The organism is Empedobacter sp. 225-1, assembly GCF_030328185.1.
GTDB lineage: Bacteria > Bacteroidota > Bacteroidia > Flavobacteriales > Weeksellaceae > Empedobacter > Empedobacter stercoris.
Genome location: NZ_JACALO010000002.1, coordinates 1 through 115,343, shown reverse-complemented (window position 1 = coordinate 115,343; position 115,343 = coordinate 1). Strand labels below are relative to the sequence as shown.

The 115,343-nt window shown below is 32.1% G+C and carries 122 protein-coding genes and 1 other RNA gene (1 of these 123 running past the window's edge); 29 read left to right on the top strand and 94 right to left on the bottom strand.

Annotation, left to right across the window (positions count from 1 at the left end):
* Positions 1-1,283, bottom strand: the 5' portion of a protein-coding gene (locus tag HX088_RS01300; protein ID WP_286483016.1) for a TonB-dependent receptor plug domain-containing protein. The gene continues 793 nt to the left of window position 1, outside the view; the window shows 1,283 of its 2,076 coding nt (coding positions 1-1,283); its start codon is at positions 1,281-1,283; its stop codon lies beyond the left edge, outside the window.
* A 116-nt stretch (positions 1,284-1,399) separates the two neighbouring features.
* Here HX088_RS01300 and HX088_RS01295 point away from each other — a divergent pair, with 116 nt between their 5' ends.
* A complete protein-coding gene (locus HX088_RS01295; protein WP_286483015.1) occupies positions 1,400-1,834 on the top strand; it encodes a hypothetical protein in 435 nt (144 codons plus the stop codon).
* Here the strand turns inward: HX088_RS01295 and HX088_RS01290 are convergent.
* From HX088_RS01290 to HX088_RS01250, 9 genes are all read right to left on the bottom strand, one after another.
* On the bottom strand, positions 1,831-4,482 hold the full coding sequence (locus HX088_RS01290) for a carboxypeptidase-like regulatory domain-containing protein (RefSeq protein ID WP_284584139.1): 2,652 nt from the start codon (positions 4,480-4,482) through the stop codon (positions 1,831-1,833). The genes HX088_RS01295 and HX088_RS01290 overlap by 4 nt on opposite strands.
* Positions 4,475-5,224 carry a GLPGLI family protein gene (locus tag HX088_RS01285; protein WP_260544421.1) on the bottom strand — a complete coding sequence of 250 codons (750 nt, stop codon included), beginning with the start codon at positions 5,222-5,224 and terminating at the stop codon, positions 4,475-4,477. The genes HX088_RS01290 and HX088_RS01285 overlap by 8 nt, the downstream gene beginning before the upstream one ends.
* Before the next feature lie 58 nt (positions 5,225-5,282).
* A complete protein-coding gene (locus tag HX088_RS01280) occupies positions 5,283-5,555 on the bottom strand; it encodes a hypothetical protein (RefSeq protein WP_260544423.1) in 273 nt (90 codons plus the stop codon).
* 221 nt (positions 5,556-5,776) lie between these two features.
* Entirely contained in the window at positions 5,777-6,739 is a 963-nt protein-coding gene (gene ftsY, locus HX088_RS01275; protein WP_171623533.1) for a signal recognition particle-docking protein FtsY, read from the bottom strand.
* Positions 6,740-6,853: 114 nt separating this feature from the next.
* Positions 6,854-7,003, bottom strand: coding sequence for a DUF4295 family protein (locus HX088_RS01270; RefSeq protein WP_171623532.1), 150 nt, complete (start codon positions 7,001-7,003; stop codon positions 6,854-6,856).
* 14 nt (positions 7,004-7,017) lie between these two features.
* A complete protein-coding gene (rpmG, locus tag HX088_RS01265) occupies positions 7,018-7,200 on the bottom strand; it encodes a 50S ribosomal protein L33 (protein ID WP_171623531.1) in 183 nt (60 codons plus the stop codon).
* Between the two features lie 11 nt (positions 7,201-7,211).
* A complete protein-coding gene (gene rpmB / locus HX088_RS01260; RefSeq protein ID WP_171623530.1) occupies positions 7,212-7,448 on the bottom strand; it encodes a 50S ribosomal protein L28 in 237 nt (78 codons plus the stop codon).
* 82 nt (positions 7,449-7,530) lie between these two features.
* On the bottom strand, positions 7,531-9,186 hold the full coding sequence (lnt, locus tag HX088_RS01255) for an apolipoprotein N-acyltransferase (protein WP_171623529.1): 1,656 nt from the start codon (positions 9,184-9,186) through the stop codon (positions 7,531-7,533).
* Positions 9,187-9,268: 82 nt separating this feature from the next.
* Positions 9,269-10,909 carry a M1 family metallopeptidase gene (locus HX088_RS01250; protein ID WP_286483014.1) on the bottom strand — a complete coding sequence of 547 codons (1,641 nt, stop codon included), beginning with the start codon at positions 10,907-10,909 and terminating at the stop codon, positions 9,269-9,271.
* Positions 10,910-11,524: 615 nt separating this feature from the next.
* Between HX088_RS01250 and HX088_RS01245 the strand changes: the two genes are divergently transcribed.
* Positions 11,525-11,851 (top strand): tRNA-binding protein, encoded by a 327-nt coding sequence (locus HX088_RS01245; RefSeq protein ID WP_286483038.1) that lies wholly within the window; start codon positions 11,525-11,527, stop codon positions 11,849-11,851.
* Between the two features lie 275 nt (positions 11,852-12,126).
* Positions 12,127-14,028 carry a molecular chaperone DnaK gene (gene dnaK, locus HX088_RS01240; protein ID WP_286483013.1) on the top strand — a complete coding sequence of 634 codons (1,902 nt, stop codon included), beginning with the start codon at positions 12,127-12,129 and terminating at the stop codon, positions 14,026-14,028.
* A 67-nt stretch (positions 14,029-14,095) separates the two neighbouring features.
* Here the strand turns inward: dnaK and HX088_RS01235 are convergent, their stop codons facing one another.
* Positions 14,096-15,268 carry a trans-sulfuration enzyme family protein gene (locus HX088_RS01235; RefSeq protein ID WP_286483012.1) on the bottom strand — a complete coding sequence of 391 codons (1,173 nt, stop codon included), beginning with the start codon at positions 15,266-15,268 and terminating at the stop codon, positions 14,096-14,098.
* Positions 15,269-15,512: 244 nt separating this feature from the next.
* On the opposite strand from HX088_RS01235, the gene HX088_RS01230 reads away from it, so the two are divergent.
* Positions 15,513-16,655, top strand: a complete 1,143-nt coding sequence (locus HX088_RS01230) for a DEAD/DEAH box helicase (protein WP_286483011.1) — start codon at positions 15,513-15,515, stop codon at positions 16,653-16,655.
* A gap of 68 nt (positions 16,656-16,723) precedes the next feature.
* Here the strand turns inward: HX088_RS01230 and aspA are convergent, their stop codons facing one another.
* Complete coding sequence (aspA, locus tag HX088_RS01225) at positions 16,724-18,112, bottom strand: aspartate ammonia-lyase (protein ID WP_284584144.1); 1,389 nt, start codon at positions 18,110-18,112, stop codon at positions 16,724-16,726.
* 129 nt (positions 18,113-18,241) lie between these two features.
* Between aspA and HX088_RS01220 the strand changes: the two genes are divergently transcribed.
* The 5 genes from HX088_RS01220 to HX088_RS01200 all read left to right on the top strand — a co-directional run bounded on the left by HX088_RS01220 (position 18,242) and on the right by HX088_RS01200 (position 24,595).
* Positions 18,242-19,450, top strand: a complete 1,209-nt coding sequence (locus HX088_RS01220) for an acyltransferase family protein (protein WP_286483010.1) — start codon at positions 18,242-18,244, stop codon at positions 19,448-19,450.
* A gap of 191 nt (positions 19,451-19,641) precedes the next feature.
* Entirely contained in the window at positions 19,642-21,438 is a 1,797-nt protein-coding gene (gene lepA, locus HX088_RS01215; RefSeq protein WP_171623521.1) for a translation elongation factor 4, read from the top strand.
* A 110-nt stretch (positions 21,439-21,548) separates the two neighbouring features.
* Positions 21,549-21,848: a monooxygenase gene (locus HX088_RS01210; protein WP_225541321.1), complete on the top strand. Its 300-nt coding sequence runs from the start codon at positions 21,549-21,551 to the stop codon at positions 21,846-21,848.
* 179 nt (positions 21,849-22,027) lie between these two features.
* Positions 22,028-23,569 carry a serine hydrolase gene (locus tag HX088_RS01205; protein ID WP_286483008.1) on the top strand — a complete coding sequence of 514 codons (1,542 nt, stop codon included), beginning with the start codon at positions 22,028-22,030 and terminating at the stop codon, positions 23,567-23,569.
* A 132-nt stretch (positions 23,570-23,701) separates the two neighbouring features.
* Positions 23,702-24,595: a DMT family transporter gene (locus HX088_RS01200; RefSeq protein WP_260544451.1), complete on the top strand. Its 894-nt coding sequence runs from the start codon at positions 23,702-23,704 to the stop codon at positions 24,593-24,595.
* A 71-nt stretch (positions 24,596-24,666) separates the two neighbouring features.
* Here HX088_RS01200 and HX088_RS01195 read toward each other — a convergent pair whose 3' ends face one another.
* The 8 genes from HX088_RS01195 to HX088_RS01160 all read right to left on the bottom strand — a co-directional run bounded on the left by HX088_RS01195 (position 24,667) and on the right by HX088_RS01160 (position 33,303).
* Positions 24,667-25,590: a T9SS type A sorting domain-containing protein gene (locus HX088_RS01195; protein ID WP_286483007.1), complete on the bottom strand. Its 924-nt coding sequence runs from the start codon at positions 25,588-25,590 to the stop codon at positions 24,667-24,669.
* Positions 25,591-25,720: 130 nt separating this feature from the next.
* Positions 25,721-27,982 (bottom strand): NADP-dependent malic enzyme, encoded by a 2,262-nt coding sequence (locus HX088_RS01190; protein ID WP_286483006.1) that lies wholly within the window; start codon positions 27,980-27,982, stop codon positions 25,721-25,723.
* A gap of 153 nt (positions 27,983-28,135) precedes the next feature.
* Positions 28,136-30,763 (bottom strand): carboxypeptidase regulatory-like domain-containing protein, encoded by a 2,628-nt coding sequence (locus tag HX088_RS01185; RefSeq protein ID WP_286483005.1) that lies wholly within the window; start codon positions 30,761-30,763, stop codon positions 28,136-28,138.
* Positions 30,764-30,767: 4 nt separating this feature from the next.
* Positions 30,768-31,589, bottom strand: a complete 822-nt coding sequence (locus HX088_RS01180) for a GLPGLI family protein (RefSeq protein ID WP_260544459.1) — start codon at positions 31,587-31,589, stop codon at positions 30,768-30,770.
* A gap of 61 nt (positions 31,590-31,650) precedes the next feature.
* Positions 31,651-31,902 carry a hypothetical protein gene (locus HX088_RS01175; protein ID WP_260544461.1) on the bottom strand — a complete coding sequence of 84 codons (252 nt, stop codon included), beginning with the start codon at positions 31,900-31,902 and terminating at the stop codon, positions 31,651-31,653.
* A gap of 122 nt (positions 31,903-32,024) precedes the next feature.
* On the bottom strand, positions 32,025-32,153 hold the full coding sequence (locus HX088_RS01170) for a hypothetical protein (RefSeq protein ID WP_260544463.1): 129 nt from the start codon (positions 32,151-32,153) through the stop codon (positions 32,025-32,027).
* Positions 32,154-32,156: 3 nt separating this feature from the next.
* Positions 32,157-32,990: a GLPGLI family protein gene (locus HX088_RS01165; RefSeq protein ID WP_225539820.1), complete on the bottom strand. Its 834-nt coding sequence runs from the start codon at positions 32,988-32,990 to the stop codon at positions 32,157-32,159.
* A gap of 70 nt (positions 32,991-33,060) precedes the next feature.
* Positions 33,061-33,303: a hypothetical protein gene (locus HX088_RS01160; RefSeq protein ID WP_260544467.1), complete on the bottom strand. Its 243-nt coding sequence runs from the start codon at positions 33,301-33,303 to the stop codon at positions 33,061-33,063.
* A gap of 225 nt (positions 33,304-33,528) precedes the next feature.
* Between HX088_RS01160 and HX088_RS01155 the strand changes: the two genes are divergently transcribed.
* On the top strand, positions 33,529-33,945 hold the full coding sequence (locus tag HX088_RS01155; RefSeq protein ID WP_225541315.1) for a hypothetical protein: 417 nt from the start codon (positions 33,529-33,531) through the stop codon (positions 33,943-33,945).
* Positions 33,946-34,014: 69 nt separating this feature from the next.
* Here HX088_RS01155 and HX088_RS01150 read toward each other — a convergent pair whose 3' ends face one another.
* The 37 genes from HX088_RS01150 to rpsL form a co-directional block, all read right to left on the bottom strand.
* A complete protein-coding gene (locus HX088_RS01150; protein WP_286483003.1) occupies positions 34,015-35,307 on the bottom strand; it encodes a glycosyltransferase in 1,293 nt (430 codons plus the stop codon).
* A gap of 7 nt (positions 35,308-35,314) precedes the next feature.
* Positions 35,315-37,960, bottom strand: a complete 2,646-nt coding sequence (locus HX088_RS01145; protein ID WP_286483002.1) for a YfhO family protein — start codon at positions 37,958-37,960, stop codon at positions 35,315-35,317.
* On the bottom strand, positions 37,950-38,207 hold the full coding sequence (locus HX088_RS01140) for a hypothetical protein (RefSeq protein WP_171623158.1): 258 nt from the start codon (positions 38,205-38,207) through the stop codon (positions 37,950-37,952). The genes HX088_RS01145 and HX088_RS01140 overlap by 11 nt, the downstream gene beginning before the upstream one ends.
* A 1-nt stretch (position 38,208) precedes the next feature.
* Positions 38,209-39,276, bottom strand: a complete 1,068-nt coding sequence (locus tag HX088_RS01135; protein ID WP_284584154.1) for a DUF6263 family protein — start codon at positions 39,274-39,276, stop codon at positions 38,209-38,211.
* Positions 39,277-39,440: 164 nt separating this feature from the next.
* Positions 39,441-40,088, bottom strand: coding sequence for a porin family protein (locus tag HX088_RS01130; protein ID WP_286483001.1), 648 nt, complete (start codon positions 40,086-40,088; stop codon positions 39,441-39,443).
* A 99-nt stretch (positions 40,089-40,187) separates the two neighbouring features.
* The gene (gene rplQ, locus HX088_RS01125) at positions 40,188-40,661 is read right to left on the bottom strand and encodes a 50S ribosomal protein L17 (protein ID WP_286483000.1); all 474 of its coding nucleotides are present in this window, start codon (positions 40,659-40,661) and stop codon (positions 40,188-40,190) included.
* A gap of 12 nt (positions 40,662-40,673) precedes the next feature.
* Positions 40,674-41,666, bottom strand: a complete 993-nt coding sequence (locus tag HX088_RS01120; RefSeq protein ID WP_171623155.1) for a DNA-directed RNA polymerase subunit alpha — start codon at positions 41,664-41,666, stop codon at positions 40,674-40,676.
* 22 nt (positions 41,667-41,688) lie between these two features.
* Positions 41,689-42,291 carry a 30S ribosomal protein S4 gene (gene rpsD, locus HX088_RS01115; RefSeq protein ID WP_171623154.1) on the bottom strand — a complete coding sequence of 201 codons (603 nt, stop codon included), beginning with the start codon at positions 42,289-42,291 and terminating at the stop codon, positions 41,689-41,691.
* 47 nt (positions 42,292-42,338) lie between these two features.
* Positions 42,339-42,728, bottom strand: a complete 390-nt coding sequence (rpsK, locus tag HX088_RS01110) for a 30S ribosomal protein S11 (protein ID WP_019974178.1) — start codon at positions 42,726-42,728, stop codon at positions 42,339-42,341.
* A gap of 11 nt (positions 42,729-42,739) precedes the next feature.
* Positions 42,740-43,117, bottom strand: coding sequence for a 30S ribosomal protein S13 (gene rpsM, locus HX088_RS01105; RefSeq protein WP_038335547.1), 378 nt, complete (start codon positions 43,115-43,117; stop codon positions 42,740-42,742).
* Positions 43,118-43,129: 12 nt separating this feature from the next.
* Positions 43,130-43,246, bottom strand: a complete 117-nt coding sequence (gene ykgO, locus HX088_RS01100; protein ID WP_013598490.1) for a type B 50S ribosomal protein L36 — start codon at positions 43,244-43,246, stop codon at positions 43,130-43,132.
* 75 nt (positions 43,247-43,321) lie between these two features.
* Positions 43,322-43,537, bottom strand: coding sequence for a translation initiation factor IF-1 (gene infA, locus HX088_RS01095; protein ID WP_171623153.1), 216 nt, complete (start codon positions 43,535-43,537; stop codon positions 43,322-43,324).
* A gap of 22 nt (positions 43,538-43,559) precedes the next feature.
* The gene (gene secY / locus HX088_RS01090) at positions 43,560-44,930 is read right to left on the bottom strand and encodes a preprotein translocase subunit SecY (protein WP_171623152.1); all 1,371 of its coding nucleotides are present in this window, start codon (positions 44,928-44,930) and stop codon (positions 43,560-43,562) included.
* A 15-nt stretch (positions 44,931-44,945) separates the two neighbouring features.
* Positions 44,946-45,401 carry a 50S ribosomal protein L15 gene (gene rplO / locus HX088_RS01085; RefSeq protein ID WP_171623151.1) on the bottom strand — a complete coding sequence of 152 codons (456 nt, stop codon included), beginning with the start codon at positions 45,399-45,401 and terminating at the stop codon, positions 44,946-44,948.
* Between the two features lie 29 nt (positions 45,402-45,430).
* On the bottom strand, positions 45,431-45,610 hold the full coding sequence (rpmD, locus tag HX088_RS01080) for a 50S ribosomal protein L30 (protein ID WP_135835261.1): 180 nt from the start codon (positions 45,608-45,610) through the stop codon (positions 45,431-45,433).
* Between the two features lie 11 nt (positions 45,611-45,621).
* A complete protein-coding gene (gene rpsE / locus HX088_RS01075; RefSeq protein WP_171623150.1) occupies positions 45,622-46,143 on the bottom strand; it encodes a 30S ribosomal protein S5 in 522 nt (173 codons plus the stop codon).
* Between the two features lie 16 nt (positions 46,144-46,159).
* Complete coding sequence (gene rplR, locus HX088_RS01070; RefSeq protein WP_114999013.1) at positions 46,160-46,513, bottom strand: 50S ribosomal protein L18; 354 nt, start codon at positions 46,511-46,513, stop codon at positions 46,160-46,162.
* A 13-nt stretch (positions 46,514-46,526) separates the two neighbouring features.
* A complete protein-coding gene (rplF, locus tag HX088_RS01065) occupies positions 46,527-47,072 on the bottom strand; it encodes a 50S ribosomal protein L6 (RefSeq protein ID WP_171623149.1) in 546 nt (181 codons plus the stop codon).
* Between the two features lie 22 nt (positions 47,073-47,094).
* Positions 47,095-47,496, bottom strand: coding sequence for a 30S ribosomal protein S8 (rpsH, locus tag HX088_RS01060; protein ID WP_135835489.1), 402 nt, complete (start codon positions 47,494-47,496; stop codon positions 47,095-47,097).
* Between the two features lie 264 nt (positions 47,497-47,760).
* A complete protein-coding gene (rpsN, locus tag HX088_RS01055) occupies positions 47,761-48,030 on the bottom strand; it encodes a 30S ribosomal protein S14 (RefSeq protein ID WP_135835265.1) in 270 nt (89 codons plus the stop codon).
* Between the two features lie 6 nt (positions 48,031-48,036).
* Positions 48,037-48,600: a 50S ribosomal protein L5 gene (gene rplE, locus HX088_RS01050; RefSeq protein ID WP_188319624.1), complete on the bottom strand. Its 564-nt coding sequence runs from the start codon at positions 48,598-48,600 to the stop codon at positions 48,037-48,039.
* Between the two features lie 2 nt (positions 48,601-48,602).
* Positions 48,603-48,917 (bottom strand): 50S ribosomal protein L24, encoded by a 315-nt coding sequence (gene rplX / locus HX088_RS01045; RefSeq protein ID WP_171623147.1) that lies wholly within the window; start codon positions 48,915-48,917, stop codon positions 48,603-48,605.
* A gap of 9 nt (positions 48,918-48,926) precedes the next feature.
* Positions 48,927-49,295 carry a 50S ribosomal protein L14 gene (rplN, locus tag HX088_RS01040; protein WP_171623146.1) on the bottom strand — a complete coding sequence of 123 codons (369 nt, stop codon included), beginning with the start codon at positions 49,293-49,295 and terminating at the stop codon, positions 48,927-48,929.
* Between the two features lie 8 nt (positions 49,296-49,303).
* Positions 49,304-49,558: a 30S ribosomal protein S17 gene (gene rpsQ / locus HX088_RS01035; RefSeq protein ID WP_171623145.1), complete on the bottom strand. Its 255-nt coding sequence runs from the start codon at positions 49,556-49,558 to the stop codon at positions 49,304-49,306.
* A gap of 16 nt (positions 49,559-49,574) precedes the next feature.
* Complete coding sequence (gene rpmC, locus HX088_RS01030) at positions 49,575-49,763, bottom strand: 50S ribosomal protein L29 (RefSeq protein WP_038335494.1); 189 nt, start codon at positions 49,761-49,763, stop codon at positions 49,575-49,577.
* A gap of 22 nt (positions 49,764-49,785) precedes the next feature.
* On the bottom strand, positions 49,786-50,205 hold the full coding sequence (gene rplP / locus HX088_RS01025) for a 50S ribosomal protein L16 (RefSeq protein WP_171623144.1): 420 nt from the start codon (positions 50,203-50,205) through the stop codon (positions 49,786-49,788).
* A gap of 36 nt (positions 50,206-50,241) precedes the next feature.
* Positions 50,242-50,964 carry a 30S ribosomal protein S3 gene (rpsC, locus tag HX088_RS01020; protein WP_019974200.1) on the bottom strand — a complete coding sequence of 241 codons (723 nt, stop codon included), beginning with the start codon at positions 50,962-50,964 and terminating at the stop codon, positions 50,242-50,244.
* A gap of 5 nt (positions 50,965-50,969) precedes the next feature.
* The gene (gene rplV, locus HX088_RS01015) at positions 50,970-51,386 is read right to left on the bottom strand and encodes a 50S ribosomal protein L22 (RefSeq protein WP_171623143.1); all 417 of its coding nucleotides are present in this window, start codon (positions 51,384-51,386) and stop codon (positions 50,970-50,972) included.
* A gap of 9 nt (positions 51,387-51,395) precedes the next feature.
* On the bottom strand, positions 51,396-51,674 hold the full coding sequence (gene rpsS, locus HX088_RS01010) for a 30S ribosomal protein S19 (RefSeq protein ID WP_171623142.1): 279 nt from the start codon (positions 51,672-51,674) through the stop codon (positions 51,396-51,398).
* 3 nt (positions 51,675-51,677) lie between these two features.
* On the bottom strand, positions 51,678-52,502 hold the full coding sequence (rplB, locus tag HX088_RS01005) for a 50S ribosomal protein L2 (protein WP_225541310.1): 825 nt from the start codon (positions 52,500-52,502) through the stop codon (positions 51,678-51,680).
* A 15-nt stretch (positions 52,503-52,517) separates the two neighbouring features.
* The gene (rplW, locus tag HX088_RS01000) at positions 52,518-52,802 is read right to left on the bottom strand and encodes a 50S ribosomal protein L23 (RefSeq protein ID WP_171623140.1); all 285 of its coding nucleotides are present in this window, start codon (positions 52,800-52,802) and stop codon (positions 52,518-52,520) included.
* Between the two features lie 10 nt (positions 52,803-52,812).
* Positions 52,813-53,442, bottom strand: a complete 630-nt coding sequence (gene rplD / locus HX088_RS00995) for a 50S ribosomal protein L4 (protein WP_284584156.1) — start codon at positions 53,440-53,442, stop codon at positions 52,813-52,815.
* The gene (rplC, locus tag HX088_RS00990) at positions 53,433-54,062 is read right to left on the bottom strand and encodes a 50S ribosomal protein L3 (RefSeq protein ID WP_026357390.1); all 630 of its coding nucleotides are present in this window, start codon (positions 54,060-54,062) and stop codon (positions 53,433-53,435) included. The genes rplD and rplC overlap by 10 nt, the downstream gene beginning before the upstream one ends.
* Positions 54,063-54,312: 250 nt before the next feature.
* Positions 54,313-54,618, bottom strand: a complete 306-nt coding sequence (gene rpsJ / locus HX088_RS00985; protein ID WP_019974208.1) for a 30S ribosomal protein S10 — start codon at positions 54,616-54,618, stop codon at positions 54,313-54,315.
* A 10-nt stretch (positions 54,619-54,628) separates the two neighbouring features.
* Complete coding sequence (gene fusA, locus HX088_RS00980) at positions 54,629-56,752, bottom strand: elongation factor G (protein ID WP_260544489.1); 2,124 nt, start codon at positions 56,750-56,752, stop codon at positions 54,629-54,631.
* Between the two features lie 6 nt (positions 56,753-56,758).
* On the bottom strand, positions 56,759-57,235 hold the full coding sequence (gene rpsG, locus HX088_RS00975) for a 30S ribosomal protein S7 (protein ID WP_019974210.1): 477 nt from the start codon (positions 57,233-57,235) through the stop codon (positions 56,759-56,761).
* A 12-nt stretch (positions 57,236-57,247) separates the two neighbouring features.
* Positions 57,248-57,631, bottom strand: a complete 384-nt coding sequence (gene rpsL, locus HX088_RS00970) for a 30S ribosomal protein S12 (RefSeq protein ID WP_019974211.1) — start codon at positions 57,629-57,631, stop codon at positions 57,248-57,250.
* Between the two features lie 219 nt (positions 57,632-57,850).
* Here rpsL and HX088_RS00965 point away from each other — a divergent pair, with 219 nt between their 5' ends.
* The 4 genes from HX088_RS00965 to HX088_RS00950 all read left to right on the top strand — a co-directional run bounded on the left by HX088_RS00965 (position 57,851) and on the right by HX088_RS00950 (position 63,167).
* A complete protein-coding gene (locus HX088_RS00965) occupies positions 57,851-60,109 on the top strand; it encodes an inorganic phosphate transporter (protein ID WP_286482998.1) in 2,259 nt (752 codons plus the stop codon).
* Between the two features lie 83 nt (positions 60,110-60,192).
* Positions 60,193-60,837, top strand: coding sequence for a DUF47 domain-containing protein (locus HX088_RS00960; protein WP_286482997.1), 645 nt, complete (start codon positions 60,193-60,195; stop codon positions 60,835-60,837).
* 23 nt (positions 60,838-60,860) lie between these two features.
* Positions 60,861-61,967 (top strand): inorganic phosphate transporter, encoded by a 1,107-nt coding sequence (locus HX088_RS00955; RefSeq protein ID WP_225539827.1) that lies wholly within the window; start codon positions 60,861-60,863, stop codon positions 61,965-61,967.
* A gap of 102 nt (positions 61,968-62,069) precedes the next feature.
* Entirely contained in the window at positions 62,070-63,167 is a 1,098-nt protein-coding gene (locus HX088_RS00950; RefSeq protein ID WP_286482996.1) for an inorganic phosphate transporter, read from the top strand.
* Between the two features lie 61 nt (positions 63,168-63,228).
* Here HX088_RS00950 and HX088_RS00945 read toward each other — a convergent pair whose 3' ends face one another.
* Both HX088_RS00945 and glmM read right to left on the bottom strand, forming a co-directional pair.
* Complete coding sequence (locus tag HX088_RS00945) at positions 63,229-64,608, bottom strand: tetratricopeptide repeat protein (protein WP_286482995.1); 1,380 nt, start codon at positions 64,606-64,608, stop codon at positions 63,229-63,231.
* Positions 64,609-64,700: 92 nt separating this feature from the next.
* Complete coding sequence (glmM, locus tag HX088_RS00940; RefSeq protein ID WP_188319619.1) at positions 64,701-66,083, bottom strand: phosphoglucosamine mutase; 1,383 nt, start codon at positions 66,081-66,083, stop codon at positions 64,701-64,703.
* A gap of 115 nt (positions 66,084-66,198) precedes the next feature.
* Here glmM and HX088_RS00935 point away from each other — a divergent pair, with 115 nt between their 5' ends.
* On the top strand, positions 66,199-66,513 hold the full coding sequence (locus tag HX088_RS00935; RefSeq protein WP_260544502.1) for a GlsB/YeaQ/YmgE family stress response membrane protein: 315 nt from the start codon (positions 66,199-66,201) through the stop codon (positions 66,511-66,513).
* A 64-nt stretch (positions 66,514-66,577) separates the two neighbouring features.
* On the opposite strand, the gene HX088_RS00930 is transcribed toward HX088_RS00935, so the two are convergent.
* The 7 genes from HX088_RS00930 to HX088_RS00900 form a co-directional block, all read right to left on the bottom strand.
* Positions 66,578-67,144, bottom strand: coding sequence for an acetate uptake transporter (locus HX088_RS00930; RefSeq protein ID WP_171623131.1), 567 nt, complete (start codon positions 67,142-67,144; stop codon positions 66,578-66,580).
* 215 nt (positions 67,145-67,359) lie between these two features.
* Complete coding sequence (gene yidC / locus HX088_RS00925; RefSeq protein ID WP_225539830.1) at positions 67,360-69,204, bottom strand: membrane protein insertase YidC; 1,845 nt, start codon at positions 69,202-69,204, stop codon at positions 67,360-67,362.
* Positions 69,182-70,834 (bottom strand): CTP synthase, encoded by a 1,653-nt coding sequence (pyrG, locus tag HX088_RS00920; protein WP_286482993.1) that lies wholly within the window; start codon positions 70,832-70,834, stop codon positions 69,182-69,184. The genes yidC and pyrG overlap by 23 nt, the downstream gene beginning before the upstream one ends.
* Positions 70,835-70,916: 82 nt before the next feature.
* Positions 70,917-71,015: signal recognition particle sRNA small type (gene ffs, locus HX088_RS00915), an RNA gene on the bottom strand.
* A 124-nt stretch (positions 71,016-71,139) separates the two neighbouring features.
* On the bottom strand, positions 71,140-72,264 hold the full coding sequence (locus HX088_RS00910) for a tetratricopeptide repeat protein (protein ID WP_286482992.1): 1,125 nt from the start codon (positions 72,262-72,264) through the stop codon (positions 71,140-71,142).
* Entirely contained in the window at positions 72,261-73,220 is a 960-nt protein-coding gene (locus HX088_RS00905; RefSeq protein ID WP_286482991.1) for a helix-turn-helix domain-containing protein, read from the bottom strand. Before HX088_RS00905 ends, HX088_RS00910 begins: the two co-directional genes overlap by 4 nt.
* A gap of 145 nt (positions 73,221-73,365) precedes the next feature.
* Positions 73,366-73,641: a hypothetical protein gene (locus HX088_RS00900; protein WP_225541301.1), complete on the bottom strand. Its 276-nt coding sequence runs from the start codon at positions 73,639-73,641 to the stop codon at positions 73,366-73,368.
* Between the two features lie 178 nt (positions 73,642-73,819).
* On the opposite strand from HX088_RS00900, the gene HX088_RS00895 reads away from it, so the two are divergent.
* From HX088_RS00895 to HX088_RS00870, 6 genes are all read left to right on the top strand, one after another.
* Positions 73,820-74,389, top strand: coding sequence for a DUF4199 domain-containing protein (locus HX088_RS00895; protein WP_286482990.1), 570 nt, complete (start codon positions 73,820-73,822; stop codon positions 74,387-74,389).
* A gap of 3 nt (positions 74,390-74,392) precedes the next feature.
* A complete protein-coding gene (locus HX088_RS00890; RefSeq protein WP_171623124.1) occupies positions 74,393-75,355 on the top strand; it encodes a glycosyltransferase family 2 protein in 963 nt (320 codons plus the stop codon).
* A gap of 15 nt (positions 75,356-75,370) precedes the next feature.
* Positions 75,371-76,075 (top strand): GIN domain-containing protein, encoded by a 705-nt coding sequence (locus tag HX088_RS00885; protein ID WP_171623123.1) that lies wholly within the window; start codon positions 75,371-75,373, stop codon positions 76,073-76,075.
* An 8-nt stretch (positions 76,076-76,083) separates the two neighbouring features.
* Complete coding sequence (locus HX088_RS00880; protein ID WP_286482988.1) at positions 76,084-77,799, top strand: phospho-sugar mutase; 1,716 nt, start codon at positions 76,084-76,086, stop codon at positions 77,797-77,799.
* Positions 77,800-77,911: 112 nt separating this feature from the next.
* On the top strand, positions 77,912-78,499 hold the full coding sequence (locus HX088_RS00875) for an acyl carrier protein phosphodiesterase (protein ID WP_286482987.1): 588 nt from the start codon (positions 77,912-77,914) through the stop codon (positions 78,497-78,499).
* A 69-nt stretch (positions 78,500-78,568) separates the two neighbouring features.
* On the top strand, positions 78,569-80,197 hold the full coding sequence (locus HX088_RS00870; protein WP_225540365.1) for an acyl-CoA carboxylase subunit beta: 1,629 nt from the start codon (positions 78,569-78,571) through the stop codon (positions 80,195-80,197).
* Between the two features lie 49 nt (positions 80,198-80,246).
* On the opposite strand, the gene HX088_RS00865 is transcribed toward HX088_RS00870, so the two are convergent.
* The 21 genes from HX088_RS00865 to HX088_RS00765 form a co-directional block, all read right to left on the bottom strand.
* Positions 80,247-80,765 (bottom strand): sugar transferase, encoded by a 519-nt coding sequence (locus tag HX088_RS00865; protein WP_498761059.1) that lies wholly within the window; start codon positions 80,763-80,765, stop codon positions 80,247-80,249.
* Between the two features lie 62 nt (positions 80,766-80,827).
* The gene (locus tag HX088_RS00860) at positions 80,828-83,299 is read right to left on the bottom strand and encodes a polysaccharide biosynthesis tyrosine autokinase (protein ID WP_225541297.1); all 2,472 of its coding nucleotides are present in this window, start codon (positions 83,297-83,299) and stop codon (positions 80,828-80,830) included.
* Positions 83,300-83,301: 2 nt separating this feature from the next.
* A complete protein-coding gene (locus tag HX088_RS00855) occupies positions 83,302-84,045 on the bottom strand; it encodes a polysaccharide biosynthesis/export family protein (RefSeq protein WP_260541047.1) in 744 nt (247 codons plus the stop codon).
* Between the two features lie 54 nt (positions 84,046-84,099).
* Positions 84,100-85,203, bottom strand: coding sequence for a glycosyltransferase family 4 protein (locus HX088_RS00850; RefSeq protein WP_286482986.1), 1,104 nt, complete (start codon positions 85,201-85,203; stop codon positions 84,100-84,102).
* Positions 85,190-85,936: a glycosyltransferase family 2 protein gene (locus tag HX088_RS00845; RefSeq protein WP_286482985.1), complete on the bottom strand. Its 747-nt coding sequence runs from the start codon at positions 85,934-85,936 to the stop codon at positions 85,190-85,192. Before HX088_RS00845 ends, HX088_RS00850 begins: the two co-directional genes overlap by 14 nt.
* On the bottom strand, positions 85,927-87,045 hold the full coding sequence (locus HX088_RS00840; RefSeq protein WP_286482984.1) for an EpsG family protein: 1,119 nt from the start codon (positions 87,043-87,045) through the stop codon (positions 85,927-85,929). Before HX088_RS00840 ends, HX088_RS00845 begins: the two co-directional genes overlap by 10 nt.
* A gap of 6 nt (positions 87,046-87,051) precedes the next feature.
* Complete coding sequence (locus HX088_RS00835) at positions 87,052-88,041, bottom strand: glycosyltransferase family 2 protein (protein WP_286482983.1); 990 nt, start codon at positions 88,039-88,041, stop codon at positions 87,052-87,054.
* Positions 88,041-89,105, bottom strand: a complete 1,065-nt coding sequence (locus HX088_RS00830; RefSeq protein WP_225540351.1) for a glycosyltransferase — start codon at positions 89,103-89,105, stop codon at positions 88,041-88,043. Before HX088_RS00830 ends, HX088_RS00835 begins: the two co-directional genes overlap by 1 nt.
* 3 nt (positions 89,106-89,108) lie before the next feature.
* Positions 89,109-89,660 carry a serine O-acetyltransferase gene (locus tag HX088_RS00825; RefSeq protein WP_225540350.1) on the bottom strand — a complete coding sequence of 184 codons (552 nt, stop codon included), beginning with the start codon at positions 89,658-89,660 and terminating at the stop codon, positions 89,109-89,111.
* Positions 89,661-90,803, bottom strand: coding sequence for a glycosyltransferase (locus HX088_RS00820; protein WP_286482982.1), 1,143 nt, complete (start codon positions 90,801-90,803; stop codon positions 89,661-89,663).
* Positions 90,803-92,311 carry a DUF8728 domain-containing protein gene (locus HX088_RS00815; RefSeq protein WP_225541290.1) on the bottom strand — a complete coding sequence of 503 codons (1,509 nt, stop codon included), beginning with the start codon at positions 92,309-92,311 and terminating at the stop codon, positions 90,803-90,805. Before HX088_RS00815 ends, HX088_RS00820 begins: the two co-directional genes overlap by 1 nt.
* 26 nt (positions 92,312-92,337) lie before the next feature.
* Complete coding sequence (locus HX088_RS00810; protein WP_286482981.1) at positions 92,338-92,928, bottom strand: HAD-IB family hydrolase; 591 nt, start codon at positions 92,926-92,928, stop codon at positions 92,338-92,340.
* The gene (locus HX088_RS00805) at positions 92,928-93,653 is read right to left on the bottom strand and encodes an SDR family NAD(P)-dependent oxidoreductase (RefSeq protein WP_225540346.1); all 726 of its coding nucleotides are present in this window, start codon (positions 93,651-93,653) and stop codon (positions 92,928-92,930) included. Before HX088_RS00805 ends, HX088_RS00810 begins: the two co-directional genes overlap by 1 nt.
* Complete coding sequence (locus tag HX088_RS00800) at positions 93,650-94,972, bottom strand: FAD-binding oxidoreductase (RefSeq protein WP_225540344.1); 1,323 nt, start codon at positions 94,970-94,972, stop codon at positions 93,650-93,652. The genes HX088_RS00805 and HX088_RS00800 overlap by 4 nt, the downstream gene beginning before the upstream one ends.
* Positions 94,962-95,837 carry a UbiA prenyltransferase family protein gene (locus HX088_RS00795; RefSeq protein WP_260541071.1) on the bottom strand — a complete coding sequence of 292 codons (876 nt, stop codon included), beginning with the start codon at positions 95,835-95,837 and terminating at the stop codon, positions 94,962-94,964. The genes HX088_RS00800 and HX088_RS00795 overlap by 11 nt, the downstream gene beginning before the upstream one ends.
* Before the next feature lie 14 nt (positions 95,838-95,851).
* Positions 95,852-96,322, bottom strand: a complete 471-nt coding sequence (locus tag HX088_RS00790) for a glycosyltransferase (RefSeq protein WP_286482979.1) — start codon at positions 96,320-96,322, stop codon at positions 95,852-95,854.
* On the bottom strand, positions 96,323-97,000 hold the full coding sequence (locus HX088_RS00785; RefSeq protein WP_286482978.1) for a glycosyltransferase: 678 nt from the start codon (positions 96,998-97,000) through the stop codon (positions 96,323-96,325).
* Position 97,001: 1 nt separating this feature from the next.
* A complete protein-coding gene (locus tag HX088_RS00780; protein ID WP_260541077.1) occupies positions 97,002-97,943 on the bottom strand; it encodes a hypothetical protein in 942 nt (313 codons plus the stop codon).
* Between the two features lie 3 nt (positions 97,944-97,946).
* Positions 97,947-99,389 carry an MBOAT family O-acyltransferase gene (locus HX088_RS00775; protein ID WP_286482977.1) on the bottom strand — a complete coding sequence of 481 codons (1,443 nt, stop codon included), beginning with the start codon at positions 99,387-99,389 and terminating at the stop codon, positions 97,947-97,949.
* Positions 99,390-99,392: 3 nt separating this feature from the next.
* Positions 99,393-100,304 carry a glycosyltransferase family 2 protein gene (locus HX088_RS00770; RefSeq protein WP_286482975.1) on the bottom strand — a complete coding sequence of 304 codons (912 nt, stop codon included), beginning with the start codon at positions 100,302-100,304 and terminating at the stop codon, positions 99,393-99,395.
* A complete protein-coding gene (locus tag HX088_RS00765; protein ID WP_286482974.1) occupies positions 100,291-101,475 on the bottom strand; it encodes a glycosyltransferase in 1,185 nt (394 codons plus the stop codon). The genes HX088_RS00770 and HX088_RS00765 overlap by 14 nt, the downstream gene beginning before the upstream one ends.
* Before the next feature lie 95 nt (positions 101,476-101,570).
* Between HX088_RS00765 and HX088_RS00760 the strand changes: the two genes are divergently transcribed.
* Entirely contained in the window at positions 101,571-102,095 is a 525-nt protein-coding gene (locus tag HX088_RS00760; RefSeq protein WP_286482973.1) for a DUF8465 domain-containing protein, read from the top strand.
* Here the strand turns inward: HX088_RS00760 and HX088_RS00755 are convergent.
* The 4 genes from HX088_RS00755 to HX088_RS00740 form a co-directional block, all read right to left on the bottom strand.
* Positions 102,092-102,742: an alpha/beta hydrolase gene (locus tag HX088_RS00755; RefSeq protein ID WP_286482972.1), complete on the bottom strand. Its 651-nt coding sequence runs from the start codon at positions 102,740-102,742 to the stop codon at positions 102,092-102,094. The genes HX088_RS00760 and HX088_RS00755 overlap by 4 nt on opposite strands.
* Positions 102,743-102,845: 103 nt before the next feature.
* Positions 102,846-103,433: a helix-turn-helix domain-containing protein gene (locus HX088_RS00750; protein ID WP_286482971.1), complete on the bottom strand. Its 588-nt coding sequence runs from the start codon at positions 103,431-103,433 to the stop codon at positions 102,846-102,848.
* A 221-nt stretch (positions 103,434-103,654) separates the two neighbouring features.
* On the bottom strand, positions 103,655-104,419 hold the full coding sequence (locus HX088_RS00745) for a TIGR02757 family protein (protein ID WP_171623117.1): 765 nt from the start codon (positions 104,417-104,419) through the stop codon (positions 103,655-103,657).
* Positions 104,419-105,093: an ABC transporter ATP-binding protein gene (locus tag HX088_RS00740; RefSeq protein ID WP_171623116.1), complete on the bottom strand. Its 675-nt coding sequence runs from the start codon at positions 105,091-105,093 to the stop codon at positions 104,419-104,421. The genes HX088_RS00745 and HX088_RS00740 overlap by 1 nt, the downstream gene beginning before the upstream one ends.
* 285 nt (positions 105,094-105,378) lie before the next feature.
* Between HX088_RS00740 and sucC the strand changes: the two genes are divergently transcribed.
* A complete protein-coding gene (gene sucC / locus HX088_RS00735) occupies positions 105,379-106,572 on the top strand; it encodes an ADP-forming succinate--CoA ligase subunit beta (protein ID WP_284584190.1) in 1,194 nt (397 codons plus the stop codon).
* 1,024 nt (positions 106,573-107,596) lie between these two features.
* Here the strand turns inward: sucC and HX088_RS00730 are convergent.
* A complete protein-coding gene (locus HX088_RS00730; protein ID WP_225541281.1) occupies positions 107,597-107,977 on the bottom strand; it encodes a PUR family DNA/RNA-binding protein in 381 nt (126 codons plus the stop codon).
* Positions 107,978-108,091: 114 nt separating this feature from the next.
* Positions 108,092-109,849: an ABC transporter ATP-binding protein gene (locus tag HX088_RS00725; protein ID WP_171623972.1), complete on the bottom strand. Its 1,758-nt coding sequence runs from the start codon at positions 109,847-109,849 to the stop codon at positions 108,092-108,094.
* Between HX088_RS00725 and nusB the strand changes: the two genes are divergently transcribed.
* The 6 genes from nusB (at position 109,840) to HX088_RS00695 (ending at position 114,780) form a co-directional block, all read left to right on the top strand.
* A complete protein-coding gene (gene nusB / locus HX088_RS00720) occupies positions 109,840-110,862 on the top strand; it encodes a transcription antitermination factor NusB (protein WP_286482970.1) in 1,023 nt (340 codons plus the stop codon). The genes HX088_RS00725 and nusB overlap by 10 nt on opposite strands.
* 44 nt (positions 110,863-110,906) lie before the next feature.
* A complete protein-coding gene (locus tag HX088_RS00715; protein ID WP_171623971.1) occupies positions 110,907-111,398 on the top strand; it encodes a DUF1573 domain-containing protein in 492 nt (163 codons plus the stop codon).
* A 24-nt stretch (positions 111,399-111,422) separates the two neighbouring features.
* A complete protein-coding gene (yajC, locus tag HX088_RS00710; RefSeq protein WP_171623970.1) occupies positions 111,423-111,779 on the top strand; it encodes a preprotein translocase subunit YajC in 357 nt (118 codons plus the stop codon).
* Between the two features lie 70 nt (positions 111,780-111,849).
* Positions 111,850-112,461, top strand: a complete 612-nt coding sequence (gene coaE / locus HX088_RS00705) for a dephospho-CoA kinase (protein ID WP_286482969.1) — start codon at positions 111,850-111,852, stop codon at positions 112,459-112,461.
* A gap of 68 nt (positions 112,462-112,529) precedes the next feature.
* Positions 112,530-114,080 carry a sensor histidine kinase gene (locus tag HX088_RS00700; RefSeq protein ID WP_286482968.1) on the top strand — a complete coding sequence of 517 codons (1,551 nt, stop codon included), beginning with the start codon at positions 112,530-112,532 and terminating at the stop codon, positions 114,078-114,080.
* Between the two features lie 4 nt (positions 114,081-114,084).
* Complete coding sequence (locus HX088_RS00695; RefSeq protein ID WP_171623967.1) at positions 114,085-114,780, top strand: response regulator transcription factor; 696 nt, start codon at positions 114,085-114,087, stop codon at positions 114,778-114,780.
* A gap of 59 nt (positions 114,781-114,839) precedes the next feature.
* Here the strand turns inward: HX088_RS00695 and HX088_RS00690 are convergent.
* Positions 114,840-115,343 (bottom strand): DDE-type integrase/transposase/recombinase (locus tag HX088_RS00690; protein ID WP_286482967.1); only part of this gene is annotated, 504 nt, incomplete at its 5' end.

Here is a 115,343-nt window from a genome sequence, read left to right as displayed (position 1 = left end):
CCCAAAACGATTTTTGGTGTAATAGTCCATGTATTTTGCGAATCTTCTGCACTTTGATTATTGATATTTGTCAATCCCATTCCCAAACGATACATCAACTTTTTTGTTTTTTCAGAAAACTCCGTGTACATATACTGTTGCAAATAATTTACTTTGTAACGAGAAGATCCATCTAAATTTACCAAATCATTGTTGATATCGTTTGTCGTAATTCGATAGCCTGAACTCAATTTTCCTGATTTAAAATCATGCGTATGCGCAACTTCTCCAACAATAGAAGTTTGTTCAGCTTTCAATTTCATTTCGTTATTAAAAACACTATTTTCGGTATTTGTTACCCATTCTTTCGATAATTCGTATGTATCGGTATTGAAAATAGAACCAACGAAATTTAAACTCAATTCATCTTTCTTTCCTAATTTTCGAGAATAATACAAATCTACTGTAGGTTTTGTATAACCACTATTGCCATGTTTATAGGTCGTATGATTCTCCGAAACATTATTCATCAAAAAGATACTTTTTCCATTAACATCTGTAAAACTTGTCAAAATTTCTAAATCTAACTTTGCTTGAAAAGTATATTTGTCAGAATCTGTATTGGTATAGCGTAAAATTGCATTTTGAAAGGTATAACCAAAATGATCAAAACGATGTTCGGTTGTTTTGTATTGATTATTATTTAATTGGTATGCATACGAATTGGTATTTTCTCGGTTATCATAATCTCTTAAACTAAGCGAATATTCCACACCAAAATTATTTTTACCTTTTGTGAAATTTGCATAAGCCGACCCGTCTACAAAACCGGTCAAAGGAGAAGTGACACCCTCTACACCAAAAACATATCCGTTTTCTGGATTACGCGTAATCAAATTAACCACCTGATCTGCACGATTTGCATAACGCGTTGGTGGAATATCAAAATATTCTACACGTACTACATCTTGCGGTTTGACAGCACGAATTTGATTGTCTGTTGCTTCAATTCCGTTTATCAACAACAATATTGTTCCACCTTTTATACTCTGAATTGAATTAGAAATTGGATCTACATTTAGCTCTGGTAATGTATTCAATAAATCTTTTGCATAACGTGCTTTCTCCAATGCTTCTTTATCAAATGTATAAACCGCTTTGTCCGCAAACATTTTTTTGCGTTGTGACTGTATTAAGACTTCTTTTATTTCAATTGGATTATAATCAATAGAATCTTGTGTTTCTTCTTGTCCAAAAGCAAAGATTCCTGATAATGTAACAGCAAGTACAAAAATTTTCTTCATGGTTAATTCTACTATTTAGTGTTAGTGTCTTTTTTATATGACGCATGAATGACAAATAAGTTACATTACTTTTGATTTTATTTTTGATAACTTTACATCAAACAAGATTTTTAAAATTGAAAAAATTAATTCTTTTTATTACACTATTTCTAAATTTCACTATTCTGAATGCGCAAGAACAAGCACAGCGTTCATTAACAGAATATCGTGTAGAAAGTTTTCAGACATCGTTGGTTGCTAAAAAAATGCTTTTCGATTGGTTTGGGAAATGGGATAATATATTGTACACCGAAAACAACGAAGCATTGTTGGTTTGGTCGAATCGAAACATTATTAATGAAGCAAATGAGTCGTTTACATTAATTGCATCAAGCATAGAAAACGAGGAAGAAATGTATGGAACAGTACAAGTTTTGACAAGTAAAAAACAAGATGCTTTGGCCAAAGATTCACCGTTTAGAGAATATTTGAATGAATTTTTAAAAACTGTTTCTAAACAAGAAAACAAAAGCAAAAAGTTTTATAAAGAGTATTTGAAAGTGGAGTATTAAAAATTAATATTCATACCCAAAAGAATATGTAGTGGAAGTAAACGCTGCGTAAAATAACGCTCTGTCACAGGTGTTACTAATGTTCTTTTTATTTCTTTTGTATTGAATAAATTATTTCCTTTTACAAAAAACTTCATCTTAGAATTTTTTAATTGATAAACCAACTTCATATCCAAAAAGTTAGTATCCATTTGATTTTGTCCTCCAAAATTGTAATACTCATAATTTATATCTAATGTTATTTGCTTTGATAAATTAAAATAGACATTTGTATAGACATCAATATTATTATAATTATAAGAATTTAACTGATTTTTACTTTTATTAATAGATAATTTAGCTCCCAATTCATAATTCAAAAAACTTGTAAAACCCGATTTTACTTCCATTCCAAACACTAAACTCGAAAACTGATTACGAATTAAATTCTCATTAGCTATAGAAGTACTTTTAATTATTGAATAATTACTATTAAACTGTATTTTCGTTTTTATTGGATATATAAAATATTTATACATGAACGATGGATTGATTATTTCTATTCCATCAACTATAATCTGTTCGTTAACTGAATAATTAGAATTAAATGTAGAATTATACCCAATTGTTTTATTTTGAATTTGATACATTAAACTAAACTCAAATCCATTATTCATTCCTTTTGATTTACTATAATTGACATTAAATAGAGAACCTCCAAAAATATTATATTCAAGTATATTATTTTTACTAAATTGACGATTTCCTTTGTATATTAATTCTTGATAATAAGCATCAAAACTTGTAGGCGTTATTTGATAATTATAAGAAAAAGAGATTTTCCCAAATTTTCTTTTTTCGTAAGAAAATTCAATTTTTGGAGATACAAAAAAGTTATTTTCCTTTGATGATAAATCTTCTTTAATTAAAGTAGAAAAATAAAGAATTGGCAAACTTGATTTAAATTCAAAACTCTTCCATTTCCTTTCAATTCCAAGAATTAAATACATTTTATTTTGATCGTACTCTAAATGATTTGCACTATTATCTAATAAAAATATTTTCGAAAAACTTTCATTAAACCCTCTATAATTAGAAGTTAAATTAACACTTTGATAATCCATTCCTAAAGTGACAAAGTAATTTCCTTTTTTTGATACTTTATTGAAAAAAGATGATTTTAATCCAATGTAATTTTGTCGATTATTAATCTTTTGCTTTAAATTTAATAAATCTTGATTGTTAAAAACATCTCTAAAAATAGGATTAGTTTCTATAAAGTCGTACGGTCTATTTTGATACAAATGTTTTGCAACAATTGTAATTAATTTTACACTATCTATTTTATTTGTATAAATCAATTGTGTATCTGTAGAATTTGTTTCGTTAGATCCTTTTAAAAAAATTGAAGAATTATTAAACAAAAAATTATTCGCATTTCTTTCATTCAACAGAAAAGAACGGTTTGTAATATTTAGATTCGATTTTTTTGTCAAATCTTTATTCCACTCAATTTTAACAAAGTAATTATCAATTTTTTTATTCCATTGGCTATTTTGATTATTTATAAACTGAATTTCATTGTCATTGTAATTTTCGATTTCATCTATATAATTATTCTTCTCAATTCTATTATAAATACCTAAAATTTGAATTTTACTTTTCTTAAAATTATTTATAAAGTTGACAACACCGATTTTGTCATTATTAAAATTTGTTCGGTTATCTTCAAATTGGTAATTATCTTGATACAAATTTGCCAAATTAGGTAAATGCTTTACATCACTTAATTGGTCGAAATTATAAGCAGTCGAAAATTGATTTTTGATTAGATAATCAACTCCTTTCATCTCATCAAAACCAATTGTATTATAATTAAACAAGGTGATTATTTTCCTTTTTTTAGAGAAATTCATCAGATTTAATCTAAGCTGTTGACGATTTTCCACATAACTTGTTGATGAAACTAAGGCATTTCCATTCCACTGATTTTTTGCTTTTTCGTCTAAAATTAAATTAATAGCCAAAGCGTCAGAATTGTAAATATCTTTTGTTAATTGATTTTTGGTGTGATTGTTAATTATTTGAATTTTTACAACAGATTGATCATTCATGGCTTGAGTTAAAAGTGCATAGCCTCTATCAAATAAATCATCACCTTCTACTAAAACAGATTGTACATTTTTTTTACCTATCTTTATTTTCCCATCTTTGTCTACTGTAACTCCTGGAATACTTTTGATTAAATCCTCAACATTTAATTCTTTTCCTGTTCTATATTTTGCTGCTTCAAATTCCGTAGTATCTTTCTTATAAAAATTATCGGTAGATTTTACAATAACCTCTTTCAGAATTATTGAATTATCTTTTACTAAAGTAAAAATCCCAAGGTCAAAATCTTGTTTACCAATTACTATTTCCTCTTCGTACTGAGAAAAAGTTGGTTTCTTTATTTGAATTGTTTTATTTCCTAACTTAAAATCCGTTATTTCAAATCCTCCTAATTTATTAGTAATGGCAAAAGCTTCTATTTCTTGTAAAGAGTCTAATATTATTATATTCGCATTTGCCATAACAATACCCTTCTCATCTTTTACTAATCCTTTTATTTGACTAAATAAATTTGATGAGATGAATATAAAAATTAAACATATTAGGATTTTATTCATCAATAGAAAATTCTCTTACGTCTTTTCTTAATGGCTCTTCTTTTATTATTACTCCAGAAGGTAATGATGCGTATATATTAGCACGATTATATATCAACCAATTATTTTCAAACCCTATTGCTTGCTTCAATTGATATTTATACTTGGCATTCACAAATGATTTCAAAATAGGAAGTGTTGGTATTTTATTAGAATTAAGTACAATTCGAGTTGCATCATAATCAAACAACTCATTTTCCACTTTCAATATCAAACCTGGTAAACCACCTAACTTCCATGGACCATAATTATATGGGAGTTCAGGAGTAAACCAAGCGGTATAATCTCGTCCTCTAAATTTCGTTGTTGCTTTATAACATGTATAACCTAACATTTTTTGTGATTCTTTTGTAATCTTCCAATTAACTGTAGGTCTCTTCTCAACCATAATTATACGTTTCATCTCCGAACTATTCTTCTTTAAAATTGCTATTTTATTCTGATAAAGACTATCGGTTTTTAGATTTACATATATTGGTTCATAATTGTATCGTTCTTTTGCTAATTTATCATCTTCATAATTCAGATTATCATCATTTTTTATATTTACATAAAATATTTCATTTTCATTGAATACTAAATATTCTTTCATAACTTCTTTTACTCCATTTTTTGTAATAAAATTATACTCAACCAAATTATTAGATTGACCATTTAACAAAACAAAAAACATTAAAAATGTTAACAAAAATAATTTTTTCATAAATTAATTTAAAAAAGTAAACAAGCAAAACTTGTTTACTTTTGTTATTACTATTTTTTTACCTTTCAGGTTCTGGAAATGATTCAATACAAGGAGAATTTGTATAATTATTCTTAACAGTCATCACTAACCCTTCACAACTTTTACTATCTGACCAATATGAAGTTGTATGACTATCTACTTTATTCCCACATCCATCATAAGTTATAGTTGTAATACTAACTGTACAACCAAAAACTTTCACGATAGATTCAGCTTTTACATATTCAGTATTACTAGGTGCATTTTCATTTGCCATAGCAAAAGATCCAAAAAGTGCAAAAGCACTCAATAATAAGTTTTTTTTCATTTTAATGTGATTTTTTTTAATATTAATTATAGTTTGCAACCTATAACTTTATCTATTAACGTTAATTACATCAATAATAATAATAATAATAATCGTTAAACGCAAATTATTTTAAAAAATAACGTATTCACAATAAAAGTATATAACTAAAAAATCCTTCAAGTTTTACTTGAAGGATTTATATTTTATAGAAATTGAATTTCTTAATTATTTCGTTTGAAAAAAGAATCTACAAACTCCATTTTATTGAATGCTTGTAAATCATTGATTCCTTCACCAACACCGATGTATTTTACTGGAATCTGGAATTGATCAGAAATACCAATCACCACTCCACCTTTTGCTGTTCCATCTAATTTTGTGACAGCTAAAGACGAAACTTCTGTTGCTTGTGTAAATTGTTTTGCTTGCTCAAACGCATTTTGACCTGTCGAACCATCTAACACCAACAAAACCTCGTGAGGAGCATCTGGAATAACCTTTTGCATCACGCGTTTTATTTTTGTTAACTCGTTCATCAAGTTGACTTTATTATGCAAACGCCCTGCTGTATCAATCAACACAACATCTGCATTTTGTGCAACTGCTGACTGAATGGTATCAAATGCAACCGAAGCAGGATCTGAACCCATCGCTTGTTTTACAATTGGTACACCTGCACGCTCTGACCAAATCACTAACTGATCGACAGCTGCCGCACGAAACGTATCCGCCGCACCAAGTACTACTTTTAAGCCTTGTGATTTGAATTGAGAAGCCAATTTACCAATCGTCGTTGTTTTACCTACTCCGTTAACGCCGACTACCATAATTACATAGGGAACGTCTTTTTTAGGGATAGCAAAACCATTTGTATCTTCGATATTATTTTCAGAAAGTAAACCCGCAATTTCTTCGCGTAGAATCTTATCTAATTCGGAAGTCGAAACATATTTATCACGTTCTACTCGTTCTTCTATTCGACGAATAATTTTGATTGTTGTTTCTACTCCAACGTCAGAAGAAATTAAGACTTCTTCTAAGTCGTCTAAAACCTCATCGTCTACTTTTGATTTCCCAACAACAGCACGACTAATTTTATCAAACAAAGAAGTTTTAGATTTCTCTAAACCTTCATCTAATTTTTCTTTGCTTTCTTTACCTAATATCTTTTTGAACCAACTCATTAAAAGCTAAATTTCTTTAAAATTTTGTACGAAGATACATAAAATATAAGGAAATAAAAAAGCCGCCCAAAAGAGCAGCTCTATTAACCTTAATATTTTCTATTAAGCTAACAATTATTTTGCGAAGAACGCATCAGTATCGTCAGCGTTAACTACTTTTTCAACAAATACGTAAGCTCCAGATTTAGGAGATTTTACCATTTTGATTACTTTGGTCATTTTTTTAGACCCTGTTTGTAGGGTTGCTACTGTCTTTTTTGCCATCGTCTAAAATTTTATTATTTGATCTCCTTATGAACTGTATACTTTTTCAATACTGGGTTGTATTTTTTCAACTCAATACGATCTGGAGTATTCTTTTTGTTTTTAGTTGTGATATAACGAGACATTCCTGGCATACCACTTTCTTTATGCTCTGTACATTCTAAAATAACCTGTACTCTGTTTCCTTTTTTTGCCATGGTGTCTTAAATTATTTGATTAAACCTTCTTTACGTGCACGTCTAACAGCCTCATCAACTCCTAACTTGTTGATTGTTTTTAAACCGTGTGCAGAAACTTTTAAAGTAATCCACTCACCAGCTTCTGGCATAAAAAATTTCTTTTTGAACAAATTCACTTCAAAAGTGCGTTTTGTTTTATTATTAGCGTGAGAAACATTGTTTCCTACTAATCTTCTCTTACCTGTAATTTGACAAATGTTTGACATCTTATTTTGTATTGTCCTATTTTAAACGGAGTGCAAAGTAACAAATTAAATATTACTTATACAACTCTTTAGGTTATTAATTTTATATTTTCTTCTTATTTTGTTTGTATAACAACTTCTGCGCAAGTGTATAAGCTAAGATAATTCCCATTACCAATAGTGCTATTCTTGCGATGACGTCACCATACTTTGTATAAAACGTTAATTCACTATTCATTAAAATTGTACCATTTAAGGCACCCTGCTCTCCATATGGTAATGACTTCATTATATCTCCTCGCTGATTAACGAAAGCCGAAATACCTGAGTTTGCAGATCTAACAATAGCGCGTCTATTTTCAATAGCTCTCAAATTACCATATAATAGTAATTGACGATGACCATCGGTAGAGCCCCACCAAGAATCGTTGGTCATTGTGAATATAACATTAGCACCTTCTCTCACATATTCTGTTGTATAGTCTCCGTAAATAGATTCGTAACATATAACCGGAGCAACAGTAGCGGTGTTTGTATTATTCTTGAAAACAGAACGATGAGGTTGAACCCCCAACGTTTTTGTTGTGCCGCCAAAGTTAAGCATAAATTCTCCAATAATTGGCATTAAATAGTTACGATATGGAAAAATTTCTACTCCAGGCACTAATTTACTCTTATGATATACTTCGATCGAGTCGTTTCCTCCTATCTGTAAAGCCGAATTATAGGCATCATACCACGTTATTCCATCTTTCATAACTGATGCCGTTTCTGATGCTAAAGACGACATAGGATAAATTCGCATGATTGATGCACCTGTTACGAAATGTAAATCGTTCTTCGTACTTGTCCATTGTTGAATATCTTGTACAATTAAATCATCATACATATTGTCAAAAATAAGTGCAGAAGAACCTGGAACAGCTGTTTCTGGCGCAACAACAAATTGAGTTTTTGGTTGAATATTCTTCAGTGCCAATTGCTTCAATTCGTCATAAATCTGTAATCCATCTTTCATGTATTTTTCATTGTAAGGATCAAGATCTGGTTGAAGAATCAACACATCAAGCGCTTTTCCTTTTTCCTCGTAATTTGCATACATTATATAAGATAAACCAATTGGAACAGCAATTAATAATCCTGCATAAATACCTAATTTGTTTAAATATTTAATTTCTTTTTTATTGATGTAAGCTGTTAAATAATAGAACACAATAATATTTACGATCCATATCCAAAGCGCTCCACCAAAAGTTCCTGTGTATTCGTACCATTGTACCCATTCGTGATATTTGGCAAAACCATTTCCAAGGTTAAACCATGGCCAAGTCAATTCCCAATTCAATGTTAGTTTATCAAAACTCATCCAAATGGCTGGAAGAAAAACTAAGCCGTACAAATTTCCTGCTTTTGTTTTAACAACATGATACAGTTGAAAAACAATTGACATAAATAACGAATTCGCGAAAACTGGAATTAAATAAGCACTCCACGAATTTTGTAAATCTCCATTCGCATTGGTTTCTTGCGCATAATGCAACCACCAAATTACAATTGCATTCCAAATAAAAAAGGCTAAATATGAAAGTCCAAAAATCTTACGTCCTTTTTTCTTGAATTCTGCGCGCTGCGTTATTTGATGTTCTGCCAACATCAAGGGCACAAATCCTATAAATAACAACAATGGAAAACCATGTGACGGCCAGCCTGCTGTTAACAATAATCCTGATAAGATTGCGTATGCAATGTATTTTTTCATGTGACAAATTTATAATATCATCGTTCAATAACCGATGATATTTATTGGAATATTTTATGAATTAAGTTTTTCGAAGTACGATTTACGATTTACTAACTTCAATATAATAATTTGGATTAATCGTTACATCACTCGTTTTTGTAATTGTTGAATAATTAATCGTTTGCCAATTTGATGTTGGATTGATTGTAATGTCAGAATCTTTCAAACGTAAAGGCATTGCAAATCCATCCACAACATTCGTATATCTATATTCTACTTTGTTACCATTTTCTCTTAATTCTAACGTAGGAACTTTGACAGTTCTTAAATATTGATTGAAAAAAGCAGTCAAATTTAATCCAGAATATTTGGCAATATAATTTTCGATTTGTTCTGTTGTCACCGTTTGATGATAAAACTCTTTGTTCAAACCTCGTAATAGTTGTCTAAATTTTTCGTCATCATTCATCCAAGTTCTCAACGTATGAATCATATTTGCGCCTTTGTAGTACATGTCACCACTTCCTTCTTGATTGACACCATATACTCCGATTATTGGACTATCATTTTGAATTGCATTTCTTGTTCCACGTACATATTCGCTTCCTGCTTCTTTCCCATGAAATGTTTCTGTAAATAAGGTTTCAGAATAAGCTGTAAACGATTCATGAATCCACATATCTGCAACATCTTTCTCTGTTATATTATTTCCGAACCATTCGTGACCAGCTTCGTGAACGATAATAAAATCCCATTTCAGTCCCCAACCAGAACCTGATAAATCGCGCCCTAAATACCCATTCTCGAATTTATTTCCGTACGCAATTCCAGATTGATGTTCCATTCCCAAATGTGGAGTTTCTACAATCTTGAAAGAATCTTCGTAAAAAGCATAAGGTCCAAACCAATGTTCAAAACTTTTCAACATCAATTTTGCTTGTTCAAACTGCGATTTTGCTTTATCTATATTATAATCTAACACATAATAATCTAAATCCAATTTACCTTTTTCGCCTTCGAAAGTATCTTTGAAATTGACATAATGTCCGATATAAGGAATGATATTATAATTATTAATTGGATTAACAACTTTCCATGTAGAAGTTGTTTTACCATTTTTCTCTTTTTTAGAAACTAATCGTCCATTACCAACTCCTACCAAATCTTTTGGTGTGATAATTTCCAATTCCATTCCATTATCTGGTTCATCGCCTAAATAATCTTTGTTCGGAAACCAAGCACTTGCACCCAAACCTTGCACGGCTACAGACATCCAATCTCGACCTTTTTCATCTTTCGCAAAAATCCAACCACCATCCCAAGGCGCTCTCACCGCAACACGAGGATTTCCGTTGTATTCTAATTCTAATTGATTCGACGTATTCTTGATATTTTTTCCGACATTAATAAAATAGACATTTCCATCACGTTTGAAATCAGAAATTTTCTTTCCATTCAATTTTACAGCCGAAACCATCATTGGATCTTGTAAATCTATCTGCAATAAATCTGATTGTTGAGGAGCAATTTTATCAAACGTAATTGTCGTTTTTCCTTTTATCGATTTTGACTGATAATCTGGTTCTACACTTACTTTATATTTTTTAACATCCCACCAATTTCGGAATTCATTATTCGTTCCGCGAAGCGAATCTTGTCGCGTAAACTCTTGTTTGTTATTAAGTACTTGTGCATTTGTTGTTATCGAGATCAAGCCAAGTAATAGTACTAATTTCTTCATAGTCATTTTTAAAACATATCAAAAATAAGATTATATATTTGATAAATAAGCCAAAAAGCTATGATTACAGAAAAATTTAAGGAAAGAATAAATTATTTAAAAAATAATCACTTAATCGTTGAAGCATTGTACGAAATTTTAGATGAATTGAAATTAAAACATAATGCTTTTACAGGTTTTACGTTTCGAGAAGAAATCGATCCAAAAGGTTTTTTATTGACTGCAGAAGGTGAAGAAAAAACAGGAATTACAATTCGTGTTCCGCGTAATATTCTTGATTTTGATTTAGTATTACTTTCCAATGTTTTGATGCACGAAATGGTACATGTTTTTCAGCGTTCGGGCGAAAATCAAATTGAATTGCGAGAAGAACGCGAATGGCAAGCGTATACAGAAATGATTTTTCATAAACAATTTCCAAACGTTCCTCCATTGACTAATTTTTACATCAAACAATTTGGCGAAAAAGCGTTGACGTATTATAACCGAATGCCAGATAACATGAAAACGAAATATGCGAATGAAAAAACTGATTTAGAAAAAATTCTGCAAACGATTTACGATAAAGAGAATAAACTAAAAGAAGAACCAAAACCTGAAAATAATACTGAAACAATTTCTTGGCAAGATTTCGAGAAAGTTGATATGAGAATTGGGACAATTATCAGTGCAAATAATTTTCCGAAAGCAAGAAATCCTGCTTATCAGTTAGAAATTGATTTTGGTCCGTTAGGAATCAAGAAAAGTTCGGCACAAATTACATCGCTTTATAACAAAGAAGAATTGATTGGAAAACAAATAATGGCTGTGGTTAACTTTCCGAAAAAACAAATTGCCACTTTTATGAGCGAATGTCTCGTGATGGGCGTTTATGGAAATAATAATGATGTTATTCTCTTGAATCCCGAACGAAAAGTTGAAAACGGAAGTAAGATTGGGTAATATTGAGGTTGAGACTAAGACTAAGACTAAGACTAAGACTGAGATAAAATTTAAGTATAACTTAACGCTGACATTTTATCAACCAATAAACTGACTTTTTTATCGATAAATAATCAAATCATTAATCATAATCTGACAACCTGACATCTAAAATCTATTGGATGTCATTTTTTTTATGTTGGCACAAAGATTGACTATTCTGGTGTAGCATCATTTTTGATGATGTGTAAAAGTTTAAAATAAATCATTAATAATATAAAAAATAACTAAACAATATGAGCAAAATAATCGGAATCGACTTAGGTACAACGAACTCTTGTGTTTCTGTAATGGAAGGTAGTGAGCCAGTTGTAATTCCAAATGCAGAAGGTAAAAGAACTACTCCATCTATCGTAGCATTCGTAGAAGGAGGGGAAATTAAAGTTGGTGATTCAGCAAAACGTCAAGCTGTAACAAACCCAAAGAAAACGATTTATTCTATTAAACGTTTCATGGGAACTAAATTTAATAATGATGCAGATGAAATCGGTCGTGTTCCTTATTCAGTTGTAAAAGGAAACAATGATACGCCAGCAGTTGATATTGATGGACGTAACTATACTCCACAAGAAATCTCAGCAATGATTTTACAAAAAATGAAAAAAACTGCTGAAGATTATTTAGGACAAGAAGTATCAAGAGCGGTAATTACTGTACCAGCTTATTTTAACGATGCTCAACGTCAAGCAACTAAAGAAGCTGGTGAAATTGCAGGTCTTAAAGTAGAACGTATTATCAACGAGCCTACTGCTGCTGCATTAGCTTACGGATTAGACAAAGCAAACTCAGATAAAAAAATCGTTGTTTACGATTTAGGTGGTGGTACTTTCGACGTATCAATCCTAGAATTAGGTGACGGTGTATTCGAAGTATTATCTACAAACGGTGATACACACTTAGGAGGTGATGATTTTGATGACGCAATCATCAACTGGTTAGCTTCTGAATTCCAAGCGAAAGAAGGTGTAGATTTGAAAAAAGACGCAATGGCTTTACAACGTTTACGTGAAGCTGCTGAAAAAGCTAAAATCGAATTATCTTCTTCTGCTCAAACAGAAATTAATTTACCATACGTTACAGCTAACGAAACAGGACCAAAACACTTAGTAGAAACTTTAACTCGTTCTAAATTTGATCAATTAACAGAAGATTTAGTACGTCGTTCTATGGAACCTTGTAAAAAAGCGTTATCTGATGCAGGTTTATCAATCAACGATATCGACGAAGTTATCTTAGTTGGTGGATCTACACGTATGCCAAAAATCCAAGAAGAAGTAGAAAAATTCTTCGGTAAAAAACCATCTAAAGGAGTTAATCCAGACGAGGTTGTTGCAATTGGTGCAGCTATCCAAGGAGGTGTTTTAACAGGTGATGTAAAAGACGTATTATTATTAGACGTTACACCATTATCTTTAGGTATCGAAACTTTAGGAGGAGTATTCACAAAATTAATTGAAGCGAATACAACAATTCCAACTAAAAAATCTGAAGTTTTCTCAACTGCAGTTGACAATCAACCAGCAGTAACTTTAAGAATTGGTCAAGGAGAGCGTCCATTATTCAACGATAACAAAGAAATCGGACGTTTTGACTTAGTAGATATCCCACCAGCACAACGTGGTGTTCCTCAAATTGAAGTAACATTTGATATTGATGCGAATGGTATCTTAAGTGTTTCTGCAAAAGATAAAGGAACTGGAAAAGAGCAATCAATCAAAATTGAAGCTTCATCTGGATTATCTGATGCTGATATCGAAAGAATGAAAAAAGAAGCACAAGAGAATGCTGCTAAAGACGAAGAAGCAAAGCAAAAAATTGAAAAAGTAAATGCTGCTGATGCGTTAATTTTCCAAACAGAAAAACAATTGACTGAGTACGGAGATAAAATTCCTGCTGACAAAAAACAACCAATTGAAGAAGCTTTAACAGAAGTTAAATCTGCTCATGCTGCTCAAGACGTTGCTGCAATTGATGCTTCTATGGAAAAATTAAACACAGCTTGGAATGCTGCTTCACAAGAAATTTATGCTGCAATGAACGAAGGTCAACAAGGTGGTGCACAAGCTCAGCCTGGTGCTGATCAAGGTCAAGCAAAAAATGACGGTGTTGAAGACGTAGACTTCGAAGAAGTGAAATAATAGAATTTTCATCTATCATAATAGAAAAGCCTCGCAATGCGAGGCTTTTTTTGTCTATCAACAAATCTTATTTCGTTTTTTCTAATGCTTGTAGTATATCTTCGATAATATCTATTTTATCTTCTAATCCAACAGATAATCGTATCGAGCCTGGCATAATCCCTAACTCTGCACGTTCGGCATCTGATAATTTCGCATGAGTTGTTGTAGCCGGGTGTGTCGCTATCGATCTCGAATCTCCTAAATTTGAAGTATACAAAATCATTTTCAATGCATCTATAAATTTGAACGCACGTTCTTTTCCTCCTTTTACTTCAAAGGTTACAATTCCACCACCTCCTTTCATTTGTTTTTTCGCTAATTCATATTGCGGATGAGAGGGTAAAAAAGGGTATTTTACAGCTTCAATTTCAGGGTTACTTTCTAACGCCTCTGCCAAAGCCAAAGCATTTTCACAATGACGATCCATACGAAGAGGTAACGTTTCTAAACTTTTAGAAATTGTCCACGCATTAAAAGCAGACATTGCAGGACCAGTATGACGAATAAAAAACATCATTTCATTAATCAAATCTTGCTTTCCTATCACAACACCACCTAAAACTCGACCTTGTCCATCCATATATTTTGTTGCTGAATGAATAGATAAATCGAATCCAAACTCTAAAGGTTGTTGTAAATATGGTGTTGCAAAACAGTTGTCAATGGCAAAAATAATATGTGGATGTTTCTCTTTTAATTTTGCTAAAGCTTCTAAATCGAATAATTCCAAACCAGGATTAGAAGGCGATTCTAAAAAGACAATTTTGGTATTCGCTTGAATTGCTTTTTCCCAATCTTCGATATTTGGCCTTTCAACATAGGTATAGGTTACGCCCCAACGAGGAAATAGTTGTGTAATTAATTGATGTGTCGAACCAAAAATAGCACGACTTGACACAATATGATCACCACTTTTAATATAAGAAGCAAACGAAGCAAAAACAGCTGCCATCCCTGATGCGAACGCTAAACCTGCATCTGCTTTTTCTAACACACAAACGCGATTAATAAACTCTGTTGTATTTGGGTTTGCATAACGCGAATAAACCATACCTTCCTCCTCTTCTGCAAAAATAGCACGACCTTGTTCTGCACTATCAAAAATAAAACTTGAGGTTAAATATAATGGAACTGAATGCTCGCGAGTAGCAGATCTTGGCGCTTGCTCACGAATTATCTTAGACTGATCCTTTTTCATAAGATTCAAATTTAAAGATAGTTTTATTAAGCTAAAAGAATTTTATCAAGTTTTAAACCGAAATTATTTCTGTTTTTAATTTAATTTTCAATAAATAGATTCGATTCTAAAATCATTTATAGAAATATTTCAGAATTGATTTTAAATCCTTCAATTTCATCTTGATCAAAAATGATGAAACAGCAATATATTCTTAAAATATCATTCAGATTTAATCTTTACCTTTGTAACCTTATATCAATTTATGTCATTCGAAAATTTAGGATTATCACCATATCTCTCAAAAGCCATTACAATACTTGGATTTTTAAAACCTTTTGAAATTCAAACTGAGACTATTCCGTCTATTTTAAAAGGAAAAGATGTAATGGGAATTGCAAAAACAGGATCTGGAAAAACATTGTGTTTTGTTGCACCTTTGTTACAAAAAATTCAACATCAATCGTACGAAAAATCACGTTTTGTAAAAGCTCTAATTTTAGTTCCTACACGCGAATTAGCTGTTCAAATTGAACAAACATTTGCTGGTCTACAAACTGCTTTACGCCGCGAAGTACAAACACAGGCTGTATATGGTGGAACTTCGATTAATCCACAGATGAAGAATTTGTATGGAACAGAAATTTTGATAGCAACCCCTGGTCGTTTATTGGATTTAATGGATCATAATGCGTTATCGTTAGACCAATTGCAATATTTGGTAATTGATGAAGCGGACAAAATGTTTCAGATGGGATTTGGAGATGAAATGAATAGAATCTTAAAAAGTGTTCCGAAAAAGAAACAATCGGTTCTTTTTTCAGCAACTTTAAATGATAAAATTGATGAAATCAAATCAACTTTAAATATCAATCCAATTGTTGTTGAAATTAAAAAGCAAGAAGTTGATTTAGAGCAAATAGAACAAGTAGCTTATAAAGTTGATGCCGAAACAAAAGGTCCTTTTTTACGCTATTTAATCAAATCTGAAAACTTAGAACAAGTGTTGATTTTTGTTTCTTCGACTCGTACAGCTGACAATTTGGTTGAAAAACTAAAAAAGAATAAAATTCCTGCAATGGCTGTTCACAGCAAGAAATCGCAAGGTGCGAGAATGGATAATTTAGAAGATTTTAAATTAGGAGATGTTCGCGTTTTGGTTGCCACAGATTTGATTGGACGCGGAATTCATATCGAAGGTTTACCAACTGTAATTAATTACGAATTACCTCGTTCACCTTTAGATTATGTACACCGAATTGGACGTACTGGTCGTGCAAATGCAAACGGAAAAGCAATTAGTTTAATCACCGAAGAAGATTTGCATCATTTCAAAATTATTCAGAAAAAAATGGGTAAAAAAGTAAACATACTTTCGACTGATGATGTGAGCTTACATGGATTTTAAGAAATACGAAACTCGAATTACGAAGTTAAAATTATATAATTCTAACTTCGTATTTCTAATTTCATATATTATATATGTGGTCCAAGCATATTTTTAGGATCAAGGATCTCATCTAATTGTTCTTTAGACAACAAACCATGATCTAAAACCAATTGATAGACACTTCCACCAGTTTCTAAAGCTTCTTTCGCTATTTTTGTACTTGCTTTATATCCAATATACGGATTTAGTGCTGTAACAATTCCAATACTATTTTGCACTTCATTTTTCAGATGTTCCGCATTTGCAGTAATTCCATCCACACATTCCACACGCAATGTATCCATTGCATTTGTAAGATATTGAATTGACTCCATAATCGAAAAACCTATAATTGGCTCCATTACATTTAATTGCAATTGACCAGCTTCTGCTGCCATTGTAATTGTCAAATCATTTCCAATCACTTTAAAACAAACCTGATTCACCACTTCTGGAATAACCGGATTTACTTTTCCTGGCATAATCGAAGATCCTGGCTGTTTTGGAGGTAGATTAATTTCGAATAAACCTGCTCTTGGCCCTGAAGTTAGTAATCGTAAATCATTACAAATTTTAGATAATTTTACACAAAGACGTTTTAAAGCAGAAGAATAATCTACAAAGGCACTCGTATCAGAAGTTGCTTCTACTAAATTATCTGCCAATATCACCTCTTCCTTCATGATTTCTGCAATCTTTGTTGTACACAATTGTGCATAACCTGGAACGGCGTTCAAACCAGTTCCGATTGCTGTTGCTCCCATATTAATGACCAATAAATCAGTAGTGATACGATCTAAATTCTGAACTTCCTTGTTTAATGTAGTTGCAAAACCTTCAAATTCTTGACCTAATGTCATCGGAACTGCATCTTGCAATTGTGTGCGTCCCATCTTAATGACTTGTTCAAATTCTTTGGCTTTTTTATTAAATGACTCTGCCAGTTTTGTTAATGCTTCAACCAATGGTTTATTCATGTTAAACAAAGCTAATTTCAACGCAGTAGGATAAGCGTCGTTTGTTGATTGTGATAAATTTACATGATCATTTGGTGAACAAAATTGATATTCTCCTTTTTGTTTTCCTAAATGTTCTAACGCAATATTTGCAATCACTTCGTTTGCATTCATATTCGTAGAAGTTCCAGCACCACCTTGAATCATGTCAATCGGAAATTGATCCGTATATTTTCCTGCAATCAGCTCGTTCGATGCAAAAGAAATCGCATCATATATATCTTTTGATAAAACTCCCAACTCATGATTAGCTTGCGCTGCACCTAATTTCACTACACCTAACGCTTTAATAAATTCAGGGTAATGTGCTAAATAGTTGTTCGAAATTTTAAAATTATTAATTGCACGTTGTGTTTGTACTCCATAATAAGCCGTTTCAGGAAGTTGTAACTCTCCTAATAAATCTGACTCAGTTCTCATACTTATTCTTATTAGATTGTTTTTTTTAAATTTAAATTAAAGGTAAGGATTATTGTAGGATAAATTCTAAACTCGAATTACTAAATACTTCAAAAAATATATATCTTTAAAAATATTAATACAAAAGAAATGAAAACAACTCGATATTATTCATTGGACGTTTTTCGTGGCGCTACGGTCGCTTTAATGATTTTAGTGAATAATCCTGGCACGTGGTCCTTTATGTTTGATCCCTTAGAACATGCACAATGGCACGGATGTACACCAACCGATTTGGTCTTTCCTTTCTTTTTATTTGCAGTAGGCAATGCAATGGCTTTTGTAATTCCACGATTCAAACAACAACCGCAAAGCGAATTCTGGAAAAAAGTCATTAAACGAAGTATCCTTATCTTTCTAATTGGACTTTTTATCAATTGGTTTCCGTTTTTTAAATGGGAGAATAACGAACTTATTTTTAAGGCCTGGAAAGATTCTGAAGAAAGTGGCGTTCGAATAATGGGTGTTTTACAACGAATCGCTATTGCCTATTTTTTTGCTTCTGTTATTGCTTTTTACTTTAAAGAAAAAATGGTTCTTTGGATTTCAGGTATCATCTTAGTTGGCTATTGGTTATTGACAAATTTTTTAGGCGGTATTGACCCTTATTCTATCGAAGGGTTTATCGGAACAAAAATCGATACCCATATTTTAGGTTTAGCACATATTTACAAAGGTGAATCGATTCCATTTGATCCAGAAGGTATTTACAGTACCATCAATGCAATTCCTCAAGTTTTATTAGGCTATTTAACTGGCATTTTCATCAATAAACAAGGTAATATGAAATGGTTAAATAAATCTTTACCCGAAACCAATCAACCCAATTTTAGATTAGTAGCAGGTTTATTTGTTTTAGGGGTAATTGCTTTGCTATTAGGTTATTTTTGGCAATTAGATTTTCCTTACAACAAAAAGATTTGGAGTAGCTCATACGTTATTCATACAACAGGATTGTCATTATTAACAATTGCAACAATGATTTGGTTCATAGAAATTTTGAACGTCAAAAATGGTGTGATGAAATTCTTTGATGTATTCGGAAAAAATCCATTATTCATTTTTGCATTTAGTGGTTTATTTCCACGTTTATTAGGATTAATCCGAATCGAAAATGGATTTACCAATCAAGACGAAATCAAATACATTTCTCCTTTGACTTGGTTTTATGAAAACATTTGTGCGAAACTTCCTGGAATTCCAGAAATCGGATCGTTTGTTTATTCGCTTATCTTCTTAGCATTCTTTTGGGCTTTGGCTTATTGGTTAGATCAAAAGAAAATTTATGTTAAGGTGTAGTTACTATTTACGCACTATTTCAGTTAAAAATTATTCATTAAATACTATTTTTAGTAAATATTTCAATTAATCAACTCTCTTTTTTATCAAATAATTGCTTAAGTCTTAATAAAATACTTTTTATAAATATTTTTCAAAAAACTTGTAGTCTGAGTGGAAAAGATTATTTTTGCCTATTCGACAAGAAGAGTATGAAAAATATCCGTAATTTCTGTATTATCGCCCATATTGACCATGGTAAAAGTACCTTGGCCGATCGCCTATTACAAGTAACAGGAACGATTTCTGATCGTGAGTTACAAAACCAAACATTAGACGATATGGATTTGGAACGCGAACGTGGTATCACAATCAAATCACACGCTATCCAAATGGAATATGAAAAAGATGGTGAAAAATATATTTTAAATTTAATTGACACGCCTGGACACGTGGATTTCTCGTATGAGGTTTCTCGTTCGATTGCCGCTTGTGAAGGTGCTTTGTTAATTGTAGATGCTGCTCAAAGCATCCAAGCTCAAACCATTTCTAACTTATATTTAGCATTAGAAAATGATTTAGAGATTATTCCAGTTTTAAACAAAATCGATTTACCTTCTGCTAATCCAGAAGAGGTAACAGATGATATTGTAGACTTATTAGGTTGTGAACCTGAAGATGTATTGCGTTGTTCTGGAAAAACAGGTGAAGGAGTTTTAGAATTGTTGCATACAATTATAGAAAAAGTTCCTGCTCCTGTAGGAGATCCTGAAGCTCCGTTGCAAGCTTTAATCTTTGACTCTGTTTACAATCCTTTCCGTGGAATTGAAGCTTTTTATAAAGTTGTAAATGGAGAGATTAAAAAAGGGGATCAAGTCAAATTCATGGCAACCAATAAAAAATATGGTGCAGATGAAATTGGAACTTTAAAGTTAAATCAAGTAGAGAAAAAAGTAATTAAAACCGGAGATGTTGGTTACATTATTTCTGGGATTAAAGAAGCTGCCGAAGTAAAAGTTGGTGATACAATTACTTTAGTTGATAGACCTGCCGCTGAAGCTATTGATGGTTTCGAGGAAGTAAAACCGATGGTTTTCGCTGGAATTTATCCAGTAGACACAGAAGATTATGAAGATTTACGTGCTTCTATCGAGAAGTTGCGTTTAAATGATGCTTCCTTAACCTTTGAAGCAGAATCTTCTGCCGCTTTAGGGTTTGGTTTCCGTTGTGGTTTCTTAGGAATGCTACACTTAGAAATCATTCAAGAACGTTTAGAACGTGAATTTAACATGACAGTTATTACAACTGTTCCTAACGTTTCGTACGAAGCTTATTTAGAAAAAGATCCCGATAAAATGATTGCCGTTCATAATCCTTCTGAATTACCTGATCCTTCTGGATTAAATCGTGTGGAGGAACCTTACATTCGTGCAGCGATTATTACAAAATCTGAATTTGTTGGTCCTGTCATGAGTTTATGTATTGAGAAACGAGGCGAATTACAATCTCAAAATTATTTGACTCAACATCGAGTTGAAATGATTTTCAATATGCCTTTGGCTGAAGTTGTATTTGATTTCTATGATCGATTAAAATCAATTTCTAAAGGATATGCTTCTTTCGATTATGCTCCTTCTGGAATGAGAGCTTCAAAATTAGTTAAAGTGGATATCATGATTAACGGTGAAGTTGTAGATGCTTTATCTGCCTTAATTCACGTTGATAATGCTTACAACATTGGTAAAAAAATGTGTGAGAAATTACGCGAATTAATTCCTCGTCAACAGTTTGATATTCCAATTCAAGCAGCAATTGGTGCTAAAATTATTGCACGTGAAACCATTAAAGCTTTACGTAAAGACGTTACAGCAAAATGTTACGGAGGAGATATTTCTCGTAAACGTAAGTTATTAGAAAAACAAAAAGCTGGTAAGAAGAAAATGCGTCAAATTGGACGTGTAGAGGTTCCTCAATCTGCCTTCTTAGCTGTTTTAAAATTGAACGATTAAGATTAATTTTATATATATTTTTATAAGCCACTCAATGAGTGGCTTTTTTTGTAACAATTATTACAATCCAACTCATTAATATTTTAGAAATTTGTAATAAACTTTATAACATGATTTTACTTCAAATAAATTTTGATTTTCCTGTTGAATATATGGGAGAAAATTTAACTAACAATGCACAACCATTGGCTGAAAGCATTAATTTAGAAAAAGGGTTTATTTCTAAGATTTGGATCGAGAATAAAGAGACTGCTCGAAGTGGTGGAATTTATATTTTTGACACCTTAGAAAATGCAAAAAATTATGCTGAAATGCATTCTAAGCGAGTTGAACAAATGGGTGCCACAAACATTGTTTCAGAATATTTTGAAATTAACGAACCTCTCTCAACTTTAAATAAAGGAATATAATTACCAAAGCTACTTAATAAAGTGGCTTTTTTTGTTTTAATTATTTCTCTTCTAATTTCTCCATTCCAAAATCGAAAATTTTAACATAAAGTATTTCGAAATGTAAGATTCTTTGACAAGCTCGGAATAACAGTAAAACAAATAAATTTCCTAACTTCGTTACCATTCAAATCATACACATGAAAAATATATTTTTATCAACAACTATTACCTTAGCTTCAATTTCTGCTTTGGGTCAAAATATTTCAAATCAAACTATAGATCAAGTCACAGAAAATGCCATGAAGACATTCAATGTTCCAGGAATTTCTGTTGCCGTAATTAAAGATGGAACAATTATTCATAGTAAAGGTTATGGTGTAAAATCAATCAAAACAGGAGAAAAATTACAATCGAATACAAATTTTGGAATCGCCTCTAATTCGAAAGCTTTTACAGCAGCGGCTTTAGCGATTTTAGTTGATGAAGGAAAAATGAATTGGGATGATAAAGTCATCAAACATATTCCCGAATTTAAAATGTATAATGAATATGTAACAAAAGAATTTACTATTCGTGATTTGTTAACACACCGAAGTGGTTTAGGCTTAGGTGCTGGCGATTTGATGGTATGGCCTGATGGACATAATTTCACACCAACCGATATTATCAACAATATTCAATATTTAAAACCTGTTTCAGATTTTCGTTCGAAATATGATTACGATAATCTTTTGTACATCATTGCTGGAGTTGTAGTAGAAAGAATTTCTGGACAATCTTGGACGGATTTTGTCACTCAACGATTAATCCAACCGATTGGCATGACAAATACAGCGGCAAATTTTCATCTGTTAAAAGATCAAAAAAATGTAATTGATCCACATGTGCCAATTGATGGTAAATTGCAAGTAATCGATCGTTATACCAATACGATTTTTGACGCAGCAGCAGGATTATATTCTAACGTTGATGATGTTGCAAAATGGTTACAATTTAATTTGAATAAAGGGAAAGTAAACGGAAAACAAATTATTTCTGAAAAACAAATGAAAGAAATGATTTCGCCTGTTACCTTGCAAAAAGTTGGAACTACTCCTCCATATAATTCATTGTTTAAAGCATATGGATTAGGTTGGCAATTGCAAGATTATAACGGAAAATTAGAAGTTTCGCACACTGGTGGTTTAGAAGGAATTGTAACGCAAACAATTTGGTATCCTCAAATCAATTTAGGAATTGTCGTTCTTACTAATCAACAAGCAGGTGTCGCATTTAACTCGGTTTCTAATACAATTAAAGATTTTTATTTAGGCAATCCCGAAAAAGATTGGGTTGCTTTCTACGATAATTTGATGAAATCTCGTGTGGCCGAAGCGGACGGAATAACAGATGAAGTTTGGAAAACAGTTGAAGCAAATCAGAAAAACAAAGCCCTTAAGGTTAATAAAAATGCATTCATCGGAACCTATAAAGATAATTGGTTTGGTGATGTTGAAATCTATGAGAAAAAAGGTAAATTAATTTTCGAATCGAAGCGTTCACCTCAATTAACCGGAGAAATATCATTTTATAAAGACAATACATATGCGGTAAAATGGTACAACAGATATTTCCATGCAGATGCTTTTGTTTTTGCTGAAATGAAAGATGGAAAAATGACAGGATTTACGATGAAAGCTATTTCACCAATGACAGATTTTAGTTACGATTTCCATGATTTAGATTTTACACGAAAATAAAAATTACCAATTCGAGTAATTCTTCAAAAAATTGTATCGAGAGCTTAGATGATTTTTCGTCTTAGTTCTCGATACAATTTTATATTTCTATCGAAATAAAAAATCACTCTAAATGATGTTAACTAAACATTTATGAAATTAAAAGGTTACGCATATGGATTAATTTCTTCCATATCTTACGGATTAATTCCGCTATTTATCCTACCTATAAAACAAGCAAATTTCCCAATAGACACCACTCTATTCTATCGATTCTTTTTCTCAGCGTTGATTGTTGGAGTTTATTTATTAATCAAAAAAAAATCATTCAAAATCGAATTGAAACAAATTCCTGTATTGATCACTCTTGGGTTATTATACGGAATTTCTGCTGATGCTTTATTTTTAGGTTACGATTATTTATCTGCTGGTATTGCCTCTACTTTACTATTTGTATATCCACTAATCGTCGCCATTATTATGGCTGTATTCTTCAAAGAGAAACTCACTATTTCTGCTATCGTAGCCATTGCATTTGTTTTGGCTGGCGTCATTTTATTGAGTTTTAAAGATGGTAAATTCGAACTAAATCCAATTGGTTTAGGCATTGTTTTTATCAGTGCTTTAGGTTATGGACTTTACATTGTCACGGTCAACAAATCGAAAGCAAAAGAGATAAAAGGTTTTACACTTAGCTTTTATTCATTCCTATTTACAACGATATATTACGCTATAAAAATGATTATACAAAAAGAATCATTTGTTCTTCCTTCGTTAGAATTAACGTTTAACTTTTTTACGTTTGCCTTTGTTACAACTGTTATTTCGAGTATTGCTTTAATTTTTGCAATCAAAGAGATTGGTTCTACAGCAACATCTATTCTGGGCGCATCGGAGCCTGTAGTTGCAGTTGGAGTGAGTGTCTTGTTATTTGGCGAAAACTTTTCGTGGAGTTTAGGTTTAGGAATTTTTATGATTATTTTAGGCGTAACACTTAATGTTCTCGGAGATGCATATCAACAAAAAAGGCTAAAAACTTCTTTATAGAAATAAACCTGAAAAATTATACAACAAAAAAACTGTCTTCAACAAGACAGTTTTTTTGTTATGAAATAAATTTATTTTTTAATTATTTTTCTTGTTATCGTTTTTCCATCTTTCAGATTAATTTTCACAAAATAAACACCTGATTTCAAAGACGATGTTTTCAACCCTTTTAATGATTGATTTGATTTTAAAACAACTTGACCAATTGTATTTGATACCTCAACACTTGAAATCTGCTCATGAAAATTCGCATCAAATGTTAAATAATCTTTGACTGGATTAGGATAAATTTTAAATTCTTTCCCTTCAATTTGATGAACGGCTAAGTCATCTGTACTAAACTTGAAATTATCGTAATAAGCATCACCTCCGTAATTATTATGCAACATTGTAAATCCATGAACATCTAATTTCGTAAAATTATCTCCTGTATAAACTAATTGATCGTTCAAGTAATACTTGATTTCATTTTCCGTGACTTCAATTTTAAAATTATTCCATTTATTAATCGACCAACCTTCTGCCGCATCAGCGTAATCAAAACCATAATTGATATCCTTTGTAATGTACAAATATCCTCTGTTTTCCATACCTAAACCTGCAACAGGGTAAAATTCATCTGTGTCTTGATTAATTGTATACAAATTAAATTCAAAATCGGCACCGTTTCGTTTTGTTACAAATACATCAAAAGAAATTGTAAAATTCTTATAATCGACAGGTTTTTCAAACGTTTTTGTCACACCCATTACAGGAAACCATTTAGGTCCAAAATCTGGTTGATCTCCATTTTTAAAAGAATAAATTCCGTCACTCGCTTGTTCATCAGAAACAAGTTGATTATTTAAAAGCTCTCCATTTCCTTCGGCAACTTCCCAACCATTTTGTGCATGAATACTTCCTAATTCATATCCTTCTTTCGCTTCAAATGAAGTATTGGTTTGTGCAAATGAAATTGTACTGGCTGTAAGTAATAAAATGTAAATTTTTTTCATATTATATTAATTAAAAGTTAACAAGATAATCATTTTATGAATTAAAATTTAATAAAACTGCGAATTAATTATCTTATAAAAAAACTCCTCTCAAAATGGAGAGGAGTTTCGATTTGAAATACTATTTTTATTAATGTTGTTGCGCATCAATTACAGCAATGGTAACCATATTCACAATTTCGCGAACTGTACTATCTAATTGTAATAAATGAATTGGTTTTTTCATTCCGATTAAAATAGGACCAACTGCTTCTATTTTTCCAAGTTCTTGTAATAATTTATACGAAATATTCGCAGATTCAAGATTTGGAAAAACCAATGTATTGGCATACGTTCCTGCTAATTTAGAAAACGGAAAATTACTTTGTAACTTCTCTTTGTTCACGGCAAAATTTGCCTGAATATCGCCATCGACTAAAATATCTGGATGATTTTGATGTAAATAATTCACTGCATTTTGAACTTTAGAAGATGTTTCTCCTTTGTTCGATCCAAAGTTAGAATACGACAATAATGCAATTTTCGGTTCAATTTTAAATTTCTTAATTGTTTCATTAAACTGCAACGTAATATTGACTAAATCTTCAGAAGTTGGATCTAAATTAACCGTTGTATCACCCAAGAAAATTGGACCTTTTTCGGTTAACATCATATACATACTCGCTACTTTCTGTCCTTGTTCGGCACCAATCAATTCTAAAGCTGGGCGAATGGCTTGCGAATAGTTTTTGGTCATTCCAGAAATCATCGCATCTGCATACCCAAACTCAACCATACATGATCCAAAATAATTACGATCTCTCAATAACTTCTTCGCATCCGATTTAGAGACACCTTTTCGTTGGCGTTTATTGTAAATAAAATCTACAAATTGATTGTAACGATCCGAATCTTCTTCTGCATTTGTATCAACAATTTCCACATCTTCTAAATCCAACATATAATCTTTGATCATTTGTTGAATTTTATTTTTCTTTCCTAAAATAATTGGAATTGCAATTTTTTCTTCCTTTACAATTTGTGCCGCACGTAGAATCTCGAAACGATCCCCTTCTGCAAAGACAACTCGTTTTGGATTTGATTTTGCTGTTTGTGTCAAATTGCGCATAATCGTACTTTCTTTTCCGATTCGCTTCATCAACGACAATTTATAGGCTTCGAAATCAGTTATCTCATTCTTCGCAACACCAGTTTCTATGGCAGCTTTTGCAACTGCAGCCGAAACTTCTGGCAACAAACGCGGATCGTTTGGTTTTGGGATAATGTAATCTTTTCCAAATTTGATTGAATGATTATTATACGCTTGCGTCACAACTTCAGGAACTGGTTCTTTTGCCAATTCTGCAATCGCACGAACAGCCGCAATTTTCATTTCCTCGTTAATCGTTGTCGAACGAACATCTAACGCTCCTCTAAAAATGTATGGAAAACCTAAAACGTTATTCACCTGATTAGGATAATCTGAACGACCTGTTCCCATAATGATATCTTGTCGAGTAGAAATTGCCAAATCGTACGCAATTTCTGGATTTGGATTTGCCATTGCCAACACAATTGGATTTTCGGCCATTGTATTCAATATTTCAGCAGATAAAACATCTGCAGCGGATAAACCGATGAAAACATCAGCATCTTTTACTGCATCTGCCAACGTAGAAATATCACGATCTGTTGCCCATTCAGCTTTCGAAGCGTCAAGATTATCACGGTCTGAACGGATTACTCCTTTACTGTCTAACATCACAATATTCTCCTTTTTTGCACCAACAGAAATGTACATTGCTGTACAAGAAATTGCGGCTGCTCCTGCTCCGTTTACAACAATTTTAACTTTAGAAATATCTTTTCCTTGTAATTCACAAGCATTGATTAATGCTGCACCAGAAATAATGGCTGTTCCATGTTGATCATCGTGCATTACAGGAATATTCATTTCAGCTTTTAATCGCTTTTCGATTTCGAAACATTCTGGCGCTTTAATATCTTCAAGATTAATTCCTCCAAAAGTTGGCTCTAAAGCTTTTACAGTATTGATAAATTCATCGACATTCTTCGTATCTAATTCGATATCAAAAACATCAATATCCGCAAAAATCTTAAACAAAAGACCTTTTCCTTCCATCACAGGTTTCGAAGCGACTGCACCTATATCTCCTAAACCTAAAACGGCTGTTCCGTTACTAATGACAGCAACCAAATTTCCTTTTGCCGTATATTTATAGGCATTTTCTGGATCTTTTTCAATCTCTAAACATGGTTCTGCAACACCTGGCGAATAGGCAAGCGATAAATCGCGCTGTGTGTTCGTAGGTTTTGTTGGCACTACCGCAATCTTTCCGGGTTGCCCCATCGAATGGTAGTTCAATGCATCTTTCTTACGATTGTCATTCATTTCTTTGTGGTATATATTTTTTCAAAATAAATTTAGGTAAAAATAAACTAATAAAAGTATGACAAATCATATAGTTTGATGATTTTTCTATTTAAATATTATCAACTTAAACAAGTTAATGATGATAAATTATTGAGTTGATAAATTTTAGTGTTAAAAATTAAATCGTGTTGTAAACATTACTTGAGTTGGTCTCAATTTATATAGAAATCGTTGTTCGAAATTAGATGAAAAGCTATTTTGTGAAAAATATTTCTCATTAAAAAGGTTATAAGCAGACAATTCAAAATCTATTTTTTTCTTTTTTAATGAATAACGGTACATCAAATCTCCGAAAGTTGAATTAGGATTTAATCTTGTATCATCATTGACATACAAATCAAAATTAAACTTTACATAATGTTGATCTGCTGGAAAAAAATGTAATCCTATTTGGTGAATTTGATTAGTTATTGATCGAGATTTTGATTCTTCTGAAAACTTATTTTTATAATTGGTTACACCATATTTATACTCAAACGTCATCCAACTTAATAATCTGAAAGAAGCATCAAAATTTGAAGTTAAAATAGTGTTGTCAATTTCTACTAAATCATTATTCAACAATTGATCATAAGTCGTAAAATTATAACCTCCAGCTAAATTAAAAGTCGTTTTGATTTTAGAGAAATATTGACTTATTTTAGCATTAACAGAATGTGTTTGTTGATGATTTTTTTGATTGATAACATCTAAAATGGTACTTGCGTCTGAATTGTATTTGTAATTATACAACAAGTTGTTTTCGTTCCAACTATATGAATATCCAAAGTTAAAAAACCTTGATTTAATTGGATTTTTATATTCAAAACGTAAAGACGAATTCCATTTTTTTACTTCATTGAAATTTCCATCATTTTGTTGAATAGAATTGTAACGATACAATATAAAACCTTCGTGTAATCGTGTTAAACTACCCAAATCATTACTAAAATTATGCGAAGTTGAAACTTTCCAGAATTTTGAAAATTCTAAACCTATGTTAAATTTTGGTTCGAAGTAAAAACGATTGTACGAATTTTTAGTTCCAAAAGAATTATTCTCTAAATTATACCACTGAAACGGAATTCCAAAAGACAAACTAAGTCGATTTTTTTTGTACGAAAATCTATTTTCCACATAAGGATTAAAGGTTGACCAATGTGTATTGTTAGTAAAAGTGGAATTTGTAAGTTGTTCATCAGCTAACAAATCACTTTTCATTGAATGATTGATGTATTTAATTCCAATTTTTGATTGTAGCGTTAAAGCCTTTATTCCTTTTGAAAATTCAGCGAAATTATTTGTCGAAAATTTCTCAAAATTAATTTGTTGAAATGCATTTTGATAATCAGTCCCGTTGTTAATAAAATCAGTAAAAACTCCCGGAGAAACGCTTAAATTTTCATTGTAATTTTTATAAGCTAACGTAGACTTTAAAGTAATCAATTGTTTACCAATCTTACGAATGGTTCTAAATTGATTTGAAAATTCTCGATTAGGTTGAGTTAATTTTTGTTGTATAAAATTATTATTTTGATTGAGATTTCCTCTCGAGCTATTCCAATCACCTTTAAACTCTAAGACATTTTCAAGATAATTTTTCGAACTATTTTGAGATAATGTAGCTTTAAGATTAAGACTTTCTATTTGCAAATAATTTTGTTTGATTTCGTTGAGAAATATATCTCCTGTTGGTAAAAAATATTGTGTGTTTGTTTCTCCGAATCGCTTTTGAAAATCGTTGTGATAAGACAAATTAATACGTAAATCTAACTCTTTTTTTAACTTGAAAAGATGGTTCCAAGAGCCAATATTTATAGCATTATCCAACCAACGTTCGCTATCAAAATTGGGTGTTTGTACTCCAGCAATAGATAACCAACTTTCATTAGAAAACTTTTCAGATTCATTTAAAAAATCTTCTAAACTTAATGTTCTTAATTGTCGAGAAACATCATTTCCACGATTATTTCCTTGATAAGAACCAATCATTTGTTGCTTTTTTGTGAACAACATAGGCGTAATATTCGCTTGATACAACATAGGCGAAGCGCCAAGACCAACTTCTGCTTTACCAGAATAGGTAATTTTGCTTTTTAGTTTGATATTTAATGCAGCTTTAGAGCTATAAACCAAACTATCTAAAATTTTGATAGGTTGATGATTCTCTAAAATTTGCACTTTATCCACTGCATCGGCAGAAAGATTTTCGTTTGCTAAAGCATATTTTCCGCCCAATAAATCCATTCCTTCAATATAATATTTATTGATTGGTTCGCCTTGATACAAGATTCGACCAGAATTTTCGATTTCTATTCCAGGCATTTTTTTTATCACATCTGCAATAGATCGATCTTGGATATCTTTAAAGTTACTGACATCATACGCAATTGTATCGCCTTTTTTTCGAATTGGTGATTGTTTTAGTTTAACTTCTTTTAGCTCGATTGCTTTTTCTTGTAAAGTGAAATCAAAATTTGTAGAAGATTCGTTAACCAAATCTGAAGTAAACGCATAATTCATCGCACGAACTTTTATTTCATACATTTCGTGCGATGGATGATCTATTTTGATAGAATATTTACCATCAGATTTTGTGATAAAATATGCTAATGTTTCATCTGAAATGCTTGGCGAAATAGTAACATTAGCACCAGAAACAGGTTTCCCCTCTTCATTTTTTACAACGCCAGAAATGGTAAGTTGTGCAAAAATAAAGTGAGAAAGTAAAGCAAATAGTAGTGTTAATTGGGTTTTCAAAAAATTACTTTAAGTTAAATTGTATTCCTCTTTCTATAGAATTATTATTTAATTCTAAAAGTGCTTTTTTCCTTTTAAAGAATGTTTCATCATCTCTTACAACACTATTACTTTCTCCTAAAACAATTAATGGATTTTCTTTATACTTTTTTATATAATCCATAAATTCTATTCTTGTCATTTTTACTCTTCCAGAATCAAAAGCCTTTGGAATAGATGATTTACTTTTTGCAAAAGATATAAATTCAAAATGAAAAAAATCTTCAGAATCTTTTATATCTAAAATTAATCCTGGTAAACCATTAAACTTATAGGGACCATAAGAAACTGGAATATCTTCTGTGTACCATGCTTCCCAATTTCTACCAAATAAATTTGTAGTTGCTTTCTTTACTTTATAACCATTTAATTCTTTTTCTTCCTTTAATAATTTCCAAGAAATATTTGGTACAACATCTTCAAAATCTATCATGGTTAATGCTACATTTGTTTGAATCAAGTAGATCTTTTTATCTTTTAAAAAGAACATCCTTATATTATTATCTGTCTTTCCGTATTTTGCGAAAATATCTTTCATTATAATTTTTCCATCCACCATTAAATCATTTATATTTCCTTTAAGTGTATCATTTTTAAAATCATTTTTTGGAAGAAAAACAAATCCTTTTTCATTAATACGCATGACCATTTCTTCTTCTTTTTTATTTGATTTATTTAATGAATCATTTGTATAATTATATTTATATTCTACTAAAAAATTATCATTTTGTGCAAAAATTAAAGTACAGCAAAAGTTAATTAATAATATTAAAATATTTTTTCTCATAATTTTTTTTTTAAAAAAAGGGAACTTATTTAGTCCCCTTACTTACTTGTTTTATCCATTTTTATCCACCACCACAAACATATGCTTCTTGAGCAGCTAATTCCATTAATATCTGAATTGGAGTGTAATTGATTCCTGTATCCACATTAAAACAATCTTCTGTACAAGAAAGTTCAATAGGTATACATATAATCTCTAAAGCCTCTGCTTTTTCAGACTTATATTCTTCTTTTACTTCTGAATTTTTAGTTTCATTTGCCATTGCAAACGTTCCGATAAGTGCAAAAGCACTTGCAAATAAAATTTTCTTCATTTTAATGTAATTTTTAGTTTTTAATTTTCAATTATAGTTTGCAACCTATAATTGTTGTCTTAACGTTAATTACATCAATAATAATAATAATAATAATAATAATAGAAAACAAATAATTTATATTAAATATATTCTACATTAATAGCAAAGACAGGTTTCCCCTCTTCATTTTTTACAACGCCAGAAATGGTAAGTTGTGCAAAAATAAAGTGAGAAAGTAAAGCAAATAATAGTGTTAATTGGGTTTTCAAAAATTATAAAACAAATGGTATGGATGGGTTTAAATAAATATACTTTCTTTTTTTATTTCTTTCTTGTCTTTCTTTTATCTCTTGTTCTGTCAGTTGCAAACCTGCCTGCATAAGAATATTAGTCTTATTTTCTTGAAAAGATTTACCAAAGTTATAAACTTCATCTTTATTCATTTTAACAAAATCATTTCTTCTTCTTTGTGATATTGTTGTTTCTTTTAAATTAATGAAATCTTTTTTTGATTTATAACTCGTTAATTCGAATTTATAATTACTATTCTCATCTTCTAATTTTATGATAACTCCAGGTAAACCATAAAATAAGTATGGTGCAACCTGAATAGGTAATTCTTCTGAATAATAAGCTATCCAATTTCTACCTAAAAAAAATGTTGTTGCTTTTGTCACTTTTTTTCCATCAATTTCAGATGTTTCATTAGAAATGTTCCATATTGGTAGTTCTATTTTTTCTTCATTATAAAAAGGTAACTCTAAATTAAAGATATAGTGCTTTTGTATTTCTTTTTCTAAATCAATTTCTAAAGTATAATTTTCCACATTATTTTTTAAACCCATAGTCTGTTCCATGACAGAACTAATATTACTTGCATCAACTTTTCGCTTTGTATAAGCTATAGAATCATAAATAATATGATTTTCCCCTCTGTAAATCCGTTGTTCACCTTCAATGATAACATTCATAATATCAGTATACTTTTTTTTACTGACACTATCTTTTTTAAATTCATATAAGTATGTAAACTCATATTGAGAATAACCATTTATACTAATAAGTATAAAACTTATAACTAATACTATTTTATTTAAATACTTCATTTACGAATAAATTATATAGATATGATTTAAGAAAATTCCTAAGTCATATACTATAATTATTAATATTTAATTAATCTTCAATTTCTGGTGCATCTTGCTCATTTTCTATATCTTCACAAGCTTTATCTCTAAAATTACTTAATTTATCAGGATCAAGTTCTCCTTGCCAACAATAAATAAGCGCAATTCCACAATCATTTTTAACTCCTGTACATTGCCTATTATTATATTCTTCATCTACAAACTCTACTTCATTTGCCATTGCAAACGTTCCGGTAAGTGCAAAAGCACTTGCTAATAACATTTTCTTCATTTTAATGTAATTTTTAGTTTTTAATTTTCAATTATAGTTTGCAACCTATAATTGTTGTCTTAACGTTAATTACATCAATAATAATAATAGAAAACAAATCATTGAGTAATTTAAGTGATTAAAAACGAATAATTTATATTAAATTCATTCCAATTATAGCGGATTATAAGGGATAGCACCTAATATTTTGATTATCTTTATATTAATTAAAACAATGAGGATTTTATGAAGAAGTTATTAATTCTATACACAATCATAATCTCTTCTATTTGTTCTGCACAAATAAAAGAGATTTCTGATTCTTATTCCAACTATATATTGGCAACTATATACCGAACAGATTACCTAAATTACCAAATTTATAACAGAAGTCTTTTTTTGAATATTTTTTCGATAAACGATTCTAAAGGAACTTCTACTGATTCTTTTAACGAAACTGACGAAGTTTTGCAAGCGCTAATAATATCTGTATCTCCAGACGGCGATTATTATACAACAAGTAAATTATATAAAATAGATGAACTAATTTTTCCGAAAATAGTAGAAATTAATGAAACTAAATATCCAGAATTTATTATTAAAATTGAAACAGGAATGAATAATAATAGAATTGTAAAAGAATATAAAATTAATTCGAATTGATAATAAATTATAAAACCATCTTTCATGATATACAAAAGATGGTTTTCTATTTTTTTAAATTTAACAACTTTACAAACTATTGACCACTTCAACTAATTTAGAAGTCAAGTTTTTACGATTGAATTGTTGAACTTCATTTTCGTTCGTTTCAAATTTTTGGTTTGGATTTTTTAACCATTGATTATAAATCGAGAGAATATAATTTTTCATTTCCGCCACTTGTTCGTGACTAAAATAATTTCCGGCTTTAGTTTTATGAAGTATTTTTTCGACATCTGCATCAGCAGGTCCAATCGCTAAAATTGGATTTCCAGTAGCCATATATTCGAATAATTTACCAGGAATTATTCCTTTCGAAGCAACATTATCAAAGTTTGTCAAAATTAAAATATTTGCTGAATTGATCGCGTTCAACGATTCTTGATGCGAAACATATCCGTGAACAATTAAATTAGTTTGTAAACCTTGTTTAACAATTGATTGTTTGACATCATCAGCTAAAGAACCATAAAAATTAAGTTTAAAATCTTCTCTGAAAGATTGATTTTCGTTACTAATTTCAGCTAAAGCTTTCCACAAAGCAACAGGATTTCGAAGCATTTCCAAACCTCCAGAATACGTCAAATGAAAATAATTATGCTCTTTCTCTATTTGCTGTTTTACTTCTTCGAAACCATTTGTAATCACTTCTACTCGCTTTGCTCCAATTTTTTTAAAGTTTTCACCATCAGCATAACTTGTTGCTAAAACAACGTCGGCTTTTTGCATCACTTCTCGCTCTAAATCTTCGTGTTTTTTAGCAGCCCAATACGTTAATTTCAATTCTTTGTGATAACTAATTTGTGTCCAAGGATCTCTAAAATCTGCCAACCAGTTAAGGTTTGGTAATTGTTTTTTCAATTTCAAACCGATCAAATGTAAACTATGAGGCGGACCAGAAGTTACAATGGTGTCAATATTTTCTTTTTGTAAAAAATCTTTTAAATATTCTACAGAAGGATTCACCCAAAACTTACGCGCATCAGGAATAAAGAAATTTCCTCGCACAAAAACTGACAATTTCGACAAAAAAGATTGGTTTTCATTTTTCTCGAAATGTCCACCTTTATAAGCTTTATTTTTTGGATTCAGTTTTTCAGCCAACTGATAAGGTTCCCAAATTTTGTTTTTAACGATTTTAACTTTCGGATTAATGTCTTTCGCTAAAGTTTCGTCGAGAATTGGATAAGAAGGATTTTCTGGAATATATACATAGGTTTCATATCCAAATTCAGGAAGATATTTTGTGAATTTCAACCATCTTTGAACACCAGGACCTCCCGCAGGAGGCCAGTAATAGGTGATGATTAATATTTTTTTCATTCTAAAATTAAGCCTTTTGAGTGGCTAAGTTTACATTCTCTTTTGGTGAACACTTTTTATATCCCAAATAAATACCTCCCAACACAATGATTAGAAGTAAGATATTTGAAATTATCACAATCATATTTCCTGTAGAAATAACTTGTGGCTTAAATTCCATGACAATCGTATGATTTCCTTTCTGAACTGGTACTGCACGCAATACGTAATTCGCTTTTTCGATCGGAACTTCCTTTCCATCAACTGTTGCAGTCCATCCATGTGGATAATAAACTTCTGAAAAAACTGCAATTTGATCTGTATTAGAAGACGATTTGTAGGTAATTTTCATTGGTGAATAATCAACCAATTCAATTTTCGCGTTTGCATCAGCTGAAACATTTAGGTTTTTATTCTCAACCAAATCTTTACGTAAAATAACTGTATTATTAATTGGTGTAGAATTTATGGCTAAGATTTCGTCATTTGCATTATCTGTCCATTTGATGTTCGAAGCTAACCAAGCACTACCTAAAGCAGTTGGATTTTGTTGAACCTGCGGTTCTGTAGGACTTCCATGAATAATGTATTTCGTATTCATCATATTCAATACATTAATCAAACCTGTTTCATCTTTGATTCCGTATTTTTTTAATTGCGGATCTTGCGAAAAATAGATATCTACAACGTCTTGGTATTTCCCTAATTTAGCGGCATGATAACCACCAATTGAAGGAACAAAATATGAAGTTCCAGCTTCGTTAAACGTACTCAAAACCGTATTGTACACACGGAAATGTGATTGATCTTGTTTTGCTATATTCGACAATAAGTTATTCAACGGAACCTTGTAAGCTATTTGTGCAACATTATTGTTATTTTCTGCTTCGGTTTGTAAACGTGGTGACATTTCCGTTGGGAAAGGGTTGTCAACAATATATTTTGACACAAAATTATCTTCGTTCAAATATCTTTTGTTCACTGTAAATCCATCAATAAATGCCAAAGCACCTATCGTTAATATCACAACAATTGGTTTTTTGATCAACTTGAATAAATAAGCTAACAATAATCCCATTGTACACAACACAAAAATTAGTGTTCGTAACGTATCTGCTTTAAACATTGAAATTCTATCCTGAATTAATGCTTCATCTAAACGTTTCATTAAGCCATCCCATAGTCCAACTGCATTTGGATTAGCTTGTTGAATTTGTCCGATTAATTGCTCAGTCATGAACTTTTCATTCTCTGATGTAAATGGAAAAATCATTCCACCAAATAAGAAGAAAATAATCAAAATTCCGATTGTAGAACCACCAGCTATATAAAGTACTTTCTTTTTGAAGTCGTCAGATTCATCTGAATTAAAGAAATAATATAGCGTCAAAATTGCTAAGAAAGGCATTGTAAATTCGGCAATCACCAAGATGGAAGAAACTGCTCTGAATTTATCATACATTGGGAAATAATCGATGAATAAGTTGGTAACGAATGGTAAGTTTTTACCCCAAGCCAAAATGAAACTTAAAATCGTTGCACCTACTAACCATTTTTTATAGGTCGAGTATTTTCCACGAACCATAAAAACTCCGATAATAAATAAAAATACAACAACAGCTCCTTGATACGCTGGACCAGAAGTTCCTGGTTGATCTCCCCAATAAGCACTTCTTGGTTGACTTGCTACCGCTTGAAAAACTTGTTGATTAAATTCGTCTTCTCCTAAACTATATTGTGTATTTTGCAATTCGGATGTATAATGTTGTAAATCCTCTGGATCAGTTTGTGAACCACCACCCATTAAATTTGGAATAAATAGATTTAATGTTTCTAATTTACCATAACTCCATTGTGTGATATAATCATGATCTAATCCGTTAGAATTCTTTTTCAACAACGTCATTTCAGATTTTCCACGCGTCGTCTCTTTACTGTATTCGTATGTCGATAATAATCGATTTGCATTTAATCCCGCAGCAATAATAACCGCTACAACAACCAATGCAGATGATTTGAAGAAATCGGGTAATTCTTTTCTCTTGAAACTGTCTACAAACCGAACAATTGCAAAAACTAACATCGCCAAAAACAAATAGTAGGTCATTTGAATATGGTTCGCTTGTAATTGCAAGCCCATAAATAGCGTCGTTAAAACAAAACCTGCGATATATTTTTTACGATACAACAAAAGAATACCAGCAACTAAAGGTGCAAAATAGCCTATTGTATGTAATTTCCCGTTATGTCCGGCTGCAATCAATTCGAAATAATACGAACCAAATGCAAAGAAAATTGCACCAACTAAAGCGTATTTCCACTTCTTAAAAACAGTTAAACCCAGAATAAAAAAACCAGTAAATACTAAGAAAATATAGTCTGCTGGACGTGGTAAAAATCTAAATAATCCATCAATCGTTTTGATTACATCAAAATTATATTTAGCACCTGTTTGATAGGTTGGCATACCACCAAACATAGCGTCAGACCAATAGACATTCTCACCCGTTTTTTCTTGGTAAGTCAACATTTCTTGCGCACTACCTTTGTAATTGATAATATCGGGTTGAATAACAGATTTTCCCGATAAAACTGGCGCACAATACACCAATGCAATCACCACAAAAAGTAGCAATGAGATAAGAATGTAGAGTAAATTCTTTTTATTTTTCATGCTTTTTTTCCTCGATTATTTCGTAATCTACCGTTTCGGCGTCTATATTGTATTTCGGCTTATCGAAAGACGTATTTTGTTTCGATTCGTTGTACGAATCATTCGAATTTTGACTTTGATTATAAGCATTTCTTTGCTGATTAATGGCTTCTTGAAAAACTTTTTTAACAGCAAATACTTTTCTTAAAAATCTAAAAATGAATAAGAAAATAATACTTAAAATTAAAATCCAAAGAATTGTTTTCATTTTAGTTGACTGTTGTGACAGTAGTAACCGATTCCGTCATTGTTTGTTTTTGACCTTGTGCTTCTACTGTACGTTTTAATGTTTCCTTTTTCGTTAAATTAACTTTGTTGATCCAACCAGATTTAGTGTCCAACAAAATTTTCCCATCGACATTCGCACTACTATTCGCTGACATTGTAACACCTTCTTGTGACTCATTACCTTTCAAACTCTGTGTTCCATTCACCGTAATTGTCGTATTTGTAGGTTCTACACTTGCTAAAGTTCTTTTCATCGAAATATTTCCTTTCATTGGACCTTGATCAATTTTTTGGCTATCACTCCAAGATTCTTTTAAAGCCAATGTTTTATTCGGAAAAATATTCATCGTTTCCTCAAATTGAGATGAAATCGCTTCTTTGTTTAATGAATTATTGATGACTTGCGTAAAGAATTTAAATTCTTCTGCATTTACTTGCGATTTTACAGAATTAAGAATTGACGTTTTGATAGATTCTAATCCATCAACACTTACAACTTTTCCTTTCTCATCAACTTTCATTGTATACGTTTTTCCCGTCATCGCTTTATAGATTGACCAAGAAACGGCAATATCTTTATTTGCAGGTTTTGCAGCATTTGTATCATACGAAATTGATTTTCCAGATGGATCAGTCATTTTTTCGCTATACTGTTTTGATTTTACTTCTAATGTATATACACCATTTTTAAAATCTTTTACGGTATAATCAATCTGTTTTTTACTTTCGCTTGACATTTTCTGAGATTGCTTCCCGTCAGTAGCTGAATGTGTTGTTTTAATACCTAATGTCATCGGATACGTTTTTCCGATCTCTAAATTATATTTGTATGCATATTTGTCATCAGCACCTTTTGCTATAGCTACAACTTCTGCAACTACAGGTGATTCGACTACTAAAGAATCTGTTGTTTCTGCTTTGGTAACAGTATCACCTTTTTCATTTACAATTAATTCTTTACCATCTTTATCTTTACCTACGACTTTATCCTCTTTTTTGCATGAAACTACTGTCATTGCGACAGCCATCATGAATAGTAATTTTTTCATATCAAATTTATATGTGATAATTGGTTTATTGCCAAAATCAATCCAAAAATAAGGATTTTAGTTGATTTTTTAACACTAAGATTCTAAAACTATCATACATAAATATTTACAGTATTTTCTATTTAAAAACAAAAAAGCCATTCAACTGAATGACTTTTCTTTATTTAATTAAATGGTACTGCAACTGACAAACTAAAATAGTTGTTTCGTGATTTTAAATCATCAGCTTTGTTGAAATTTGTAATTCCGTACGTATAACGTACATTAATAGAAGCACCAAACTTAAAATCATAACCAATTCCACCTACAATAGAGAAATCTAAATCTTTAAAATCATCTGTATCATTTTTCAAATCTATATTATCAGAAATTGTTTCTATAATTCCTTGGTTATTTCTGATATCAATTTGACGTGTATATTTTCCTAAATAAAAATAAGAAAGTTTAGGACCAACTTCGAACGTCATTCCGTTTTCTATTTTATACTTTGCAAGAACTGGTAAAGTTATATAATCTGTTTTAAATTTACCTTCCGATTCATAAGTTAAACCATCAAGATGAATAGTCTTTTTGGTTTTGAAACCTTGAGAAGAATACAAAAGTTCTGGTTGAATAGCAACTGATTTATTAACTGGTATATTAACATATACTCCAACTGTAGGACCAAATTTGAATTTGGAATCTATTAAATCATTATCGTCCGAAAAATTAACATTCGACAAATTAGCTCCTAATCGCATTCCTAATGTAGTCTGAGCTTGAGAAATAGTAATAAAACATAAAAAAGTTAATAAAGTATAGATTTGTTTCATACAATAATATTTTAAAGTAAAAATATACTTATTTTTTAAATTTTCCATATAAAAAAAGCCTCCCAAATTTGGAGGCTTTTCATATGATAATCGAATAGATTATGCTTCTTCTGTACTTTCAGTTTCAGCAGCTGGAGCAGCTTCTTTTGTTTTAGTACTTTTTCTACTACGACGTGTAGTTGCTTTTTTCTCTACTTTCGTGTTAGTGTAGATGTCATTGAAATCTACTAACTCGATCATTGCTGTATCAGCACCGTCACCTAAACGGAAACCAGTTTTGATGATACGAGTGTATCCTCCTGGGCGATTAGCAATTTTAGGAGCTACAGTTCTGAATAATTCAGTTACAGCTTCTTTATCTTGTAAGTATGAAAATACAACGCGACGGTTGTTCGTATCGTCTGTTTTAGACTTTGTCAATAAAGGCTCAACATATGTTTGTAATGCTTTCGCCTTTGCTACTGTTGTGTTGATTCTCTTGTGAGTAATCAACGCTATAGCTAGATTAGATAATAAAGCTCTTCTATGAGAGGCAGTTCTACCTAAATGGTTAAATTTTTTTCCGTGTCTCATTTTTTAATAAAATTATTCTACGTCTAACTTATATTTTACGATGTCCATTCCAAAGTTAAGACCTTTGCTGTCCACCAATTCTTCTAACTCTGTAAGAGATTTCTTACCAAAGTTTCTGAATTTCATTAAGTCAGACTTAGCGAAAGAAACTAATTCGCCTAATGTTTCAACTTCAGCTGCTTTTAAACAATTTAATGCTCTTACTGATAAATCCATATCTACCAATTTTGTTTTCAATAATTGGCGCATATGTAACGCTTCTTCATCGTAAGTTTCACCAGATGCAACTTCTTCCGCTTCTAATGTAATTCTCTCATCTGAGAACAACATAAAGTGGTGAATTAAGATTTTAGCTGCTTCAGTTAAAGCATCTTGAGGTGTTATAGATCCATCTGTAGTAATTTCGAAAACTAATTTTTCGTAATCTGTTTTTTGTTCTACACGATAGTTTTCAATTGCGTATTTTACATTCTTAATAGGAGTGTAAATAGAATCAATTGCTATAGTCCCGATTGGCGCAGAAGCCTTTTTATTCTCATCAGCTGGTACGTACCCTCTACCTTTTTCGATTGTAAATGTAATAGTTACATTAACTTTAGCGTCTAAGTTAGCGATTACTAATTCAGGGTTTAAAACTTGGAATCCAGAAATAAATTTCCCTAAATCACCTGCTGTTAATTGATCTTGCCCTGAGATAGTAGCAGTTACAGTTTCAGCATCTGATTCATCAATTTGTTTCTTAAAACGAACCTTTTTCAGATTTAAAATGATCTCTGTAACATCTTCCACTACTCCTGGAATAGTTGAAAATTCGTGCTCAACACCTTCAATTTTGATTGAAGTGATGGCATATCCTTCCAAAGAAGAAAGTAAAACTCTACGTAGAGCATTTCCAACTGTAATCCCGTATCCTGGCTCTAATGGACGGAACTCAAATTGTCCGAATTGCGAGTCAGACTCTACTAAGATTACTTTGTCAGGTTTGATGAAATTTAAAATAGTCATTTTATTAGTCTGATTTTAAGGTTTATTTAGAATATAACTCGACGATTAATTGCTCTTTGATATCTTCTGGGATTTGAACTCTTTCTGGAGCTTTTGTAAAAGTACCAGCTTTTTGCTCATCATTCCAAACTAACCAATCGTACTCGCTACGTGCGTGTAAAGAGTTTGTGATTGCAGTTAAAGATTTAGATTTTTCTCTAACAGCGATAACGTCACCAGCTTTCAATTGATAAGATGGGATGTTCACAATTTCTCCGTTTACAGTTACGTGTTTGTGCGATACTAATTGACGTGCAGCACTACGTGAGTTTGCAATACCTAAACGGTATACTACGTTGTCTAAACGAGATTCACATAATTGTAATAATACTTCACCTGTAATTCCTTTAGAAGCATTTGCTTTTTTGTATAAGTTAGCAAATTGTTTCTCTAAGATACCGTAAGTATATTTCGCTTTTTGTTTTTCAGTTAACTGAATAGCGTATTCTGATTTTTTAGCTCTTCTTTTGTTAGGTCCGTGTTGCCCTGGAGGATATTTCTTTTTCTCAAAAGATTTATCGTCTCCGAAAATTGGTGCTCCAAATTTTCTTGCAATTTTAGTTTTTGGTCCTGTATATCTTGCCATGATTTGTTACTATTAAATATATTAAATAATTAAATTGAGAAAAATGATTAAACTCTTCTCTTTTTAGGTGGACGACATCCATTATGTGGTAATGGAGTAACATCAACGATTTCAGAAACCTCGATACCACCGTTATGAATTGTTCTAATAGCAGATTCACGACCTTGACCTGGTCCTTTCACGAATACTTTAACTCTTCTTAATCCTGCTTCGTATGCAACTGTTGTTGCATCTTGAGCAGCTACTTGAGCAGCGTAAGGCGTGTTCTTTTTAGATCCACGGAATCCCATTTTACCTGCTGAAGACCAAGAGATAACTTCACCGTTTTTGTTCGTTAATGTAACGATAACGTTGTTAAACGATGCTTGAATATGAGCTTGTCCAGTAGCTTCAATAACTACTTTTCTTTTCTTTACTACTTTCTGATTTTTTGCCATGATCCTATTTATTATTTAGTGGCTTTTTTCTTGTTAGCAACTGTTTTCTTTTTACCTTTTCTTGTACGTGAGTTATTTTTTGTTCTTTGACCACGTAATGGTAAACCTAATCTGTGACGAATACCTCTCTGACATCCGATATCCATTAAACGTTTGATGTTTAATTGGATTTCTGATCTTAATTCACCTTCAACTTTGAAAGTTTCATTGATCGATGCACGGATTGCGTTGATTTCTTCATCAGTCCATTCGCTAACTTTAGTATCTTCTGAGATATTGTTCTCAGCTAAGATTTTAGAAGCACTGCTTCTTCCGATCCCGTAAATGTATGTAAGTCCGATTACCCCTCTTTTATTTTTAGGTAAATCTACACCTGAAATTCTTGCCATAATTCTAAATAATTAACCTTGTCTTTGTTTAAACTTAGGATTCTTTTTGTTGATCACATACAAACGTCCTTTACGACGCACAATTTTACAGTCAGCACTTCTCTTTTTAATGGATGCTCTAATTTTCATCTTTGTAAATTTATTTATAATCCGATAGAGTTAACGTATTTACATTAACTCTATCACCAGTCGTTATTATTTCTTTTAGTATCTATAAGATATTCTACCTTTTGATAAATCGTAAGGAGACATCTCTATTTTAACTCTATCACCTGGTAATAATTTGATATAGTGCATTCGCATTTTACCAGATATGTTACATGTTACAACATGCCCATTTTCTAATTCGACACGAAACATTGCATTAGATAATGCTTCTGTAATCGTACCGTCTTGTTCAATATGTTTTTGTTTAGCCATAAATCTTTTTAATAAAATCTTATTAGATATCTCTTGAAGTTCTACCTGAAGACATTAAACCATCGTAACGGTGATTTAATAAATATGTATTAATTTGTTGTACAGTATCTAAGATAACTCCCACCATAATTAACATTGATGTACCTCCAAAGAACATTGCAAAGCTTTGTTCTACACCTAATAATTTTACAATCGCTGGCAAAACAGCAAGCAAAGTTAGTAAAATTGCTCCAGGTAACGTAATTTTTGATAAAATTTCGTCTAAATAATTTGCAGTTTCTTTTCCAGGACGTATTCCAGGGATAATTCCTCCGTTACGTTTTAGATCTTCAGCCATTTGGTTTACTGGGATTGTAATCGCAGTATAGAAATATGTGAAGATAATAATTAATAATCCGAAGATCAGATTGTATTCCCATGTAAATGGATCAGCCATTTTTGCAAAAAATGCTTTCACGGCACTTCCTTCGTCTAAGAAATAACTTGCTAATGTTCCTGGTAAAAACATAATTGCTTGCGCAAAAATAATAGGCATTACACCTGCCGCATTTACTTTTAGAGGAATATAAGAACGTACAGAATCTGTAACAGATCTCATATAAGAACTACTAGAAGTTTGCGCTCTTCTTACATATTGCACAGGTACTTTACGCACAGCTGCAACAATCATAATACACATTGCAATAACTAGGATTAACCCTACCATTTCTATCAAGAAGAAAATACCATTTGAATCGTCAACTTCAAATGCATTGAAAACTGCTTTAGGTAAATCGGCTAAGATACCAATCATAATTAAGATTGAAATACCGTTACCTATACCTTTGTCTGTAATTTTTTCTCCCATCCACATGGCAAAGACTGTCCCCGTAATCAAAATGATTGTTGAAGGAAACCAGAACCAAAAATTTGTTGGAGGAATAACATAAATAGCGTATGACGAAGCTGGATCGTAAGGTAAAATCTGAGAAGTAATTAACGTTAAATATGCTGGTGCTTGTACTAAACATATACCTATCGTTAACCACCTTGTAATTTGATTTACTTTATTTCTTCCACTTTCTCCTTCTTTTTGTAGTTTTTGGATGTAAGGTACTGCTAATCCCATCAATTGTACAACAATTGAAGCAGAGATATAAGGCATAATCCCTAACGCAAATACGGAAGCTCTACTAAAAGAACCTCCGGTAAAAGAGTTTAATAATCCTAAAATTCCTGAATTTGCATTTGTTTGGTCTGCAACAAAACGATTAACCTCGTTAATATCGACACCTGGAAGTGGAATATGAGAACCGAATCTATAAACCAACAATAGAAGGATAGTTACAAGTAACTTATCCTTCAATTCTTTTATGCTCCAGATATTTTTTATGGTCTGTATAAACCCTTTCATCTATAAAATATATTCTTAAGCGTTAACTAATTCTACTTTACCTCCTGCTTTCTCAATAGCTTCTTGAGCTGATTGAGAGAATTTATCAGCAGTTACATTAACAGCAGCTTTTAACTCTCCACGACCTAAAATTTTCACTAAGTCATTTTTGTGAGCTAAACCTAATTCTACTAATGTTTCTTTGTTTAAAGTATCTGTAATTTTATTGTTGTCAACTAATTGTTGAATTGTGTCTAAATTGATTCCAGTGTACTCAACACGGTTGATGTTTGTGAAACCAAATTTAGGTAAACGTCTTTGTAAAGGCATTTGCCCACCCTCGAAACCGATTTTTCTTGAATAACCAGAACGAGATTTAGCACCTTTGTGTCCACGACCTGCAGTCAAACCGTTTCCACTACCTTCACCTCTACCTTTACGGAATTTATTTTGTACTGAACCAGCAGCTGGTTTTAAATTACTTAAATTCATTTTTAATAATTTTTAAAAGGTTAAAGCGATTAAGCTCTTTCTACTACTACTAAGTGTGAGATTTTACGAATCATTCCTTCGATTTGAGGAGTTGATTCGTGCTCTACTACTTGATTCAACTTTCTTAAACCTAAAGCAACTAATGTAGCTTTTTGAGATTTATCACGGTTGATTGCACTACGTGTTTGTTTTACTCTTACTTTGCTCATTTTACTTTTTTTTATCCGTTGAACACTTTAGTTACAGAAATACCTCTTTGACGTGCAATAGTTTCTACAGAACGTAAGCTTAATAAAGCGCTGAATGTAGCTTTTACTGCATTGTGAGGGTTAGAAGAACCTTTTGATTTTGATAATACATCATGTACACCAACTGATTCTAATACCGCACGTACTGTACCACCTGCAATTACTCCTGTACCTTTTGCTGCTGGACGGATGAACACTTGTGCACCACCGAAACGAGCTTCTTGAGCGTGAGGAATTGTATTGTTAAATAATGGGATACGTACTAAGTTTTTCTTAGCATCTTCGATAGCTTTAGCGATTGCAGATGCTACGTCTTTAGATTTCCCTAATCCGTAACCTACTACTCCGTTTCCGTCACCTACTACCACGATTGCAGAGAAACCAAATGCTCTACCTCCTTTTGTTACTTTAGTAACACGTTGTACTCCAACTAAACGATCTTTTAAATCTAAACCTGTTGGTTTTACTCTTTCTACGTTTTTAAATCCTAACATAATTTCTTTCTCTTTTTTAGAATTTTAATCCACCTTCTCTAGCACCGTCTGCTAAAGCTTTGATTCTACCATGATACACGAAACCGTTACGATCAAAAACGACAGTTTCAATTCCTTTTGCGATAGCTTTTGCAGCTAAAGCTTTACCAACTGATACAGAAACTTCAGATTTTGTACCTTCTACAGCAACACCTTTTTCACGAGATGATGCAGAAGCTAAAGTTACTCCATTGTTATCGTCAATAATTTGAGCGTAAATTTCTTTGTTAGAACGGTAAACTGACAAACGAGGTTTAGTTTCTGTTCCAAAAATATTTCGACGCACGCGTCTTTTTATTTTTTGTCTTTTTTCTACTTTAGATAATGCCATTTTTCAATGATTTTTATGCAGATTTACCTGCTTTTCTTCTAATAATTTCTCCTACGAACTTAATTCCTTTTCCTTTGTAAGGCTCTGGCTTACGGTAAGAACGGATTTTAGCTACAACCATTCCTAATAATTGATTATCATGTGATGATAATGTAATAATAGGGCTTTTACCTTTCTCTGTTAAAGTTTCAACTTTAACTTCTGTTGGTAATTCGATAATGATGTTGTGAGAGAAACCTAATGACAAATCTAATTTTTGTCCTTGGTTAGAAGCTCTATACCCAACCCCAACTAATTCTAATTGTTTTTTGAAACCTTCAGTAACACCGATAATCATGTTATTGATTAATGCACGGTACAAACCATGTAAAGCTTTGTTATCTTTAGAATCATTTGGACGAACTACAGTTAAAACTCCGTCTTCGATAGTTACATCAAATCCTTCGTTTAACTCTCTTGTCATTGTAATGTTGTTACCTTTAACCGTAACTACGTTATCTTTAAATTCAACAGTCGCTGCTGCAGGGATGTTGATATGTGCGTGACCTATTCTTGACATAATTTCTTAATTTTTTAAAAGATTAATAAACAAAACATAAAACTTCACCACCTACATTCTCTTGACGAGCTTGTTTATCTGTCATAACTCCTTTAGAAGTTGAAATAATAGCAACACCTAATCCGTTTAAAACACGAGGTAATTCTTTAGATCCTGCGTATTGACGTAAACCTGGAGTAGATGCTCTTTTTATTTTACGGATAGCTGGCTCTTTAGTTACTTTGTCGTACTTTAAAGCGATTTTGATTGTTCCTTGAGGTTTGTCTTGTCCTTCGAATTTGTAGTTCAAGATGTAACCTTGTTCAAATAAGATCTTAGTGATCTCTTTTTTAATTTTAGATGCAGGGATTTCCACTACTTTGTGTCCTGCCATCATTGCATTTCTAACGCGTGTTAGAAAATCTGAAATTGGGTCTGTATACATAATATAATTCTATAGTATAGCGCTGATGCACTACTTTTAAAATTAAAGTTTCACCAAAATGCACTATGCATTTGGGTTGCAAATATATTGCATATTTTTTAATTACAAACTATTTATCTCAATAATTTATTTTTAATCCATTAAGGCATAAGCGAAACCTTGTTATAGTGTTATTAAAAATATTTCTTATAAAGAAATTGATTAAAAAAAAATCCTTACTCAATAAAAGAGTAAGGATTTAATATTTCTAAAGCGTTTGGTAGATTACCAAGATGCTTTTTTAACACCTGGGATTAACCCTTCGTTTGCCATTTCACGGAATGTAACACGAGAGATCCCGAAAGTTCTCATGTATCCTTTTGGACGACCTGTTAATTTACAACGGTTGTGTAAACGTACAGGAGAAGCGTTTTTAGGTAATTTTTGTAATGCTTCATAGTCACCAGCTTCTAATAAAGCTTGACGTTTCGCAGCATACTTAGCAACTAATGCTTGTCTTTTGCGCTCACGCGCTTTCATTGATTCTTTAGCCATGACTTCTTATTTTTCTTTTGTAAATGGTAATCCGAATTTAGCTAATAAAGCTTTCGCTTCTTTATCTGTATTCGCTGAAGTTACAAAGGTAATATCTAAACCTTGAATTTTCTTGATTTTATCAATATTAATTTCTGGGAAGATAATTTGCTCTTTGATACCTAAGTTATAGTTACCTCTACCGTCGAAACCTGTAGAAGAAATACCGTTAAAATCACGTACACGAGGTAAAGCTGCAGATACTAAACGATCTAAGAATTCGTACATTTTCTCACCACGTAAAGTTACACGAGCACCAATTGGCATTCCTTTACGTAATTTGAAAGCTGCTTCGTCTTTCTTAGAAATTGTTCCTACTGCTTTTTGACCTGTGATTAATTCTAACTCTTCGATAGCGTAATCAACGATTTTTTTGTCAGCTGTAGCAGCACCTAAACCTTGAGATAATACAATTTTCTCTAATTTAGGAACTTGCATAATAGATTTGTACCCGAACTCTTCTTTAAGAGCAGCTACAATCTCTTCTTTATATTTAACCTGCGGACGAGGTGTGTATGTTGTTGTACTCATTCTTAAATAGCTTTACCAGATTTTTTAGCAATTCTTACTTTTTTACCTCCTTCTTCTTTGATTGCTACTTTCGTCGCTTTTCCAGTTTCAGGATCTACTAAAGCCAATTTACATAAATAGATTTGAGCTTCTTTTTCAACAACTCCACCTTGTGGATTTTGTGCGCTTGGCTTTACACGTTTTTTTGCAATATTAACCCCTTCAACGATAGCTTTAGCTTTGTCAGGGAATACGCGTAACACAGTACCAGTTTGTCCTTTTGAAGAACCTGATAATACGACTACTTTGTCTCCTTTTTTAATTTTTAACTTTGCCATGTTGTTCTATTATAATACCTCTGGGGCTAATGATACAATTTTCATATATTCTTTATCACGTAACTCACGAGCAACTGGACCGAATACACGAGTTCCACGCATTTCTCCTTGAGTGTTCAATAATACACATGCATTATCGTCGAAACGGATATATGAACCGTCTTTTCTACGAACTTCTTTTTTAGTTCTAACTACAACAGCTTTTGATACAGCACCTTTTTTAACGTTTCCTGCAGGTGTAGCTTCCTTGATTGCAACTACGATTTTGTCACCTACTGATGCGTATCTTTTTTTAGTACCACCTAAAACGCGGATTACTAATGCTTCACGAGCTCCTGTGTTATCTGCAACTTTTAATCTAGATTCTTGTTGTAACATAACTTATATTATTTAGCTCTTTCAATGATTTCTACTAATCTCCATCTCTTGTTTTTAGACAAAGGACGAGTTTCCATGATACGCACTGTGTCACCTTCGTTACATTCGTTAGATTCGTCGTGCGCTGTATATTTCTTCGTTTTTAAAACGAATTTCCCATAAAATGGGTGCTTTTGTTTCTTCGTTTCAGCTACAACAATGGTTTTTTCCATTTTGTTAGATGTAACTAAACCTACTCTTTCTTTTCTTAATTTTCTTTCCATCAGTTACAGATTACTGTTATGATTGTTTTTCGTTTAACACGGTATTCAAACGAGCAATTGTTCTGCGTAAGTCTCTAATACCGATTGGATTTGCTACAGGAGAAACAGCGTTCGTCAATTTTAATTGATCGTAGTTCGCTTGTTCTTCAGCTATTTTAGCTTGTAACTCCTCTACACTTAGATTTCTAATATCTGCTGCTTTCATTTTTTCTTAATTTTTGAAATTATTAATTTTGGAAATCACGTGCAACGATAAACTTAGTCTTAACAGGTAACTTCTGAGCTGCTAAACGCAATGCTTCAGATGCAACCTCTACTGGCACACCTCCTACTTCGAATAAGATACGACCTGGTTGTACAGGAGCTACCCAATATTCTGGTGCACCTTTACCTTTCCCCATACGTACCTCTGCTGGTTTCTTAGTAATTGGTTTATCTGGAAATATTTTAATCCATAATTGACCCTCTCTCTTCATGAAACGAGTTGCAGCAATACGAGCTGCCTCGATTTGACGTGCTGTAATAAACGCTTCGTCTAAAGATTTGATCCCGAAAGTCCCGTAAGCTAATTGAGTTCCTCTGTGAGAAACACCTTTCATCTTACCTTTTTGGGTTTTTCTAAACTTTACTCTTCTCGGTGATAACATATCTACTTAATTCTTTATGTTAGTTGTTAAACTAAATTATCGCTTTCTATTATTAGATCTCTCACCTCCTTTTCTGTTGTTATCAGATTTTTTTTGTTTTTTCTGTAAACCAACTAATGGAGATAATTCTCTCTTACCATATACCTCACCTTTCATGATCCATACTTTGATCCCTAATCGACCGTAAGTTGTATGAGCTTCTGAAATGTGGTAATCAATGTCTGCACGGAATGTAGACAAAGGAATACGTCCGTCTTTATAAGTTTCAGAACGTGCCATCTCTGCACCGTTTAAACGACCAGAGATTTGAACTTTAATTCCTTCAGCGTTCATTCTCATTGCAGATTGAATAGCCATTTTGATTGCACGACGGTAAGAAATACGATTCTCAATTTGACGAGCGATACTATCACCTACTAAGATTGCATCTAATTCTGGTCTCTTAATTTCGAAGATGTTAATTTGAACCTCTTTACCAGTGATTTTCTTTAACTCTTCTTTTAATTTGTCAACTTCTTGTCCACCTTTACCAATGATGATACCTGGACGAGCAGTAGTTACTGTAACTGTAACTAATTTTAAAGTACGATCGATATAAATACGAGAAACACCGGCTTTAGATAAACGCGCTCTTAAATAAGTACGAATTTTTGCATCTTCTGCAATTTTATCACCGTAATCATTTCCACCGTACCAGTTAGAATCCCATCCTCTGATGATTCCTAAACGATTTCCGATTGGATTAGTTTTTTGTCCCATATCTATTAATCTTGTACTTTTTGTTTATCTTCTTTAGTTCCTAAAACCAAAGTCACATGGTTTGAACGTTTTCTGATTCTATGTGCTCTACCTTGAGGAGCAGTACGAATTCTTTTTAATTGACGTGCACTGTCAACAGAGATTTCTTTTACATATAATCCAGCTTCTTCTACATCAGCTCCTTCGTTTTTGATTTGCCAGTTAGCGATAGCGCTTAATAACAATTTTTCTAAACGGATTGAAGCGTGGTTTTTAGTATATTTTAAAATACCTAAAGCTTTTTGAATTTCAACTCCACGGATAATATCTACTACTAATCTCATCTTACGAGGAGAAGTAGGAACATTATTTAATTTCGCAAAAGCCAACTGCTTGTTAGCTTCTTTGATTTTTTCGTTACTTAATCTTTTTCTAGATCCCATGGCCTTCTACTATTTTTTTCCTTTGTTTTTAGCTCCGGCATGACCTCTAAAAGTACGTGTAGGAGCGAACTCACCTAATTTATGACCTACCATATTCTCAGTTACATAAACTGGGATAAATTGTTTCCCGTTGTGTACTGCGATAGTTTGACCAACAAAATCAGGAGAAATCATAGATGCTCTTGACCATGTTTTGATCACGTTTTTGCTACCCGCTTCTACGTTAGCTAAAACTTTCTTTTCTAATTTATAGTGGATGAATGGTCCTTTTTTTAATGAACGTGCCATAAATTATTTTTTTCTTCTTTCAACAATATATTTGTTAGACGCTTTCTTTTTGTCACGAGTTTTGTAACCTTTAGCTGGAATACCGTTACGAGAACGAGGGATACCTCCTGTCGCACGACCTTCACCACCACCCATTGGGTGATCAACTGGGTTCATAACCATTGCACGAGTTCTTGGACGACGACCTTGCCATCTTGAACGTCCTGCTTTACCAGAAACTTCTAACTGATGATCTGTGTTAGAAACAACACCTACTGTTGCTTTACACTCCACTAAAATCATTCTTGATTCACCACTTGGTAACTTAACGATAGCATATTTACCATCACGCGCAACTAATTGAGCATAAGTACCTGCACTTCTTGCCATAACCGCTCCTTGCCCTGGACGTAACTCAATACAAGAGATTACTGTACCTAATGGGATGTTTTTAAGCTTCATAGCATTACCTACTTCTGGTTCTACGTTATCTCCTGAAACAATTACTTGTCCAGCTTTCAAACCATTTTGAGCAATAATGTAACGTTTTTCACCATCTTCGTAAGATAATAAAGCGATGAATGCAGTTCTGTTTGGATCGTATTGTACAGATTCTACAGTTGCAGCACCTTCTTTATCACGTTTGAAGTCGATGATACGATATTTTTGTTTGTGTCCACCACCGATATAACGCATTGTCATTTTACCAGTGTTGTTACGTCCACCCGATTTAGATTTTCCTTCAACTAATGTCTTTTCTGGCTTAGCACCTTTGTCTACTGCCGCAAATTCATTAACCACTCTAAAACGTTGTCCCGGGGTGATAGGTTTTAATTTTCTTACTGACATTTTTTAATTCTTAAATTATCCGAACAACTCTATTTCTTGACCTTCAGCTAAGCTAACGATCGCTTTTTTCAACTTATTTGTTTTTCCAGTTTGAAAACCTGTTTTTGTATAACGAGTTTTCACTTTTGGAGCAGATACTAAAGTACTAACAGAAACCACAGATACACCGTACGTTTTTTCTACAGCATCTTTGATTTGAATTTTGTTAGCTTTTGTGTCTACATAAAACGAATATTGCCCTAATAACTCACTGTTATTTGTAGCTTTTTCTGAAATTACTGGTTTAATTATGATTCCCATTTTCTTCGTCTTATTTTGTTAAATTTTCTTGAACTGTTGCTAAAGAACCTTCTAAAAATACGATTTGAGAAGCATTGATTAAATCAAATACATTTAATTCCTCAGTTGTAACAACTTTAACTTTTTGCAAGTTACGAGAAGATAAATATACATTGTTATTAGACTCTCCTAAAACGAATAAAGATTTTGTGTTCTCTAATCCTAAATCAGCTAAAACTGTTTTGAAGTCTTTCGTTTTTGGAGCTTCAAATGAGAAGTTCTCAACAACTTTGATTTCGTTCTCAGCTAATTTTTGTGATAACACAGATTTTTTAGCTAATCTCTTTTGTGCTTTATTTAATTTGAAAGAATAGTTTCTTGGACGTGGCCCAAAAATTCTTCCTCCTCCTCTAAACACTGGAGATTTAATAGAACCTGCACGAGCTGTACCAGTTCCTTTTTGTTTTTTGATTTTACGAGTAGATCCCGCAATCTCAGCTCTTTCTTTTGCTTTGTGAGTTCCTTGGCGTTGAGCGGCTAAATATTGCTTAACTTCTAAGTACACTGTGTGTGTAGAAGGCTCAATTCCGAAAACTGCCTCGTCTAAAGATACTGTTCTTCCAGTTTCTTGACCTTTGATGTTTAATACTACTACTTCCATCTTCTAACGATTACGTATGAATTTTTAGGACCTGGGATAGCACCTTTAACAATTAAAAGATTTTTCTCAGTATCCACTTTAAGTACTTTTAAGTTCTGAACAGTAACTTGTTTACCACCCATTCTTCCAGCCATACGCATTCCTTTGAATACACGAGATGGATCTGAACCAGCACCGATAGAACCTGGAGCTCTTAAACGGTTATGTTGACCGTGTGTAGCTTGACCTACTCCACCGAAACCATGACGTTTAACTACACCTTGGAAACCTTTTCCTTTTGAAGTACCTGTAACACTTACAAATTCTCCTTCGTTGAATAACTCAACGTTAACTTCTCCTCCTAATGTTAAAGAGTTTACGAATTCTTCACCGTAAAACTCAACTAACTTACGTTTTGGAGTAGTTCCTGCTTTTTTAAAGTGACCTTTTAAAGCATTAGTCGTGTTTTTTTCTTTTGCGTCATCGAAACCAAGTTGAGCAGCAACGTACCCATCTTTCTCTACGGTTCTGACTTGAGTAACCACACATGGCCCAGCTTCTACGATAGTCACAGGAATATTTTTCCCGTTCTCATCAAATAAGCTAGTCATCGCGATTTTTTTACCAATGATACCTGACATTTGATTAAAATATGTTAATAATTTGTTTATTATTTTAGAGAATGTGCACTTTCGAACACTAGAGATCTTCTCTAAAATTAGCATGCAAATGTAAGAATTATTTTGTAAACCACAAACTTTCAATTAATTATTTTTCAAAAGATTACAAACCGAGAAAAACAATGTTAAAAACTGATTCCAAATATATCTTACAAAAAAACCTCGAGATGTGCACGTCTCGAGGCTTATATTTATTTAAAGCGTTGTTTAACTACACTTTAATTTCTACTTCAACACCACTAGGTAATTCTAATTTCATCAAAGCATCAACTGTTTTAGATGAAGATGAATAGATGTCTAATAATCTTTTGTGAGCTGATAATTGAAATTGCTCACGAGATTTTTTGTTTACGTGTGGAGATCTTAAAACTGTAAAGATTCTTTTGTGAGTTGGTAATGGAATAGGACCATTCACAACAGCTCCTGTCGCTTTAACAGTTTTTACGATTTTTTCAGCTGATTTATCAACTAAAGAATAATCGTAAGATTTTAATTTTATTCTAATTTTTTGACTCATTTTTCTTGAATTAAGCGTTACCTTTTGCTTTAGCGATTACAGCTTCAGCCACGTTTGTTGGCGCTGGAGCGTAGTGATCGAATTCCATAGTTGATGTAGCACGACCAGAAGATAATGTACGTAATGATGTTACGTATCCGAACATTTCTGCTAATGGAACCATAGCTTTAATAACTTTTGCGTTATTTCTATCATCCATACCAGAAACTTGTCCACGTCTTCTGTTCAAGTCACCAACGATGTCACCCATGTTTTCTTCTGGAGTTAAAACCTCTAACTTCATGATAGGCTCTAAAATTTGAGCACCTGCAGCTTTAGCAGCAGCTTTGTAACCCATTTGAGCAGCTAACTCGAAAGATAATTGGTCAGAATCCACAGGGTGGAAAGATCCATCTTTTAAAGTAACTTTTAACGAATCCATTTCGAATCCTGCTAAAGGTCCATTCTTCATTGCAGCTTTGAAACCTTTCTCAATAGAAGGGATAAATTCTTTTGGAACGTTACCACCTTTTATCTCAGAAACGAATTCTAAACCTGTTTTACCTTCATCTGCTGGTCCCATTGTGAAAACGATATCAGCAAATTTACCACGTCCACCAGATTGTTTTTTGTAAACTTCACGGTGATCTGCTGGTCTTGAGAATGATTCTTTGTACTCTACTTGAGGCTCACCTTGGTTAACCTCTACTTTGAATTCACGTTTTAAACGGTCAACGATGATATCTAAGTGTAACTCACCCATACCAGAAATAACTGTTTGACCTGAAGCCTCATCAGTTTTTACTTGGAATGTTGGGTCTTCTTCAGCTAATTTAGCTAAAGCCATACCTAATTTATCAACGTCTGCTTTTGTTTTAGGCTCAACTGCGATACCAATTACTGGATCTGGGAAGTCCATAGACTCTAATACGATAGGTGCTTTTTCGTCACATAAAGTATCTCCTGTTTTGATATCTTTGAATCCTACTGCAGCTCCAATGTCACCAGCTTCGATGTATTCGATTGGCTCTTGTTTTTGAGCGTGCATTTGGAAGATACGAGAAATACGTTCTTTATTACCAGAACGAGTATTTAACACGTATGAACCCGCATCTAAGTGTCCAGAATAAGCACGGAAGAAAGCTAAACGACCTACGAATGGGTCAGTAGCAATTTTAAATGCTAATGCTGAGAACGGCTCATCTACAGATGGTTTTCTAGAGATTTCCTCATCTGTTTTTGGATCTGTCCCTGGAATCGCTTCTTTGTCCATCGGAGATGGTAAGTAACGACAAACAGCATCTAACATGAACTGTACACCTTTGTTTTTGAACGAAGATCCACAAGTCATTGGGATGATAGACATATCTAATGTTGCAGCACGTAAAGCAGCATGAACTTCTTCTTCAGTAATAGAATTTTCATCTTCCATGTACTTCTCTAATAAGTTTTCATCGTACGCAGCTACTTCTTCGATTAATTGACCACGGAATTGTCTTACATCGTCAACCATATCAGCTGGGATTTCAACAACATCAAATGTAGAACCATGATTCTCATCATGCCATACAATTGCACGGTTTTTAATCAAATCAACCACTCCTTTAAAGTCAGCTTCATCACCGATTGGTAAAACGATAGGAACAGCATTTGATCCTAACATCTCACGTACTTGACGACAAACATTTAAGAAGTCAGCTCCTTGACGGTCCATTTTGTTAACGAATCCTAAACGAGGAACTTTATAGTTATCTGCTAAACGCCAGTTTGTTTCAGACTGAGGTTCAACTCCATCTACTGCTGAAAATAAGAAAACTAAACCGTCTAAAACACGTAAAGAGCGGTTTACCTCTACTGTAAAGTCAACGTGACCAGGAGTATCGATAATATTAAAGTGGTATCCTTTAGCATCTGGTAATGGTTTACCTTGCTCTGTTGGGAAAGTCCAATCAACAGTAACAGCAGCAGAAGTAATTGTAATCCCTCTTTCTGCTTCTTGCTCCATCCAGTCAGTTGTAGCTGATCCTTCGTGAGTTTCTCCTAACTTGTGGTTCTTACCTGAATAGAATAAGATACGCTCTGTAGTCGTAGTTTTTCCTGCATCGATGTGAGCAGCAATACCAATATTTCTTGTGTATTTTAAATCTCTTGCCATCGTGTATTAGAATCTAAAGTGAGAGAATGCTTTATTTGCTTCTGCCATTTTGTGAGTATCTTGACGTTTTTTAACGGCAGAACCTTCTTCTTTAGCAGCTGCAATAATTTCTCCAGCTAATTTTTGAGCCATCGATTTCTCGTTTCTGTTACGAGAATATTTGATTAACCATTTCATTGCTGTTGAAATTTTACGATCTGGGCGAATTTCCATTGGAATTTGGAATGTAGCTCCACCTACACGGCGAGAACGTACTTCTACGTGAGGCATTACATTAGATAATGCTTCTTTCCAAATGTCTAATGAAGTTTTTTCAGCATCTTCTTTGCGAGAATCTACGATTTCTAACGCATCATAAAAGATTTTGAATGCTACAGATTTTTTTCCGTCGTACATTAAGTTGTTTACGAAACGAGTTACTAACTGATCATTAAATTTAGGATCTGGAAGTAAAGGTCTTTTTTTAGCTCTTGTCTTTCTCATCTTACCTTAAATTTATTTTTTAGCATCTTTAGGACGTTTCGCTCCATACTTACTTCTACGTTGAGTACGTCCGTTTACTCCCGCAGTATCTAACGCTCCACGTACAATGTGGTAACGCACACCTGGTAAATCTTTAACTCTACCACCTCTAACCAATACTATCGAGTGCTCTTGAAGATTATGACCTTCACCACCGATGTACGCGTTAACTTCTTTCCCGTTTGTTAATCTAACACGAGCAACTTTACGCATTGCTGAGTTAGGTTTTTTAGGAGTTGTAGTGTAAACACGTGTACAAACACCGCGGCGTTGTGGACATGATTCCAATGCAGCCGATTTACTCTTCTTGGTTAGTTTTTTTCTACCTTTTCTAACTAATTGTTGAATTGTTGGCATACTAATTAAATTTCCTTTTAAATTTGGATTAAACCCATTTTTTGGGCATGCAAATCTACAATTAATTTTTCAAAAACAAAATATAATTCGTTTTTTTCTATTGATTTTGATACTTTTAAAAAAACATTTAGAGTTAAATTTACATTAGTAACAATTAATTAACATTAAATATAAATAAAACATAGAATTTTGCACTTTATGTATTTTTAAAACATTTTCATGGAACTCATATTTATCATTATCCTTGTCACAGTCGTTCTATTAGCCATTTTAGACATTATGGTAGGAGTTAGTAATGATGCTGTTAATTTTTTAAATTCAGCGATAGGATCTAAAGCTGCAAGTTTTAGAACAATTATGATAATCGCATCATTCGGTTTACTGATTGGTGCAGTTTTTTCAAGTGGAATGATGGAAATTGCCCGAAGTGGAATTTTCACCCCCTCCATGTTTACATTTTACGATGTAATGATTATTTTCTTAGCAGTGATGATTGCCGATGTTATTCTTTTAGATTTATTTAACTACATTGGTTTTCCTACTTCAACAACCGTTTCTATTATCTTCGAATTATTAGGCGCTGCAACCTGCTTAGCTTTAATAAAAGTTATTACAAATGACGACTCATTCATTACAATACTTAATTATATCAATACAGAAAAAGCATCTGAAATTGTTTTTAGCATTATACTTTCTGTCTTTTTATCTTTTTTATTAGGTTCGATTATACAATACATCACACGTTTAATCTTTACATTCAACTCAGAAGCTCGCATCAAAAAATATGGAGGAATTTTTGGAGGAATTGCAATTACAGCAATTTCATTTTTCTTATTAATCAAAGGAGCTAAAAACTTAACCTTCTTAAGTGGAGATATTAAAAGTTGGATTTCAGCTAATCAAATTTTATTAATCGGAATTAATTTTGTTTTATGGACAATTGTTTCACAAACTTTAATCTACTTTAAAGTCAATATTTTACGAATCATTATCCTCATCGGGACATTCGCATTAGCTTTAGCTTTTGCTGGAAATGATTTGGTTAACTTTATTGGTGTACCAATTGCCGCTATTCAGTCTTACGATATTTTCACAGCCTCTGGCGTTACAGATCCAACAGGATTTATGATGGGAGATTTAGCAAATAATGATATTGTTGCTCCGTCCTACTATTTAGTAATTGCAGGTCTTATCATGATTGTAACACTTTGGACATCGAAGAAAGCACGAAATGTAATTGAAACAGAACTTAATTTAAGTAAACAAAACGACGGAGAAGAAAAATTTAAACCCAACTTCTTATCACGTGGAATTGTTCGAGCTGTAATTATATTAGGAGGTTTGATTGATAAAATTTTACCTAAATCATTGCAATTAAAAGTAGACAAACGTTTCGAAAATCCGAAAAAAAATCTTTCTATCAAAGATCAAACAACTGATGAAGAAGCTTTTGATATGATTCGTGCTTCAATCAATTTAATTGTCGCTTCAATCTTAATTTCGATCGGAACATCGATGAAGTTACCTTTATCTACAACTTACGTTACTTTTATGGTTGCAATGGGTTCATCATTTGCAGACCGTGCATGGGATAGGGATAGTGCTGTTTTCCGTGTAGCAGGAGTATTCAACGTTATTGGAGGATGGTTTTTAACTGGAATTTCTGCATTCACAATGGCTGCTATTGTTGCCGTAATTATGTTCTTTGGAAAAGCGTACGGTATTATCGGAATGATTTTGTTATTAGGATTTATCTTATTCAAATCAAATCAAAGCTACAAGAAAAAGAAGAAGGAAAAAGAGGAAATTATCATCAGTTTTACAGAAGAAGATATTGATTCTATTCAAAAAATCTTTACGAAAAACAAAAAACAGATCAGCAAAGCTTTATCAAAATCAGCATATAGTTTTGAATTAAGTATTCGCGGAATCGAATTTGAAAACCTAACGCACGCAGCAGAAAATAAAAAGAAAATCAAGAAATTAATCAGTTCTATCGAAGAATTAAAATCTAATTTCTATCGTATTTTGCGTGATATGGATAGAGAGAATATTAACTCGTGTAAAGTATTCGTGCAATCTTTTGGCTATTTACAAAATATCACGACGAGTATCAATTTTATCAACACATCCATTCATACCTATATCTATAACAATCATCGTAAGTTAAACGAAGAACAATTAATTGATTTAAAATCAATTAATATTGAGTACAAAAAATTATTAAATCATACTTCCAAGAGTTTTGCGAATAACAATTTGAATGAATTGGAATCATTTGATAAATTGCGCCAATCGATTGACAATAAAATTTCGATTGCATTGAATAATCAAATTGAACGCATACAACAAGAAAACGTCAGTCAAAAAAGTTCGACATTATATTTCACTATCCTTACAGAAGTAGAATATACGGTTGACAGAATCGAAAAATTAGTTCGTTTATATATCGATATTGACAAACAAATTAATGACTAATAAGTTAAATGATTTAAACCATATTAATTTTACATTAACTTAACATTAATTACTTTAATTTTGCACCTCAAAACATTATTTAAATGTCGGTAAACTCATTTTTCAAATTATTTACTCCAAAGGATAAGGTATTTTATCCTTTGTTTGAGGAGGCTTCAAAAAGTTTAATCAAATTAGCTGAGTTGTTACATGAATGTGTAAATGCTCCAATTGAGGAACGCGAAGATTACATTGCTCAAATATCTAAAATCGAAAGTAAAATTGAATATTTAACTCAAAAAACTAATATAGAGTTAAGCAAAAATTTTATTACTCCTTTTGACAGAGAAGATATTTACCAATTGGTAAAATCGATTGATTATGTTGCTGACAATTTGAATGGCGCAGCGAATCGCATCAATATTTATCAGGTTGATAAAATCACGAAGTCTATTCGTAAAATTACGGCTGTTAACTTAGAAGCTTGTCAATTAATCGGTGAAGGAATCGAACAGTTGAAAGATTTGAGTAACGTGAATCGTATTTATGAAATTTGTGAGCGTATCAATAAATTAGAAAATAAATCTGATCGTATTTTTGATAAAGCGGTTCAAGAAATTTTTGAGAACGAAACTGATGCCAAAAACATCATCAAATACAAGGAAGTTTTATCTTCATTAGAATCTGCAACAGATAAATGTAAGAGTGTTGCAAATGTATTAGAAGCAGTAGCAGTTAAGCATTCGTAAAATTAAATCTTAAACATTAAGATATGACTGAATTTTTCACAGCGTTTTCGAGCATGCTCACGTCTACGCCAGGAATCTTATTGATTACTATTATCTTCTTAGCATTTGTTTTTGATTATATTAATGGTTTTCATGACGCTGCAAATTCTATTGCGACAATTGTTGCAACTAAGGTTTTAACCCCTTTCCAAGCTGTTTTATGGGCTGCTGTATTTAACTTTGCTGCCTACTTTATTTCAGTTTATTGGATTGGAGAATTTAAAATCGGTAATACGATTGCTAAATCAGTAAATGAGAACTTTATTACTTTAGAAGTTATTCTTGCTGGAATTATCGCTGCCATTTCATGGAATCTTTTGACTTGGAAATTCGGTATACCATCTTCTTCTTCTCATACATTGATTGGAGGATTTATTGGTGCTGCACTTGCGCACGCAGGAGGTTTTTCAGCAGGCGGAGAAGATGTGATTGTTTACAAAAAAGTAATTCCAATTATTTGCTTTATCGTTTTAGCACCTTTAATCGGTATGATTATCGCATCGATTTTAACCATTCTTACACTTCATATTTGTAAAAAAGCAAAACCCGCAAGAGCTGAATGGTGGTTCAAGAAATTACAATTAGTCTCTTCTGCCCTATTCTCTTTAGGACACGGTATGAATGATGCGCAAAAAGTAATGGGTATCATTGGAGCTGCAGTGATTTTTTACCATATGAATGTGGATTTTGATCCAGAGTACATGCAAGCTGAAGATAAATTTCAGTATTTTGTTGCGCATTGGGGATGGGTTCCTATTACATCTTTTATCGTAATCGCTTTAGGTACGATGGGTGGAGGATGGAAAATCATCAAAACAATGGGATCTAAGATTACAAAAGTTACACCATTAGAAGGTGTAGTTGCTGAAACTTCTGGTGCAATGACACTTTACATTTCTGAACATTTTGGAATCCCAGTTTCTACAACACATACCATCACAGGATCTATCATTGGTGTTGGTTTAACAAAACGTGTTTCTGCAGTACGTTGGGGAGTAACAATTAGTTTACTTTGGGCATGGGTACTAACCATTCCAGTTTCAGCGCTATTAGCTGCATTAATTTACTACGTTGTCACATTATTTATATAACACATTATATTTCTAAAGGAGCTTAAAATTAAGCTCCTTTTTTATTTAAAATATTTTTACAAAATCGACATTTTAAAATTAAGAAATTGTTAAATTTGCGCAATGCAACTAACTGTATTATTTATCATTATCGGCTTAGCCATTTTATTTGATTTCTTGAATGGTTTTCATGATGCCGCAAACTCTATTGCAACAGTCGTTACAACTAAAGTACTCACTCCAATTCAAGCAGTTATTTGGGCTGCATTTTTCAACTTTGTTGCCTTTTTCATAGCAAAATATATCATCGGAGAATTTGGAGTCGCAGATACAATCGCTAAAATTATTAAAGAAGATGTCGTTGTAGCATTTGGATCTAATCCATCTGTTGTCGTTATGGCCGCACTATCTGCTGCAATTACTTGGAATATTTTAACATGGAAATTAGGTATTCCTTCCTCTTCCTCGCATACGTTAATTGGAGGATTAGCTGGAGGTGCTTTAGCTGCAACTGGTTTCGATTTTTCGGCTGTTAACAGTACAATTATTTTAACCATAATTGCTTTCATCTTTGTTGCACCGATTATTGGTTTAATTGCCGGAAACGTAATTTACATTATCACACTTAATCTTTGTAGAAATGCTAAACCACATAAAGCTGATGCATGGTTCAAAAAATTGCAATTGCTTTCTTCTGCTATGCTAAGTATTGGTCATGGATTAAATGATTCGCAAAAAGTAATGGGAGTAATCACGTTCGCTTTACTTGCAAACCAAACTGCCATTGCAAATACTGATATGAATGACTGGGTTTTGAATGATATCTTTCATTGGAAAGATTGGTTCATCACTTCAAGTAGTACTGATATTCATGATTGGGTGCCAATTTTATGTTTCTCCGCAATCGCTTTAGGAACATTAGGAGGAGGAATGAAAATTCTTAAAACAATGGGTAACAAAATTACAAAAATAACCCCTATCGAAGGTTTTACTGCACAAACAGCTTCAGCAATTACATTATTCTTTACAGAACACATCAAAATGCCTGTATCAACAACACACGTCATCACAGGTTCTATCATTGGTGTTGGAATGGTAAAACGAGTTTCTGCTGTTCATTGGGGTGTAACAATAAGTTTACTTTGGGCTTGGATTTTGACAATTCCTGTTTCTGCACTTATAGCTAGTGGTTTTTACTTCCTATTCACATTATTTTTCTAGAACAAAAAATTTTAAACATAATATAATAGGCGGTCAAATTTGATCACCTATTTTGATTTAATTAATCATCATTTTCAAAGATATCGTTTATTTTATCTTGAAGAATCGGATAATTTTCAAACATCATTTTTTTGATTGTAATATCCATACTCAAAGCATTTCTTAATGCTTCGTTCCCAAGTCTATCCTCATCTATCAAATAATAAACATTACTTAGTTGATAAAAAAATTCGGCTCGGTTAAAGTTCTTCAAAGCCCCTGTTAACAAAACTGCAATTGCTTGCTCATATTCGCCAATTGCAATTAAGGTCTCTACATAGGCAAACCAAGTATTAAAAACCAAAGGTTTCAATTCAACCAATTTTACTAAACTACTTAATGCTTCCTCAAACTTCATTTGTTTCAAGAAATAATACGTAGAATTGGTATAATATTCAGAGTTGTCATCATTTAACTCAATTGCACGCTGAATATAATACTCTGCCTCATCCAAATTTCCCATCTTATCATACAATGCAGCAGATTTTGCCCAAACTTTATCCAATTGCGGGTCTTCTTTTATGGCAATATGATAAGCTTTTAATGCCTTTTGAGGTTTTTTCAATTTTTCATACAATTCCCCAATTTTAAAATGCGTCAACGCAGGAGAATCATCATACTCTAAAGTTTCTTCTAGCGTTTCAATGGCTTTGTTGTAATCCCCTAACTCTTCAAAAGAAAACGCCTTATTCGTATGACCAACTATAGAGTTTGGGTTAATTGCAATAACATAATCTAATGCGTTTATAGCTTCTTTAAACATCTTTTTATGATTATACAATAACCCAAGTTGCAACCAAGCTACTTCAGAATAAGGATTATCATCAATAAAATCTTTCAAAAAGTCGATGCATTCTTCTGGATTATGAATTTCTTCGAAGCATTGTATAATCGAATAAAAAGAATAGTCATTTTCTGGATTAAATTTTAAAGCTTTTCTAAATGCGATTAAAGCTGACTGAACTTCATCTAAATTTAAAAATTCGTTTCCGATACAATTGCAAATAAAATCAGTTTCATCATCATCTATCGACAACGCCTCTTCATAAAAACGAATTGCTTTTCGAGACATTTTTTTCATTCCCCAAAAACGTGCTTGTACTAATAAATAATCCAATTCATTAGCCGCAATTACTTTTAGTTCTTGAATTAATTTCGCCGAACGTTTCAACTCATTAATCAAAAGTAGATATTCTATCTTCTTTATCTTGATTTCTATATTTTCAGGATGCATTTTCTCTGCAAAATCCAATGCACGTTTGGCATATTCGCTATCATTTACTTCAATATAGAATTCAATTATTTCGACCAAATCTTCCGAATCGTAATATTTATACTCACGATTCTCAAGCATTTGTTCAAAACGTTCAATCAGTTCGTTATTAAAAAAATCTTCGTCCATAATATCAAACTAATTTACAAAATAAAATGTGCAAAATTCACAACGAATTGTAAGAGTTTTGCACATTTATTAAACAATTAAAACAGATTGTTTTAAATAATATTTTTGATACTTTCGATCATTTTATCTGCTAATTTATTCGCATTTTCTTCTGAAGTACTTTCTGTGTAAATACGAATAATTGGCTCTGTATTCGATTTTCTTAAGTGAACCCATTCGGTTGGAAAATCTATTTTAACACCATCAACAGTGTTGATTTCTTCATTTTTGTAAACTTCTTGAATCTTCATTAACAATTCGTCTACGTTAATTTCTGGAGTTAATTCGATTTTCTTTTTTGCCATAAAATAAGCAGGATAAGATGCTCTCAATTCAGAAACTGGAATATTTCGTTCAGCTAAATGTGTCAAGAATAAAGCGATACCAACTAAAGAGTCGCGTCCGTAATGTAATTCTGGATAAATAATTCCTCCGTTACCTTCTCCACCGATTTTAGCTTCAACATTTTTCATCTCCACCACAACATTCACTTCTCCAACTGCTGAAGGCGAATATTTTTGACCATATTTCTCCGTCACATCGCGTAAAGCACGAGAAGAAGATAAATTAGAAACCGTTGCTGAAGGTGTTTTGGACAATACATAATCTGCCACTGCAACCAATGTATATTCTTCACCAAACATTTCACCCTTTTCATCTATAATCGCCAAACGATCTACATCTGGATCAACCACAATTCCAAAATCAGCTTGTTCATCAACCACCTTTTGACAGATGTCGCCTAAATGTTCTTTTAACGGTTCTGGATTGTGTGGAAAATGTCCGTTTGGTTCACAATACATATCGTAATGAATCACTCCTAAGCGTTGTAACAACTTGGGAATTGCTATTCCTCCAGTCGAATTTACTGCATCAATTGCAACTTTAAAATTTTTGTTACGGATAGCTTCTGCGTCAACTAAAGGTAAAGATAAAATTTTCTCGATATGTAAGTCAATTGCATCATCAAATGTTTCGTAAGATCCTAAATTATCGACTTCTGCAAATGTATAATCGTCTTTATCAGCAAAAGCTAAAATTTGTGCACCATCTTCAGCAGAAACAAATTCACCTTTGGCATTTAACAATTTCAAAGCATTCCATTCTTTTGGATTATGAGAAGCTGTTAAGATTATTCCTCCATCTGCGTGTAAATGTGTTACCATTACTTCGACTGTCGGGGTAGTAGACAATCCTAAATCAACCACATTTATACCCAATCCCTGTAAAGTAGAACAAACTAATTGAGAAACCATTTGACCTGAAATACGAGCATCACGGCCAACAATCACTTTATACTCTGATTGAGTTGATTGATTTTTTAACCATGTTCCGTAAGCAGCAGCAAATTTTACTGCATCAATGGGCGTTAAGTTATCTCCTGGCTTTCCTCCGATTGTTCCACGAAAACCCGAAATTGATTTTATTAAAGACATATAATTTATTTTATAAGTAATACAAAAATACAAAAAAGTTTTCTTATCTTTTTGGAACGATTTTAGTTAAGTTTTGCTTAACATTATTTTACAACCTTTAAAAATATTATTAATTATGATGACAACTTCATTTATTATGTTGACTATTACAGGAGTTTGGAGCTTCTTAGTTTACCTTGTTTTCGGGCTTATTTGTGCAGGAATTGCAAAAGCCATCATGCCAGGAAAAGATCCAGGAGGTTTTTGGGTAACAGCTTTAATTGGTATTGTTGGTGCTTATTTAGGAGCTTATATGCGAACTATATTAGGAATTTCTCATGATGGAGAAGTAAGTTTCTTTAGTCCATTTGATTGGATGTTCTCTATTTTAGGAGCGTTGATTTTACTATTTATTTGGAAAAAATTTTTAGCACCAATGTTTAATAAATAATTCGTTATTCTTTATATAAAAAAATCCTTTCGCAGTTTTGCGAAAGGATTTTTTTATGTTTATTTTATAATGGAAGAATTGTTTTTTCGTACTTCTGATTAATCATAATAGCCGATGCTTCGTAAAAAGCTATAAATCCACAAATAATTCCGGTCCAACCAGCAAAATTTAGGATAGCTTCGTCACCCGTAAAGTTTGCAGCAGCCAATAAAAAGAATAATAAGGTTAATGATCCAAATAGTAATTTACCAACCAAACTACCTTTTAACGTTTGTAAAAAATTAATTAAGGAAAAAAATCCCCACATTCCTAAATAGCAACCCATCGAATTTCCGTCGGCTTTTTCCACTCCAAACATTGGTGCTAACCAAGTAAAAACAAGTGATAACCAAAATGCTCCATAAGACATAAAAGCAATGCTACCAAAGTTATTTCCTTTTTTCCATTCCATCACTCCAGCTACAAACTGCGCTCCGCCTCCAAAGAAAACTCCCATTCCCATGATCATACTATTGACGGGAAAAAAACCTGCGTTATGAATATTTAGTAAAATTGTAGTCATGGCAAATCCATACAAACCAAGCGGTCCAGGATTTGCTGTTTGGTCTTTAATTGAGTAAATATTATTCATCTTATTTATTATTTAAAGACAATAATAATCTGAAAATAATAAATAAAAAACATTTTATTCAAAAAAAGTGTATTTTATACACTACAAACATTTTACAAAGACACTAACCATTTTATTAACAATAGATTAATTATATAAAAACCTTACTGTCTTTAATGAATAAAAAATCCGTTAATTATTATTAACGGATTTTTAGAATGGTCTTTTAGAAATTATTATTTCTTTTTATTTTTTTGTTGTTGCTCTTGCATCTCTTGAGCTTGCTTCATCATTTCTTGCATACGAGTAGCAAATTTACCTTGTTTTTTAGGTTTCGTTTTATTCGTTTCAATAATTTGATGAATTTTTGCTTCATGAATCATGAACCTCTTAATGTATAAGACGATAAAGATGTTAATCGTATTAGAAACTAAATAATACCATGATAGTCCAGAGGCATAATTATTAAGGAATACAAAGAAGAAAACTGGCATTACATACATCATGTATTTCATGAATTGCATGTTTGGCATTCCTTCTTGTTGTGGCATTTGGAAGTTGTCCATAGATCCTGATACTTTAAAATAAACCATCATTGCAACGATATATAATAAAGCAAATACACTTAAGTGACCATTTAAGAACGGAACCCATTCTGGCAAACTGATGATATCATCATAAGCTGTTAAATCTTCTACGAACCAGAAAGGAGCACCTCTTAAGTCGATTAAGTTTGGGAAGAAACGGAACAACGCATAGAAAATAGGAATTTGTAGTAAAGCTGGTAAGCATCCTGCTAATGGATTAATACCTGCATTACGATAAATAGCCATCGTTTCTTGTTGTTTCTTCATTGCATCTTTCGGATCCTTGTATTTTTCGTTGATTTCATTCAATTCAGGACGAACAACTTTCATCAATGCTGATTGACGGTATTGTTTGTACATAATTGGAGATAAAACCAATTTCACAACGATTGTCATCAAGAAGATTACCCATCCGTAAGTGATTCCTACAGAAGCTAACCATTTGAAAATATTCAAGAAGAAATATTTATTCAACCAACCAAATAATCCCCAACCAAAATCGATTAAGTTTTGGAATCCTTTGTCGTTGTAATCTTTCAACATTTTATAATCCAATGGAATAAAATCCCATGTGAATTTTGAATTGATTTCACTATTTTTTAAATCGATTTGAGAACTTAAATTGTAATGTTTACTATACGTTAAGTCTTCTTCAGCCGAATTGATAGATCCACCTTTTGTATTCTTGAACCCTTCGTCATTAGATAAAACTGTCGCAAAGAATTGTTGTTTATTCGCTACCCAAGAAATTGCTTCCTCTTCTTGCCATTCATCAGCTCCAAATAATTCGTATTCGATGTCTTTGTTTCCTTTGAACTGAAAATAAGTATGTGACCAATATTTCTCTTGATCTTTCCCTTTCTCTGTACTGAAACCGTCCATCGTCCACGCTAAATCGACTTTATTTTCTGAAGTAATATTAGATAAACCTTGAGTTTTTACTTCAAAATCAATCCCATAAGAATCTCCTAATGTATAGATGTATTGAATTTGACTATTTTCCGCATTGGCTGTAAACGTCACAATTGTATTGTTCGCATTTTTTTGCACCTGTGGTACAAATACCAAATCCGAAACATTAAGAACAGCTCCTTGTTTCGTTTTGAATGATAAGTTGAATTTACTTGATCCATTTTTTACTAAATGTAAAGGATCTTTGTTTCCATCTTTTTTCGCATCAAAAGCATCATAACCGATAATTTGAACATCAGCAATCTGAGCTCCTTTTGGCGAAAACTTAACTTTAAGTTTATCATTACTCACTTCAACATCTTTTGCTAATGTAGGATCTACAGTTTGAAAAGCTTGTGTTGTAGCTGTTTTGTTTAATTGTTCCTGTTTTTTTGCTTGCTCTTGCTTTTGGACTAATTCTTTCTTTTGAGCTTCGACTTGTTCTTCCGAAGGTCTGTTAAGATAATAGAATACGCCAAAAAGAATAGCAATTAAAATAAAACCAATCGTTTGGTTAAAATCAAATTTTTTCTCTTGTTGCATTTAATAAATCATTTTGTTTATTCAATAAAGAAGCTTCGATAAAACTTATAAATAAAGGATGTGGCGAAGCAACTGTACTTTTATATTCCGGATGGAATTGTACACCAATATAAAATGGGTGTTGATTATGTTCTAAAATTTCTACTAATTCTGTTTCTGGGTTTTTACCAACTGGGATAAAATTATGTTCAACAAATTCATCATAAAATTCGTTGTTAAATTCATAACGATGACGATGACGCTCTAAGATTTCTTCAGAATTATAAATTGCTTTGATTTTTGAATGCTCAGCTAATTCACATTTCCAATTTCCTAAACGCATTGTTCCTCCTTTATCCGATACATCTTTTTGATCTTCCATCAAACTAATGACTGGATAAGGCGTTGTTAAATCCATTTCTGCTGAATCTGCTTTTTCGTAACCTAATACATTACGTGCAAATTCGATTGCCATAATTTGCATTCCCAAACAAATTCCTAATGTTGGAATATTATTTCTTCGTGCATAATTTGCAGCAATTATTTTACCTAAAATTCCACGATCTCCAAAACCTGGTGCAATCAAAATTCCTGCAACACCTTTCAGTTGCTCTCCAACGTTGTCTTCTGTAATTTCTCCAGAATACACCCAACGAACTTTTACACTTGTTTCACAAGTTGCTGCAGCATGTACAAACGCTTCTGTAATTGATTTATAAGAATCATGTAACGAAACATATTTACCTACTAAAGCAATTTCAATTTCGTTTTTAGGATTTTTATGGTTTGATAAGAATTTGTTCCAAACTGTAAAATTTGGTTCTTGATCAGTTGGCAAATCTAAGCCTTTTAAAACAACTTCGTCAAAATTTTGTTCATGTAATAAAAATGGAACCTCATAAATTGTGTCTGCATCCATACTTTCGATTACGTTTTCTTTGCGAACATTACAAAATAATGCCAGTTTAGCTTTGACATCTTTTGGTAAATGATGTTCAGTTCTTGTCACTAAAATATTGGCATGAATACCATTTTCCATTAAAGTTCGAACAGAATGTTGTGTTGGTTTTGTTTTCAATTCACCTGCAGCAGCTAAATATGGTACTAATGTTAAGTGAATTACTGAAGAGTTATGTTCACCTAATTCCCAAATTAATTGTCGAATTGTTTCGATATATGGTAAAGATTCTATATCACCCACTGTACCTCCAATTTCAGTAATGATGATATCGTAATCACCTGTATTACCTAATAATTTGATACGACGTTTGATTTCGTTTGTGATATGAGGAACAACTTGAACTGTTTTTCCTAAATAATCTCCACGACGTTCTTTTTCTATAACTGTTTGATAAATACGACCTGTAGTAACTGAATTAGCACGAGATGTAGCGCGGTTCAAGAAACGCTCATAATGTCCTAAATCTAAATCGGTCTCTGCACCATCTTCCGTCACGTAACATTCTCCATGCTCGTAAGGATTAAGTGTTCCTGGGTCTATATTGATATAAGGATCTAATTTTTGAATTGTCACTCTATATCCTCTAGCTTCTAATAGCATTCCTAATGAAGAAGCTACGATTCCTTTTCCTAACGACGATGTTACTCCTCCGGTAACGAAAATGTACTTTGGTGTCTTGTTTGTTTCCATTGAATTCTTTAAATCAATGGTTGCAAATTTATGAATAAATAATGGGGTAAAAAAAAGTGGGAGTGAAATTTAGAGAAATAAAAATAGGCAAGCGATCTACATCACACCGCTACGACCGTATACCTTTGCTACGTTCCCGTCCTGGAGGATTCAACAGGAGCTGGTTGTGTAGGACTTGCCTGATGCAAAGGTAAGAATGTTTTGATAAAATAAAAGTATTTTGAAGATTTTTTTCCTTCGTTTAACAATCGAAAGAACATTTCGTTTTCATTATGAATAAATTATATTAGAAAAAAAAATTACTTTTAACGAAGAAGATCAACCAATTCTTCTTGATTTTGAAGAATACATTTATTTAATTTTTTTTGTTTATTATAAAAAACATAAGTCATAAGAATCAAAATAAAAAGAGAAAAAACACCAACTAACTGGGCATTGAACAATGTTTTCTTGGTACTAACTTTGGCTTCGTGATTTAAAGATTGAACTGCTATACTAATGGTTTTGTTCTCGGAATTCAACACTTTTTTAGCATACAAAGTACTCAAGCTATCTGCTTTCTCGAATTGCTTCCATTCTTGTTGTGCAATACTATTCAACCCTATTAAACTATAGATATTTCGTTGCAAAACAGAATCATCAATATCACCCAATACAATTAATGCTTCATTCAGCTTTTTATTTGATGTTTCATAATTATTTAATTTAAAATAATATTCTCCTAACCCCTTTAAAGAATAAGCAATCAAGATTTTTGTAGCTGTTAATTTTGATAATTCGTAAGATGTGATAAATGATTTTTCAGCGGTATTCAAATCTGTTTTTAAATAACAATATCCTAAATTATAATAAATAACACTTTTATTAGAATTTGCAACAAAACTATTCTCTATTTGATTATAACTCCTAATGGCTTTGTTAAAATAATTTATTGCGCTATTGGTATTATTCAGATCTTTAAAAATCAACCCTCTTACGGTGTAATTATAGGCAACCGATTCTAATTTTTCCTGTCTATTTTCTAAATTCTGAATTGTTTTCTCAGCTTCATTCAGGTAAACAAGCGATTTATCATATAATTTTAAACTATGATAAATAGATGAAATCCGATGAAGCGCAGCTACTTTTTGTCCTTTATTTTCTAAAACATTAACCAATTCATAGGTTTTATTCAAATATTCCAATGCTTTCTCATTGTCTCTTAAATTAGAATATGCAGTAGATTTTAAAAAGTAAATATCAACCAGCTGTTTAGCATTTATGTTTGATTGAGTTATCAAAACATCGATTTGTTTTATTGCTTGTTTTGGGTATTTATAAACATTTGTCTTGGCTTCTTCGTAAAGATTTTTAATTTTAATCGAATCACTTTGCGCAAAACCAATAAAACTACCATACAACATCAGCCACATCAATAGTATTTTTCTCATAATTCTGCTGTTCGACTTAAAGTGTTAATGAAAAGTGTTGGTGTAGTTCCTGTAAAAGTTTTAAATGCAGACACAAAACTACTGTGCGAAGAAAACCCCGCTTCTTCCGCTAAATAACTGATTTTATAATTCAAATAATTAGAATCGGTTGTCAACTTATTCAGTATATATTTTATTCTAAGTTCGTTTATATAAGTGTTGAAATTCTTTTTCTTATGACGATTAATCACCTCACTCAGATATTTTGTATTGGTATCAAGTTTAGATGCAACAAGCCTTAACGAAACATTTTTGGATAAAAATTTATTCGTTTTCTCAAAAGAATCTAACTTTTGCAAAAGCGCGTATTCTTTATCTTTAGACAACAAATCTGTTTTTTGCGAATATTTAGTTTCCAAATCAGCTTGTACAACTTCATTTTTAGATTCTTTTATGGTTTGTAAAATTGTAGTAACAACACCTAATTTTTCCTTTTTTTTGTTCAGAATATAACCATAAATAAGGATAGTTAAGAATAACACAACAAAGGAAAAAATGATAAGTCTTTGTAATAAATCTTCTGTTTTTTGCTGCTTTAATTGGATTATTTTTGATTGATGATAAAAAATTTCATTATTAATTTTCTGATTCATCAATAAATTCAACGTAGAAATGGAGTCATACTTTTCGCTATAATAATTAATTTCGTGAATAGAATGAGTTGCTAAATACAAGCTTCCCAAATTGTAATAAACATCGTTAATTAAATAAGGATGATTTAATTTCTTGGCCAAAATCAACGCAATTTTATAATGATTTAGCGCTTTATCTGTCTCCCTTTTATCAAAGTACAATTCTCCCAAATACAATTCTATTCTTGTTTTAAAATACAAACCAAGTGCATCATTTTGATTTAGATTTTGAAGTAATTGAAAGGCTTTATCATATTGATGATTTTTAAGATAAGCCTTTGACAAAATAAGTTTTTCCTCAATCGTCAATTTTTTTTTACCTAAAAACGTTTCAATACATTTCCCAAAATTTCCTTGATTAAAAAATTGTGAAGCCTTTATTGAAATTACATTCTCTGAATGATTTTCAGCAATATATTTTTCAGAAAAATCATATAAATGATACTGTTGATAGATTCAATTCTGAATCATCAATTAGCTTTATATTCGATGTTTTTAATGCTTCCAGATTCGCAAGAGCAGCATTTTCTAAAGCTTTATCATTTTTCCCAGCATAAAAATGACCATAAGCTAAAAGCAGATAAGTTTCGGCAATATTTTTTTTATTATCCAAATTTCGAATCAAAAACTCTGCATTCGAAATAACTTCTGAAGGATTGTTGTATAAAACAGAATTATAATCATGTAAATATTCGTCTAAAGGCATCGTTTTATCATTCACTTCTACTATTAATAGAGACGAAGTGATGAGAGATACAGCTAAAAAAATATTTAAATAATGAAATCATTTACAAACAAAAATAATTGATTTCTTAATATAAATTACCTTTTAAATCATACAAAATAAACTATCATAGAATAAAGGATATATTTATCTTTGCAAAATGATTAGTTTTAATAAAATTTTCAAAAATTCATTAGTGCTGGCGGGAATTACCTTAGTATTGTTTTTTGCACTATACTTTTATTTCTCTCTTAACGGAACCGTTTCTGTACAAGATTATTACACGTACAGCTTCATGATTTGCTGTTTCGTAGTATTACCATTGTATGCAGTATACTGTTTCTTCACTATTTTCAATTTATCAAGAGCGAAAGCTAAAAATCATCAAACTTCAGAAGATTTAATGACCTTTAAAGAAGGATTCAAGATTGGTTTTTACACCATCTTCTTTGGTGGAATCATTAGTTTGATTGTCATCTTTGTATTTTTTAATACGTATGGTGAATGGGCTCAAGATAGTTTGAAACAAGGATTATTAGACACTTTTACATCAAATATGTCTGATCCTAAAATCGCAAAAGATATCGAAACATTTAGAAATTCGGATGATTATAAAACATTAAATTTATTTACTGTTAAAAACTTTTTTGGATTATTCTCAATTTTCTTATCTTTCTACATTGCAATTTCAGTAATGTTTTCACAATTCTTAAAAAAACGTGTTTTTTAACATATGAATATTTCAGTTGTTGTTCCTTTGTTGAACGAACAAGATTCCTTAGAGGAATTATTCTACAGAATCAAAAAAGTCTGTGAGCAGAATGATTTTACATTCGAAGTTATTTTCGTTGATGACGGAAGTACAGATGATTCGTGGCAAATTATCGAATATATTGCCAACTTCAATCCTGAAGTAAAAGGAATTAAATTCCGTAAAAATTATGGAAAATCTCCTGCATTAAGTGCTGCTTTCAAAGAAGTAAAAGGCGATGTTGTGATTACGATGGATGCCGATTTACAAGATTTTCCTGAGGAAATTCCGTCGTTATATAAAATGCTTAAAAATAACAAAGCAGATATTGTATCGGGTTGGAAAGAGAATCGTCAAGACAACAAACTGACAAAGAATCTTCCTTCAAAATTATTTAACGGTGTAGCACGCAAAACTTCGGGTGTAAAATTGCACGATTTTAACTGTGGTTTGAAAGCTTATCGTTGGGAAGTAACGCAAAATATCGAGTTGTATGGAGATATGCATCGCTATATTCCTGTTTTAGCTAAAAACGCAGGCTATTCTCGAATTATTGAGAAAAAAGTAAAACATCAAGCGCGTAAATATGGCGTTTCAAAATTTGGTGCAAATCGTTTTGTCAATGGTTTCTTAGACTTGATTACACTATTTTTTGCTTCAAAATTTGGGAATAAACCCATGCATATTTTCGGTTTATTAGGAACTTTGATGTTTATCTTAGGATTTTTTGCCTCTTTTTATTTAGGAATCGAAAAATTATACAAAGTTTATATTTCACATTCTCCTGCAAGATTAATTACAGACAGTCCCTATTTCTACATTTCATTGGTTTTTATGATTTTAGGAACACAGCTATTTTTGGCGGGATTTTTGGGCGAGTTAATTGTTCGTAACAACAGAGAAAAACAATTGTATTTAGTTCAAAAAGAATTGAATTTAAACTAATTAAAACCAACAACTATGAAAAAGATTATTTTATTAGGATTTTTAGGTTTAATTGCCACTTCTTGCTCATCGTCTATTGATGGAGAAGGCGTAGCAACAGCTCAAAAAGAATATACAGCTGACAACATCAAAGATTTGAGCGTTTCATGTAATTGTAATGTTATTTTAGTTCCAGGAAATACAACTGGAGTTAAAGTAGAATCGCACCAAAATATTATCGATAATTTAGAAGTTACAGCAAATAATCAAACGCTTTCAATCAAAGAAAAATCAAATGTAGATCAATACAGCGCTTATGATTTGTATGTTTATGTAACACGTGATTTAGAAAAAATTGATGTGAATAAACAAACTTCTTTGACCACTTCAGGAACATTAAATGTTGATGAATTAGAGATGAATGTCACAGATCAAGCGCGAATAAGTCAAACTTTTTTGATTACCAATGACTTTAATTTAAAAGCGGATGACCAAACTAATATCATGTTAGAAGGAACTGCAGGAACAATGAAAGTAAAAGCGTATGGAGAAGCAAAGTTAGATTTGTTTAAATATGAAGTGAATGAAGCTAATTTCACAACAGACGATAATGCTTTGTTAGATATCAATGCTCGTCAAACATTATATGGTGCTGCAAAAGGAAACTCAATCGTAAATTTCATGGGCGATCCAAACAAGGATACAAAAGTAACTGACCGCGCCCAGGTACTTAAAAAATAAAAACAAGAATGATTTCAAGTTTAGAAAATGCTCAATTATGGCTTTCTGACGCGTACGATGCGGAAACAAGAAAAGCTGTTCAAGATTTAATCGATAACAATCCAACCGAATTAGACGATTCTTTTTACAAAAACTTAGAGTTTGGTACAGGAGGAATGCGTGGAATAATGGGCGTTGGAACAAATCGTTTGAACAAATATACACTTGGTGCCGCCACTCAAGGTTTAGCAAATTATATCAATCAACAATTTCCAAATAAAGAGAAAAAAATAGCCATTGCATACGATGTGCGTCACAATTCGGATACGTTTGCAAAAATGGTTGCTGATGTTTTAACAGCAAACGGAATCAATGTTTACTTATTCGAATCTTTCCGTCCAACACCAGAATTATCGTTTACAGTTCGTCATTTAGGTTGCGATGCAGGAATTGTTTTAACAGCTTCTCACAACCCTCCTATTTACAATGGATACAAAGTATATTGGAATGATGGTGCGCAAATTGTTCCACCACAAGATGGTGAAATTATCAACGAAGTAAACAATGTAAAAGTTGAAGAAATTAAATTTCAAGGAAATGATACCTTATTAACTTACATTGGAAAAGAGATTGACGAAGCCTTTATTGATGCATGTGTAGCAAACGGTAGTTTTACGCAAGAAGGTAAACAAGATATCAAAATTGTATTTACATCTATTCACGGAACTTCTGTTGCCATTACACCAAAAGCTTTTGAAAAAGCTGGTTTCACACAAGTTCATCAAGTAGCTGAACAAGCAATTCCAAGTGGTGATTTCCCTACAGTAAAATCGCCAAATCCAGAAGAACCAGAAGCATTAACTATGGCGGTTGCTTTGGCAAACGAAATCGGTGCTGATGTTGTCATTGGTACAGATCCTGATGCCGATCGTGTTGGTGTTGCAACGCGTAACAACGAAGGTAAAATCGTTTTATTAAATGGTAACCAAATGAATACTGTTTTGGCTTATTATTTATTAGAAAAATGGCAAGAAGCTGGTAAATTAATTGGAAAAGAATTTATTGGTTCAACTATTGTAACGTCTGACATCTTCTATGATATCGCAGCAAAATTCAATGTTGATTGTAAAGTTGGTTTAACAGGTTTCAAATGGATTGCAGATATGATTCGTAAATTCGAAGGCCAAGAAAAATTTGTTGGAGGAGGTGAAGAATCATTCGGATTTATGGTGGGTGATTTTATTCGAGACAAAGATTCTGTTACAACAGCTTTATTAGTTTCTGAAATTGCAGCTGTACAAAAAGCAAAAGGAAGTTCTTTATATAACAAGTTAACTGAAATCTACCTTGAATTAGGAAAAGCATATCAAGAAGATTTAATTAGCATTGTTAAACCAGGAAAAGAAGGTGCTGAATTGATTGCGCAAATGATGGTAGAATTCAGATCAAATCCTCCAAAAGAATTGGCCGGTTCTAAAGTTATTCGTGTAAAAGATTTCCAATCTTCAATCGACAAAAATTTAGTTTCTGGAGAAGAGAAAACGATTAATATCCCTCAATCAAATGTCTTAATTTTCTACACAGAAGATGGCAGTAAAGTAGCGTGTCGCCCTTCGGGAACAGAACCTAAAATTAAATATTATTTCTCTGTCAATGCTCCTTTAGCATCGCAAGAAGAATATACAACTGTTCAACAACAATTATTAGCAAAAATTGATTTATTGAAAGTCGATTTCAGTAAATAAATCTCAACTAAAATAATTCAAAAGCCATCTTTTCAGATGGCTTTTTTCATGATTATAAAATAACATGGTATCATTTAAAAAAGAATTAACTTTATGCAACTAAATAAGCCATATGAACTTTGTCGCACACCAATTTTTATCGTTCGGAAATCAATCGCTCCAAATCGGAAATTTACTTGGAGAAATCGTTAAAGGAAATCAATTCATGAATTATGAAACTGAGATTCAGAAAGGAATTTTACTTCATCGATCGATTGATTCATTTACCGATTCGCACGAAATTGTGAAACGAAGCTCGAGTTATTTTCACAACACACAACATAAATTTTCACCGATTATTATTGATGTGATTTACGATTATTTTTTGATTAAACATTGGAATGATTTCTCAGAATTTCCGTTCGAAAATTTTAAAACAAATTGTTATCAACTTTTTGAAGATAAATATCCTTCATTCCCAAAAAAATTACAAGAAATCATTTTTTACCTTTTAAAATATGATTGGTTCGAAAACTATTCAACAATAGAAGGTGTTCAAAAAACTTTGAAAGGAGTTGGAAGTCGAACTAAATTCAAAAATAATTTACATCATATCATTCCTGAATTTGAACAAAATTATTCAAAATTAGAAAACGATTTTCAGCACTTTTTTCCTCAATTGCAATCGCATTGCAAAAACTTTGTATGTACAGGTTTGTAAGTTTAAATTTGATTTTAAGAATTGGAGAAAATTCATTAGTTTAGAGCTGTAAACAAACAGAAAACCACAATGGATTTAACTTTTAATAAAAGAGAGGATCATAACAAATTATTACTTTCTAAACTGCGTAACAAACTAAATGAAGTTTACCTTGGCGGAGGTAAAAAAAGAATTGATGCGTTGCATAGCAAAGGAAAAATGACAGCTCGTGAACGTGTTGACTATCTATTTGATGATAAAAAACCAAGCATTGAAATTGGTGCTTTAACAGGGGATGGAATGTACAAAGAACATGGCGGTTGCCCTTCAGGAGGTGTTGTAGTAAAAATTGGATACATTTCTGGAAAACAATGTATTGTTGTAGCAAATGATGCAACAGTAAAAGCTGGCGCTTGGTTTCCAATTACTGGAAAAAAGAATTTGCGAGCGCAAGAAATTGCCATGGAAAATCGATTACCAATTATTTATTTAGTCGATAGTGCAGGAGTTTATCTACCTATGCAAGACGAAATATTTCCGGATAAAGAAAACTTTGGACGTATTTTCCGAAACAATGCCATCATGTCTTCAATGGGAATTACACAGATTGCTGCGGTCATGGGAAGTTGTGTTGCTGGAGGAGCCTATTTACCAATCATGAGCGATGAAGCAATGATAGTAGATAAAACGGGTTCTATTTTCTTGGCGGGGAGCTACTTGGTAAAAGCGGCAATTGGAGAAGACATTGACAACGAAACTTTAGGAGGAGCAACAACACATTGCGAAATTTCTGGTGTAACAGATTATAAGGCCAAAGATGATAAGGATGCTTTGGATCGAATAAAATCGATTGTAGGAAAAATTGGAGATTACGATAAAGCTGGATTTAATCGAATTGAAGCTGCAAAACCAGCATTAGACGAAAAAGAAATCTATGGCATTCTGCCTGAATCTCGTGCCGAACAATACGATATGTATGATATTATTAACCGACTTGTTGATAACTCTGAATTGGATGAATACAAGCCCGATTATGGAAAGTCAATCATTTGTACTTATGCGCGAATTGATGGTTGGGCGGTAGGAATTGTAGCCAATCAACGTAAAATTGTAAAATCTAAAAAAGACGGAATGCAATTTGGCGGTGTTATTTATTCAGATTCTGCTGATAAAGCCACTCGATTTATTGCGAATTGTAATCAAAAGAAAATCCCATTGGTTTTCTTACAAGATGTCACTGGATTTATGGTTGGTTCGAAATCAGAACATGGTGGAATCATCAAAGATGGCGCAAAAATGGTTAATGCAGTATCAAACTCTGTTGTTCCAAAATTTACAATTGTAGTTGGTAATTCTTACGGTGCTGGAAACTATGCCATGTGTGGAAAAGCTTATGATCCACGATTGATTGCTGCCTGGCCATCAGCTCAATTAGCAGTTATGGGAGGTGAACAAGCAGCGAAAGTATTGTTCCAAATCAAAGAAGCTTCTTTGAAAGCACAAGGTGTTGAAGTAGATGAAGTGAAAAAACAAGAATTATTAGACGAAATTACGGCAAAATACAACGATGAGACGAGCCCATACTATGCTGCAGCACGTTTGTGGACAGATGGAATTATTGATCCGTTAGATACACGAAAATGGATTTCGATGGGAATTGAAGCAGCGAATCATGCACCAATTGAAAAACAATTTAACTTAGGAGTCATTCAAGTATAATATTACTCTATTTTCAAAAATAAAAGAGAATCCAATTTAGGATTCTCTTTTATTTTTTTATAAGTGTTTGAACCATATAAATTAAATCTTGTTTAAAACTCCAATTCTTCACATAGTCGACATTAATCTTCACTTTATCTGGCCAAAGAACTTCATCATTGTAAGCTTTTGGATTTGTAACATCGGATAAGAGTTCTTCTTCGTGTCGATATTTTAATTGAGCAGGCCCAGTTAAACCAGGTTTTACCTGAAGCATTATCCGATCTTCTCCAACCAATACATCAGCATAACCTTTTACATCAGGACGAGGACCAACGAAGCTCATTTCACCTTTTAGAATATTAATTAACTGTGGCAGTTCATCTAATTTATAATCTCTTAGAATTTTTCCAAATTTTGTAATATGATGTTGATCGGTGGTAATTGTATTTTCAGAAAATCCTTTAATTGTTCTGATTTTGTAAATAGTAAAAAACTTGCCGTTCTTCCCTACTCTTTTTTGAGTAAAAACACCAAATTGATTCGTATCAAAAGAACTTATGATAACTAACAAAACAATTAATCCCACTAAAAAAAATAGTAGGATTAATGCAAGTATATAATCAAATATGTTCTTTAATAACATTTTAATTAAAAAAATTTACTTTTAATACGAGTAGCTAATCGTTTAAGTTTACCAAAGAATGAATTATCAAAATCTTCGTCACCAGCAAAATAGCCATAACCGTAATCATAACCGTAGCCATAACCGTAACCATAGCCATAACTGTAACCCGTTTTGATTTGGAAGTCGTTGAATATAATTCCAACATTCGACACTTCTCCTACATCGTATTTATTCGAAATCGCCGTAATAAAGTTTTTCTCTGAATAATTGTAACGCGTCACATACAATGTACAATCAGCATAACACATCAAATCATAAGAATCTGTTACCAATCCAATTGGTGGCGAATCTATAATCACAAATTCATATTTTTCTTTCAATTCAGCAAACAATTGATCCATTCGTTTACTCAAAATCAATTCAGAAGGATTTGGAGGAATTGGACCAGCTGTAATAACATCTAAATTAGGTAAAATTGTATGTTGTATAATTTTATTTAAATCTAAATAACCTGCTACATAATCTGTTACCCCAACTTTATTGTTGATATTAAAATCATCAAATATTTTTGGCTTACGTAAATCTAATCCAATCAGAATCGTTTTCTTATCCATCGAACCGATTGAACTGGCGATATTCATCGCGTTGAACGTTTTACCTTCACCTCCAATAAATGAAGTGACTAAAATGGTTTTATTATGCTCGTCGAGTCCTGGATGTTTATATAAATACTTTAAATTAGAACGAATAGATCTAAATGATTCTGAAATTCCAGATTTAGGATTATTGATAACAACTAATGGTGAATTGTCCCCTAACGGACCAACCAAACCAATAATTGGAATATTTGTACGTCCTGTGATATCCTTTAATACACGAACTTTAAAATCTAACAATTCTTTAATCACCACATAAATAAGAGGAATCAATAAACCAATTCCTAAAGCAATCAAGTAATTACGATTTGGATTTGGGTAAATAAATCCTTGACCTTGATTCTTCGCAGGATCAATGATTGTAATATCAGAGACAATAGAGGCTAAAGACAAATCGGTTGTGTTTAACTGATTGATCAACGTAGAATACATTGTACTATTCAACTCAAACCCACGATTTGCTTCCACAAATTCTATTTCTTCGTATGGTAAATCTTTTGCTTTGAATTCAGACTCCGCTAATTTGGCATTAATCATGGACAAATCGGTGTTCAACTTTTGTAAATGCGCATTGACAACATTCGAAATATTGTTTCTTGTTTTCGCTAATTGACGATCTATTTCTCTAATCTCATCCGTATTTGATTTGTAAACCTTAAGCATTTGCTCTCGTTGGTTTTCAAGATTATCCAATTGATCTACATTTGTCATGTAGTACGAAACATCAAGTCCTGCAATATTAAGCGCTATTAAATTATCAACACTACTCGATTTTTTAGGCATTAAACGGTGCAAAGCATTAATTTTCTCTTCTACTTCTATACGTTCTTTATCTAAAGCTGTTAATTTTCCTAAAAGTTCACTTTTCTTTGTATTAAAATTATAAACTCCTGTTTGTTTTTGCAGTTCTTGCAAATTATTCGTTGAACTATCTAACTTTAGCTTTACTGCTGCAATTCTTTCTTGTAAGTATTTTTTGGTCTGATATGCCGATAAATTTCTCTCTGCAAGTTCATTTTCTATTAAAACCTGAATTGAATTATTTAATAAATCGACTGCTTCATTTAAGCTTTCAGCATTTTTAGAAACCGAAATAATACTTGAAATTTTAGATGGATTTGACACACTAAAATTCTTAACCGCTCTAGATGTTGCATCTTTAATAGTCACTAACTTAAATGAAATTGTACTTTCTGAGAACGGTACGTTTGAGCGAGTTAGTTTTATTTTATAGTTTTTTCCAACCATCCATTGATTGTAATAACCAATTTTAGGAAGATTCAAAACATCTGGTTTAATAATACTATCTTTTGTAAATTGATACAACGATCCATTAGCATTTTCAACTTCAAGATAAAATGAATTTTGATCCTTTGGCTTCACTCTTACATCTACGTTTGCAACTTGTTGATGAAATGTATCAATATGCACATGGAATGGTGCATCTAATTTATAAATATTAGATTTTTTTAATCTGCCTTCTTCTGTGTAAAAAATATAGGATTCTGCCTTCTTAACAACTTTTTCATTATGAATACGAGATGTTAAAGTATAAGATAATCCGTCAATTTTGTTGGCATTACCTCCCCAAATGAAGTTAATCGAATTAGATGCCAAAGAATTATTCGCCGAACTATTATCCTTGATTTTAAACGTTGTATTGGCCGAATAAATTTTATTCAGTTTCCAGTTATTTAAATAATAAGCAACTGCTAAAGCAATCAGCATTGATATTATATATAATGGCCACTCATTAAGTAACCTGGGTATAAGCCTTTCTACATCAATAAAGTCAGATTGTTTTTTCTTACTTTTTTGATTATTCGTTGTGTTCGCCATTCTTAAATTTTATCAAAAAATAAATAAACTCCTAAAATAGTTGCAATAGCTCCCATCACTGTTGTAACGACGCTCAGTGGGTTTAGACCAACTCCCCAAACTTTTTCTTTACGTGGATTAACAACAATAATATCATTATTCTGAATCCAATAATACTCTGAATTCATAATAGATTCTTTTGTCAAGTCCACATAAACCTGCTTAGTTCCATCCAAATCTGTTCTGATTATACGAACATTTTTCAGGTCTGCATATATATTATTAGATCCTGTTTTAGCGAAAGCTTCTAAAATGGTTAAATCTCTTTTATTTGCCCGAAATGTCCCTTGACTAACTTCACCCACTATAGTATATTCTATACCTGCTAAATTTACATCTATAAAAGTTCCTTTCTCATCATAAATTTTATAAAATTCATCTTGAATTATCTTACGAACCTGTTCTATAGTAAACCCTTCTACATGTATATTCCCAATTCGAGGTAATTCTATGTTTCCATCTTTTCTGACTAATACACCTGAATTCTCTCCTTGAACAAAAGTTTGATTTCCTGAAGAAATAAAATCACTTAGAATCCCCATAGATTCTTTAGAAGCACTTGAAACATTGATTAAAATGCGATCCCCTTTTTGAATATAGTATTCAGGTTTATCGAAAGCGATTTTCCCTTTAGCATCAAGTTTTAAATTTTGATCTGGTTGAATTAATTGAACATCTTTAAGTGATATACATGAAAATAAATTCATGATGATCAATAAAATAGCGGTTTTGGTTAAAGTTGATTTTAAGTAAAGCATTTTTTATAATGATATGTTTTTATTATTTTTTAATACTACAATATATCTTAGAGAGATAACAAAACTTATTGATAAAACAATAAAAACCAAAAATAGTTTATTAATTTCAATATTTCTAAAATAATACCCAACGATTATAAAAAAAATGTTAATTAATACTAAAATGATCGACGTTTGCAAATGATTGTAACCTAATTTTAGAAATTGATGATGCAAATGGTTTTTATCTGGTGCAAATGGACTTCTTTTTCTGAGTAATCGAACAGTAAAAACATAAGAAGTATCTACAATAGGAATCACAAAGATAAACAGTAGAAGTACTGGTCCAGTCTTTAAGCCAAGATTGGAGGTTTCGCTAATGTAAAGAAATCGAATCGCCATAAAGGTTAAAATAAAACCTATGACCATCGATCCTGTATCCCCCATAAATATTCTAAATTTTTTGGAAAGATTGTATCGTGCAAAACCTATTAAAACAGCGAGTGTACTAATGGCAAGTATACCTATGCCATAATCAAAAATTCGATAAAAAATATACACAAAACATAGACTAATTACGCCTCCAACTCCTGCTGCAAGTCCATCAATTCCATCAATAAGATTGAAAGCATTAATCAAAACAATGAATATAAAAATCGTTAACAAGACCCCTACAGCGTATGGTATTCTATAAATTCCAAAAAGTCCTGAAAATGAATTAATCATAATTCCTGAACCAAAAATAATTAAAATTGTACTTATTAGTTGTCCGTATAGTTTTTTATCTGGTGCTACAACTAATAGATCGTCCATTAATCCTATAAAAAACAAGATGGTAATAGCCGATAGAAAAAAGGAATAATTAACACCTAAATCTGTTGCAAAAATAGAAGTCGAAACCACAATACCAAAGTACAATGCGACACCTCCCAAGGTAGGAACTTTATTCGTATGAGAACTACGCTCTCCTGGCACATCCATTAATTGTTTTCTATAAGAGATTCTAATTATTTTAGGGATAGAAATCAAAGTGATAGTCAATGCAAAAAAAAATGAACCCAAAATATTGATGTAAATTGGAGAAATATCCAGTGTATATAAATAGTCTAATAATTTAAAGTTTTCCATATTTTTTTAATCCATTCAATGCCCAAAAAAAAGTGTAATAAGAAGATTTAAAAAAATTCATTTTTAAATATTTTCTATAGACATCGTATTGTTTTTTTGCTATTTTAAATTTATCCCTCGAAACAGAATTATCTCTAATTCGATAAATAGCTAAGGGTTCTTCAATTGCTCTTGCGTAATTTATTTTAGCTAACAAATCAATCCACATCGCATGATCTTCTCTTAATTCTACATCAGGAACAGTAATTTTCCCTATAGTTTTGGAGTCGTAAACAGATGTTAACATCGGAATTGGACAGTTGTATAAAATTCGATTACTATCAATTTTATCAATCGCAATAAAATCCTCTAACAAGGGTTGCAAATTTTCATCTACTCGTTTATAACTTGTGTAAACTAATTGCTCATCATTTGATTGTAAATAATTGATCGTTTTTTCTAAAAAATCTGGTAACCACAAATCATCGCTATCGATGAACGTGATGTACCTTCCATTTGCTTTGGAAAGTGCTATATTTCTTGCTTTTGCAGCACCTTGATTAACTGTTTGACTACTTAAATAAATTCGATGATCTTGAAACGATTTTATAATTTCAACCGAACGGTCAGTTGAACAATCATCAACAATAAGCCATTCCCAATTAGAATAAGTCTGTGCCTTTATTGATTGATAAGTTTCCGCTATATACTTTTCCGAATTATAGCAAGGCGTTACAATAGATACTAATTCCATTTCCATAATCCGTACACGGCCTCTTTATTAAAAATAGTTCGATAATTTCCAAAATTTGATTTATGTCCTTGCTTTACTTGGAACCAAAAAATCAACAAGACAGTGTATGATACAAAACTTAAATATATAAAGTTTAGTTTAAATTTATCTCCGTCAAAAACATACACCAATCTCCCTACCGTTAAACCTAAAAAAACTAAATAAAAACCTGGTAATCGAATACCAAAAATTCCTTTCCCTAAGAAGAAGTAAAGTAGTACACCAAAAACAAATAAGTTTCGGAAATAACAATACAATTTATCGTGAACAGCATATTTATTATAAATGATAATGGATAGAATAGAAATAATTTTTACAAAATCTCCTATAGCCACCCCATCGCCTTGTGCGTATAAATCACTTTGATAGCTCTCAAACTTATCTTGCCCAATAGGCATAAAGTCCATGATGACCTCTATGATTGAATTTAATCCTGTATAAAAACCTATAATTGAAAATAAAACGATCCAACCTATAAATTTTTCGTCAAATTTCATTGGAGCAATCCAATAGGCAAGTACAAAAACAATAATAGATTCATGAAATTGATAACCTACCGCAATGCAAATTAAAAATTTGACTAAATTTCGATCAATCACATAGCGTATTGAATATATTGCAATTGCATTGGCTAAACCCTGACGAATATGCACATGCTCCTCAAACATAAAGTTTGGCATGGCATAGATAAATAGAACAAGGAAAGGAAAACCACCATATTTGTAAAAAGTTGATGATTTTAAAATTAAGGAAGTTGATGCCACAAGCAAAGTGAGCATTCCAAAATCAAAGCCAAAATCTACCAATAGCTTATTTAGACCAAGGAAGCCTTTTTCCATACCTGCCATGTAAGCAAATCGATCAAATTCTGGCCAAGATACATCTAATAGCATATTAAACGTATTAAAATAAGCAATCCAGTCAGGGCTTAAACCATAACCAAAACCAGCTGTTAGTGACATTATCACAACAATTAACACATACAATTGTTTACTGACTTTTTTATCAGAAAACTCTAATATTGATGCGATAAGCAGAAAAGAAAATATGAATAAATAAATTAAACTCACTTCAAATTATAATTTAATTAACAGTTGAAGGTTCATAAGTGACAAATAATAATACATTCTTTTTTTCAATGGTAATGAATTTAAGTAATTCTTTTCAAAACGATTATAATTTTTAAGCTCTTTCTTTGTTAAGTGATTCTCTTTCAGAAAATCACTTAAAGCTTCAATCATTCTACTTTTCAAGGTTTTATCTTTTACATAGGCCACATAGGCTAAATACGAATAATACCCCTGAATGATTTGAAAACGTTTTAGCTCGGTTGCAAATGTATTGTATTTACTTTTATAAAAATAATTTGTCACCTCATTTACAGCAACAAACATATCCAAACCTTTCGCCGTATGGGTCTTTGTAATAGAATCTTGGCGTTCAAAATACTTATAAAAAGGTTGATTAATTTTAGAAATAACTGTAGCATCTAAAACTAATTTCGGTATCAATTCGATGTCTTCAAAGTGAATTCCTTTTCTAAAACGATGCTTGTTAAACAACGATCTTCTGAAAATTTTATTACAAGAAAAACAACTCATTTCACCAAAAATAGTCAGATCATTCTCCAAAATAATCTTTTCTGGTAATTGTGGAGACTGTGGTAAATCACGAAACTCAGTTCCAAATTCATCTACTTTTACCAAATCACAAAAAACAATTTCTGACCGATGTTGCACACTCAAATCAACCATTTTTTCGAACATCGTTCTATCAATGTAATCATCCGAATCTATAAAAGCCAAATAATCACCTGTCGCATGGTCGATACCTGCATTTCTCGCATCGCTTAACCCTCCATTCTCTTTCAGAATAGAAACAATTCTTGCATCAATCTGTTTGTACTGATCGATAATTGATTGCGAATGATCTTTCGAACCATCATTTACTACAATCACCTCAAGTTCTTTATAGGTTTGATTCAAAATAGAATCTAAACACTTCGAAAGATATTTTTCGGTATTATAAACAGGAACAATAACTGATAGTTTAGGTGGATTATTCATTATAGTTGATTAAAAATAGCTTCGTATTGTTTTATAATTATTTGTTTACTAAATCGAGAAAAGATACTTTCTACAAGCTGTTCTTTTGGATGGTGATGTGCTAAAACTTCTTTTATTTTTTGCGCAAAACCTTTCGTATTATCTATTGGAAAAATTTCCCCATTGATTCCTTCTTGAATAATTTCATTGATTCCTCCAGGCGCATTATTTGCCAAACTATAGGTTCCGCACGCACCTGCTTCCAATAATACATTCGGAAAACCTTCGTAACGGGATGAAAGAACAAACAAATCAGCATGCTTTAAATACACAAACGGATTCGGAACATTTCCTTGAAACCTCACATTCGCTAATTTCAACTCGTCCTTTTGTTTAATCAACTCATCTTTAAAGGCACCATCACCAAGAATAGTTAACTGTATTTTTTCATGTTTCAATTCATTCATCACATCGAGTAACAAATCAAATCCTTTTCGCGGAGACAAATTACCTATCGCCACAATATTTTTATAGCTCGTGTCAAAACCAACACTCACCTCTTCTTCTTTTAATCGGTTAATTAAATCAAAATCAACTGGATTGTTAATTTTAACAATCTTATGTTCCGAAATATTAAAATTCTGAATCAAATCGTTTTTCATATCATCACTTTGCGCAATGATTTGATGAAAATTAGGATAAAAACGATAGAAAAATAGAATTTCTTTTCGCGTAACATGTTTTGAAACAACATTTGTTTCACGCGTTATAAATTTCGTTTTTGGAAACAATGGAATTAAGGGTGATAAAAAAGCAGAAATTTCACCCCAACCTGTAAAAACAATTTCGGGTTTTATTTTTTTGATTAATGGAGCAATCTTAAAAATAGAATATCGAATACGAGAGATATTTAATTCGATGATTTCAATATCCTTTTTTAAATGATTCAAATAATAACCTTCCTTTTTGAAAAGCACTAATTTTGGGGAAAACTTTGTTCGATCCAGTTCGTTACACAACGTTGTAATGACACGTTCTGCTCCACCTTGATTAAGGTCTGGTAATATAAAAAGTATAGTTTTCAACTATTAATCCTCTATTCTATTATTAATATATCCTTCAGTCGCTTTTTCATTCGGCACAATTTGCATAGGATTTCCCATCACGACCGAATTATCAGGTACATCCTGCGTTACATAACTATTAGGTGCAATCAATACATTATTTCCAATCGTAATACCTCCAACAATAACTGCATTAGTTCCGACCCAAACATCGTTTTTTAACGTAGGATAACCTTTTGACTTTCCTCTATTTGTCTGCCCTAAGGTAACTCCATGTGCAATATTGCAATTTTTACCAATCTTTGCTTTTGGGTTTACAACAACTGTTCCCCAATGCCCTAAATTAAGACCAGCTCCAATTTCTGTTTTTGCTGAAATTTGATAACCGTATTTGATTGAATAGCGACGAAGCAACAAACGATAAAAAATGCCAAAAGGATGTTTGGATGAATATTGTTGGGCTTTTCTTAAACAATAAATAAATCGAAAACCAGGGCTCATAAAGCCTTTTAGAAAAGGCGAATTGGTCCAATACCCAAAATTTCTATAAAAATCTTTCTGAATAATTGTTTTCATTTAATTTAAATATTTTTCGATTGAATGTACGGCATTTTCTAATTGAAAAGGCAATGATTTTGATGCAATAATTTGTTGATAGTTATCTGCAATTTCAGGATGTTGAATAAAATACTTCATTCCCTCATAAATTGCTTCCTCTTCATTTTTGATGATATAACCTAACTCACCGTCATTCAACATTTCTCTAACTCCTGATACATCGGTTGCAATAATCGGTTTTTCAAGAACCATCGCCTCAAATAAAACCGTAGGATAACCTTCGTAACGAGACGATAAAATGTAAAAATCTGCCAATACAAAATACGGATATGGATTTTCTTTGAATCCAATTAAGTGAGCTGTATCATTCACTTTTAAGTCATCCACTAACTTCTTGATCGTTGGAAAATCATAACCATCTCCCACAATCCATACCTGATGTGGAAAACCCTCATCCAACAAACGTTTGTGAGCTCGCAATAAACGATCAAAACCTTTTTGAGGAAAAACCGTACCAATAGATACAAAAGTTGGTTGATTCTCAGCTTTCTTGATGTCACATTTTTCAGCTGCTAATGATTTTATTTCGTGCACATCAATTGGATTATAAATGCGAACTACTTTCTTTTTTTCAGCTTCCGTAGTCGCCAAATCTAAAAAAAGTCGATTGATCTTTTCAGAAATCACTAAAATCTGATCAAACTTAAAAAAAGACTTTAAACGTTCGTCTGTATATGCTGGAATATTGGATAAATCATTGTGAATCCAAACGATTTTTTTAGATGATTTGATCGGCGAATTTAAAATTTCGTCAGCCATTCCATGAATCGCAGCAAACTCTATATCGTACGTTTTATTGGGTAAAATATACGTGTAAAGCAACTTTGGAAATTTCTTTAAAATCGCTTGATAGATTACCCGATAAGCTTTTTGGGGAATATCTTGCAGACGATTGGTCGTAATCATTTCACCTTTATTCAAGTAATAGATAGTAATCCAAGAAGGAACATCTTTTAGGTATTTACCCGAATAAAGATTCAACAATAAATCTATTTCGTATTTTTCTGGTGAAAGATTTTTGAGAAAAGTGACCAATACTTTTTCAGCACCTCCATGACGAAGCGAGCCAATACGTATTAATATTTTCTTTTTTTGACCCATTATTTAGCTGTCGATTTACGTTTATATAAATAAAAATCTCTACCTGATGGTTTGAATTTATAAATCTTATCTAATATTGGATGATCCGATTTAGCAACATCCTCTATTTTAAATTCTTTTATAAGTTCGTAATCCTCATAAATAGATTGATCTGCTAAAGTTCCTTTGAACATGGGTTTAAAATCTTCTAAAATATAATCGGGTTTTGCTTTATTAATCAAGTTGGAAAAACCAACTTCTTTCCCATTTTCAACAATGTTTTCGTCTGTCAAGCGCTTGTCTACTAATCCTACATAATCAATGACTTTCAATTTAGAAAAATAGGGAATATAACCAGCAGGTTCTAAGAAGATATATTTGTTTTTATTTGGCTCAATCGAATCCAAATACAACCCAATCTTGCGTGCATGATTCCATTCTCCATGTCCAGTTGCTATAGAATGTACAGCTTGGTAAACGGTAAAAGGAATAAAAATAACAACAAAATAAGCAATTGACAAGGATTTATATTTATCCGAGTCTAATACAACTATTATAATTGGCAAGAACAAACAAATTTGAGGTATCCAATAATACCAGTCAAACCATGAATTTGTTGCTCCGAATATAATCGTTTTGACCAAACCAAAAAGGAATAAAAATCCAACTACTTTTTTACGATTAGTTTCTAATTTTCCCGAAAGAAAGAATAGACTGATTAATGAGATAATAAAAAATAATAATGTCGAAAAATTATAAATTGAGGTTGGAAATTTTATGATTCCAAAAAAATTTGGTCCAAAATATTTAAATTCTGCCCAACGTTCTAATAAAGTTGGGTTAGAATAATTATTTTTCTTAGAAGTGATTGTATTATTGACAATCTCCCCAAAATAAAACCAGTTGAATGCAACTGTAGTTACAACCGCTAAAATACCTCCAATCATTAGAGCTGTATTCCATTTTCGCTGCTGTATCACATCATATATGAACAATAACCCTAAGAAAATACACGTATCTATTCGTGTCCAAAGAATAAGTATAGGCATTACAATAAAAGCCCAATTTTTTCTTTCAACAAACCCATACTTTATAAGTGCCATATAGAAAAAGAACAGCATTCCGAACTCCATTCCTAAAATAGACATTTTTATAGCCGGTGGTAAAAAACTGACAAAAAGGATAAATAAGATAAGTTTTGTTGTGGTGTTAAAAAGTAGTTTTCCTAACCAATAAATCCCAATCGTAAATAAAATGGTATTAAAAATAAGTAAAGGATAAATAAAGTTTCCTTCTCCGAAAACCGATTGAAAAATAACGCCTATAAAAACATAAAGATGAGTGGTAGAAGCAGAAATTTTTTCAACTCCATTATAACCATATACACCATATTCTATAATGTTACGGGCAACACGCCAAGAGATTAAAGCATCTTCTTGAATATGGCGAGTAAAAAAGAAAATTGATTTTAATGCTATTATGAGAATAGAAGCAAAGAATACTTTCTTCTTATCTATAAAGTTTTCCATAAGTTTAGTTTAGTGCAACAAATATATTAATTAAAAAATTGATAATAACGCTCAGAAGCAATTTCAAACATAGCAGCATCTCCCTTTGTATCACCAAAAGCGATGATTTCATCATATAAAGACAAGTCGATTTCTTTTTCGATGCGAATTCTTTTCTCTTGATAATTACAATTTGGTGAAGCAAAATAACCTGAATAAAAACCTTGTTCGTCGAACTTTGCTTTAGTACAAATTAACCCCATTCCATAATAATCAGCAAAAGGTTGAACCCAAAAATCAACCGATGCCGATACTATAAATTTATCGTGATAATTACTTAATGACTTGATGTATTCATCTGCTTTTGGATGGATTAATTCGTTGTGATTCTGTTCAAAATAGCTCTGTGTTAACTGATTGATTTCAACATAAGGTTTTCCTTTTAAGAATGTTGAAATAAATTTTTCTTTTACAAATCCAGCTTCTAAAAGCTTTAATTTAGAACCGACAAATAATGGTATAAACAACAGATAATTAATAAAATAGACTTTAGGAAAAGAGAATTTTAAAAAATCGAATAAGGTATCTTTCTTTGTTAAAGTTCCATCAAAATCAAAAAGATATAATTTGCGATTCATTACATTTTAAGTTTTTTGAAAATAAACTCGGGTATATTTCGAATAATCATCATAATTCCCCACCATACAAATGTCACATATACCACATTCTTTTTCTTTTTATAAGCGTTGTAAATGATCGTTGCAGCTTGTTCTGGTTGTGCGGTTAATGGTTTTGGTGTTTCGATATCAGCCGTCATTTGTGTGTCCATAAATCCAGGAATCACTGTCATAACGTGGACTTTTTTGTGAAATAAATAGTTTCTCAAACCTGCTAAATAAGCTGTAAATCCTGCTTTGGCCGAACCATATATAAAATTACTTTGTCGCCCTCGCTCTCCTGCAACAGATGATAGACCTATAATTGTTCCAGCACCTTTCTCTTCAAATTTCTTTGCAAAATGATTCATTAAAACAATTAGCTTCGAATAATTGATTTCGACAATTTGTTTGGTATTCCAATCGTCATACAAACCTTCTTCCGAATTTTTCCCTAAATATCCTGCCGCACAAAATAACAATTCAGACTCAATGTGATGAAGTTGGGATAAATCATTTTCTTTGGTTAAATCAAAATGTACTACTTCACATGTTTGCTCATATTTCGCAAAAAAATGGTTGGCTAACTTAACCGTTTTATCAACATTGGAAGTAAATAAATAAACCATTGGAAAACGTTTTCCTTCTTTTAAAACTTTTTCTACAAAAGCTACTGCAACGTCTGAATTTGATCCTAATACTATCATTTTTGCTTAAATCTATTGATACGTTCATTTTGCATCGACTCAAATTTTGGAGAATCGATGTGGTTTAAATAATCTGTTAATGCAGGATTTGACATTGCGTCCTTCGTTCGGTAAATATGTCCTCCGTAATCCATTATAATTTTATCTAAACTTCCAATTAGTTTTTCTAATTTATCATTCACTTTAAAGTCTAAAGCCAACGTATAACCTTTCATTGGAAAAGAATTATAAGCTTGTGGATTATTTTCTCCAAATAATTTCAATACAACCAAAAAAGAACCATTTCCACTTGCTGCAATGGTCTCTAATATTTTACGCATTCCTTCTTTCCCTCTTTCTTTTGGAATAACAAATTGGTATTGAATGAATCCATTTTTACCATAAATACGGTTCCAATTATGAACAGCATCCAATGGGTAAAAAAAAGTTTCGTAATCTACATAATTCTTCAGGTGTTTTTTACCTTGCTTATTAAAATACAACCAATTGAAAATCTTAATTGACAATGGATTTAATGCAAATCTTGGAAAAAAGAAAGGGATAGTTAAATTAAATTTCTTTTTGATTTGAAGAGGATTCTTCGTGAATTTATTTGGTAATTCATCTAAAGTAGCATGTTCTCCACGCAACATAATCGATTTTCCCAAAGCCTCTCCTTTCTGTAAACAATCTAACCATGCGACATTATATGTCCAAGATTCGGAAGATTCGAATAACTCAAAAATTTGATCTAAATTTTTAGCCTGAATAGCTTCATTTCGGATATAAGCGGTTTCGATTTTCTTCATCATGAATTTGGCAGAAAGAATAACACCTGTTAATCCCATTCCTCCTACAGTTGCCCAAAATAAGGATTGATTTTCATTTCTCGAACAACGTAAAACATCACCATTTTCTATCATCAAATCGAACTGAATTAAATGATCAGAGAAACATCCGTCGATGTGATGATTTTTCCCATGAACATCTGATGCAATAGCTCCACCTACGGTGATAAACTTGGTTCCTGGTGTCACTGAAATAAAATAACCTGATGGAACAGAAACTTCTAAAATATCGGATAATAAAACACCCGATTCAACTTCTATAATGCCATGTTCACGATCAAAAGCAATAAACTTGTTCCATTTCGAAGTTGAGATAATGGTATTTTGCAATGAAGCATCCCCATAACAACGTCCATTTCCACGAGCAATTAATTCTTCATTCGAAAGAATTGCTTCCTGAAATTCTAAAATTGTTGTTGGAGTGACAACATGTGCTTTTATAGATGGATAAAGTCCCCAGTTAGCTACTGGAGTTAATTTTTTATTTTCCATTATTAAAATAAATCAATAAAACATAACTAATTCCCCACAACACAATCAACAATTGGATAAAATGATCTTTAAAAATTAATTTCGTTGGGGATTCGGTTTTAGCATACACAAATGTCTGTTGCAAATAACGTAAAACTGCCGCAAAAACAAAGACAAAGGTATAAATTATATAATGATGAAATTTGGATTGTGTTTCGGGAGAAAGGATAAACATCATGTAACAAATGACTGCTACGGTACAAGTTATTGCTAATGCAGAATTAAGAAAATTGAGATTATAGCCGTTCAATGATTTCCGAGTAACGCCTTCTAATTCGGCATTCACCAATTCTCCTCTTCGTTTTCCTAAAGCTAAAATCAACGCAAGATCAAACACCAACAAAATGGTCCAGTCACTTACTAAAATCCCCGTCATATAACCGCCAACAAAAACTCGTAACAAAAAGCCAAATGCAATAATCATCACATCCAATATGGCAACTTGTTTAAGTTTGAACGAATAAGCAATATTCATTAAAAAATAAATCCCGACAAGAATCGCAACTTGTAACGTACCAAAAGTCCAAAGTAGAAAGCACGTTAAAACAAGCAATACCAAAAATAAGATAAACGCATTTTGTTTAGAGATTTTTCCACTCGCCAATGGCCTGTTTTTTTTCTCTGGGTGTTTTTTATCCTTTTCGATGTCAACATAATCATTGATGATGTAAATACTACTTGCCACAAAAGAGAATATCAGAAATCCGTAAAATGATTCGATTAACAAATCAATATTGAATAGATTTCCCGAGAAAAATAATGGTAAAAAAACAAACAAATTTTTCACCCATTGATTGACTCGCATAAGTTTTAGATAGTGTGTCATTTAAAATATCTGTTTTATTTTAAAATAGTAATCCATTGATTCAATATTTTTTCTTTCTTCCATTTTTTGGATTGTTCATAACTGGATTTGCATAAATTTTCTAATTCTTGAGGATTATCAATTAAATATTGTAATTTCTCTTTGAATAATTGTTTATCATGCATTGGTATTAAAAAACCATTCTTTTCATTCACAATATCTGATGGTCCATAATTACAATCATAAGAAACCAAAGCGTTACCTATCATCATAGCTTCGATCAAAACAGTAGGTAAACATTCGGTTTTACTCGTAAAAAGAAATACTTTACTTTTAGATAACTCATGATAAACCTCGTTTACATTCTTGCTTCCTAAAAAGTTTATTTTATTTTTCAACTCCATTAATGAGTTAACTTTATTTTCAAGAGCTTGCTTCGTTGGGCCATCACCAATAATTTTGAATTGAAAATCTTTTAAATCTACCTCACTAACAATATCAATCAATTAACCAATATTCTTATCTGCATCTAATCGACCGACATAGATTAACGTATTTTCTTTCTTATCTATTAATTGTTGATCAAAAGACTCAAATGGTTCACCGATTAAATTAGGAATTAAATAAGATTTTAAATGAATATTTTTATAATAATTTAATGAATTTGAATTGATACAAACAACAGCTTTTAAATTTTTATAATATTTTCTAAACGTATCTTTCCACAACTTGCCTCCTACTTCGAAGTTTGCGTGTTCCCAAGCAATTGTTTTGCGATTCACGTTTTTATTCAATGCCAATTGAGCTGACAGCTTGTACCAAGAAGAAATAATCACATCATAATTTTGATGATTTTTATTGATCCATTTATTCAACATTTCCCATTGACCGAAATCATAAACATAATTTTTGATGTTATTTTTATAGGGCAATTTTGGAAAATATTTGTTTAAATTCACATTTATTTTTTTGAATCCCCAATGTGAAAACGTATCAACTGCAACTATCTTTATCCGTTTATCTAATTCAAAAAAACTTTCTGTATTGTTAATTAGAACAAGAATAGTAACACCATGTCCTTGCTTCACCAATTCATTTGCCAATGACACAAGAACTCTTGCTACTCCTCCGGCTTTAAATAATTTATAATATACAAATAGTATTTCTTTAGGTTGGTCTGACATTTTATTTCTTATTTTTTTCTAAGATGTTTTTTATATCACTTACTAAAGGTTGATTAAATTTCTCAACGCCTATTTGATTTAAATGGTTGTTATCAAAAAAATCCGTTGAATCATTCAATTCAACTAAGCCCTGATAATTTTTATATTTTCCTAAAGTGCTTAGAAATTGATCAACTTCTTGGTGATTATCTATACTGTTATACAATATCTTGGTAATTGGTGCTTGAATGATATAGACATCAATTCCTTTACTTTTTATGAAATTAACATTATCAATCAACTCTTCCTTTTGACTTTCTTTCAGATTCCAAGAGGTATTATTTCCTTTATTAAATATATTTTTCCTATACTTCGTTTCAACATATCCCGTCGGCGAAATATATGTATCATCTTCTTGGTGTATTTTTTCAGAAAACGTTTTATTCAATCCAAAAGTTTGACGAAAACCAGAAAAAATCAACGTATTGTATGCTAAAAGATTATGTACCTCATTCGCCATTTTAATTGAATTAATATCAATTTTATTATTGCTCAGAATATCCAATGAAGATTCCACTCCATCAATAGCTAAAGTTCCTGCATAAGCCTCATAAACAACAAGTTTTGGATTAATTTGTTCTAAATATTGATGTAATAAAACCTTTGTGTTGATAGGAGTTTGAGCACTTGATCCTAAATTAAAAGCAGAGATTCCTTCTTTAGCTAAAATACGAGGGTCAATTCCTCGATAAGCATGTGAAGAACCTATAATTAAGACATCTACATTTGTTGTTTTTTGAGCATCTTGCATCCGTGTAAAGGTGTGTCCGTAACATCCCATACAGCTTCTAACATTTTTCGACATATAAAATGGTAAAACGGAGCTCCAAATTGGCATGATGACCAAATAAAAAATCATAGCAAAAAGTGAAAACAAGCCGATATTAATTAAAAACTTCTTCATTGCTTAAAATTGAAAATAAATAAAAGGACTTTCTTCTGTTTGTAGAAACAAACCTATTAACATAAGGACAAAAGCATAAAAACTCCACCTAACCCATCTTGGTTTTTTAAGCAGTAATTTTTCTATTCCATAATTATTTCTTCTCCCCATCCACTCCGTTAACAATAAGAAAACAACTAAAAATAGCGTTGCTAAAGCACTTTTACGCAATGTTGGAAAGGTAAACAAAGATTGATTAAAAATTCCTCCAATATATTCAAAAGCGTGGGTAATAGAATTCGATCGGAAAAATATCCAAGCTAAAACGGTTAAAGCAAATGTCAACATCATGTTGAATAGTTCTCTAAACGTAGGGAAAAATCTGTCTTGTGCTACGATTTCTAAATTAGTACGATTTGTTTTTAATAAAATTGAAGGCATTATAAACAGTGCATTTAGAAATCCCCAGAATATAAATGTCCAATTGGCACCGTGCCAAAATCCACTTACGATAAAAATGATAAATGTATTTCTTACACGCATCCAGTTTCCTCCTCGGCTTCCTCCTAATGGAATATACAAATAATCACGAAACCATGTTGATAATGAAATATGCCATCTTCTCCAAAACTCTGCAATATCCCTTGAAAAATAGGGGTAATTAAAATTCTTTAAAAGTTCTATTCCAAACAAACGAGCAACTCCTAATGCAATATCTGAATAGCCAGAAAAATCGCCATAAATCTGAAAGGCAAAAAATATTGCGCCTAAAACTAAATTAGATCCCGATTGCGATTCTGGATTAGAGAATATTTCATTCGCATAAATTGCACAGTTATCTGCAATGACCATTTTTTTAAATAATCCCCAAAGTATTTGACGCATTCCGTCTACTGCTTGCGAATAATTAAATACCCTTGTTTTTTTGATTTGAGGCAAAAGATGCGTTGCTCTTTCTATAGGTCCTGCTACTAACAACGGAAAAAAGCTAACAAACACCGAATAATCAACAATATTACGTTCAGCTTTTATTCGGTTATAATAAATATCAATAATATATGATAACCCATGAAATGTATAAAAAGAAATTCCCACAGGTAATATGATTTGCAAAGTCCATGGGTGCACATTCAGTCCAAAACCATTTAACATTTCTGCAAAAGAATCTGCAAAGAAATTATAATATTTAAAGAATCCAAGAAAACCTAAATTGATTCCAATACTAATGGTAAGCCAAATCTTTTTTAAATTTTGCGAAGTAGCTTCTTCTATTTTTATTCCCGAATAGTAATCTAATAATGTCGAAAAGCCTAACAAAAACATGAAACGCCAATCCCAGCATCCGTAGAAATAATAACTTGCAATTAAAAGTAATATATTCTGGAGTTTAAAACTCTTTCTTAGTAACCAATACAGTGCAAATACGATAGGTAAAAAAATAGCAAAAGAAATAGAATTAAATAGCATATTTTACTTTAATTTATAATAAACGAATGACAACGGATAAATCAAGATAGACAACATGTTGAAATGCTTCAATTCTTTGTTTATTTCTGAAAGATTTCTATGATTAATCATCGCATAGATTTGGTATCCAACTAAATTACGAATTAAAGTTTTGGGATAATGAAATAGTTTTGTTCCATAAGAATTTAAGAATGATTTATAACCTTCCATCAATCCAAATGTATTTTTACCTGTCCAACGTGTATTGGAAACAGAATGTTCATCTGTTTTGTCTAAATGATAGTTACGAACAACTTTATTCACAAACCTTGTTTTCACTCCATTTGCATCATAGGTATTGAAGAATACCGCTTGCGGAATGTAGCCTTTCCCTTGATAAATTGAATAATCGAAGTTTATCAACAATTGTTGATAAGTCTTTGTGATAAAAATCCCAAATTTATCACCACGTACTTTATGCTTGTAACGCATATCGAAAATAGATCCATCAAATCCATTATTTGGATACTCGTGACCAACTATTCTTCCGTCTTCAAACTGAGATAATCCCATCACGGATATAAACTCCTCTTGATTCTGAATTTGCTCAACTTCATCAAATAATAGTTGTAACGAATCTATGGGATAAGAGTCGTCCGAATCAACAATCATAAAATAAGGTGAAGTTACTTTCTTGATTCCTTCAAAAACCGTAATAAACTTATGTTGATTTTCGTTCCAAAAATATTCTATATCTATTAAACCTTCAGTTTTGAAGTGCTCAACAATTTCTTTGGTGTTATCCGTAGACCCATCATCCATAATGATCCATTTGAAATCTTTGAACGTTTGATTTTTCAACGAATCATACACACGAGGCAATGTATGCGCACGATTATACGAAGGTGTAATAATCGTTATTTTAACCTCGTTCATTTGCTAATTTTAATTGATATTGTTGTTCAAAAACCTCAGTTATTTGACGATAAATTTCATTTTCATCAAATTTAGTAGATGCTGTAGATGTGCCTTGTATAATTTTATTCACCAACTCTGGGTTAGTCAAAAATGATTTCATTGCTTGATACATTTCATCTTCATCATATTGAATCAAAACTCCATCAACTCCATCCTCAATCATCTCCGCTATTCCACCAACATTTGTTGATATAATGGGCTTACGCATACACATCACCTCTCCTATCACCAACGGATAAGACTCTGATTGTGTAGGTAAAATAAAATAATCGGATGCTTTGATATAGGGATATGGGTTGGTCTGAGAATCCAATAATAAAAACGAGTTTTCAACAGCTAATTCCTTTTGTTGATTCTTCAAATTTTCCATTTCATTACCACCTCCAATAACTGCAATTTTATGATGAAACCCATCCTCTAATAATCGTTTATGAACTTTCATCAATGTATGATAGCCTTTGCGGTGATGCAAGCGCCCCATTGAAGAAAATACAGGTAACGTTGTTTCATAAGAATGCTCGAATAGTTCAGCTTTTTTAAGAACCTCATCTACTTTTATCACATTATAAATTACGGTAGATTTTGGATACTTTACTTGATACAAATCATCAATCACTTGTCGTGTTTGTTTTGAACCAAAAATCATAAAATCAAAATGTTTCATTTTTTCAATTCTACTCAACACACGTTTTTGGTCTTTATCGTAACCAACATCTGTATGAAACCATCCTATTTTACGCGAGTTTTTATCTGGAGAATTCAATACCATATCAAATTCTGCATAACCTGGAGAAACCTCGATATCGTATTTTTCAGGAACTTTTAAGGCATATAATATTGAAGGAAATCGATCATAGACTTCTAATTTCAATCGGCGCCAAATCAGCTGCATTTTTTGAACAAAAGAATTAGAACTCATTTGTTCTTTTCCTTTTTCTACAACAATTACTTTTAAATCTGCTGGAATTTCTTTGACCAATTCACCTTGATATAAATTAAGCATCAATGTGAATTCGAATTTATCTTTCGGCAAGTTGCGCAATAAATCTAAAACTACTCTCGGAACTCCACCCATTTCTAACGAACGAAACCTGAAAAGTACTTTTATTTTCTTAGGTTGATTTGACATTTGGTTAGTTTAATGGTCAAAAATACAACATTGATTTTGAATTGAATAATACAACAATCTAAAAACTCATAAAATAATTCTTAATTTTGCTGAAAATGAAGAAAATGTTCAAGATTGGAACGAAAGTTAAAGTGATAGATGATAATATTTCTGGGACAATTACCAAGTTAAAAGGTGATTTTGTCTACTTTAATGATGCCTTTGGTTTTGAATACGAATATCATCAAGAAGAAATTATCAAAGCGATTGAAATTGATTATGATGAATACCGTGATGAGGAAATCAAAGAATTTTCGAAACCCAAATTCAAAACATTTCGCAAATCGCACCGTCATCCCTATTTAACGCGAGAAGTTGATTTACATATCGAAAATTTGGTAGACAATTGGCGAGATTTGAACAATGCAGAAATCATACAAACACAATTGGATGTGGCACGAAATGAAGTAGAACGTGCAATGTTCGAAAGTCAAGTTCGGTTGATTTTGATTCATGGATACGGAAAAGGAATTCTAAAAAAAGAAATCACCGAATTATTGTATCGTTATACCAATATCGAATTCTATGACGCCTCATTTAAAGAATATCATGGCGACGCCATAGAAGTTAAATTTATTTAAAATCTTTTGATCCAATCCATCAAATCAAAATAATTTTGAGGAACAATCCCATGTCCACTTCTGTATTCATGGTATTCGTGTTTGATGTTCAAATCATTTAAAAATCCATCTCCCATTCTTCCCAAATCGATAGATAAAACCACGTCATCTGTTCCGTGAGAAACAAAGAAATTTAAGTTCGAAAAATCGTTAGATGCATCTATTTTACCTATTATTTTATGTTCTGGATAACCACTTAAAATCGCGACATTCTTGATCTTTTCTGGATGATTCAACGAAATGGCATAACTCAAAATAGCACCTTGACTAAAGCCCATTAAGGTTACATTCTTTTCATCTAGATTTTCTTGTTGAACAATCGTATCTATAAATTCAACCAATTTATTTCGAGATTCTATTGCCTGCTCTTCATCCATCCATTTTTCGTTGTTCACAAAATTAATATCATACCACGCATAACCTCCATAAACAAGATCATATCTTGCACGAACACTTACAATATGTGCATGCGGTGGTAAATCTTGCGCAAACGAAAACAAATCTTCTTCATTACTCCCATAACCATGAATCAGGACAAACAAAGGTGTTGCATCCGACTTAACAGCAGGTAAACGCTCGATATATTTTATACCATTTAATTCTTTCATTTCAACTTTATTTTGGATAAAAATACAATTTTATCAAACAAAAAACGATACTCGAAATAATTCAACTATCGTTTTCTAAACTAATCACTTGTATTTAATCTGATTAATCAACTTTTATATGCCCCCAATTTTCACCCGATTTTATTCGGTACAACTGCATTTCACTAATTCCAAATTGTTTGGCTATAATTCGTAACCTTGTTTTACGATTAGGATTGGCTAACATTTTCTTGATTCGAATAACATCAGTTGTAGTCAATTTATTACCATCCATCATTTGTCGCGTCTTTTTAGACTTTTCTTTTCCCTCTTCATAGTAAGGACTACTCATAAAATGTTCTCTAAATTCTTCTAATGTTGCCCATTTCAAATTAGTTACATTGTCATTGTCTTTTACAAAATCGAGGTGTAATAAATATTTTTGATCTTCTGTTGGTCGTGGTAAAAATTTTTCTGCAACGAGATGATAGATTAAATTTTGAGTATACTTTTTCTTCCCTAACTCATCTTTGTAACTGTATCGCAAAATTCGATAACCGTTGATATAACTTCCTTTCAATAATCGACCATCTATTTCTATCCCCTCTTGAAAACTTACCAAGCGTCCAAAATTTGAAATAACATATCTATTTCGCAAGTTTCCTTTTAAATTAACTTCTTTAAATTCCTCTCCTACAAGTACCTTTACCATTTACTCTTATTTATCAATTAAATTAGGTTCCTCTAAAATAAACCATCTGAACGAAAATGAATGTTAAACGAGATAAAAATTAATCTTAAAATATCAGTTGTGTATTTTAAATTAAAATAAACAAAATGCACAACGGGTCTAAAATTTAAAATCAATGTTTTATTTACAAACACCAATCAAAATCTTGAAATATGCTAATTTACTTTATGATATTTTAACGATTAAAAGCCTTCAAAAACACCCAATCCAAATAGAGCAAAATCGTATTTCACAGGATCATTTGCATCCATTTCACGAAGTTTGCCATCTAATTCTTTCAAGGCTTTTGCATCATTTTGCTTTCGAGTCAACACCCCCAGTTTTCGCGCTACATTTCCTGAATGCACATCCAATGGACAAGAAAGTACAGCGGTTGGAATCGATTTCCATATTCCCAAATCTACCCCTTGTTTATCTGCTCTCACCATCCATCGTAAATACATGTTAATGCGTTTTGCAGCAGAATTATTCAATGGATCTGAAATATGTTTAGTTGTACGAGGTAAATGTTCAATTTCAAAAAAAGTTTGTTTGAAATGCGATATCGCGACTTGCATAGAGTCTGAAGTTTGATGTTTCGCAAAAACCTGCTCCAACCCTCCGTGATGCTGATAAATATTGCGAAGCGATTGTATAAAAAATTTCAAATCATCGCTATTGAATGTTCTATGTACAAACCCATCTAAATTTTCTAAATCATTTTCAGAGAAATTCATCACAAAGTCATAAGGCGAATTTCCCATTAACTGCATCATTTTATTGGCATTATTGATAATCATTTTACGATTACCCCACGCAATTGTAGCAGCCAAAAACCCTGCAATCTCGATATCTTCTTTTACAGAAAACCGATGTGGAATCTGAACAGGATCAGAATCGATAAAATCTAACGTATTGTACTGAAGAACTTTTTCGTCTAAAAAATCTTTCAGTTCTTTTTTATTCATTATAATTCTGTTTGAAACATTCCGTCTGCCATCACCAATTTTCGATCGCACATATTCGCCAACTCTTCATTATGCGTCACAATCACGAAGGTTTGTCCAAACTCATCTCTCAATTTGAAAAATAAATCGTGTAACTCTTCTGCATTTTTAGAATCTAAATTTCCTGAAGGTTCATCTGCAAAAACAATCTTTGGTTGATTGATTAATGCACGCGCAACAGCCACACGTTGTTGCTCTCCACCCGACAATTGATTCGGTTTATGCGTCAAACGATGCGACAATCCTAAATACGACATCAATTCTTTGGCACGTTGTTCGGCATCCGCTTTTTTAGTTTTTTTGATAAAAGCTGGAATACAAATATTTTCTATGGCATTAAATTCGGGCAGCAATTGATGAAACTGAAAGATGAATCCAATATTTTCGTTTCGAAATTTTGATAAATCACGATCATTTAACTTGGTGACATCTTGTCCCGCAATTTGAATAGACGTATTATATTTCTTTGGTTCAGAACTTTTTTCAAGCGTTCCCAAAATCTGAAGTAAAGTCGTTTTACCAGCTCCAGAAGCTCCTACGATCGAAACGATTTCTTTTTCTGCAATGGATAAAGAAACATTTTTTAGCACTTCTAATTCACCAAACTTTTTGACAATATTTTCTGCTTTTATCATGAGGTAAAGATATAAATTATGTGTTAAGTCTTAAATCAGAAGTTCTAAGTTTTTTTAGCTTAAATTTTCATTCTACTTTTATGAAAGATTTTATTAGTGTACAAAATACGATTAAAAAATCATATCCCATTTGTTTTGACTTGTTATATCATGAATAGTTGTATCTTGTACCATGCATATAACTAATTTTAATTGCTTTTTTCGTAGAAGCTGATAAAATTAATATGGCAAAATTTAGAATACATCAACAATATTTTTATTTTTGTAATTGAAAAATCAAAAAAAATGAATCTTCACGAATATCAAGGTAAAGAAATCCTTAGTAAATATGGTGTAAAAGTACAACGTGGTATCGTTGCTACTACACCAGAGGAAGCTGTAGAAGCTGCTAAAGCATTAACTGAACAAACAGGTACAGGTTGGCATGTTGTAAAAGCTCAAATTCACGCAGGTGGTCGTGGAAAAGGAGGCGGAGTAAAACTTGCTAAAAACTTGGACGAGGTGAAAGAAAGAGCAAACGATATTATCGGAATGCAATTAATTACACCTCAAACTTCTGCCGAAGGGAAAAAAGTACATCAAGTGTTAATCGCAGAGGATGTGTATTATCCTGGTGAATCTCAAACAGAAGAGTATTATGTATCTGTATTATTAGACCGTGCAACAGGTAAAAATATGATTATGTATTCTACAGAAGGTGGAATGGATATCGAGGAAGTTGCAGAGTCTACTCCAGATAAAATTTTCACAGAAGAAATTGATCCTACTGTAGGAATCCAAGGTTTCCAAGCGCGTAAAGTTGCTTTTAACTTAGGTTTATCAGGAAACGCATTCAAAGAAGGAGTGAAATTTATCACCGCTTTATATAACGCATATGTAGCAATTGATGCTTCTATGTTCGAAATTAACCCAGTTCTTAAAACATCTGACGATCAAATTATCGCAGTAGATGCGAAAGTTACTATCGACGACAACTCATTATTCCGTCATCCAGATATCGCAGCATTACGTGATACAAGAGAAGAAGATGTAACAGAAGTTGAAGCTGGTGAAGCAGGATTAAACTTCGTGAAATTAGACGGAAACGTAGGATGTATGGTGAATGGAGCTGGATTAGCAATGGCAACTATGGATATCATCAAATTATCTGGTGGTAACCCAGCTAACTTCTTAGATGTTGGTGGTACTGCTGATGCCGAGCGTGTAGAGAAAGCTTTCCGTATTATCTTAAAAGACGAAAACGTAAAAGCAATCTTAGTAAACATCTTTGGTGGTATTGTACGTTGTGACCGTGTTGCTCAAGGTATCTTAGATGCGTACAAAAACATGGGAGACGCGATCAATGTTCCGATCATTGTTCGTTTACAAGGAACAAATGCTGAAGTTGCAAAACAAATGATTGACGAATCTGGATTACAGGTTCACTCTGCAATCACTTTACAAGATGCAGCGGATAAAGTAAAAGAATTATTAAACTAAGCTTTAGTTTAATCACAATATCTAAAACTCTCAAAGGTAACTTTGGGAGTTTTTTACGTTTTAAATTTCTTTTCTTTCTTACTGACACTTTTTTATTCATGACTTATCTATTTTAATTATTGGTATTCATATGCCGTTCGGGGAAAAGAGCAAAAAAGTAACCAAAAAACTCTTGTCTTTGATTTTCAACGGACAAAATTAGTTTCAGTCATTCAATGTTTTAAATCATTAACATTTTTTCATTTTTTGCTCATCCAAAAAACATTTGAAATTAAAAGGAGGAGCCATGGTATGGCTCAGGTAATTCAACTAACTAAATTATTTTCTTAAAGTTGGCAACTCGCTTCTCTCAAACACTCCAACTTTTTAATTTCAATAATTTAGAGTTGAATTACAATTCGATTCTAAATCGTCGGATTTTTTTAATTCCTATTTAAACATTCGAATTCGTTCTCATTCTGAACTTGCCAAAGAATCCCAAGCTCATTCAATCACTTTTAACAACGAATTTTAGACCAGACATACGATTTGTAGACGAGCTTCAATCCATTGAAACGAAGGTGAAAAAGATTAGTGAGCATATGCGAATCATTTAATCTTTTTGTGAGTAAAATGATAATTGATCGGCGAAAATTGAAGTCTTGACCTTTTTGGTTCGTTTTTGTGTCAAGACTTCCCGGAAGGGCATATGAATTCATTTGAAAACAATAAAAAAAATCATGAATAAAAATGAACATATATACCTAAGCTCAAACAGAACTTCTCCTTTTAATTTCAACTTTTTGACACTCGTCTCCAAATCATATGACATTTTCTTCTACCTTTTTCAATATTCAAATTTGTTGTCATTCTGAACGCGTTTCAGAATCCCATATAATATGTCATTTTGAAGAAGCGAGAAATCTTTATCATTTTTTAGATAAACAGTGAAAAACAACAAATTAATCAATGTAAAAAAAAAGATATAAAAAACCTCCTCTCAATAATTGAGAGGAGGTTTTCCTTTTTACGCATTTAAATAGGCTTATATATCGTCAAAATTGATATTCGTAAAAGACTCCACTTGTGTATCATCTTTACTTGCCATTTTATTTTTTGGATCAAAATCTTTTTGATGTCTTTCCGAAATCACTTCTTGTCCTTTCTGAGCAAAAACAAAATCTGTTGTTTCGTCTAACATCTCCTTAAAGCTCTCGAAGTCTTCTTTATACAAATAGATTTTATGTTTTTTATAGTACACATTCCCATCTTCTTGTGTATTTTTTTTACTTTCTGTAATCGTCAAGTAATAATCACCTGCTCTTGTTTCGCGGACATCGAAAAAGTAGGTTCTTCTTCCTGCCCTTAATACCTTGGAAAAGACTCCTTCTGCATCCACCTTTTCTTGGTTTTCAAAATCATTCATAAGTCTAATAGCGTTTTTGTTAAATGTTTCATAACAAATCTAAAAAAAATTAAGAAAACAACAAGATTTTAGGCAAATATTTTCTATTTTTTTATTGATTCTACTCTTAAAAACCTAATCCAAGAGTTGTTTATTGTATAAATCGTAATAATAACCTTGTTTATTTAACAATTCGCTGTTTGATCCATTCTCTAAAACACGACCATCTTCTAACACTAAAATCTGATCTGCTCGCTTTGCCGAAGAAACACGATGTGTGATGATGATTGTTGTTTTACCTTCAATTTCTGAAGCTAAATTATTCAAGATTTGTTCTTCTGTTTCGGTATCTACAGCTGACAAACTATCATCAAAAATTAAAATTTTTGGATCATTTACCAATGCGCGAGCGATAGAAACTCGTTGTTTCTGACCTCCCGAAAGTGTAACACCACGTTCTCCAACAACAGTATCATAACGTTCCTTGAAACGATCAATATTATCATGTACAACAGCTTTCTTGGCAAAAATTTCTGCTGTTTTTTCATCTTCATCATCCGAACCAAATAAAATATTATTGGTCAACGAGTCCGAAAATAAAAATGCTTCTTGCGGTACATATCCAATTTCTTCTCGAATAGACTCCACATTGATATCATGAATATTTTTACCATCAATTAAAATCTCACCAGAAGTCGGTTCTAAAGAACGTGCAATTAATAAAGCGATGGTCGATTTACCCGATCCTGTTTTTCCAAGAATTGCCAACGTTTCTCCTTTATTAATTTTGAACGAAACATTATCCAAGGCTTTGATTCCTGTATTTTCGTACACATAAGAAACATGTTTAAACTCGATTGTTCCTTGTACATGATGATTCACCAATTGTTTTTCCTTGACATCTGTTTCAGCATTCAAAAATTCATTAATACGTGTCATTGATGCTTCTGCACGTTGTACCACCATCGTAATCCATCCAAGAGAAGTAAAAGGCCAAATTAACATATTTAAGTAAAGAAAAAACTGAGCGATAGAACCAATATCCATCGTTCCTTCGATATATTTTATCCCGCCTAAATATAAAATCACCAAATTACTTACGCCAACTACAACTACCATCAATGGCCCAAAAGCTGCTTGAATTTGAGCCAAATTTAGTGCGCGTTTTTGGTATTCGTCTGCTTCTACTTGGTATTTAGATTTTACAAATGTTTCGGAATTAAATGATTTAATGACACGAATTCCAGCAAAAGTATCTTGCACAGAAGAAGATATCGTAGATTGTTGTTCCTGCACACGTTTACTTTTTTTGTTGATATTTCGTGCAACATTGTATATCAAAACCGATAAAATAGGCAAAGGCGCTAAGGTATATAACGTTAACTCTTTATCTATCTGCAACATAAAATACGCGATAATGATGACACGAGAAACCAAATCAACGGGGTACATAATCCCTGGCCCAAGATACATACGTACCAATGCGACATCTTCTGTAATGCGATTCATCAAATCTCCCGTTTTGTGCTTTTTGTAAAATGACAAGGATAACTTTTGATACTTATCATAAATCACGTTTTTCAAATCAAACTCAATATAACGAGAAGCCACAATAATCATTTGTCGCGTTCCTACCGTTAAAGCCCCACCTAAAACTTTAAAAAAGAAAAAAGCCAAACTGGCATACATCAACCCTTCTTTTAATAATTCGAGGTTATCTGTACCGTTTTGTTTAAAATTTTGCAATAATTCTTCAACCGTATTGATTGCTTCTTTGATATATGTCACGGAAAAAACTTGCACCCAATTGGCACAAATCGTAAAAATGAAGCCTAAAAAAATCCTCCATTTATACTTCCATAAAAATTTATTTAACTTTTGTAATGATTTCACAAAACAAAATTACATTCTTTTTTTTACCTTTGCATCAATTTATTAGACGTTATATCATTGAAATTATGTTGGGAAGAAGACAACTACGCGAAAAAGTAATGCAGAATATCTATGCTTACAATTGTTTAGGTACGGAAGGCGAAGAAAGAACGGTCGAGAAAAATATGATGAGAAGTATCGATCAAATCTATGATTTGTACATTTATATCCTAAATTTAATCAAAGTTCAAAAGGACATTGCAGAGCATAAAATAGATCTTGCAAAATCAAAAAACTTTCCAACCGAAGAAGATTTAAATCCAAATTTAAAATTTGTTCAGAATAAAGTTTTCAAAATTTTAGAAGAAAATCTTGAATTATCTCGTTATTCGAACGATAACAAGTTTTTACTTTGGGATATTTATGATTCTTATCCAAACAACATCTACAAAAACTTAACAGAAAGCGAATTGTACAAAACGTACATGAATAGCGGTAACCGTTCTTTCGAAGAAGACAAAGAGTTTATTTTGAACTTTTTCGTAGAATTGATTGCTGAATACGAAGATTTGCACGATTACTTAGAAGGAATTCAAATTACTTGGGCAGATGATGTACACATTGCTAATGCAATGGTTCATACGACGATTAAATCGTTCCGTCAAAATAGTTCTCCATTGATTTCGTTGTTCAAAGTGTACAAAGATGTAGATGACAAAAAGTTTACAGAAGAATTATTTCGTAAAACAGTTCGTCATCAATCGGAAACGAAGAATATAATTGACGAAAAAGCAGATAATTGGGAATTAGAACGTATAGCAACAATCGATTTGATTATTTTGGAAATGGCGTTGACAGAATTTATGTACTTCCCTAACATTCCTGCCAAAGTAACCATCAATGAATATGTCGAATTAGCGAAAAATTATTCGACAGAAAAATCACGCGTTTTTGTTAACGGAATCTTAGATAAAACCCTAAAAGAGTTAAAAGACAATAATAATTTACCAAAATACGGTAGAGGTTTATTATAATCTTTATTTTTTCTTAAATTTGACTGAGACAAATAATTATAAATATGAAAAGTAAATTATTTATTTTAGGTGCATTCGCCCTATCATTCGCAATCAGCTCTTGTGGAGAAAAAAAAGCAAGCGATAACTTTACAGCAGAAGAAACAGCTCAACAAGCTGAAAATGTTGTAGATCCTGCTACTGCTCCAGTTTTAACATTAGCCGAAGCAAACCATGATTTTGGAGAAGTACAGGCCAATAATAAAGTAGAAACATATATCAAGTTCAAAAATGACGGTAAATCACCATTAGTTATTCGTGATGCGTCTGCGACTTGTGGATGTACAGTTCCTGAGTTCCCATCTACGCCTATTGCAGTAGGAGCTACAGATTCTATCAAAGTTGTGTATACGGCGGGTAACATGAACGGAAGACAACAAAAAACAGTTACTTTAGTAACAAACACAGTAAATGGACAAGAAAATTTTGACATTTCTGCAAACGTTATTGGAGCAACTGCAAATGATCAAAATGCTCAACAAGCATTTGGACAATAAATAATAAACCATTAAAAATTAAAAATGATTCAAACAATCTTTTTACAAGCAGGTGCTCAAGGCGGAGGAATGTCGATGCTTTTAATGTTCGGAGGAATGTTCGTGATTATGTATTTTTTCATGATTCGTCCTCAACAAAAGAAAGCAAAGCAAGAAAAACAATTCCAAACTGACATCAAGCGTGGAGATTTAGTCGTAACAACTTCTGGTATTCACGGAAAAATTAACGAGATTCACGACGATGCTGTTGTCATTGAAACTGGAGCTGGAAAAATTAAATTTGAAAAAGCTGCTATTTCTCGTGAATTAACTGCTGCTCGTTATTCAAAATCGACTGAAAAAGTTGAGAAAGTAGAAAAAGCAGTAGAAGAAAAAAACTAAGTTCAAGGTTAACATATATTTAACTGATTGCCGAAGGAATTATTCTTCGGCATTTTTTTAACTTCAAACTATGAAAAACAACCACCCTTTTGTAGTAGGAATCACAGGCGGAATAGGCTCTGGAAAGAGTACCGCAGCAAAATTCTTTGAGGAATTGGGCATTCCAGTGTATAATTCTGACACAAGAGCAAAACTTATTCAGAACGAAAATACTGAAGTAAAAGCGAAAATCATTGCTGCTTTTGGTGAAGAAGCTTATGATGAGAATAGATTGAACAAAGCCTATCTATCCAAACAAGTTTTTCAAGACAATGAAAAATTGAAAGTTTTAAATTCAATTGTTCATCCAGCTGTTTTCAAAGATTTTGAAGCGTGGAAAATTGCTCAACAAACACCTATCGTAATGAAAGAAGCAGCGATCTTAATCGAAAGTGGGAGCTACAAAGATTGCGATATGGTAATAAGTGTTATGGTGGACATAGAAAAGCGAATTGCACGAACGATGGAAAGAGATGGATTAACACGAGAAGATATTTTGGCGAGAATCAATCATCAAATTACGGATGAAGAGCGAATAGCCAAATCAGATGTGATCATTGATAACAATAGCGATCTTGCTCACCTCAAAAATGAAGTTGAACAAGCCTTGATGAACATCAAAAAAAAGATGGCTTCACACTAACAATCTCGCATAAATTAGAAAAAATTAGAAAAGATTAAACTATTTTTAATCATTCAATAAACATATAGATGAAAAAAGGATTTTATAAAATCTTAATCGTTATCATGAGTGTTGCGCTTATAGGATTGATTATTATTCAATTCTATTGGTTGAACTTAACCATTCAGAACGGTACAGAAAGTTTTAACAACAACGTGTACCAAGCGATGAATTACACGACTGAAAAAATAAATAAGGTTGAATTAGATAAGTACTACAAGAAATTTAGTACGATAGAATCTGATTTAAAATCAAGTAAAGATAAACCACAAGTCGTGACAAATAGAGTCATCAAAGATTCTTTGGGTGTCACTTATGCCTATGTCACACGTTATGTGGTCGAAAAATCGATGTTGCCTTCTGGTCAATACAATGATAGTTTAACAAAAGCAAATATCTATTCACAAGAACGTGTCATTAAAATAGACAAAGATTCAGCTTCTTCAGGAATTTCGAATCTAAACTTGAATTTCGAAAACGCTTTACAAGACGGAACGTTTACCTTAGAAAGCGCTGCACGTTGGGATGCGGGAACAACGCCTATTGACAAACGCGTTAACTATAAAATGTTGGATTCTATTCTAAAAAATGAATTACGCAACAGAGGAATCAATCAAGCCATTCCGATCTTAGCCGTTTTAAAGAAAGATTCAACTGAAACCAATGTCAAATCAGCTGATTTTGATCGCAACAAGATCGAATTTATGGTTCCTTTATTTTTGGATCGAAAAGACCATATCGAATATTATTTGGCTGCCAATTTTGTCAATCGAAAATTAGCCATTGTTGCGCCAACAGTACCGGTTGTTTCGTTGACTTTTATCTTAACCATGATCATCATAACGGTTTTCTCCTTATCGATCTATTATATGCAGTTGCAACGCAAGAGTTCGGATATCAAAACTGATTTCATCAACAACATGACACACGAATTCAAGACGCCTATTGCAACCATTAATATTGCCTCTGACGCCTTGAGAAACGAAAAAATATATACAGACCCCGAAAAGGTGAAATATTATGCCGATTTGATTAAACAAGAAAACAAACGGATGAATGCTCATGTTGAGATGGTATTACGTATGTCGAAGTTAGATCGAAATCAAATGGATATGAACTTTCAGGAAGTCAACTTGAACGGAGTCGTGCAAAAAAGTATTGAGCCAATAAGATTTATTGTAGAAGAAAGAAATGGTACAATATTTGAAGAATACAATGCAGAACAGTCTTTTGTCAACGGAGATCCGTTCCATTTAGAGAATATCGTGATTAATGTATTGGATAATGCTCGAAAATACTCTCCAAACACACCAGAGATTCGCGTAAAAACATACAATAAAGACAACAGTTTTATAATTGAGATTTCTGATAAAGGAATGGGAATGCCGCAAAGCGTTCTGAAAAAAATATTTGAACAATTTTATAGAGAAGAAACGGGAAATATACACAATGTAAAAGGTCATGGACTTGGGTTGGCTTATGTCAAAAAAATTGTTCAGCTGCATGGCGGACAAGTTTGGGCAGAAAGTGCTGCAGGAAAAGGAAGTACTTTTTTCATTAAAATCCCTCTAAAATCATAGATCAATGAGTGATAAACAACGATTACTTTTAGTAGAAGATGATCCAAGCTTTGGAAGCGTCTTAAAGGATTATTTGGTTATAAACGATTTTGACGTTACGCACGCAATCGATGGTGAAGATGGTCTTGCCAAATTTAAAGAAAGTGATTACGATCTATGCATCCTTGATGTGATGATGCCAAAAAAAGATGGTTTTACATTAGGAAAAGAGATCAAAGAACTAAAAAGCGAACAACCAATTATATTTTTAACAGCCAAAAATATGCGTGAAGACGTGTTGAATGGCTACAAAATTGGAGCAGACGATTACGTCTTAAAACCATTTGATTCGGAAGTTTTATTGTACAAAATAAAAGCTGTTTTACAACGTAATTCGGGTGAAGAAGAAAAATTTGAACAAGAAGATTTCAAAATTGGTAAATTCACGTTCAATGCAAAATTGAGACAATTAATTTACGATGGTAAGTCTCAGAAATTATCTCCAAAAGAAAACGAATTGTTACGTTTATTGGCTGTATATAAAAACGATTTAATGCCACGTGAAATTGCCTTAACACGCATTTGGCACGATGACAACTATTTTACATCACGTTCAATGGATGTTTACATCGCAAAACTACGTAAGTATTTAAAGAAAGATCCTGCAGTAGAAATCGTGAATATTCACGGCGAAGGATTCAGATTATTGGTACAAGAATAATCCATCATCATGTAACGTCCTGAAAAAATGATACAGGATTAGACCAATAAAATTTTATTTTAAACAGTACATATATTCGTATTTGTACTGTTTTTCTTTTTGTACGATTTTGGTATTAATTCTTGTTGTTGGTGCATTTGCATCGGCGTTAAATAATGGTTTGACAAGTGTGGTCTGAACTCATTATAAATCTCTACGGTTTGTTTGACCAAAATCTTTCTTGTATTCAAATCTACATTAAATTTATCAATATCATACTCTTGTTTTAAAATTCCATTAATTCTTTCGGCTATGGCATTCTCATAAGGATCTGATTCTTGTGTCATACTACAACGTATTTTATGCTTTTTTAATAACTTTTGATAATCATCGGAACAATATTGTAATCCTCTGTCTGAGTGATGAATAAGACTCTTCGGGTTTTCTTTTTTCAATGCCATTTTTAGAGCATTTAAACAAGATGCTGTAGCCAAAGAATCCGACACGTCAAAGCCTACGATTTTCTTAGAATAAGCATCGGTTATCAAGCTTAAATAGGCTGGGTTTTCTCTGTTTCCCAAGTA

Excerpts from the sequence above, each read along its gene's own strand:
- HX088_RS01290 (WP_284584139.1), bottom strand. The coding sequence starts at position 4,482 with ATGAATAAAATCCTAATATGTTTAATTTTTATATTCATCTCATCAAAT.
- HX088_RS01285 (WP_260544421.1), bottom strand. The coding sequence starts at position 5,224 with ATGAAAAAATTATTTTTGTTAACATTTTTAATGTTTTTTGTTTTGTTA.
- ftsY (WP_171623533.1), bottom strand. The coding sequence starts at position 6,739 with ATGAGTTGGTTCAAAAAGATATTAGGTAAAGAAAGCAAAGAAAAATTA.
- HX088_RS01270 (WP_171623532.1), bottom strand. The coding sequence starts at position 7,003 with ATGGCAAAAAAGACAGTAGCAACCCTACAAACAGGGTCTAAAAAAATG.
- rpmG (WP_171623531.1), bottom strand. The coding sequence starts at position 7,200 with ATGGCAAAAAAAGGAAACAGAGTACAGGTTATTTTAGAATGTACAGAG.
- rpmB (WP_171623530.1), bottom strand. The coding sequence starts at position 7,448 with ATGTCAAACATTTGTCAAATTACAGGTAAGAGAAGATTAGTAGGAAAC.
- lnt (WP_171623529.1), bottom strand. The coding sequence starts at position 9,186 with ATGAAAAAATACATTGCATACGCAATCTTATCAGGATTATTGTTAACA.
- HX088_RS01250 (WP_286483014.1), bottom strand. The coding sequence starts at position 10,909 with ATGAAGAAATTAGTACTATTACTTGGCTTGATCTCGATAACAACAAAT.
- dnaK (WP_286483013.1), top strand. The coding sequence starts at position 12,127 with ATGAGCAAAATAATCGGAATCGACTTAGGTACAACGAACTCTTGTGTT.
- HX088_RS01235 (WP_286483012.1), bottom strand. The coding sequence starts at position 15,268 with ATGAAAAAGGATCAGTCTAAGATAATTCGTGAGCAAGCGCCAAGATCT.
- HX088_RS01230 (WP_286483011.1), top strand. The coding sequence starts at position 15,513 with ATGTCATTCGAAAATTTAGGATTATCACCATATCTCTCAAAAGCCATT.
- aspA (WP_284584144.1), bottom strand. The coding sequence starts at position 18,112 with ATGAGAACTGAGTCAGATTTATTAGGAGAGTTACAACTTCCTGAAACG.
- HX088_RS01220 (WP_286483010.1), top strand. The coding sequence starts at position 18,242 with ATGAAAACAACTCGATATTATTCATTGGACGTTTTTCGTGGCGCTACG.
- lepA (WP_171623521.1), top strand. The coding sequence starts at position 19,642 with ATGAAAAATATCCGTAATTTCTGTATTATCGCCCATATTGACCATGGT.
- HX088_RS01210 (WP_225541321.1), top strand. The coding sequence starts at position 21,549 with ATGATTTTACTTCAAATAAATTTTGATTTTCCTGTTGAATATATGGGA.
- HX088_RS01205 (WP_286483008.1), top strand. The coding sequence starts at position 22,028 with ATGAAAAATATATTTTTATCAACAACTATTACCTTAGCTTCAATTTCT.
- HX088_RS01200 (WP_260544451.1), top strand. The coding sequence starts at position 23,702 with ATGAAATTAAAAGGTTACGCATATGGATTAATTTCTTCCATATCTTAC.
- HX088_RS01195 (WP_286483007.1), bottom strand. The coding sequence starts at position 25,590 with ATGAAAAAAATTTACATTTTATTACTTACAGCCAGTACAATTTCATTT.
- HX088_RS01190 (WP_286483006.1), bottom strand. The coding sequence starts at position 27,982 with ATGAATGACAATCGTAAGAAAGATGCATTGAACTACCATTCGATGGGG.
- HX088_RS01180 (WP_260544459.1), bottom strand. The coding sequence starts at position 31,589 with ATGAGAAAAAATATTTTAATATTATTAATTAACTTTTGCTGTACTTTA.
- HX088_RS01175 (WP_260544461.1), bottom strand. The coding sequence starts at position 31,902 with ATGAAGAAAATTTTATTTGCAAGTGCTTTTGCACTTATCGGAACGTTT.
- HX088_RS01165 (WP_225539820.1), bottom strand. The coding sequence starts at position 32,990 with ATGAAGTATTTAAATAAAATAGTATTAGTTATAAGTTTTATACTTATT.
- HX088_RS01160 (WP_260544467.1), bottom strand. The coding sequence starts at position 33,303 with ATGAAGAAAATGTTATTAGCAAGTGCTTTTGCACTTACCGGAACGTTT.
- HX088_RS01155 (WP_225541315.1), top strand. The coding sequence starts at position 33,529 with ATGAAGAAGTTATTAATTCTATACACAATCATAATCTCTTCTATTTGT.
- HX088_RS01150 (WP_286483003.1), bottom strand. The coding sequence starts at position 35,307 with ATGAAAAAAATATTAATCATCACCTATTACTGGCCTCCTGCGGGAGGT.
- HX088_RS01145 (WP_286483002.1), bottom strand. The coding sequence starts at position 37,960 with ATGAAAAATAAAAAGAATTTACTCTACATTCTTATCTCATTGCTACTT.
- HX088_RS01140 (WP_171623158.1), bottom strand. The coding sequence starts at position 38,207 with ATGAAAACAATTCTTTGGATTTTAATTTTAAGTATTATTTTCTTATTC.
- HX088_RS01135 (WP_284584154.1), bottom strand. The coding sequence starts at position 39,276 with ATGAAAAAATTACTATTCATGATGGCTGTCGCAATGACAGTAGTTTCA.
- HX088_RS01130 (WP_286483001.1), bottom strand. The coding sequence starts at position 40,088 with ATGAAACAAATCTATACTTTATTAACTTTTTTATGTTTTATTACTATT.
- rplQ (WP_286483000.1), bottom strand. The coding sequence starts at position 40,661 with ATGAGACACGGAAAAAAATTTAACCATTTAGGTAGAACTGCCTCTCAT.
- HX088_RS01120 (WP_171623155.1), bottom strand. The coding sequence starts at position 41,666 with ATGACTATTTTAAATTTCATCAAACCTGACAAAGTAATCTTAGTAGAG.
- rpsD (WP_171623154.1), bottom strand. The coding sequence starts at position 42,291 with ATGGCAAGATATACAGGACCAAAAACTAAAATTGCAAGAAAATTTGGA.
- rpsK (WP_019974178.1), bottom strand. The coding sequence starts at position 42,728 with ATGGCAAAAAATCAGAAAGTAGTAAAGAAAAGAAAAGTAGTTATTGAA.
- rpsM (WP_038335547.1), bottom strand. The coding sequence starts at position 43,117 with ATGGCAAGAATTTCAGGTGTAGATTTACCTAAAAATAAAAGAGGGGTA.
- ykgO (WP_013598490.1), bottom strand. The coding sequence starts at position 43,246 with ATGAAAATTAGAGCATCCATTAAAAAGAGAAGTGCTGACTGTAAAATT.
- infA (WP_171623153.1), bottom strand. The coding sequence starts at position 43,537 with ATGGCTAAACAAAAACATATTGAACAAGACGGTACGATTACAGAAGCA.
- secY (WP_171623152.1), bottom strand. The coding sequence starts at position 44,930 with ATGAAAGGGTTTATACAGACCATAAAAAATATCTGGAGCATAAAAGAA.
- rplO (WP_171623151.1), bottom strand. The coding sequence starts at position 45,401 with ATGAATTTAAGTAATTTAAAACCAGCTGCTGGTTCAGTACAAAATAAA.
- rpmD (WP_135835261.1), bottom strand. The coding sequence starts at position 45,610 with ATGAGCAAAGTAAGAGTAAAACAAACACGTAGTGCAATCAACCGTGAT.
- rpsE (WP_171623150.1), bottom strand. The coding sequence starts at position 46,143 with ATGTTAGGATTTAAAAACGTAGAAAGAGTAAAACCAACAGGTTTAGAT.
- rplR (WP_114999013.1), bottom strand. The coding sequence starts at position 46,513 with ATGGCATTATCTAAAGTAGAAAAAAGACAAAAAATAAAAAGACGCGTG.
- rplF (WP_171623149.1), bottom strand. The coding sequence starts at position 47,072 with ATGTCAAGAATAGGTCACGCACATATCAACATCCCTGCAGCAGCGACT.
- rpsH (WP_135835489.1), bottom strand. The coding sequence starts at position 47,496 with ATGTATACAGACCCAATTTCAGATTTTCTAACACGCGTTAGAAATGCA.
- rpsN (WP_135835265.1), bottom strand. The coding sequence starts at position 48,030 with ATGGCTAAAGAATCAATGAAAGCGCGTGAGCGCAAAAGACAAGCATTA.
- rplE (WP_188319624.1), bottom strand. The coding sequence starts at position 48,600 with ATGAGTACAACAACATACACACCTCGTCCGCAGGTTAAATATAAAGAA.
- rplX (WP_171623147.1), bottom strand. The coding sequence starts at position 48,917 with ATGGCAAAGTTAAAAATTAAAAAAGGAGACAAAGTAGTCGTATTATCA.
- rplN (WP_171623146.1), bottom strand. The coding sequence starts at position 49,295 with ATGTTACAACAAGAATCTAGATTAAAAGTTGCAGATAACACAGGAGCT.
- rpsQ (WP_171623145.1), bottom strand. The coding sequence starts at position 49,558 with ATGGAAAGAAAATTAAGAAAAGAAAGAGTAGGTTTAGTTACATCTAAC.
- rpmC (WP_038335494.1), bottom strand. The coding sequence starts at position 49,763 with ATGAAAGCAGCAGATATTAGAAATCTAAGTGTAGAGGAGTTACAAGCT.
- rplP (WP_171623144.1), bottom strand. The coding sequence starts at position 50,205 with ATGTTATCACCGAGAAGAGTAAAGTTTAGAAAAACCCAAAAAGGTAAG.
- rpsC (WP_019974200.1), bottom strand. The coding sequence starts at position 50,964 with ATGGGACAAAAAACTAATCCAATCGGAAATCGTTTAGGAATCATCAGA.
- rplV (WP_171623143.1), bottom strand. The coding sequence starts at position 51,386 with ATGGGATCTAGAAAAAGATTAAGTAACGAAAAAATCAAAGAAGCTAAC.
- rpsS (WP_171623142.1), bottom strand. The coding sequence starts at position 51,674 with ATGGCACGTTCATTAAAAAAAGGACCATTCATCCACTATAAATTAGAA.
- rplB (WP_225541310.1), bottom strand. The coding sequence starts at position 52,502 with ATGTCAGTAAGAAAATTAAAACCTATCACCCCGGGACAACGTTTTAGA.
- rplW (WP_171623140.1), bottom strand. The coding sequence starts at position 52,802 with ATGGGAATCATAATTAAACCAGTAATTTCAGAAAAAGCTACAAATAAC.
- rplD (WP_284584156.1), bottom strand. The coding sequence starts at position 53,442 with ATGGAAGTAGTAGTATTAAACATCAAAGGTCAAGAAACTGGAAGAACA.
- rplC (WP_026357390.1), bottom strand. The coding sequence starts at position 54,062 with ATGTCAGGTATCATTGGTAAAAAAATCGCGATGACTAGCTTATTTGAT.
- rpsJ (WP_019974208.1), bottom strand. The coding sequence starts at position 54,618 with ATGAGTCAAAAAATTAGAATAAAATTAAAATCTTACGATTATTCTTTA.
- fusA (WP_260544489.1), bottom strand. The coding sequence starts at position 56,752 with ATGGCAAGAGATTTAAAATACACAAGAAATATTGGTATTGCTGCTCAC.
- rpsG (WP_019974210.1), bottom strand. The coding sequence starts at position 57,235 with ATGAGAAAGACAAGAGCTAAAAAAAGACCTTTACTTCCAGATCCTAAA.
- rpsL (WP_019974211.1), bottom strand. The coding sequence starts at position 57,631 with ATGCCAACAATTCAACAATTAGTTAGAAAAGGTAGAAAAAAACTAACC.
- HX088_RS00965 (WP_286482998.1), top strand. The coding sequence starts at position 57,851 with ATGGAACTCATATTTATCATTATCCTTGTCACAGTCGTTCTATTAGCC.
- HX088_RS00960 (WP_286482997.1), top strand. The coding sequence starts at position 60,193 with ATGTCGGTAAACTCATTTTTCAAATTATTTACTCCAAAGGATAAGGTA.
- HX088_RS00955 (WP_225539827.1), top strand. The coding sequence starts at position 60,861 with ATGACTGAATTTTTCACAGCGTTTTCGAGCATGCTCACGTCTACGCCA.
- HX088_RS00950 (WP_286482996.1), top strand. The coding sequence starts at position 62,070 with ATGCAACTAACTGTATTATTTATCATTATCGGCTTAGCCATTTTATTT.
- HX088_RS00945 (WP_286482995.1), bottom strand. The coding sequence starts at position 64,608 with ATGGACGAAGATTTTTTTAATAACGAACTGATTGAACGTTTTGAACAA.
- glmM (WP_188319619.1), bottom strand. The coding sequence starts at position 66,083 with ATGTCTTTAATAAAATCAATTTCGGGTTTTCGTGGAACAATCGGAGGA.
- HX088_RS00935 (WP_260544502.1), top strand. The coding sequence starts at position 66,199 with ATGATGACAACTTCATTTATTATGTTGACTATTACAGGAGTTTGGAGC.
- HX088_RS00930 (WP_171623131.1), bottom strand. The coding sequence starts at position 67,144 with ATGAATAATATTTACTCAATTAAAGACCAAACAGCAAATCCTGGACCG.
- yidC (WP_225539830.1), bottom strand. The coding sequence starts at position 69,204 with ATGCAACAAGAGAAAAAATTTGATTTTAACCAAACGATTGGTTTTATT.
- pyrG (WP_286482993.1), bottom strand. The coding sequence starts at position 70,834 with ATGGAAACAAACAAGACACCAAAGTACATTTTCGTTACCGGAGGAGTA.
- HX088_RS00910 (WP_286482992.1), bottom strand. The coding sequence starts at position 72,264 with ATGAGAAAAATACTATTGATGTGGCTGATGTTGTATGGTAGTTTTATT.
- HX088_RS00900 (WP_225541301.1), bottom strand. The coding sequence starts at position 73,641 with ATGCCTTTAGACGAATATTTACATGATTATAATTCTGTTTTATACAAC.
- HX088_RS00895 (WP_286482990.1), top strand. The coding sequence starts at position 73,820 with ATGATTAGTTTTAATAAAATTTTCAAAAATTCATTAGTGCTGGCGGGA.
- HX088_RS00890 (WP_171623124.1), top strand. The coding sequence starts at position 74,393 with ATGAATATTTCAGTTGTTGTTCCTTTGTTGAACGAACAAGATTCCTTA.
- HX088_RS00885 (WP_171623123.1), top strand. The coding sequence starts at position 75,371 with ATGAAAAAGATTATTTTATTAGGATTTTTAGGTTTAATTGCCACTTCT.
- HX088_RS00880 (WP_286482988.1), top strand. The coding sequence starts at position 76,084 with ATGATTTCAAGTTTAGAAAATGCTCAATTATGGCTTTCTGACGCGTAC.
- HX088_RS00875 (WP_286482987.1), top strand. The coding sequence starts at position 77,912 with ATGAACTTTGTCGCACACCAATTTTTATCGTTCGGAAATCAATCGCTC.
- HX088_RS00870 (WP_225540365.1), top strand. The coding sequence starts at position 78,569 with ATGGATTTAACTTTTAATAAAAGAGAGGATCATAACAAATTATTACTT.
- HX088_RS00860 (WP_225541297.1), bottom strand. The coding sequence starts at position 83,299 with ATGGCGAACACAACGAATAATCAAAAAAGTAAGAAAAAACAATCTGAC.
- HX088_RS00855 (WP_260541047.1), bottom strand. The coding sequence starts at position 84,045 with ATGAATTTATTTTCATGTATATCACTTAAAGATGTTCAATTAATTCAA.
- HX088_RS00850 (WP_286482986.1), bottom strand. The coding sequence starts at position 85,203 with ATGGAAAACTTTAAATTATTAGACTATTTATATACACTGGATATTTCT.
- HX088_RS00845 (WP_286482985.1), bottom strand. The coding sequence starts at position 85,936 with ATGGAATTAGTATCTATTGTAACGCCTTGCTATAATTCGGAAAAGTAT.
- HX088_RS00835 (WP_286482983.1), bottom strand. The coding sequence starts at position 88,041 with ATGAATAATCCACCTAAACTATCAGTTATTGTTCCTGTTTATAATACC.
- HX088_RS00825 (WP_225540350.1), bottom strand. The coding sequence starts at position 89,660 with ATGAAAACAATTATTCAGAAAGATTTTTATAGAAATTTTGGGTATTGG.
- HX088_RS00820 (WP_286482982.1), bottom strand. The coding sequence starts at position 90,803 with ATGGGTCAAAAAAAGAAAATATTAATACGTATTGGCTCGCTTCGTCAT.
- HX088_RS00815 (WP_225541290.1), bottom strand. The coding sequence starts at position 92,311 with ATGGAAAACTTTATAGATAAGAAGAAAGTATTCTTTGCTTCTATTCTC.
- HX088_RS00810 (WP_286482981.1), bottom strand. The coding sequence starts at position 92,928 with ATGAATCGCAAATTATATCTTTTTGATTTTGATGGAACTTTAACAAAG.
- HX088_RS00805 (WP_225540346.1), bottom strand. The coding sequence starts at position 93,653 with ATGATAGTATTAGGATCAAATTCAGACGTTGCAGTAGCTTTTGTAGAA.
- HX088_RS00800 (WP_225540344.1), bottom strand. The coding sequence starts at position 94,972 with ATGGAAAATAAAAAATTAACTCCAGTAGCTAACTGGGGACTTTATCCA.
- HX088_RS00795 (WP_260541071.1), bottom strand. The coding sequence starts at position 95,837 with ATGACACACTATCTAAAACTTATGCGAGTCAATCAATGGGTGAAAAAT.
- HX088_RS00785 (WP_286482978.1), bottom strand. The coding sequence starts at position 97,000 with ATGTCAGACCAACCTAAAGAAATACTATTTGTATATTATAAATTATTT.
- HX088_RS00780 (WP_260541077.1), bottom strand. The coding sequence starts at position 97,943 with ATGAAGAAGTTTTTAATTAATATCGGCTTGTTTTCACTTTTTGCTATG.
- HX088_RS00775 (WP_286482977.1), bottom strand. The coding sequence starts at position 99,389 with ATGCTATTTAATTCTATTTCTTTTGCTATTTTTTTACCTATCGTATTT.
- HX088_RS00770 (WP_286482975.1), bottom strand. The coding sequence starts at position 100,304 with ATGAACGAGGTTAAAATAACGATTATTACACCTTCGTATAATCGTGCG.
- HX088_RS00765 (WP_286482974.1), bottom strand. The coding sequence starts at position 101,475 with ATGTCAAATCAACCTAAGAAAATAAAAGTACTTTTCAGGTTTCGTTCG.
- HX088_RS00760 (WP_286482973.1), top strand. The coding sequence starts at position 101,571 with ATGAAGAAAATGTTCAAGATTGGAACGAAAGTTAAAGTGATAGATGAT.
- HX088_RS00755 (WP_286482972.1), bottom strand. The coding sequence starts at position 102,742 with ATGAAAGAATTAAATGGTATAAAATATATCGAGCGTTTACCTGCTGTT.
- HX088_RS00750 (WP_286482971.1), bottom strand. The coding sequence starts at position 103,433 with ATGGTAAAGGTACTTGTAGGAGAGGAATTTAAAGAAGTTAATTTAAAA.
- HX088_RS00745 (WP_171623117.1), bottom strand. The coding sequence starts at position 104,419 with ATGAATAAAAAAGAACTGAAAGATTTTTTAGACGAAAAAGTTCTTCAG.
- HX088_RS00740 (WP_171623116.1), bottom strand. The coding sequence starts at position 105,093 with ATGATAAAAGCAGAAAATATTGTCAAAAAGTTTGGTGAATTAGAAGTG.
- sucC (WP_284584190.1), top strand. The coding sequence starts at position 105,379 with ATGAATCTTCACGAATATCAAGGTAAAGAAATCCTTAGTAAATATGGT.
- HX088_RS00730 (WP_225541281.1), bottom strand. The coding sequence starts at position 107,977 with ATGAATGATTTTGAAAACCAAGAAAAGGTGGATGCAGAAGGAGTCTTT.
- nusB (WP_286482970.1), top strand. The coding sequence starts at position 109,840 with ATGATTTCACAAAACAAAATTACATTCTTTTTTTTACCTTTGCATCAA.
- HX088_RS00715 (WP_171623971.1), top strand. The coding sequence starts at position 110,907 with ATGAAAAGTAAATTATTTATTTTAGGTGCATTCGCCCTATCATTCGCA.
- yajC (WP_171623970.1), top strand. The coding sequence starts at position 111,423 with ATGATTCAAACAATCTTTTTACAAGCAGGTGCTCAAGGCGGAGGAATG.
- coaE (WP_286482969.1), top strand. The coding sequence starts at position 111,850 with ATGAAAAACAACCACCCTTTTGTAGTAGGAATCACAGGCGGAATAGGC.
- HX088_RS00700 (WP_286482968.1), top strand. The coding sequence starts at position 112,530 with ATGAAAAAAGGATTTTATAAAATCTTAATCGTTATCATGAGTGTTGCG.
- HX088_RS00695 (WP_171623967.1), top strand. The coding sequence starts at position 114,085 with ATGAGTGATAAACAACGATTACTTTTAGTAGAAGATGATCCAAGCTTT.